This is a genomic window from Cyanobium usitatum str. Tous (assembly GCF_003011885.1).
Taxonomy (GTDB): domain Bacteria; phylum Cyanobacteriota; class Cyanobacteriia; order PCC-6307; family Cyanobiaceae; genus Cyanobium_A; species Cyanobium_A usitatum.
Window position 1 is genome coordinate 1 of the sequence record NZ_PXXO01000010.1, and the last position, 105,589, is coordinate 105,589.

The 105,589-nt window shown below is 63.7% G+C and carries 95 protein-coding genes and 2 tRNA genes; 45 read left to right on the forward strand and 52 right to left on the reverse strand.

Annotated features, from left to right (window positions below; translation table 11 throughout):
- Window positions 1–140 (reverse strand): sigma-70 factor domain-containing protein (locus C7K55_RS09270; RefSeq protein WP_277621541.1); only part of this gene is annotated, 140 nt, incomplete at its 3' end.
- Window positions 141–278: 138 nt separating this feature from the next.
- Window positions 279–1,661, reverse strand: a complete 1,383-nt coding sequence (mgtE, locus tag C7K55_RS09275) for a magnesium transporter (protein ID WP_106632449.1) — start codon at window positions 1,659–1,661, stop codon at window positions 279–281.
- Window positions 1,662–1,748: 87 nt separating this feature from the next.
- On the opposite strand from mgtE, the gene C7K55_RS09280 reads away from it, so the two are divergent.
- A complete protein-coding gene (locus C7K55_RS09280; RefSeq protein ID WP_106632532.1) occupies window positions 1,749–2,219 on the forward strand; it encodes a glutathione peroxidase in 471 nt (156 codons plus the stop codon).
- Between the two features lie 95 nt (window positions 2,220–2,314).
- Here the strand turns inward: C7K55_RS09280 and C7K55_RS09285 are convergent, their stop codons facing one another.
- Complete coding sequence (locus tag C7K55_RS09285) at window positions 2,315–2,638, reverse strand: SH3 domain-containing protein (RefSeq protein ID WP_241518286.1); 324 nt, start codon at window positions 2,636–2,638, stop codon at window positions 2,315–2,317.
- Window positions 2,638–4,608 (reverse strand): DNA topoisomerase (ATP-hydrolyzing) subunit B, encoded by a 1,971-nt coding sequence (gene gyrB, locus C7K55_RS09290; protein WP_106632450.1) that lies wholly within the window; start codon window positions 4,606–4,608, stop codon window positions 2,638–2,640. The genes C7K55_RS09285 and gyrB overlap by 1 nt, the downstream gene beginning before the upstream one ends.
- A 140-nt stretch (window positions 4,609–4,748) precedes the next feature.
- Here gyrB and miaA point away from each other — a divergent pair, with 140 nt between their 5' ends.
- The 3 genes from miaA to C7K55_RS09305 all read left to right on the forward strand — a co-directional run bounded on the left by miaA (window position 4,749) and on the right by C7K55_RS09305 (window position 7,582).
- Complete coding sequence (gene miaA / locus C7K55_RS09295) at window positions 4,749–5,669, forward strand: tRNA (adenosine(37)-N6)-dimethylallyltransferase MiaA (RefSeq protein ID WP_106632451.1); 921 nt, start codon at window positions 4,749–4,751, stop codon at window positions 5,667–5,669.
- A 35-nt stretch (window positions 5,670–5,704) separates the two neighbouring features.
- Window positions 5,705–6,310 (forward strand): translation initiation factor IF-3, encoded by a 606-nt coding sequence (infC, locus tag C7K55_RS09300; RefSeq protein ID WP_106632452.1) that lies wholly within the window; start codon window positions 5,705–5,707, stop codon window positions 6,308–6,310.
- 282 nt (window positions 6,311–6,592) lie between these two features.
- On the forward strand, window positions 6,593–7,582 hold the full coding sequence (locus C7K55_RS09305) for a GntR family transcriptional regulator (RefSeq protein ID WP_106632453.1): 990 nt from the start codon (window positions 6,593–6,595) through the stop codon (window positions 7,580–7,582).
- 38 nt (window positions 7,583–7,620) lie between these two features.
- Here the strand turns inward: C7K55_RS09305 and C7K55_RS09310 are convergent.
- Window positions 7,621–7,692: transfer RNA gene (locus C7K55_RS09310), tRNA-Gly, on the reverse strand.
- Window positions 7,693–7,756: 64 nt separating this feature from the next.
- Between C7K55_RS09310 and cysE the strand changes: the two genes are divergently transcribed.
- On the forward strand, window positions 7,757–8,515 hold the full coding sequence (gene cysE, locus C7K55_RS09315; protein WP_106632454.1) for a serine O-acetyltransferase: 759 nt from the start codon (window positions 7,757–7,759) through the stop codon (window positions 8,513–8,515).
- 10 nt (window positions 8,516–8,525) lie between these two features.
- Here cysE and secA read toward each other — a convergent pair whose 3' ends face one another.
- From secA to rfbA, 5 genes are all read right to left on the reverse strand, one after another.
- The gene (gene secA / locus C7K55_RS09320) at window positions 8,526–11,303 is read right to left on the reverse strand and encodes a preprotein translocase subunit SecA (protein ID WP_106632455.1); all 2,778 of its coding nucleotides are present in this window, start codon (window positions 11,301–11,303) and stop codon (window positions 8,526–8,528) included.
- A 69-nt stretch (window positions 11,304–11,372) separates the two neighbouring features.
- Entirely contained in the window at window positions 11,373–12,476 is a 1,104-nt protein-coding gene (rfbB, locus tag C7K55_RS09325; protein ID WP_106632456.1) for a dTDP-glucose 4,6-dehydratase, read from the reverse strand.
- Entirely contained in the window at window positions 12,473–13,378 is a 906-nt protein-coding gene (rfbD, locus tag C7K55_RS09330; protein WP_106632457.1) for a dTDP-4-dehydrorhamnose reductase, read from the reverse strand. The genes rfbB and rfbD overlap by 4 nt, the downstream gene beginning before the upstream one ends.
- Window positions 13,375–13,956, reverse strand: coding sequence for a dTDP-4-dehydrorhamnose 3,5-epimerase (rfbC, locus tag C7K55_RS09335; RefSeq protein WP_106632458.1), 582 nt, complete (start codon window positions 13,954–13,956; stop codon window positions 13,375–13,377). The genes rfbD and rfbC overlap by 4 nt, the downstream gene beginning before the upstream one ends.
- Entirely contained in the window at window positions 13,946–14,830 is an 885-nt protein-coding gene (rfbA, locus tag C7K55_RS09340) for a glucose-1-phosphate thymidylyltransferase RfbA (protein ID WP_106632459.1), read from the reverse strand. Before rfbA ends, rfbC begins: the two co-directional genes overlap by 11 nt.
- A 31-nt stretch (window positions 14,831–14,861) precedes the next feature.
- Here rfbA and C7K55_RS09345 point away from each other — a divergent pair, with 31 nt between their 5' ends.
- The gene (locus C7K55_RS09345; RefSeq protein ID WP_106632460.1) at window positions 14,862–15,347 is read left to right on the forward strand and encodes a GNAT family N-acetyltransferase; all 486 of its coding nucleotides are present in this window, start codon (window positions 14,862–14,864) and stop codon (window positions 15,345–15,347) included.
- Window positions 15,348–15,915: 568 nt separating this feature from the next.
- Here C7K55_RS09345 and ribH read toward each other — a convergent pair.
- Together ribH and psbZ are read right to left on the reverse strand one after the other, a co-directional pair.
- The gene (gene ribH / locus C7K55_RS09350; protein ID WP_106632461.1) at window positions 15,916–16,395 is read right to left on the reverse strand and encodes a 6,7-dimethyl-8-ribityllumazine synthase; all 480 of its coding nucleotides are present in this window, start codon (window positions 16,393–16,395) and stop codon (window positions 15,916–15,918) included.
- A gap of 3 nt (window positions 16,396–16,398) precedes the next feature.
- A complete protein-coding gene (psbZ, locus tag C7K55_RS09355; RefSeq protein ID WP_106632462.1) occupies window positions 16,399–16,587 on the reverse strand; it encodes a photosystem II reaction center protein PsbZ in 189 nt (62 codons plus the stop codon).
- Between the two features lie 80 nt (window positions 16,588–16,667).
- On the opposite strand from psbZ, the gene mutS reads away from it, so the two are divergent.
- Window positions 16,668–19,466, forward strand: coding sequence for a DNA mismatch repair protein MutS (mutS, locus tag C7K55_RS09360; RefSeq protein WP_106632463.1), 2,799 nt, complete (start codon window positions 16,668–16,670; stop codon window positions 19,464–19,466).
- Here mutS and C7K55_RS09365 read toward each other — a convergent pair.
- Entirely contained in the window at window positions 19,424–20,122 is a 699-nt protein-coding gene (locus C7K55_RS09365; protein ID WP_106632534.1) for a precorrin-8X methylmutase, read from the reverse strand. The genes mutS and C7K55_RS09365 overlap by 43 nt on opposite strands.
- A gap of 117 nt (window positions 20,123–20,239) precedes the next feature.
- On the opposite strand from C7K55_RS09365, the gene C7K55_RS09370 reads away from it, so the two are divergent.
- Genes C7K55_RS09370 through C7K55_RS09385 form a run of 4 tightly spaced genes read left to right on the forward strand, consistent with a single transcriptional unit; the run spans window position 20,240 to window position 25,192 of the window.
- Window positions 20,240–20,983: a type II toxin-antitoxin system Phd/YefM family antitoxin gene (locus C7K55_RS09370; protein ID WP_106632464.1), complete on the forward strand. Its 744-nt coding sequence runs from the start codon at window positions 20,240–20,242 to the stop codon at window positions 20,981–20,983.
- A gap of 16 nt (window positions 20,984–20,999) precedes the next feature.
- Window positions 21,000–21,971: a DNA polymerase III subunit delta gene (gene holA, locus C7K55_RS09375; RefSeq protein ID WP_106632465.1), complete on the forward strand. Its 972-nt coding sequence runs from the start codon at window positions 21,000–21,002 to the stop codon at window positions 21,969–21,971.
- A 57-nt stretch (window positions 21,972–22,028) separates the two neighbouring features.
- Window positions 22,029–23,867: an aspartate kinase gene (locus C7K55_RS09380; RefSeq protein WP_106632466.1), complete on the forward strand. Its 1,839-nt coding sequence runs from the start codon at window positions 22,029–22,031 to the stop codon at window positions 23,865–23,867.
- Entirely contained in the window at window positions 23,864–25,192 is a 1,329-nt protein-coding gene (locus C7K55_RS09385; RefSeq protein ID WP_106632467.1) for a sugar transferase, read from the forward strand. Before C7K55_RS09380 ends, C7K55_RS09385 begins: the two co-directional genes overlap by 4 nt.
- 30 nt (window positions 25,193–25,222) lie before the next feature.
- On the opposite strand, the gene uvrB is transcribed toward C7K55_RS09385, so the two are convergent.
- From uvrB to C7K55_RS09400, 3 genes are all read right to left on the reverse strand, one after another.
- Entirely contained in the window at window positions 25,223–27,229 is a 2,007-nt protein-coding gene (uvrB, locus tag C7K55_RS09390) for an excinuclease ABC subunit UvrB (protein ID WP_106632468.1), read from the reverse strand.
- Between the two features lie 16 nt (window positions 27,230–27,245).
- Window positions 27,246–27,674 (reverse strand): phage holin family protein, encoded by a 429-nt coding sequence (locus C7K55_RS09395; RefSeq protein ID WP_106632469.1) that lies wholly within the window; start codon window positions 27,672–27,674, stop codon window positions 27,246–27,248.
- 67 nt (window positions 27,675–27,741) lie between these two features.
- Window positions 27,742–28,542, reverse strand: coding sequence for a DUF561 domain-containing protein (locus C7K55_RS09400; protein ID WP_106632470.1), 801 nt, complete (start codon window positions 28,540–28,542; stop codon window positions 27,742–27,744).
- Between C7K55_RS09400 and tilS the strand changes: the two genes are divergently transcribed.
- Both tilS and C7K55_RS09410 read left to right on the forward strand, forming a co-directional pair.
- Window positions 28,541–29,623 (forward strand): tRNA lysidine(34) synthetase TilS, encoded by a 1,083-nt coding sequence (gene tilS / locus C7K55_RS09405; protein ID WP_106632471.1) that lies wholly within the window; start codon window positions 28,541–28,543, stop codon window positions 29,621–29,623. The two genes, C7K55_RS09400 and tilS, sit on opposite strands and share 2 nt — an antisense overlap.
- Window positions 29,620–30,306, forward strand: coding sequence for a hypothetical protein (locus C7K55_RS09410; protein ID WP_106632472.1), 687 nt, complete (start codon window positions 29,620–29,622; stop codon window positions 30,304–30,306). Before tilS ends, C7K55_RS09410 begins: the two co-directional genes overlap by 4 nt.
- Before the next feature lie 17 nt (window positions 30,307–30,323).
- Here C7K55_RS09410 and C7K55_RS09415 read toward each other — a convergent pair whose 3' ends face one another.
- From C7K55_RS09415 to C7K55_RS09425, 3 genes are read right to left on the reverse strand one after another with little or no spacing between them, the layout of a single operon-like run.
- Window positions 30,324–32,399: a ribonuclease J gene (locus tag C7K55_RS09415; protein ID WP_106632473.1), complete on the reverse strand. Its 2,076-nt coding sequence runs from the start codon at window positions 32,397–32,399 to the stop codon at window positions 30,324–30,326.
- A 59-nt stretch (window positions 32,400–32,458) separates the two neighbouring features.
- Window positions 32,459–33,364 (reverse strand): 4-hydroxy-tetrahydrodipicolinate synthase, encoded by a 906-nt coding sequence (gene dapA, locus C7K55_RS09420; RefSeq protein ID WP_254969851.1) that lies wholly within the window; start codon window positions 33,362–33,364, stop codon window positions 32,459–32,461.
- Window positions 33,361–34,455 carry an aspartate-semialdehyde dehydrogenase gene (locus tag C7K55_RS09425; protein ID WP_106632474.1) on the reverse strand — a complete coding sequence of 365 codons (1,095 nt, stop codon included), beginning with the start codon at window positions 34,453–34,455 and terminating at the stop codon, window positions 33,361–33,363. The genes dapA and C7K55_RS09425 overlap by 4 nt, the downstream gene beginning before the upstream one ends.
- Before the next feature lie 213 nt (window positions 34,456–34,668).
- Between C7K55_RS09425 and tig the strand changes: the two genes are divergently transcribed.
- From tig to C7K55_RS09450, 5 genes are all read left to right on the forward strand, one after another.
- Complete coding sequence (gene tig / locus C7K55_RS09430; protein WP_106632475.1) at window positions 34,669–36,093, forward strand: trigger factor; 1,425 nt, start codon at window positions 34,669–34,671, stop codon at window positions 36,091–36,093.
- A 46-nt stretch (window positions 36,094–36,139) separates the two neighbouring features.
- Window positions 36,140–36,799, forward strand: a complete 660-nt coding sequence (clpP, locus tag C7K55_RS09435) for an ATP-dependent Clp endopeptidase proteolytic subunit ClpP (RefSeq protein ID WP_106632476.1) — start codon at window positions 36,140–36,142, stop codon at window positions 36,797–36,799.
- 78 nt (window positions 36,800–36,877) lie between these two features.
- Window positions 36,878–38,257, forward strand: a complete 1,380-nt coding sequence (gene clpX / locus C7K55_RS09440) for an ATP-dependent protease ATP-binding subunit ClpX (protein ID WP_106632477.1) — start codon at window positions 36,878–36,880, stop codon at window positions 38,255–38,257.
- A gap of 14 nt (window positions 38,258–38,271) precedes the next feature.
- The gene (locus C7K55_RS09445) at window positions 38,272–38,883 is read left to right on the forward strand and encodes a lecithin retinol acyltransferase family protein (protein WP_106632478.1); all 612 of its coding nucleotides are present in this window, start codon (window positions 38,272–38,274) and stop codon (window positions 38,881–38,883) included.
- Between the two features lie 17 nt (window positions 38,884–38,900).
- Window positions 38,901–40,694 (forward strand): DNA polymerase III subunit gamma/tau, encoded by a 1,794-nt coding sequence (locus C7K55_RS09450; RefSeq protein ID WP_106632479.1) that lies wholly within the window; start codon window positions 38,901–38,903, stop codon window positions 40,692–40,694.
- Between the two features lie 31 nt (window positions 40,695–40,725).
- Here C7K55_RS09450 and C7K55_RS09455 read toward each other — a convergent pair whose 3' ends face one another.
- Together C7K55_RS09455 and C7K55_RS09460 are read right to left on the reverse strand one after the other, a co-directional pair.
- The gene (locus C7K55_RS09455; RefSeq protein WP_106632480.1) at window positions 40,726–42,078 is read right to left on the reverse strand and encodes a glycosyltransferase family 2 protein; all 1,353 of its coding nucleotides are present in this window, start codon (window positions 42,076–42,078) and stop codon (window positions 40,726–40,728) included.
- Between the two features lie 24 nt (window positions 42,079–42,102).
- Window positions 42,103–43,560 (reverse strand): SpoIID/LytB domain-containing protein, encoded by a 1,458-nt coding sequence (locus C7K55_RS09460; protein WP_315856798.1) that lies wholly within the window; start codon window positions 43,558–43,560, stop codon window positions 42,103–42,105.
- Window positions 43,561–43,781: 221 nt separating this feature from the next.
- Here C7K55_RS09460 and rpmI point away from each other — a divergent pair, with 221 nt between their 5' ends.
- The 3 genes from rpmI to C7K55_RS09475 are packed head-to-tail and all read left to right on the forward strand — an operon-like array spanning window position 43,782 to window position 44,935.
- Window positions 43,782–43,979 (forward strand): 50S ribosomal protein L35, encoded by a 198-nt coding sequence (gene rpmI, locus C7K55_RS09465; protein ID WP_106632482.1) that lies wholly within the window; start codon window positions 43,782–43,784, stop codon window positions 43,977–43,979.
- 46 nt (window positions 43,980–44,025) lie between these two features.
- The gene (gene rplT / locus C7K55_RS09470; protein ID WP_106632483.1) at window positions 44,026–44,373 is read left to right on the forward strand and encodes a 50S ribosomal protein L20; all 348 of its coding nucleotides are present in this window, start codon (window positions 44,026–44,028) and stop codon (window positions 44,371–44,373) included.
- A 19-nt stretch (window positions 44,374–44,392) separates the two neighbouring features.
- Complete coding sequence (locus C7K55_RS09475) at window positions 44,393–44,935, forward strand: tetratricopeptide repeat protein (RefSeq protein WP_106632484.1); 543 nt, start codon at window positions 44,393–44,395, stop codon at window positions 44,933–44,935.
- Window positions 44,936–44,971: 36 nt separating this feature from the next.
- On the opposite strand, the gene C7K55_RS09480 is transcribed toward C7K55_RS09475, so the two are convergent.
- The gene (locus C7K55_RS09480; protein ID WP_241518287.1) at window positions 44,972–45,577 is read right to left on the reverse strand and encodes a hypothetical protein; all 606 of its coding nucleotides are present in this window, start codon (window positions 45,575–45,577) and stop codon (window positions 44,972–44,974) included.
- 58 nt (window positions 45,578–45,635) lie between these two features.
- Between C7K55_RS09480 and C7K55_RS09485 the strand changes: the two genes are divergently transcribed.
- From C7K55_RS09485 to C7K55_RS09495, 3 genes are all read left to right on the forward strand, one after another.
- Window positions 45,636–46,466 (forward strand): thiazole synthase, encoded by an 831-nt coding sequence (locus C7K55_RS09485; RefSeq protein WP_106632485.1) that lies wholly within the window; start codon window positions 45,636–45,638, stop codon window positions 46,464–46,466.
- Window positions 46,467–46,547: 81 nt separating this feature from the next.
- Window positions 46,548–47,741: an NAD-dependent epimerase/dehydratase family protein gene (locus C7K55_RS09490; protein ID WP_106632486.1), complete on the forward strand. Its 1,194-nt coding sequence runs from the start codon at window positions 46,548–46,550 to the stop codon at window positions 47,739–47,741.
- Between the two features lie 17 nt (window positions 47,742–47,758).
- Window positions 47,759–48,895: a glycosyltransferase family 4 protein gene (locus tag C7K55_RS09495; protein ID WP_106632487.1), complete on the forward strand. Its 1,137-nt coding sequence runs from the start codon at window positions 47,759–47,761 to the stop codon at window positions 48,893–48,895.
- Between the two features lies 1 nt (window position 48,896).
- Here the strand turns inward: C7K55_RS09495 and mrdA are convergent, their stop codons facing one another.
- The 5 genes from mrdA to cbiD all read right to left on the reverse strand — a co-directional run bounded on the left by mrdA (window position 48,897) and on the right by cbiD (window position 54,610).
- On the reverse strand, window positions 48,897–50,654 hold the full coding sequence (mrdA, locus tag C7K55_RS09500; RefSeq protein ID WP_106632488.1) for a penicillin-binding protein 2: 1,758 nt from the start codon (window positions 50,652–50,654) through the stop codon (window positions 48,897–48,899).
- A 2-nt stretch (window positions 50,655–50,656) separates the two neighbouring features.
- The gene (locus C7K55_RS09505) at window positions 50,657–51,040 is read right to left on the reverse strand and encodes a hypothetical protein (RefSeq protein ID WP_106632489.1); all 384 of its coding nucleotides are present in this window, start codon (window positions 51,038–51,040) and stop codon (window positions 50,657–50,659) included.
- A 52-nt stretch (window positions 51,041–51,092) separates the two neighbouring features.
- Window positions 51,093–51,674, reverse strand: coding sequence for a hypothetical protein (locus tag C7K55_RS09510; RefSeq protein WP_106632490.1), 582 nt, complete (start codon window positions 51,672–51,674; stop codon window positions 51,093–51,095).
- 109 nt (window positions 51,675–51,783) lie between these two features.
- Window positions 51,784–53,418, reverse strand: coding sequence for a glutamine-hydrolyzing GMP synthase (gene guaA / locus C7K55_RS09515; protein WP_241518288.1), 1,635 nt, complete (start codon window positions 53,416–53,418; stop codon window positions 51,784–51,786).
- 34 nt (window positions 53,419–53,452) lie between these two features.
- A complete protein-coding gene (cbiD, locus tag C7K55_RS09520; RefSeq protein ID WP_106632537.1) occupies window positions 53,453–54,610 on the reverse strand; it encodes a cobalt-precorrin-5B (C(1))-methyltransferase CbiD in 1,158 nt (385 codons plus the stop codon).
- An 89-nt stretch (window positions 54,611–54,699) separates the two neighbouring features.
- Between cbiD and C7K55_RS09525 the strand changes: the two genes are divergently transcribed.
- On the forward strand, window positions 54,700–55,854 hold the full coding sequence (locus tag C7K55_RS09525) for a pyridoxal-phosphate-dependent aminotransferase family protein (protein ID WP_106632492.1): 1,155 nt from the start codon (window positions 54,700–54,702) through the stop codon (window positions 55,852–55,854).
- Between the two features lie 70 nt (window positions 55,855–55,924).
- Window positions 55,925–55,996 (forward strand) — tRNA-Gly (locus C7K55_RS09530).
- Between the two features lie 782 nt (window positions 55,997–56,778).
- Here the strand turns inward: C7K55_RS09530 and C7K55_RS09545 are convergent.
- Window positions 56,779–57,084, reverse strand: coding sequence for a hypothetical protein (locus C7K55_RS09545; RefSeq protein ID WP_241518295.1), 306 nt, complete (start codon window positions 57,082–57,084; stop codon window positions 56,779–56,781).
- 138 nt (window positions 57,085–57,222) lie between these two features.
- On the opposite strand from C7K55_RS09545, the gene C7K55_RS09550 reads away from it, so the two are divergent.
- Window positions 57,223–57,660, forward strand: a complete 438-nt coding sequence (locus C7K55_RS09550) for a DUF6554 family protein (protein WP_241518289.1) — start codon at window positions 57,223–57,225, stop codon at window positions 57,658–57,660.
- Between the two features lie 58 nt (window positions 57,661–57,718).
- Window positions 57,719–58,099, forward strand: a complete 381-nt coding sequence (locus C7K55_RS09555; protein WP_106632496.1) for a hypothetical protein — start codon at window positions 57,719–57,721, stop codon at window positions 58,097–58,099.
- Between the two features lie 6 nt (window positions 58,100–58,105).
- On the opposite strand, the gene C7K55_RS09560 is transcribed toward C7K55_RS09555, so the two are convergent.
- The gene (locus tag C7K55_RS09560; protein ID WP_106632497.1) at window positions 58,106–59,695 is read right to left on the reverse strand and encodes a DEAD/DEAH box helicase; all 1,590 of its coding nucleotides are present in this window, start codon (window positions 59,693–59,695) and stop codon (window positions 58,106–58,108) included.
- 74 nt (window positions 59,696–59,769) lie between these two features.
- On the opposite strand from C7K55_RS09560, the gene C7K55_RS09565 reads away from it, so the two are divergent.
- Window positions 59,770–60,192, forward strand: coding sequence for an HNH endonuclease (locus C7K55_RS09565; RefSeq protein ID WP_106632498.1), 423 nt, complete (start codon window positions 59,770–59,772; stop codon window positions 60,190–60,192).
- Here the strand turns inward: C7K55_RS09565 and C7K55_RS13885 are convergent.
- Window positions 60,138–60,470: a hypothetical protein gene (locus tag C7K55_RS13885; protein WP_153062456.1), complete on the reverse strand. Its 333-nt coding sequence runs from the start codon at window positions 60,468–60,470 to the stop codon at window positions 60,138–60,140. The genes C7K55_RS09565 and C7K55_RS13885 overlap by 55 nt on opposite strands.
- A gap of 33 nt (window positions 60,471–60,503) precedes the next feature.
- Between C7K55_RS13885 and C7K55_RS09575 the strand changes: the two genes are divergently transcribed.
- On the forward strand, window positions 60,504–61,430 hold the full coding sequence (locus C7K55_RS09575; RefSeq protein WP_106632500.1) for an SDR family oxidoreductase: 927 nt from the start codon (window positions 60,504–60,506) through the stop codon (window positions 61,428–61,430).
- Between the two features lie 108 nt (window positions 61,431–61,538).
- Window positions 61,539–62,564 (forward strand): 4-hydroxythreonine-4-phosphate dehydrogenase PdxA, encoded by a 1,026-nt coding sequence (pdxA, locus tag C7K55_RS09585; RefSeq protein WP_106632502.1) that lies wholly within the window; start codon window positions 61,539–61,541, stop codon window positions 62,562–62,564.
- Between the two features lie 4 nt (window positions 62,565–62,568).
- Here pdxA and accB read toward each other — a convergent pair whose 3' ends face one another.
- Window positions 62,569–63,048, reverse strand: coding sequence for an acetyl-CoA carboxylase biotin carboxyl carrier protein (accB, locus tag C7K55_RS09590; RefSeq protein WP_106632503.1), 480 nt, complete (start codon window positions 63,046–63,048; stop codon window positions 62,569–62,571).
- A gap of 5 nt (window positions 63,049–63,053) precedes the next feature.
- Window positions 63,054–63,614 (reverse strand): elongation factor P, encoded by a 561-nt coding sequence (efp, locus tag C7K55_RS09595; protein ID WP_106632504.1) that lies wholly within the window; start codon window positions 63,612–63,614, stop codon window positions 63,054–63,056.
- A 114-nt stretch (window positions 63,615–63,728) separates the two neighbouring features.
- Here efp and C7K55_RS09600 point away from each other — a divergent pair, with 114 nt between their 5' ends.
- Window positions 63,729–64,832, forward strand: coding sequence for a peptidylprolyl isomerase (locus C7K55_RS09600; RefSeq protein ID WP_106632505.1), 1,104 nt, complete (start codon window positions 63,729–63,731; stop codon window positions 64,830–64,832).
- Between the two features lie 65 nt (window positions 64,833–64,897).
- On the opposite strand, the gene gap is transcribed toward C7K55_RS09600, so the two are convergent.
- Window positions 64,898–65,920: a type I glyceraldehyde-3-phosphate dehydrogenase gene (gene gap, locus C7K55_RS09605; RefSeq protein ID WP_106632506.1), complete on the reverse strand. Its 1,023-nt coding sequence runs from the start codon at window positions 65,918–65,920 to the stop codon at window positions 64,898–64,900.
- Window positions 65,921–66,111: 191 nt separating this feature from the next.
- On the opposite strand from gap, the gene murC reads away from it, so the two are divergent.
- From murC to C7K55_RS09620, 3 genes are read left to right on the forward strand one after another with little or no spacing between them, the layout of a single operon-like run.
- Complete coding sequence (murC, locus tag C7K55_RS09610) at window positions 66,112–67,572, forward strand: UDP-N-acetylmuramate--L-alanine ligase (RefSeq protein ID WP_106632538.1); 1,461 nt, start codon at window positions 66,112–66,114, stop codon at window positions 67,570–67,572.
- A gap of 5 nt (window positions 67,573–67,577) precedes the next feature.
- Entirely contained in the window at window positions 67,578–68,489 is a 912-nt protein-coding gene (gene murB, locus C7K55_RS09615; protein WP_106632507.1) for a UDP-N-acetylmuramate dehydrogenase, read from the forward strand.
- Window positions 68,490–68,524: 35 nt separating this feature from the next.
- Entirely contained in the window at window positions 68,525–68,866 is a 342-nt protein-coding gene (locus tag C7K55_RS09620) for a YbaB/EbfC family nucleoid-associated protein (RefSeq protein WP_106632508.1), read from the forward strand.
- Here C7K55_RS09620 and rsgA read toward each other — a convergent pair.
- Genes rsgA through grpE form a run of 4 tightly spaced genes read right to left on the reverse strand, consistent with a single transcriptional unit; the run spans window position 68,841 to window position 71,974 of the window.
- The gene (gene rsgA / locus C7K55_RS09625) at window positions 68,841–69,938 is read right to left on the reverse strand and encodes a ribosome small subunit-dependent GTPase A (RefSeq protein WP_106632509.1); all 1,098 of its coding nucleotides are present in this window, start codon (window positions 69,936–69,938) and stop codon (window positions 68,841–68,843) included. The two genes, C7K55_RS09620 and rsgA, sit on opposite strands and share 26 nt — an antisense overlap.
- Window positions 69,928–70,188: a sulfurtransferase TusA family protein gene (locus C7K55_RS09630; protein ID WP_106632510.1), complete on the reverse strand. Its 261-nt coding sequence runs from the start codon at window positions 70,186–70,188 to the stop codon at window positions 69,928–69,930. Before C7K55_RS09630 ends, rsgA begins: the two co-directional genes overlap by 11 nt.
- On the reverse strand, window positions 70,185–71,300 hold the full coding sequence (gene dnaJ, locus C7K55_RS09635) for a molecular chaperone DnaJ (RefSeq protein WP_106632511.1): 1,116 nt from the start codon (window positions 71,298–71,300) through the stop codon (window positions 70,185–70,187). Before dnaJ ends, C7K55_RS09630 begins: the two co-directional genes overlap by 4 nt.
- Window positions 71,300–71,974, reverse strand: a complete 675-nt coding sequence (gene grpE / locus C7K55_RS09640; RefSeq protein WP_241518290.1) for a nucleotide exchange factor GrpE — start codon at window positions 71,972–71,974, stop codon at window positions 71,300–71,302. The genes dnaJ and grpE overlap by 1 nt, the downstream gene beginning before the upstream one ends.
- Window positions 71,975–72,062: 88 nt before the next feature.
- Between grpE and C7K55_RS09645 the strand changes: the two genes are divergently transcribed.
- From C7K55_RS09645 to C7K55_RS09655, 3 genes are read left to right on the forward strand one after another with little or no spacing between them, the layout of a single operon-like run.
- The gene (locus C7K55_RS09645) at window positions 72,063–73,892 is read left to right on the forward strand and encodes a GspE/PulE family protein (protein ID WP_106632512.1); all 1,830 of its coding nucleotides are present in this window, start codon (window positions 72,063–72,065) and stop codon (window positions 73,890–73,892) included.
- A gap of 7 nt (window positions 73,893–73,899) precedes the next feature.
- Complete coding sequence (locus C7K55_RS09650) at window positions 73,900–74,979, forward strand: type IV pilus twitching motility protein PilT (protein ID WP_106632513.1); 1,080 nt, start codon at window positions 73,900–73,902, stop codon at window positions 74,977–74,979.
- Between the two features lie 24 nt (window positions 74,980–75,003).
- The gene (locus C7K55_RS09655) at window positions 75,004–76,263 is read left to right on the forward strand and encodes a type II secretion system F family protein (RefSeq protein WP_106632514.1); all 1,260 of its coding nucleotides are present in this window, start codon (window positions 75,004–75,006) and stop codon (window positions 76,261–76,263) included.
- On the opposite strand, the gene C7K55_RS09660 is transcribed toward C7K55_RS09655, so the two are convergent.
- Window positions 76,251–77,516 carry a BaiN/RdsA family NAD(P)/FAD-dependent oxidoreductase gene (locus C7K55_RS09660; protein WP_106632515.1) on the reverse strand — a complete coding sequence of 422 codons (1,266 nt, stop codon included), beginning with the start codon at window positions 77,514–77,516 and terminating at the stop codon, window positions 76,251–76,253. The two genes, C7K55_RS09655 and C7K55_RS09660, sit on opposite strands and share 13 nt — an antisense overlap.
- Here C7K55_RS09660 and dusA point away from each other — a divergent pair.
- Window positions 77,502–78,548, forward strand: coding sequence for a tRNA dihydrouridine(20/20a) synthase DusA (gene dusA / locus C7K55_RS09665; protein ID WP_241518291.1), 1,047 nt, complete (start codon window positions 77,502–77,504; stop codon window positions 78,546–78,548). The genes C7K55_RS09660 and dusA overlap by 15 nt on opposite strands.
- On the opposite strand, the gene C7K55_RS09670 is transcribed toward dusA, so the two are convergent.
- The 7 genes from C7K55_RS09670 to C7K55_RS09700 all read right to left on the reverse strand — a co-directional run bounded on the left by C7K55_RS09670 (window position 78,545) and on the right by C7K55_RS09700 (window position 85,686).
- Window positions 78,545–79,117 (reverse strand): RNA recognition motif domain-containing protein, encoded by a 573-nt coding sequence (locus C7K55_RS09670; RefSeq protein ID WP_106632540.1) that lies wholly within the window; start codon window positions 79,115–79,117, stop codon window positions 78,545–78,547. The two genes, dusA and C7K55_RS09670, sit on opposite strands and share 4 nt — an antisense overlap.
- A 90-nt stretch (window positions 79,118–79,207) precedes the next feature.
- On the reverse strand, window positions 79,208–80,602 hold the full coding sequence (gene argH / locus C7K55_RS09675) for an argininosuccinate lyase (RefSeq protein ID WP_106632517.1): 1,395 nt from the start codon (window positions 80,600–80,602) through the stop codon (window positions 79,208–79,210).
- A gap of 32 nt (window positions 80,603–80,634) precedes the next feature.
- Window positions 80,635–82,026, reverse strand: coding sequence for a PP2C family protein-serine/threonine phosphatase (locus C7K55_RS09680; RefSeq protein WP_106632518.1), 1,392 nt, complete (start codon window positions 82,024–82,026; stop codon window positions 80,635–80,637).
- Window positions 82,027–82,110: 84 nt separating this feature from the next.
- A complete protein-coding gene (gene ftsY / locus C7K55_RS09685; protein WP_106632519.1) occupies window positions 82,111–83,592 on the reverse strand; it encodes a signal recognition particle-docking protein FtsY in 1,482 nt (493 codons plus the stop codon).
- Window positions 83,593–83,599: 7 nt separating this feature from the next.
- Window positions 83,600–84,238: a transcription antitermination factor NusB gene (nusB, locus tag C7K55_RS09690; protein WP_106632520.1), complete on the reverse strand. Its 639-nt coding sequence runs from the start codon at window positions 84,236–84,238 to the stop codon at window positions 83,600–83,602.
- Between the two features lie 15 nt (window positions 84,239–84,253).
- Window positions 84,254–84,979 carry a DUF502 domain-containing protein gene (locus C7K55_RS09695; protein WP_106632521.1) on the reverse strand — a complete coding sequence of 242 codons (726 nt, stop codon included), beginning with the start codon at window positions 84,977–84,979 and terminating at the stop codon, window positions 84,254–84,256.
- Between the two features lie 56 nt (window positions 84,980–85,035).
- Window positions 85,036–85,686, reverse strand: a complete 651-nt coding sequence (locus C7K55_RS09700; protein ID WP_106632522.1) for an HpsJ family protein — start codon at window positions 85,684–85,686, stop codon at window positions 85,036–85,038.
- 47 nt (window positions 85,687–85,733) lie between these two features.
- On the opposite strand from C7K55_RS09700, the gene queG reads away from it, so the two are divergent.
- The 3 genes from queG (at window position 85,734) to C7K55_RS09715 (ending at window position 90,208) form a co-directional block, all read left to right on the forward strand.
- Window positions 85,734–86,681, forward strand: a complete 948-nt coding sequence (gene queG, locus C7K55_RS09705; protein WP_106632523.1) for a tRNA epoxyqueuosine(34) reductase QueG — start codon at window positions 85,734–85,736, stop codon at window positions 86,679–86,681.
- A 24-nt stretch (window positions 86,682–86,705) separates the two neighbouring features.
- The gene (locus tag C7K55_RS09710; protein ID WP_106632524.1) at window positions 86,706–87,614 is read left to right on the forward strand and encodes a tetratricopeptide repeat protein; all 909 of its coding nucleotides are present in this window, start codon (window positions 86,706–86,708) and stop codon (window positions 87,612–87,614) included.
- 65 nt (window positions 87,615–87,679) lie between these two features.
- Window positions 87,680–90,208 carry a DNA gyrase/topoisomerase IV subunit A gene (locus C7K55_RS09715; RefSeq protein WP_106632525.1) on the forward strand — a complete coding sequence of 843 codons (2,529 nt, stop codon included), beginning with the start codon at window positions 87,680–87,682 and terminating at the stop codon, window positions 90,206–90,208.
- Window positions 90,209–90,276: 68 nt separating this feature from the next.
- Here the strand turns inward: C7K55_RS09715 and purF are convergent, their stop codons facing one another.
- From purF to C7K55_RS09755, 7 genes are all read right to left on the reverse strand, one after another.
- Window positions 90,277–91,737 (reverse strand): amidophosphoribosyltransferase, encoded by a 1,461-nt coding sequence (gene purF, locus C7K55_RS09720; RefSeq protein WP_106632541.1) that lies wholly within the window; start codon window positions 91,735–91,737, stop codon window positions 90,277–90,279.
- A 36-nt stretch (window positions 91,738–91,773) separates the two neighbouring features.
- Complete coding sequence (purL, locus tag C7K55_RS09725) at window positions 91,774–94,128, reverse strand: phosphoribosylformylglycinamidine synthase subunit PurL (RefSeq protein WP_106632542.1); 2,355 nt, start codon at window positions 94,126–94,128, stop codon at window positions 91,774–91,776.
- Between the two features lie 72 nt (window positions 94,129–94,200).
- Complete coding sequence (locus C7K55_RS09730) at window positions 94,201–94,911, reverse strand: RNA methyltransferase (protein ID WP_106632526.1); 711 nt, start codon at window positions 94,909–94,911, stop codon at window positions 94,201–94,203.
- 2 nt (window positions 94,912–94,913) lie between these two features.
- On the reverse strand, window positions 94,914–96,059 hold the full coding sequence (gene dnaN / locus C7K55_RS09735) for a DNA polymerase III subunit beta (protein WP_106632527.1): 1,146 nt from the start codon (window positions 96,057–96,059) through the stop codon (window positions 94,914–94,916).
- 425 nt (window positions 96,060–96,484) lie between these two features.
- On the reverse strand, window positions 96,485–97,543 hold the full coding sequence (thrC, locus tag C7K55_RS09745) for a threonine synthase (RefSeq protein WP_106632543.1): 1,059 nt from the start codon (window positions 97,541–97,543) through the stop codon (window positions 96,485–96,487).
- Window positions 97,544–97,628: 85 nt separating this feature from the next.
- A complete protein-coding gene (locus tag C7K55_RS09750) occupies window positions 97,629–98,234 on the reverse strand; it encodes an alpha/beta hydrolase (protein ID WP_106632529.1) in 606 nt (201 codons plus the stop codon).
- A gap of 31 nt (window positions 98,235–98,265) precedes the next feature.
- On the reverse strand, window positions 98,266–100,140 hold the full coding sequence (locus C7K55_RS09755) for an ABC1 kinase family protein (protein WP_106632530.1): 1,875 nt from the start codon (window positions 100,138–100,140) through the stop codon (window positions 98,266–98,268).
- A gap of 108 nt (window positions 100,141–100,248) precedes the next feature.
- Between C7K55_RS09755 and recN the strand changes: the two genes are divergently transcribed.
- The 3 genes from recN to C7K55_RS09770 form a co-directional block, all read left to right on the forward strand.
- On the forward strand, window positions 100,249–101,937 hold the full coding sequence (gene recN, locus C7K55_RS09760; RefSeq protein ID WP_106632531.1) for a DNA repair protein RecN: 1,689 nt from the start codon (window positions 100,249–100,251) through the stop codon (window positions 101,935–101,937).
- Between the two features lie 74 nt (window positions 101,938–102,011).
- A complete protein-coding gene (gene uvrA / locus C7K55_RS09765) occupies window positions 102,012–105,038 on the forward strand; it encodes an excinuclease ABC subunit UvrA (protein WP_241518292.1) in 3,027 nt (1,008 codons plus the stop codon).
- 211 nt (window positions 105,039–105,249) lie between these two features.
- Window positions 105,250–105,589 (forward strand): tetratricopeptide repeat protein (locus C7K55_RS09770; protein ID WP_241518293.1); only part of this gene is annotated, 340 nt, incomplete at its 3' end.

Here is a 105,589-nt window from a genome sequence, read left to right on the forward strand (position 1 = left end):
CCCAGCGTGATCTCCTGCTCATGGGATAGCAGCGGCACTCGCCCGATGTCCCGCAGGTAGCTACGCACCAGGTCGCCGTCGGCCGCGGGCATGGAGCGGGCAGCCTTGTCGGGAGCAGCTGCGGTGGGTGCAGTAGCGATGGCGACGACCACGGCGTTGGGGCTTTGAAGATGTGTAAAGCCTAACCTGAAGAAGTGTTAACTCCTCTCAGAAACCCCAAAACTGCTGCGGCGGCTCAAGCCACTCCCAGCAGCTACCTAGCCACTCCCAGCAGCTACCTAGCCAGGCGCGGCGCGTTGCAGCAGCCAGGAGGCGGTTTGCAGGTAGATGAACACCCCAGCGACGTCTGTAGCGGTGGCAATAAAAGGCGCGGACATCAAGGCCGGATCCAGGCCCAGACGGTCAAACAGCAGCGGCAGGGCCGCGCCGGCCGTTGCAGCGAGGGTGGTGATCGCCACCAGGCTCAGGCCGGCGGCCATAGCCACTAACCAGCTGCCTGCCACGTAGGCGGCCCACGGCACCACCGCCAGCACCATCAACAAGCCCAGTAGGGCGCCGGCCACAGATTCACGCCAGATCGCCCGCCAGGCGCCCATCGCCTGAATGCGCTGGGTGCTCAGACCCCGAATCACCACAGTGGAGCTCTGGGCTCCAACATTGCCGCCGGTGCCGATCAGCAGCGGAATAAAGGCGGCGAGCACCACCACCTGCTTGAGCACCAACTCCTGGGAGGCGATCACCGCCGAGGTGCCGCTGTTGGCCACCAGCAGCACCAGCAACCACACCACCCGGCGCCGCGCCACGGTGAACAGGTTGCTCTGGAAGTAGTCGTCTTCATCGCCAGCCTGCACGGCGCCGGCGGCGTAGAGGTCGCGGGTGGCCTCCTGCTCGATCACGTCGATGACGTCGTCCACGGTGACGATCCCCACCAGCCGCTGCTCCCGGTCCACCACCGGCACGGCCAGGAAGTCGTAGCGCTGGATAGCCCGCGCCACCTCCTCCTGGTCGGTGTCGGTCCCGACGCTCACCACATCGCGGGTCATCAGATCGCCGATGCGTGCCTCAGGGTCCGCCGTGACCAGATCCCGCAGCGAAAGGATGCCGGTGAGGTGGCGCGAGCCATCGGTGACATAGAGGGAATAAATGGTTTCTGTATCGCGGGCGCGGCGGCGCACGATCGCCAGGGCCTGGGCGGCGCTGTGAAACTCCTTGAGGTCGACGAATTCGGTGGTCATCAGCCGGCCCGCCGTCTCCGCCTCGTAGCCGAGTAGTTGGGCCGTGACCCGCCGCTCCGCCGGGCTGAGTTCGGCCAGCAGGCGCCGCACCACCTTGGCGGGCAACTCATCAAAAAGCCGCACCCGATCGTCGGGTGACATTTCCTCCACCAGCTCCAGCACCTCGCCGGAGCGCAGCCGCTCCAGCAGGGTCTGCTGAACTGACGCATCGAGGTATTCGTAGACCTCAATTGCTTCGTCCTTGGGCAGCAGCCGAAAGGCCAGGGCCTGCAGGGTGCGCGGCAGGCTACCGATCGCTTCAGCGGCGTCTACCTCCTGCACGGGGCCGAGCAGCAACTTGGCACCGTCGTAGTTACCTGCCTCAAGCAGGCTTTCCAGCTGTTGGGCGACCACCTCGGCCACCTGGATCCCGTTGGCTTCGCCCATGGGCCCCGCGACGCCGCAATGCTGAGTTTATGGGTCGCTGCTGCCTTCGGCCCGCTATGGTCCGGCCACTTGATGACAACCGCACCAATGGCTATCTCCGTAAGCAATGTGGCCGTGCGCGATGCCAAAGGCGACGAGCGCAATTTGGGCGAATGGGCCGGCAAGGTGCTGCTGATCGTGAACGTGGCCAGCCGCTGCGGATTCACCCGCCAATACGCAGGCCTGCAGGCCCTCCAGGAGAGCTACGGCCCCCAGGGCCTGGCCGTGCTCGGCTTCCCCTGCAACGATTTCGGCGCCCAGGAGCCCGGCACGCTGCCAGAGATCCAGCAGTTCTGCTCCACCACCTACGGCGCCGACTTTGAGTTGCTCGACAAAGTGGTGATGGCCGAAGAGCCCTACACCACCCTCAGCCAGAGCGAGCCCGCCGGCCCCGTCGCCTGGAATTTCGAGAAGTTTCTGGTGGGCAAGGACGGCACCGTGTTGGGCCGCTACAAGAGCAACGTGGAGCCCGATTCCGCTGAATTGAAGGGCGCCATCGAAGCCGCTTTAGCCGCCTAACCGGCGGATCGTTGGCCTGTTAGTCCTCATTGAGTTTGTACAGATGTACAAACTCAATGACATACCAATATCGAGTGTGCCCTCAAGGAACTCACTCAACCAGCAGCCAACCAGCCGCGGCGATCGGCGGCCTGCACTTGAAGCCAGCGCTGGCCGGAACTGCCCCGCCAGCTGCGCAGCACTCGCATGGGCTCGCCTGGTCCAAGCTGCTGCAAGGCAGGGGCGCGCTGCTCCGGTGCTGCCCGCAACGCCACGGCCTGGGTGGACAGCAAGGGATCTCCGGCACAACGCCGGCGCACCTCAAGTTGCCTGCGATCAGCCCCTCCGGCAGGCAAGCCCACGGGGGTGATCAGGGCAAAACCAAGCAGGGCCGCCCAGCGCCAGGCTGCAGACGGCTGCATCATGCGGGTACCCGCCATCAAATATCGAGCTGGGCTAGATCGAGGGTGGCGCTATGGGCCTCGATAAATTCCCGGCGCGGTGCCACTTTGTCGCCCATCAGGATTGTAAAGATGCGATCGGCTTCGAGGGCATCTTCAATCTCGACTCGCTTCATCATGCGAGTGGTGGGATCCATGGTGGTTTCCCATAGCTGCTTCGGCATCATTTCGCCCAAGCCCTTGAAACGCTGGATCGTGTAATTCGCCTTTTCACCAAACGATGCGATAGTTTTCTTGAGATCGTCTTCGTTGTAGCAGTAGGTGTGATTTTTACCGCGCTCCACTTTATAGAGGGGTGGGCAAGCAATGTAGATGTAGCCACCCTCAACTAAGGCCCGCTGATAGCGGAAGAAGAAGGTGAGAATCAGGGTGCGGATGTGGGCGCCGTCGACGTCGGCGTCGGTCATGATCACGATCCGGTGGTAGCGCAGATTTTTCTCATCAAACTCCTCGCCCTTGATCCCCAGGCCTAATCCAGTGATCAGCGCCTGAATCTCAGTGTTTTTATAAATCTTGGCGTCGTCTGTTTTCTCGATATTGAGAATTTTGCCCCGCAATGGCAGGATCGCTTGGAAGCGACGGTCGCGCCCCTGCTTGGCAGAGCCACCAGCAGAATCGCCCTCCACGATGTAGATCTCAGACTCGGCTGGGTCGCGGGAGGAGCAATCTGCCAACTTGCCAGGCAGGGTGGAGCTCTCGAGCACGCTCTTGCGGCGCACCAGCTCGCGGGCGCGGCGGGCAGCCTCGGCTGCATTGAAGGCCTGAATCGCTTTCTCGAGGATCAGATCGATCACCGAGGGATTGAATTCAAGATATTCGCTGAGGGCTTCACCCACCAGCGTGTCAACAATGCCGCGAACTTCCGTATTACCGAGCTTGGTTTTGGTCTGACCCTCAAATTCCGGGTCGGGCACCTTTACCGATAGCACCGCAGTGAGACCCTCGCGGATGTTTTCGCCGGCCAGGTTGGTATCGGCATCCTTACGCTTGCCGCGCTTTTTGGCAAAGGTGTTGAGGGTGCGGGTAAGCACCGTTTTCAGGCCCTCGATATGGGTGCCACCATCGACAGTACGGATGTTGTTGGCAAAGCCAAGAATGCTGTCTGAGTAGGCATCCACGCACCACTGCAGTGCCGCTTCCACCTGTACACCGTCCTTTTCGCGGTTGACGTAAATGATTTCGGGGTGGAGAGGATCCTTCTCCTTATTCATGTAGGCGACGTATTCCTTGATGCCGCCTTCGTAGAAATAGATCTCTTCGTGAGCTTCGCCAGCGGCGTTGCGGGCCGCAGCACGGTCGTCACGGAAGACAATCCGCACCCCACCATTGAGGTAGGCCAGCTCGCGTAAACGCGAGGAGAGAGTTTGGTAGTCGAACTCAATGCCGGTCGAGAAAATCTCGATATCGGGCTTGAAACACACCGATGTTCCGGTACGGCCCTTCTCGCCAGCGGCTGATTGCAGGATGCCAATCGGGGCGCCGCGCTCAAAGCGCTGGGTGTGCACCTGGTCTTGGCGGTAAACCGTGACCTCCACCCACTCGGAGAGGGCATTGACCACCGACACACCAACGCCGTGCAGGCCGCCAGAAACCTTGTAGCCACCAGAGCCAAACTTGCCGCCGGCGTGCAACACCGTGAGCACGGTTTCAAGGGCGCTCTTACCGGTGCGCGGGTGGATATCGGTGGGGATGCCGCGGCCGTTGTCGGTGACGGCGCAAGAGCCGTCGTCGTTGAGCACCGCCAGGATCTGGTCGCAGTGGCCGGCTAGGGCCTCATCCACTGCGTTGTCGACCACCTCGTACACCAAATGGTGCAGACCTCGGGGGCCGGTGGAGCCGATGTACATGCCCGGCCGCTTACGAACCGGCTCTAGGCCCTCCAGAACCTGGATCTGCTCGGCGCCATAGGCGGCCTGAATTTTCGTGGAAGCTTGGCTTTCAGCGCTCATGCAGGAAGGTTTCCCCAGGGATTCGGCACAGGACGGCGAAATCCCGGGGCAAGTAAGGCGCAAACGAGCCCAAAAGCCCCATTGCAATAAGCAATTTACCACCGCCAACCCGGGCTGACACCCCCTGGCAAGGTGGACCCATGAGCCCCACTGAGTCCGCAGGCCAACCCCTCGTCATCGTCTTGCTGGGCCCCACGGCCAGCGGCAAAACAGACTTGGCAATCGCCCTGGCCCAGGCCCTCGATCTGGCGGTGCTGAACGTGGATTCGCGCCAGCTCTACCGGCAGATGGACGTGGGCACCGCCAAGCCCACGGCCGCTCAGCGGGGGCAGGCGCGCCACGAGCTGCTGGATCTCCGCGATCCCGACCAGCCGATCAACCTGCAGGAGTTTCGGGCCATCGCCGAGGCCCAGCTCAACGCGGAACTTGCCCGCAAGCCCCTGGCCCTGCTGGCTGGCGGCAGCGGCCTCTACCTACAGGCCCTCACCCAGGGGCTGGAGCCCCCAGCGGTGCCACCCCAACCCCAGCTGCGCGCCCAGCTGGCAGCCCTTGGCCAGCCCCTCTGCCACCAGCTGCTGCGCCAGGGCGATCCAGCGGCCGCCGCCCGCATCGCCCCCGCCGATGCCGTGCGCACCCAAAGGGCCCTGGAGGTGCTCTATGCCACGGGGCGGCCCCTATCCAGCCAGCAGGGGGCCACGCCGCCGCCCTGGCGGGTGCTGGAGCTGGGCCTAAGTCCCACCGACCTGACAGGCCGCATTGCCAGCCGTACCCGGGGCCTGTTTGCTGCGGGGCTGGTAGCTGAAACCGAAGCGCTGATCGAGCGCTACGGGGCTGGGCTGCCCCTGCTCAACACCATCGGCTATGCCGAGGCGAAGCAGCAGCTGGCCGGCGAGCGCAGCGAATCTGAAGCGATCGCCCTTTGCGAGCAGCGCACCCGCCAATTCGCCAAACGGCAACGCACCTGGTTTCGGCGGCGCCACGCACCTATCTGGCTGGAAGAGCGCAGCACCGAGGGGCAGTTGGCCCAGGCGTTGCAAGTGGTCGAGCGCGGACTAGGGTGAAGCGTTAGCGATTTCGCGATCCTTCACACCCCTGAATGCCTCCACGTCCCCGTTTTGACCGCCGTGCTCCCGTGCGGGAGCTGCCCAACATCAACGACCGCATCAGCTACCCCAACCTGCGGGTGGTGGATGCCGATGGCAGTCAACTGGGGGTGATCACCCGCGAGGAGGCCCTTGAGGTTGCCAAGGACCGCGAGCTCGATCTGGTGTTGGTGAGCGAAAAGGCCGATCCGCCGGTGTGCCGGATCATGGATTACGGCAAATACAAGTTTGAGCAGGAAAAGAAGGCCAAAGAAGCCAAGAAGAAGTCGCACCAGACGGAAGTAAAAGAAGTGAAGATGCGCTACAAGATCGACTCCCACGACTATCAGGTGCGGATCGGCCAGGCGCAGCGCTTCCTTAAGGACGGCGACAAGGTGAAGTGCACCGTGATCTTCCGCGGCCGCGAAATCCAGCACACCGCCCTGGCTGAAGTGCTGCTCTACCGCATGGCGAAGGACCTCGAGGACAACGCCGAGATCCAGCAGCCCCCCAAGCGGGAAGGGCGCAACATGATCATGTTCCTGAGCCCCCGCAAGGCCGCCGCTCCCAAGGGCAACAGCAAGGTGGCTTCAAGTTCCGCTGCAGAACCCGCGGGTTAAATCGCTTCTCTAGCGATCGCCGATATGTCGCTCAAGCGCTGAGCGGTTGAAGGGAAGGCCTGAGCTGCGGACATTGGCGGGGGCGGGCATTAGCGCGCGGACAGATGCTTGCTGGCATTGGGTTTTGCGCGTGTGCACGAAGTTGTACAGATGTACAACTTCCCGAAGGGCCGCCCACTTGCACCAGGCCAAACCGGCACACGCGCGTATGCCAACAGGGGGATTGTCCCCAGGGCCAAGCCTCTTTATGGTGGCCACCAGCCCAATTGGCCCAACCCCGGCGTGCGATTCCACATCCAGCAGGAAAGCGACATCCCGGCGTCGACGCAGCTCTACAACCAGATCTGCTTTGCCATTGCGGCCCGCCACTACCCACCGGGGCACCGATTGCCCAGCACCAGGCAGCTGGCGATGCAAACCGGCCTGCACCGCAACACGATCAGCAAGGTGTATCGCCAGCTGGAAACCGACGGCGTCGTTGAAGCGATGGCGGGATCGGGCATCTATGTGCGCGACCAGCAAAAGCCGCGGGAAATCAAGCCGCCGCCGGGCCCCAGGGGCAAGCTCCTGCCGGACATCGACCGCCAGGTGCGCCAAAGCGTCGATGGCCTGCTCAATGCCGGCTGCACCCTGCAGCAGGGCCGCGACCTACTCACCCGCGAGATCGACTGGCGCCTGCGCTGCGGCGCCCGGGTGCTGGTCAGCACCCCCCGCGAGGACATCGGCGCCTCGATGCTGATCGCCGAGGAGCTCATCCCCAGCCTGGAGGTGCCGGTGGAGGTGGTGCCGATGGAGGAGCTGGCGGCGGTGCTCACCGAATCCAACAACGGCACGGTGGTGACCAGCCGTTACTTCCTGCAGCCGGTGGAGGAGATTGCCAAGCAGCACGGCGTACGGGCGGTGGCCGTTGATCTCAACGATTTTCGCCACGAGCTCGACCTACTCAAGGAGCTGCGCCAGGGCAGCTGCGTGGGCCTGGTGAGCATCAGCCCGGGGATCCTGCGGGCCGCCGAGGTGATCCTGCACAGCATGCGCGGCAACGAGCTGCTGGTGATGACCGCCAACCCCGACACAGGCAGCCGCCTGCTGGCCCTGCTGCGGGCCGCCAGCCACGTGCTCTGCGACCGCCCCAGCCTGCCGCTGGTGGAGCAGAGCCTGCGCCAAAACAGGGCCCAACTAATACGGATGCCGGTGGTGCACTGCGCCCAGAGCTACCTAGGCACCGCCACCATCGATGGCCTGCGCAAAGAAATTGGCCTGCTGGCTACCTGAATCCAATGGCTACTTGAACCAAACGGCCAGGTGAATCAAGCGGATGAAGAGATTCGAACTCTCGACCCTCTCCTTGGCAAGGAGATGCTCTACCACTGAGCTACATCCGCAACAACCGGCTTTGCCGATTTCAAGATCATGCATGACGGGGGGCCCCTCGGTCAAACTGGCTCCATGCTCAAGGCACTGCAGGCCGACCTGGCGATCATCAAGCAACGAGATCCTGCGGCCCGAGGCACGCTGGAAATCCTGCTCTGCTATCCGGGCTTGCACGCCCTAACCCTGCACCGTCTCAGCCATTGGCTCTGGGGCCGGCGGCTGCCGCCGTTGCCCCTGCTGGCACGGCTGCTGAGCCAGCTGGGGCGACTGGCTACCGGCGTTGAAATCCACCCCGGCGCCCGGATCGGCCATGGCGTGTTCATCGACCACGGCATGGGAGTGGTGATCGGTGAAACAGCCGTGATCAGCAACCGCTGCCTGCTGTATCAGGGCGTCACCCTGGGCGGCACCGGCAAGGCCCATGGCAAGCGCCACCCCACCCTGCTGGAGAACGTGGTGGTGGGCGCCGGCGCCAAGGTGCTGGGGGCGATCACCGTGGGTGCCAACACCCGCATCGGCGCCGGCTCGGTGCTGCTGCGCGACGTGGCGGCCGACAGCACGGTGGTGGGCATCCCCGGCCGGGTTATCCATCAGAGCGGGGTGCGCATCGACCCCCTGGCCCACTCAGCCCTGCCCGACACGGAAGCGAATGTGATCCGCAACCTGATGGAGCGCATCGACGTGTTGGAAATGGAGCTGGCCCGCACCCAAGGCTGCCTGCGGGAGCTGGCCGCCGGCCGCCCCCTGCTGGAGCCCTGCAACGGCGCCGCTCAAAACCTCAAAGATCGCGAGATCCTTGAGTTTCTGGGCGACAACCCTGGCACCACTAGCTGAACTTAGGCAGTCACCCCTGAGCCGCCGGCGCCGGCTGGAACATAAACATCGAATAGATCACATTCCGCCGCATCTGGGTCATCATCTCCAAGAACATGTCATAACCCTCGTTCTTGTATTCGATCAGTGGATCTTTCTGGCCGTAACCGCGCAGTCCAACCGATTCGCGTAGGGCATCCATCGCCTGCAGGTGCTCGCGCCAGAGGGTGTCGATCTGTTGAAGGATGAAGTAGCGCTCCGCCTCGCGCATTAGGCCTGGGCGCTGCTGCTCTACTTGGCCCTCCTTGATGTCGTAGGCATTACGCAGCTGTTCCTGCAGGAAGGCCTTGAGCTCTTCCACGCCGAGGCCTTGGAGCTGATCGGGGGTGAGATCCTCCAGTAGATAGATGAACTCCTTGGTTTTATCCACCAGGCGGCTCAGATCCCACTCCTCGGGCGGCAGCTCCGGGTTTACATAGGCATCCACGATGTCTTCGACGGTGCGCTCGCCGTAGCCGATCACCTGGGCCTTGAGCTCCCGGCCCTCCAGCACCCGGCGCCGCTCGGTGTAAACGGCTTTGCGCTGGTTGTTCATTACCTCGTCGTATTCGAATACCTGCTTGCGGATGTCGTAGTAGTACGTTTCCACCTTCTTCTGGGCCCCTTCCAGCGAGCGGGTGAGCATGCCCGATTCAATCGGCATGTCTTCCTCCACCCGGAAGGCATTCATCAGTCCGGCCACCCGGTCGCCACCGAAGATGCGCAGCAGATTGTCTTCCAGTGACAGGAAGAAGCGGGTGGAGCCGGGATCGCCCTGGCGGCCGGCGCGGCCCCGCAGTTGGTTGTCGACGCGGCGGGATTCGTGGCGCTCGGTGCCGATTACGTGCAGGCCACCGGCTTCGCGCACCTGCTGATCGTCCTGCTTCACCATGGCGTCGTATTCAGCCTTCACCTGGGCGATGCAGTCGCGCAGGGCCTGGATTTGGGGGTCTTCGCTGGGGGCCTTTTCGGCCGCCTGGGCGATGCGGTCCTCCAGCTCCAGCAGGGTGAGTTGCCGGTCGCCCCAGGCATTCACCAGATCTTTGGCGAGGGTGGCCAGGTCTTGGTCGGTCGTTTCGCTGAGGCTGCAGGGATAGAGGCTGCCGAGGCTGCGGGCTTCGCGCGCGGCTTTGGCTGAGGGGATGGGCCGGTGCTCATTTTCCGGGCGCACCAGCTTGGGCAGCAGCACCTCGCGCAGCTTGAGGCGGGCCATGTAATCGCTATTGCCGCCCAGGATGATGTCCGTGCCACGGCCGGCCATGTTGGTGGCGATGGTCACGGCGCCGGCCCGGCCTGCTTGGGCCACGATTTCGGCTTCCCGCTCCACGTTTTCGGGCTTGGCGTTTAGCAGGTTGTGGGGGATGTCTTGCTCGGCCAGCAGGGCACTCAGCAACTCCGATTTCTCCACACTGGTGGTGCCCACCAGCACTGGCCGGCCGCCCTTGTGCACCTCGGCGGTTTCCAGGGCGACAGCGCGCCATTTAGCGGTTTCGGTTTTGTATACCTGATCGGTCCAGTCGGAGCGGGAGCGCACCCGGTTGGTGGGCACGATCGTGACCTCGAGCTTGTAGGTCTTCTCGAATTCCACCTCTTCTGTCTTTGCGGTGCCGGTCATGCCGGCTAGGCGCGGGTAGAGCAGGAAGAAGTTTTGGTAGGTGATCGAGGCGAGGGTTTGGGTTTCGGGCTGGATCTCCAGCTGCTCCTTTGCCTCGATCGCTTGGTGCAGGCCATCACTCCAGCGCCGACCCGGCATCACCCGACCGGTGAATTCATCCACGATCACCGCATCGCCATTGCGCACGATGTAGTTCACGTCCTTGGCAAACATCTCCTTAGCCTTGAGGGCATTGCCGATGAAGTGGGCCCAAGGGTCTTCTGGGTTGAAGAGATCACTCACCCCCAGCTCCTGCTCGGCCTTGGCATAGCCCTCGTCGGTGAGGGTCACATTGCGCTGCTTCTCGTCGACCTCGTAGTCGCCCTCGGGATCGATGCCGTCTTTGCCCAGCTCGGCAGAGCGCTCCAGCAGCTCAGCCACTTCGGCGGCGCGGCGGTATTTCTCCTGGGGTCGCTCGATCTGGCCGGAAATGATCAGCGGCGTGCGGGCCTCATCGATCAGGATCGAATCGACCTCATCGATCACGCAGTAGTTGGGCTGGCGCTGCACCACCTCAGCGATGTCGCTGGCCATGTTGTCGCGCAGGTAGTCGAAGCCCAGCTCGCTGTTGGTGGCGTAGGTGATGTCGCAGGCGTAGTTGGCCCGACGGGTGCTTGGCGTCATCTCCTGCTGGATTAGGCCCACCGAGAGCCCCAGGAAGCGGTGCACCTGGCCCATCCACTCGGCGTCGCGCCGGGCCAGATAGTCGTTCACCGTCACCACGTGCACGCCCCGGCCGGTGAGGGCGTTGAGGTAGGCGGGCAGGGTGGCCACGAGGGTTTTGCCCTCGCCGGTTTTCATCTCAGCGATTTGACCGTTGTGCAGCACCATGCCGCCGATTAGTTGCACATCGAAGTGCCGCATGCCCAGCACCCGCTTGCCGGCCTCGCGCACCACGGCAAAGGCCTGGGGCAGCAGCTCATCGAGCAAGGCCCGCTCCTTGGTGGCATTGCCCGCCACCTGCTCCAGCTTCTGGCGGAATTCAGCCGTGAGGCCGCGCAGCTCGTCGTCGGAGAGGGGGGCAATCTCCTCCTCGAGCAGGTTGATATCAGAAACTATCGGCTGGTAGCGCTTCAGCTTGCGGGCATTTGGATCACCCAGCAGGAGCTTGAGCATGGAGAGATCTAATCAGCGCTTCGGTAAGCCTACTGAGAAGCACAGAGGGCTAACAAAGCCGAACCGTGATCAGCCACCAGAAAGGAGGCCAAGGCGGACACCGCTGTAACCGCACTGCTCGCGCACAGCCCCACACCAGCTGTCGTGCTCCAGATACCAGCGCACCGTTTCTGCCAGACCCTCCTCGAAGCTGTGGCGCGGCTGCCAGCCCAGCTCGCTGCTGATCCGGGTTGGATCAATCGCGTAACGCCGGTCGTGACCAGGGCGATCCGTCACCGGCGTGACCAGGCGGCTGTGGGGGGCACCAGCGGGCAGCAGATCATCGAGCTCACTGCAGATCGCCTCCACCACCTCTTTATTCGTGCGCTCCCCATGGCCTCCCACGCAATAAGCCCGTCCGGGGGTGCCTTGGGTTGCCGCCAGCAGCAGCGCATCCACGTGGTCTTCCACGTAGAGCCAGTCGCGCACGTTGGCGCCATCGCCATAAAGCGGAATCGGCTCGCCAGCCGCTGCCTTGAGGATCACCACCGGAATCAGCTTCTCGGGAAATTGCCAGGGGCCGTAGTTGTTGCTGCAGTTGGTGAGCACCACCGGCAGGCCATAGGTGTGGTGCCAGGCGCTCACCAGGTGATCACTGGCCGCCTTGCTCGCTGAATAGGGGCTGCGTGGGTCGTAGGAGGTGGTCTCCGAGAAACGCCCCGTAGCCCCTAGCGAGCCGAACACCTCATCGGTGCTGATGTGATGAAAACGAAAACCCGCCTTGCGCTCTGCGCTCAGACCTTCCCAGTGGGCCCGCACCGCCTGCAGCAGCTGAAAGGTGCCGCTCACATTGCTCTCGATAAAGGCCCCCGGCCCCTCGATAGAGCGGTCCACATGGCTCTCGGCCGCCAGGTGCATCACCAGGTCGGGGTCGGCCTGCTGCACCGCCGCTGCCGTGGCTTCGGCGTCGGTGAGGTCCACCTTGAGGAGCTGGTGGCGTGCCTCCGCCTGAGGCAGCGCCTCGATATTGGTGAGGTCGCTGGCGTAGCCACATTTATCGAGATTGAACACCTGCGCGTCGCTTTCGCTCAGCAGCCGGCGCACCACCGCCCCGCCGATAAAGCCGGCCCCACCGGTCACCAGGATGCGGCATCGGCCGGCCAGGAGCGCTGAAACGTCGGGTGGGTTTGTCATGGGAGAGTTTCGAGAAGTTGACGCAGCGCCTGCCGCCAAGGGGTGGGAGCAAGCTCCAGCAGCAGCCTGCTGCCTGAACAATCCAGCAGCGAGTAACTGGGCCGCTGAGCCGGCAGTGGATATTCCGCCGTAGTGAGCGGATTCACAAGAGCTGGCTGCTCCAAAAGTCCCAGCTCCTGAGCCAACTCGCCCACTGCCACAGCCACGTCAAACCAGCTAGCGGCTCCAGCATCGCTCCAATGCAGCACCGGCTCGCTGATACCGGCGCTTATCACCCGCCAGCAAGCCGCCGCCAGGGTATGGGTGCTGGTGGGGCAACCCACTTGGTCTTCAACCACGCCGATCTGCTGGCGCTCCCGGTGCAGCCGCAGCATGGTGAGCGCAAAGTTCTTGCCCACCGGCCCCATCACCCAGCTGGTGCGCAAAATCACTCCCCGCCCTGCCCCTGCGCCGCCAGCAGCGGTGCCCAGCAACTGCTCCATCGCTTCCTCTCCAGCGGCCTTGCTACGGCCATAGACCCCAAGGGGATCGCGCTTTTGCTCTAAGCGATAGGGCCTGCCCTGGCTGCCATTAAAAACAAAATCAGTGCTCACCTGCAGCAAGCGTCCACCCGTTTCCAGCAGCGCCTCAGCAAAGGCCCTTGGAGCGCCGCCATTCACCGCAAAGGCCAGCTCTGGCTCACTCTCTGCTTTGTCCACCGCCGTATAGGCGCCGGCGTTGAGCACCCAATCGGGCCTGTGATCACGTATGGCTGCGCGACAGACCTCGGCCTCAGCCAGATCGAGGGCCAGCAAACCATTGCCGCCGCTGCGGCAGGTGGCGATCAGCTCCACTTCCGCAGGCACCTGCTGGTGCAGGGCCTGCCCCAGTTGGCCGGCAGCGCCGGTAAGCAGCACCTTCACGCGAATACCTCCCCAGCCGCCATAACTGTCGCAAGCTCAGGGGCTTCAGCATCCTTCTGCGCCAGCAAAGGCTCCATGCCGCCCAGCGGCCAGGCGATGGCGAGATCAGGATCGTTCCAACGCAGGGACCGCTCGCAGGTCTTGCTCCAGTAGCCGCTGGCCTTGTAGAGCACCTCAGCGCTCTCACTGAGGGTGAGGAAGCCGTGGCCAAAGCCCACCGGCACCCACAGCTGCTGCTGATTGTCAGCGCTGAGCTCCGCACCCACCCACTGCCCAAAAGTGGCGGAACTGCGGCGCAGGTCTACCGCCACATCAAAAATCACACCCACCGGGCAGCGCACCAGTTTTCCCTGGGGTTCGGGCTCCAGCTGGTAGTGCAGGCCGCGCAATACCCCTCGGCAAGAGCGCGAATGGTTGTCCTGCACAAAGGTGGTGGGGCAGCCCACTGCTTCATCAAAGCGGCGCTGGTTCCAACTCTCATAGAAAAAGCCCCGCCCATCGCCAAAAATCTGGGGCGTGATCAGCAACGGACCCTCAATCGCCACACCGGAGGCTGTGCTCAGCTGCTCAACCTGCATTGGAGACCTCAAGCAATTGCAGCAAATAGTCGCCGTAGCCGCTCTTGCGCAGCGGAGCAGCCAGGGCGGCGAGCTGGTCGGCACTGATCCAGCCCAGCCGCCAGGCCACCTCCTCAGGGCAGCCCACCTTCAGCCCCTGGCGATGCTCCAGGGTGCGGATGTAGCTGCCGGCCTCATGCAGCGAATCGCAGGTGCCCGTATCCAGCCAGGCCATGCCCCGGCCCATAAGCTCCACCTGCAGCAGGCCTTCCTCGAGATACTGGCGGTTGAGATCGGTGATCTCCAGCTCACCGCGGGGCGATGGCTGCACCCGCCGGGCCCGCTCCACCACCGATGAGTCATAGAAGTAGAGCCCGGTCACCGCGTAGCGCGACTTGGGCTTGCTGGGTTTTTCCTCCAGGCTCAGCACCCGGCCATCCGCGGCAAACTCCACCACCCCGTAGCGCTCCGGATCCCGCACCGGATAAGCAAACACCGTGGCTCCCTCAGCTGGGCCACTGCAGGCCTGGAGCTGGGGAATCAAATCATGGCCGTGGAAAAGGTTGTCGCCGAGCACAAGGGCCGCCGCCGCACCGTCCAGAAAATCGGCGCCAATCAGAAAGGCCTGGGCCAACCCGTCCGGGCTGGGCTGCACGGCGTAGGCGATTGTCATGCCCCAGCGGGAGCCGTCGCCCAGCAGGCGCTCAAAGGCCGGCTGATCCTGGGGGGTAGTGATAATCAGCACCTCCCGAATTCCCGCCAGCATCAACGTGCTGAGCGGGTAATAAATCATCGGCTTATCAAACACCGGCAGCAGCTGCTTGCTCACTGCCTGGGTGATCGGATGCAGCCTGGTGCCGCTACCTCCAGCCAGGATGATGCCCTTGCGGGTCATGGGGTGAACTTTCTGCTGGGAGGATGTTGCCATGGCAGCACTGCGCCTCCTAATCCACGCCCCTGGTGCCCCTGGCCTGCGCTGGTTTGGCCTCGGCCCGGGGCTGCGCCCTACCCGGGGCCTGTGGAAGCTGCAGCGCCTGTTCAACAACCACGCCTTCTGGGCCCAGCAGCGCAGCCACGGGCAGCTGCGCCGCCTGCTGGCCGGCAGCACCGTGGTGGTGAGCCTGTGGCATGGCAAGCGCCTAGTGGGATTCGGCCGGGCCAGCAGCGATGGGATCTATCGCGCCGTGCTCTGGGATGTGGTGGTAGCCGGCGACCTGCACGGCCAAGGCCTGGGCCGCCGGGTGGTTGAGGCCCTGCTGGCCGCCCCCGCCCTGCGCGGCGTTGAGCGCGTTTATTTGATGACCACCAACAGTGCTGGCTTTTATCTGCAGCTGGGCTTCCGCGATGCAGCCCCCCAGGCCCTACTGGTGAAACAAGGAGTTTCAGGGGGTTCAGGGGTTTCGACCGGATAGGAAAGCGCGCCAGCAGCCTCAGCTAGCTCCCGATCGAGGGTCGCCGGCAACAGGCCCAGGCGATAGGCAAGCTGGAGCTGAAGCAAAAGGGGCAGGGCTGCAATGCCAGGCCTGTAGCGCTGGCGGTGGCGCACCATCGCAAAGTCGTCTGGTTCAAAACAAACCACCGGACAACGTTCCGCCAAAAAGCCATCTAGCAAACGTTGCGCGGCCTGGCTATCGAGCTCCCCCTCGAGCTCCATCACACTCCACGCACTCACCAGCTTGTATGCGATCGAGCAAGCCGGACAACTGCTGGCGAGCCTGAGCTAGCGGAACCGTGGTCATGGCGGCGGGGGGACGGAGGAAGGGTTGCGCTGATGGGAACTGTCAAAGAAGTTGTACAGCTGTACAACCTCCTGCATAGCGTCGAAACAGCTCCACCAGCATTTCCACAGTCAGCAGCTCCCACAGTCAGGAGAAACCCAGACAGCGGAAACCCAGACAGCCGAAACCAACTACCCGCCACTTACGGACGCTGCACCCGCTTAGTAGCACCACCAAACCAAGAACCTTCGGCCCGGCGCCTTTAGTCGGGAATAGCCGCCATCAAGCTGCCCATCTCCAGGGCCTGCAAGCCGTAGTTCCAGCCCAGGTTGCTCTTGATGCCGGCCCGCTCTAGGGCCTGCTGCAGGGTGTCGGTGGTGAGCACCCCAAAGATCACGGGCACGCCGGTGTCGCGGGCCACGGCAGCCACGCCTTTGCTCACCTCGGCCACCACCACGTCGAAATGGGGGGTGTCGCCGCGAATCACGGCCCCCAGGGTGATCACCACCTGGTAGCGACCACTGGCCGCCAGGCGCTGGGCCACCAGGGGGATCTCAAAGCTACCGGGCACCCAGGCCACATCCAGCTGGGCACTGGCATCACTGGTGTCGACACCGTGGCGCAAGAGGCAGTCGAGGCAGCCGCTCAGCAACTTGCCGGTCACCAGGTCATTGAAACGGGCAACCACCACCGCGATACGCAGACCAGCCGTATCGGTGAACCGCCCTTCAAAAATCGCCACGCTTCAGACCACAAAGATGCTCATGCCCCAGTTGAGCAGCACCAGGGCCACCCAGGCGAGGCCGCCAAGCAGGATCAGGCGATTGGAGCGGCCTGAATCTTCACTGCTGGCGTAAAGCACCGGCACCGCCACAATCAAGGCGAACGACAGCACCACCAGAGCCAAAACGGTGAGGGTGTTGAGGATCTGCATGGATTAGCAGCGGCTACACGCCGATCGGTTGCGAGATTCTCACACGCAGACCCAGGTCAGCCGGGGCACCGCTTCACAACATGAAGCCACCGGCAAGTCGACCTACGATCCAACCTCACCAGGAAAGGGCCGTGGCCGCGGAAGCCGAACAACAGCTTTCGCTCACCGCCGCCCTGGGCCTGGCCGAAGAACCCCAGCCCGCACCCCAGCCCGCACCCGAGCCCGGCCCAACCCGGCCCCGCAGCCGTCAGCGCCAAGCCGCCCCAGCTGCCCCGCCGGCCGCAACCACAGCAAGCTCAAGCCCCGACTCCGACCTGCCCCCCTGGCACCACCACGGCCTGGTGGCACCAGAGCAGTTGACGCCGATGCTGCGTCACTACGTGGAGCTCAAGGCCGCCCATCCCGATCGGGTGCTGCTCTACCGCCTCGGCGACTTCTTCGAGTGCTTCTTTGAAGACGCCATCACCCTCTCGCGCCTGCTGGAGCTCACCCTCACCGGCAAGGAGGGCGGCAAGGCTGTCGGTCGGGTGCCGATGGCGGGCATCCCCCACCATGCCGCCGAGCGCTACTGCGCTGAGCTGGTGCGCCGCGGCCTCAGCGTCGCCCTCTGTGACCAGCTGGAAAGCACCCCGGCCAAGGGCGAACTGCTCAAGCGCGGCATCACCCGGGTGCTCACCCCCGGCACGGTGCTTGAAGAGGGCCTGCTGGCGGCCCGCCTCAACAACTGGCTTTGCGCCGTGGTGATGGAGGGCGCGTGCTGGGGCCTGGCGGTGGCCGATGTCAGCACAGGTGAATTCCGGGTCACGGAGCGGAGCGGTAGTGCCGGCTTGCACCAGGAGCTGCTGCAGGTGGAAGCCGCCGAAGTGCTCTGGCCCGGCGCCACCGCTAGTGCCAGCGCCACCCCCTGCCCCACCTGGTGCCCCGAGGCCCTGCGGCTCACGCCCCTGCCCCGCACCCCCTTTGAGGCGCCGGAAGCCTCCGCCACCCTCAAGCAGCGCTTCGGCCTGGCCAGCCTTGATGGCCTGGGGCTCGGCGAAGCGCCGCTGGCCCTGCGCGCAGCGGGTGGCCTGGTGGCTTACCTCGACGACACCTGCCAAACCCGGGTGCCGCTGGATCCCCCCACCACCTGGCAGGCCGGCGACCAGTTGGTGCTCGACGCCGCCACCCGCCGCAACCTGGAGCTCACCAAAACCCAGCTGGGCGGCAGCGTGCACGGCTCCCTGCTCTGGGCGCTCGACCGCACCCACACCGCCATGGGCGGCCGCTGCCTGCGCCGCTGGCTGCAGGCGCCGCTGGTGGAGCGGCCCGCGATCCTGGAGCGCCAGGGCGGCGTGAGCGAGCTGGTGGCCGATCGCGGCCTGCGACTAACCCTGCGCCGGCTGCTGCGCCCGATGGGCGACCTGGAACGCCTGGCCGGCCGCGCCGGCGCCGGCAGCGCCTCGGCCCGGGATCTGGTGGCCCTGGCCGATGGTCTCGAGCGCCTGCCCCAGCTGGCCGCCCAGCTCGCCAAAGCCACCAGCGCCCCGCTGCAGGCCCTGGCCCGCCCCTGGCCCGAGCTTGAAAGCCTGGCCGGCGAGCTGCGCCACGCCCTGCTCGACACCCCACCCCTATCGCTCACCGAGGGCGGCCTGTTCCACGACGGCGTTGATCCGGCCCTCGATGAGCTGCGCAACCAGCTCGACGACCAGGACACCTGGCTGGCCCAGCAGGAATCGGAGGAGCGCCGGCTCAGCGGCCTCAGCAGCCTCAAACTCCAATACCACCGCACCTTCGGCTACTTCCTGGCGGTGTCGAAGGCCAAGGCGGCGGCGGTGCCGGAGCACTGGATCCGCCGCCAAACCCTGGCCAACGAGGAGCGCTTCGTCACCCCAGCCCTGCGCAACCGCGAGGGCGCCATCCAGCAGCTCAAGGCCCGCGCCGCCCAGCGCGAATACGAACTGTTCTGCGCCCTGCGCATCCAGGTCGGCGACCAGGCCGCCGCCATCCGCACAGCTGCGCGCCTGGTGGCCGAGCTCGACGCCATCGGGGCCCTAGCCGAGGTGGCCGCCACCAGCGGCTACTGCTGCCCCGAAATCACCGACCCCGCCGGTCCCGAGGCCCGCCTGCTGCAGATCGAAGCCGGCCGCCACCCGGTGGTGGAGCAATTGCTGGTGGAAGAGCCCTTCACCGCCAATAGCGTGGTTCTTGGTGCCATCCCCGAGGCAAACCCCAAGGCAGCCCCCCGCCCCGACCTGATCATCCTCACCGGCCCCAACGCCAGCGGCAAGAGCTGTTACCTGCGCCAAACCGGCCTGCTGCAGCTGATGGCCCAGATGGGCAGCTGGATCCCAGCCACCTCGGCCCGCCTCGGCATCGCCGATCGCCTGTTCACCCGCGTCGGCGCCGGCGACGACCTGGCCGCCGGCCAGTCCACCTTCATGGTGGAGATGGCCGAAACCGCCAACATCCTTCACCACGCCAGCGAGCGCTCCCTGGTGCTGCTCGATGAGATCGGCCGCGGCACCGCCACCTTCGACGGCCTCTCGATCGCCTGGGCCGTGGCCGAGCACCTGGCCACGCCGGCCGAACGCGGCGGCATCCGCGCCCGCTCGATCTTCGCCACCCATTACCACGAGCTCAACGCCCTGGCCGGCCAGCTGGCCAACGTCGCCAATGCCCAGGTGCTGGTGCAGGAAACCGGCGACGCCCTGATATTCCTGCACCAGGTAGCCCCCGGCGGCGCCAGCCGCAGCTATGGCATCGAGGCCGCCCGCCTAGCCGGCGTTCCCGCCGCGGTGGTGCTGCGCGCCCGCCAGGTGCTGGGCCGCATCGAAGCCAACAGCGTCATACAAGTGGATCAAGACGAACCCAGCGGGGCCGACGGCGCGCTCGCCGCCTGAAGCCAGGCAGCCCGCAGCAGGGCGTTGCAGGCCGCTGCCACCAGTCCGGCTCCGCCTTTGGAGCCCTCGAGCCGCATATGCACCAGGCCACTCTCAGCCAGGTGACGCTTGCTCTCCGCCACCCCCACAAACCCCACCGGCATGCCGATCACCAGGGCTGGTGCCGGCACGCTTCCCGCTGCCACCAGCTCCAGCAGCACCTCCAGGGCCGTGGGGGCGCTGCCGATCAACACCACGCCTGGCTGGCCCGGCCCGGCCAGCGCCGCCGCCATGCCGGCGGCCGTGCGCGTGGAGCCCGCCGGCGCCTGCTCAGGCGCCCAATCCAGCACGCTGCGCACCGGATTGGCGAAGGTGCGCCGCGCCATCGGCGCCACCGCCGCGGCCGCCATTGCCGTGTCCGTGAGGATCGGCACCCCCGCAGCCAACGCCGCCAAGCCGGCGCCGCAGGCGGTAGCGGGACAAACCAGATCGGCCGCCAAACCCGGATCACCGCTGCTGTGAATCAGACGCAGCAGCACGTCCTGCTGGAGGGGGCTGAGCGACGCCAGCGCCGCCGCCGTACCCGGCAACTGCCGGATCAGCCGCAAGCTCTCACTAAAAATCGGGTGATCCAGGGAAGGCACTCCGCCAAGAGCCGCAGTTTCAGCATTACTCATGTTCCGGTCCATTTCTCATGGCCCATTTCTGAGCGGTGCATCAATCACCAGCAGCGCTGTCCTTAATTATGTACAGGCTGTACAGCTTGTACGGTCTGTACAGATTCGTGCACACCCATGCCTGACACCACCCTGGGCGTCGAGGCGGCCAGACGCCGCCTACCGGAACTGCTGGAGCGAGCGGCGGCAGGCGAACGAATCGTGATCCAGCGCCACCGCACCCCCATGGCCGCCCTGGTGCCACTGGCAGGACAGGCACCGGTCGATCCCCTGCTCCGCCAACGTCAAATCCAGAGCCTGATGGCCCTACAAGGCAGCGGCAGGGGCTGCTGGGATCCCCAGCAACGCCAACCAGCCCGGCCAGCACCGCCACCGCCAGCTTTTGTACAACCCGTACAGAACCTGCCCCGCCAAGGCGCCTTCAACCCCCGCCTGCTAGCCCACGGCTCCCGGATCGCCCTTGATGGCACCGCGCTGGTGGCCTTTCTGGCCGACGCCAAGGGTGCCGGCAAACACCTCGAGCCCCTGATGCATGGCATAGGGGCTGGGTATTGGATTGGGGTTGTCAGCAGCTTGAGCCTGATGCGGGTGCTTGAGGGGCCCCTGGCCCGCAGCGACGAGGCCCTGACCCAGCGCTACATCCAGGCTTTCAACAATCCCCACCACTGGCAACTGATCCCCAGCGATGGCGCCATCGCCGCTGCCGCCGTGCGTCTACGCCGCCAGGAACCCCAGCTCGACGACAGCTGCGCCATTGAACTTGCTACTGCGATCCAGTCCGGCGCAGTGGTGCTGGTCACCGACCATCCGGCCCTGGCCCAGACTGAGCTCCATCCGGTGCTCAGCGCCCTGCGGACCTGAGCACCGCACACCACCCATGCCCATTCACCTGCTCTGGGGCGACGACGAGGCTGCCCGCAACCGTGCCGTCGAAACGCTGGTGCAGGCGCAGGTGGATCCCAGCTGGGCCACCATCAACCTCAGCCGCCTCGATGGCAACGACGCCGGCCAGGCGGCCCAGGCCCTCGAGGAGGCCCGCACACCGCCCTTTGGCGCCGGCAGCCGCATGGTGGTGCTGCAACGCAGTCCCTTTTGCAGCCAGTGCCCAGCTGAGCTGGCCGAGCGTTTCGAGGCCGCCCTGGCCCAGGTGGCGGATGGCTGCCATCTGGTGCTGGTGAGTTCCGGCAAGCCGGATGCCCGGCTACGCACCACCAAGGCCCTGCAGAAGCTTGTGAAGGCTGGCCAGGCCAGCGAGCAAAGTTTTGCCCTGCCAGCAATCTGGGACGGCGCCGGCCAGGTGGAGCTGGTGAGCCGCACGGCCCGGGAGCTGGGGCTGAAGCTGGAGCCAGCCGCAGCTTCAGCCCTCTCCGATGCCATCGGCAACGACAGCGCTCGCCTCGCCAGCGAGCTTGAAAAGCTCAGCCTCTACGCCAATCCCATCACCCTCGCCGCCGTGCAGGCCCTGGTGGGCGGTCAGACCACCAGCTCCCTCGCCGTGGGCGATGCCCTGCTGGCTGGCCAGCCAGCCGACGCCATTGCCCGGCTCGACGCCCTGCTGGAGGCCAACGAACCGGCCCTGCGCATCGTTGCCGCCCTCAGCAGCCAGATCCGCGGCTGGCTTTGGGTCACCCTGCTCGACCAGCAAGGTGAAAGCGACGTGGCGGTGATCGCTAAAGCGGCCGGCATCGGCAACCCCAAACGCATCTACGTGATGCGCAAGCAGATCCGCGGCCGCCAGCCCGCCGTCTTCCTGCGCCTGCTCAGCCAGCTGCTCTCAGTGGAGGCTGCCCTGAAGCGGGGCAGTGATGCCGGCGATGCCTTCCGCGACGGCTTCTTGCTCAACGCTTAAGAGATCAAGACGGATAATTAGCCGTTCTTTCACTGACGCCCACCGCCGCACCCCGCCATGGCCCTGCTGGTTCAGAAGTTTGGCGGCACCTCGGTGGCCGATGTGGAGCGCATTCAGGCAGTGGCCCGACGCATCGCCCGCAGCCGTGAGGAGGGCCACGAGCTGGTGATTGTGGTGTCAGCGATGGGCCACACCACCGACCAGCTCACCGGCCTAGCCCGCGCCATCAGCAGCAACCCACCCCAGCGGGAGCTGGACATGCTGCTAGCCACCGGCGAGCAGGTATCTATCGCTCTGCTTTCCATGGCACTGCACGCCGAGGGCGTGCCGGCGGTGTCGATGACAGGCACCCAGGCTGGCATCGTCACCGAATCGGCCCATGGCCGCGCCCGCATCCTGGAGATCCGCACCGAACGGCTACGGCGCCTGCTCAATGATGGTCAGGTGGTGGTGGTGGCTGGTTTCCAGGGCACCAGCAGCGGCGCCGGCGGCACCCCCGAGATCACCACCTTGGGCCGCGGCGGCTCCGACACCTCGGCGGTGGCCCTGGCAGCAGCCCTGGGCGCCGATACCTGCGAGATCTATACAGACGTTCCTGGGGTGCTGACCACCGACCCCCGCAAGGTGGCCGACGCCCAACTGATGGCCCAGGTGAGCTGCGATGAAATGCTCGAGCTGGCCAGCCTGGGAGCTTCGGTGCTGCACCCGCGGGCTGTTGAGATCGCCCGCAACTACGGCGTGCCCCTTGTGGTGCGCTCCAGCTGGAGCGAGCAGGCCGGCACCCTGCTCACCAGCGGCGCCCCCAGGCCAATTGGCCATGAGGGTCTGGAGCTGGGTAAACCGGTGGATGGCGCCGAACTCCTAACAAACCAGGCTGTGCTGGCCCTCGCCCACGTGCCCGACCGGCCCGGAGTGGCAGCCCAGCTGTTCGAGGCCCTCGGCGCCGCCGGCCTCAACGTGGATCTGATCGTGCAAGCCACCCACGAGGGCAGCTCGAACGACATCGCCTTCACCCTGGCCGCCGCTGAATGCGACCGGGCCCAGCTGGTGTGCGGCGAGGTGCTGGCAGGGCTGGGCGCGACCCTCAACGATGGCGGCGCCCAGCTGAGCGCCGAAGCCGGCTTGGCCAAGCTGAGCATCTCGGGCGCCGGGATCATGGGCAGGCCGGGGGTGGCTGCCCGGCTGTTCGACACCCTGGCCCGCTCAGGCATCAACCTGCGCCTGATTGCCACAAGCGAAGTAAAGGTGAGCTGCCTGGTGGCTGGAGACCAGGCGGATCGGGCCCTGCGGGCCGCTGCCGAAGCCTTCGAGCTGCCTGATCAGCAGCTGCGCCGCGATCCCAGGCCCTGCCATCAGGGGGATCCGGCCGTACGCGGCGTTGCCCTCGACCGCGATCAGGCCCAGGTGGCAGTGAAGCGCCTGCCCGATCGCCCTGGCACCGCCGCGGCCGTCTGCCGCACCCTGGCCGACGCCAGCATCAGCCTCGACGCGATCGTGCAATCCGAGCGCACCCACGCGGGGCCAAGCCGCGATATGAGCTTCGTGCTCAAACGCGACGATCTGACGCGGGCGCAGCAGACCCTGGCGCCCCTACTGCGGCAATGGCCCGGCTCCAGCTTCGAGGAGGGGCCCGCCATAGCCCGAATCAGTGCTGTAGGCGCTGGCATGCCATTCACCCCAGGCACCGCGGCCCGCATGTTCCGCTGCCTAGCTGACGCAGGCATCAACATCGAACTGATCGCCACCAGCGAGATCCGCACCAGCTGCGTCGTAGCGGAAGCCGAGGGCATCAAAGCGCTGCAAGCGGTGCACGCCGCATTTGAACTTGGAGGCATCCCGCAACATCGGGCCGAAGGCACCGAGGCGCCTGGCGAGGTCGAGGTATCGATGGCATGAACTGGGGCCGCCACCGCCTTCCCCTTGCCCTCGCGGCAGGTCTCGACGCTGCTGGGTTAATCGCCGCAGCAATAACCGTGAACGGCCTGCGCCAAAACAGTGTTGGCAATCAACAGCTCTTGCTGCTGGCCCTAGTCCTGATCTACCTGAGCCTGGGCTGGCTTTTCGGCTCCTACACCCTGCTGAAACTGACGCGGCTGCGCTGGATACAACTGCTGCTGCGGCTCGGAATCACCAGCGGCGCCAGCATCGTGGCGGGCGCCCTGCTGGGTTGGTTGCTGCGGGTGCCTCAAGACATCACCCTGCTGCACCGGGGCAGTCTGATTCCTATGTTCAGCCTGGTTTCCTTCTGGAGCGCCCTAGTGCGGCTGGGGCTGCGCCAAGGCCAACATCTCTCCTCCCAACCTGCCTGGCAGATCGTGGCGCTGCCCCAGGAAGTGGAGGCCATCACCAAGGAATGGCGGCGCAGCTACGGCAACAATCCCCTGCCGCCAATCCTGCCGTTCAGCTCCACGCTCTGGGAGCGCGATTCCCCCAACGCGACCATTGCACTCAGCAGTGGCGTAGCCGACGAAGCGAATGTGCAGCAATTCTGCCAACAGGTAGTGGGCCAGGGCCATCCCGTGCTGTCCCTGGCGGCCATGGCGGCCATGGCGGAGCAAGAGCTACAGCGCATTCCTCCCCACTGGGTGGGCGATCAATGGCTGCTGTTTTCAAGCCGCATCGATGGCACCAAGAGCACGTTTGAGCAGCAGCTCAAGCGCTTCGCCGATGTGTTGGTCAGCCTCGTGCTTCTGGTGATAACCAGCCCGGTCGTGGCGCTGGCCGCCCTATTAGTCCGAATGCAGGACGGTGGTGCCGTGATCTATCGGCAACAACGCACCGGGCTAATGGGCCAATCCTTCGCTGTGCTGAAACTCCGCACCATGGTGCCCCTGGCCGAAACAGGTAGCGCCCTATGGGCAGCAGAGCAGGATGCGCGCATAACTCCGATCGGCCAATGGCTGCGCCGCACCAGGCTCGATGAACTGCCCCAGCTGATCAACGTGCTGCGAGGGGAGATGAGCCTGATCGGCCCGCGTCCGGAGCGGCCCGAACTAGAGGGTCAGCTAGAAGCGGAAATCCCCAACTACCGCCTGCGCCACTGGGTGCGGCCCGGCCTCAGCGGCTGGGCCCAAGTGAACATGCCTTACACCTCAAGCATTGAGGATTCGGAGTTGAAACTGAGCTACGACCTTTTCTACCTGCGCAACGCCGGTCTATGGCTGGATCTACTGATCATGGTCAAAACCATCAAGATCGTGCTCAAGGCCGCCGGTCGTTGACCGCTCAGAATCGCGCTAATCAGAATCGCGCTAATGCTTCCCCACCAACTTCTGGCGCAGGTTTTTAATCTTGTCACGCAAGTTGGCAGCCTCTTCAAACTGGAGATTCTTAGCAGCCCCCTTCATCTTCTCTTCGAGCTGCTGGATGAGCTCCGGCAGGGCATCTAGGGGCACATTGTTGTGCTCGGCCTGCTCGGTGGCCTCCTCCAGCTGGTCGTCGTTGAGCCGCCGTGACATCTCCAGAAAGGAGAGAATCGAATTGCCGGCCCGCTTGCCTGCAGGGGTGGGGGTGATGCCGTGCTCAACGTTGTAGGCGTGCTGAATGGCGCGGCGGCGCTCGGTTTCTGAGATGGCCTTAGCCATCGAATCGGTGAGGTTGTCGGCATAGAGAATCGCCATGCCCTCGATGTGGCGGGCAGCGCGGCCAATGGTCTGAACCAAGGAGCGCTCAGCCCGCAGGAAGCCCTCCTTATCGGCATCAAGAATCGCCACCAGCGATACCTCGGGCAGGTCCAATCCTTCCCGCAGTAAATTCACCCCCACCAGCACGTCGTATTCGCCATTTCTGAGATCTTGGATGATCTCAATCCGCTCAATCGAGTGGATTTCCGAGTGCAAATAGCGCACTCGCACGCCGTTTTCGGCCAGGTAATCGGTGAGATCTTCGGCCATGCGCTTGGTGAGCGTGGTCACAAGCACTCGCTCGTTTTTCTCAGCCCGCACCCGGATCTCGCCGAGCAGGTCGTCCACCTGTCCCTCACTAGGACGCACCTCCACGATCGGATCGAGCACCCCGGTGGGGCGGATCACCTGCTGCACAATCTGGCCACTGCTCTGCTCCATCTCCCAGTTACCAGGAGTGGCACTCACAAAGATCGTCTGCTGGGCCTTCTCCCAGAATTCCGAACCCTTGAGCGGCCTGTTGTCGGCTGCACTGGGCAGGCGGAAGCCGTGCTCAATCAGCACCTGCTTACGCGACTGGTCGCCGTTGTACATCGCCTGCAGCTGGGAGCAGGTGACGTGGCTCTCATCCACCACCAGCAGCCAGTCCTTAGGGAAATAGTCGATCAGGCATTCCGGCGGCGTGCCCGCCTCTCGCCCGGCCAAATGGCGGGCGTAGTTCTCCACTCCATTGCAGTAGCCCACCTGCTCAAGCATCTCCAGGTCGTAGGTGGTGCGCTGCTCCAGCCGCTGGGCCTCAAGGAGCCGCCCCTGACCGTTGAGTACATCGAGCCGTTCACGCATCTCGTGGCGGATGGCCAAAATCGCGTCCGCCAGCCGCTCCTTTGGCGTCACAAAGTGCTTAGCCGGATAGATATTGATTGTGTCGAGGCTTTGCAGGATCTCCCCGGTGGTGGGATCCACGTAGCGGATCGCCTCCACTTCATCACCAAAGAGCTCAATCCGCACCAGCCGGTCTTCATAGGCCGGGCCGATCTCCAGCACATCTCCCCGCACCCGAAAACGACCTCGAGAAATCTCCAGGTCGTTGCGGGAATACTGGTTGTTTACCAACTCCCGCAGGGAGCCTCGCAAATTGAGAGTCTCGCCCACCTTAAACTTGACTGCAGCCTTTAGATATTCACTGGGGATACCTAAACCATAAATACAACTGATAGAGGCCACAACGATCACATCGTTGCGTTCAAACAGCGAACGGGTCGCCGAGTGGCGCAGCATGTCGATCTCTTCGTTGATCGAAGCGGTTTTGGCGATGTAGGTGTCGGAGACAGCCACATACGCCTCCGGCTGGTAATAGTCGTAGTAGCTGATGAAATATTCAACAGCATTATTCGGGAAGAACTCCCGCAGCTCATTGCAGAGCTGGGCCGCCAAGGTTTTGTTGTGAGCCAGCACCAAAGCAGGACGCCCGGTCTGGGCGATCACATTGGCGATCGTGAAGGTCTTGCCGGTGCCGGTGGCGCCTAGCAGGGTCTGGTAGCGCTCGCCCCCATCAACACCCTGCACCAGCCCGGCAATGGCCGTGGGCTGATCTCCCTTGGGTTGGTAGGGGGCGTGGAGTTCAAACGGAACCATGCCCCCATTCTCGGGGTCAAACCACCGGAGCTGTGGTGATTAGGGCAGCTGCACGAGTGAAGTCGACATCAAGGCCAAGGATCCGCAGGATCACGGCCGATAACACGGCATAGACAACGCCGCCGAGAATCGCGCTCACCACTCCGTTTTTAAGGCGGAATCCCTTGATCAACCAAGCCGCCAGACCAAACAGCACCACGGTGATTGCCCAGTTGAACAGCAAGCTCACCGGACTGATCAGGCCCCCCAGGCTGGTGACCGCCCACACCGGCCCCAGCAGCAGCTTCAGCGGCCAGATCAACAGGGTACCCAGCAAGCCGATCACCACAGCGGAAAGCATGGCGATCGGGAAACTGCTCACCTCCACTCCCAAGGGAAGCCAGGCCACAATCAACAGGACAATGGCCCGAATCGGCCACTGCAATAGCCACATCAAAGAACCCATGAAAACGATGCGGGGATCATTGCCGCAAAGTAGTCATGGGTTCAGGCAGAAACCACTGGGCTTGGCGTTAAGCAACAACGATTGTGCCTGCAGGCATTCCAAGTGCCTCGCGTAGACCGCGCACTACGGCCACCATGGCCAGCGGGTCGTTCAGCTTGTTGATCGCCGAACCAACCCCCACACCGGCGGCACCGGCGGCGATCGCCATCGGCACGGTAACGGCGGAGAGGCCAGAGGCACACAGCACCGGTGCGGCACTACCCGCTTCAACACTGTCCGCCGCAGCCAAGGCCCGGCTGATGCTGTGGGCAGCGGCCAGGGTTGGAGCCGCCTTCTCAATTAGGCCGAGGCTGCCGGCGCTGAAGGGCTTAGCGCTTGTGCCACCTTCGGTTTGGATGACGTCGGCACCGGCGGCCACCAGATCCACCGCCAGCTGCTCCTGCTGATCGAGGGGCAGCACATGGGGCACGGTGACGCTCAACACCACCTCGGGCAACAACTCGCGAGTGCGGCGGGTGAGCTCAAGCACTTCGGCGGCATCGAAGATGCGACCGAGGGGGTAAAAGGCGTCGTAGTTGCCAATTTCAACCATTGCCGCCCCGGCAGCCACAGCAGCGGCAAAAAGCTCCGGCTCAACTGCGCTCACGCAGATCGGCAAACCGCTCACTGCAGCGGCCAGCTGCACCAGCTCCGGATCGCAGGCCACATCGATCAAATCGGCTCCGCCTAGGCCAGCGGCCCGGCAGATCCGCTCCACACTGGCAGCATCAAAATTGGTGAGGCCAGCGATCACCTTGAGCAGGCGGCGATCAGCAAGCGCGGCTTGCAGGGCGGAGGGCAGCTGCTCAAGACGCGACTTCGCAACCATGGAAACGCAAGATTTGAATAGTGAATCGATTCTCCCACCCGGGCCGCGCTGGAGCCCGGACCACCTGCGGCTGCATCGCCATCTGCGTCACCATCCCGACCTGTTGCCGGCGGGGGCGCCGCTGCTGCTGGCAATCTCGGGTGGTCAAGATTCCATGGCCCTGCTGGCCCTGCTACGCGACCTGCAGCGCCTGCACCAGTGGCCCCTGCACCTCTGGCATGGCGACCACCGCTGGCGGCCGGAGTCGGGCCAGGTGGCAGCGGAGCTGGCCGGCTGGTGCAGCGACCAGGGGCTCGAGCTGCACGTTTCCTCCTGGCTGAGGCCGCTGGAGGCAACCAGCGAAGCTGACGCCCGCCACTGGCGCTACGGCCAGTTGGCTGAGCAGGCCAGATGTTTGGGGGTGGGCCATGTGGTGACCGCCCACACCGCTAGCGATCGAGCCGAAACTCTGTTGCTGCACCTAGCCCGAGGCAGCCATCGCCGCGGCCTGGCGAGCCTGCGCAGCCTGCGCCCCCTCACCAGCCCATCGAGCCCAACCACCGATCCAAGCGAGCCAATCGCGCTGGCGCGGCCGCTGCTGCCCTTCTCCCGGGCCGACACCGCCCGGCTTTGCAAGCAACTGGCACTGCCCGTGTGGCACGACCCGAGCAACACCGACCGCCGCTACAGCCGAAACCGAATCCGGGCCGAGGTTGTGCCCGTGCTCGAGGAGCTCCATCCCGGCGCCGCCCAGCGGATCAGCTCCCAAGCAGAGCGGCTGGTGGAGGAGGTGGAGAGCAGCGACGAATTGGTGAATCTGGCCCTGCAAACTCTAAAAACAGCCGGCAGCCAGGCTGGGACACCAGGCCTACAGCGCCAGGAGCTGGGCGACCTAGCCGTAGCCAACCAGCGCCAACTGCTGCATCACTGGCTTGAGCAAAGCACCAGGCTGACGCTCCCTGCCAGGCAACTCGAGGAACTATTGCGGCGGCTGCAACCGGGCCATCCCCCAGGCCAGGCAGACTTAGGCGCGGATTGGCAGCTGCGCTGGGATCGCTGCACACTGTGGCTGCACCATCCCGCCGCACACCTGCCGCAATGACAACCTCGCCGCACTCGCTACAACAGCGTTATGAGGCCATTGAGCGGGTTTACAGCGAACGCCAATGGGACGATGTGGCCCGCTTAAGCGAGGAGCTGCTGCTCGAGCTGCCCAACGAGCCCGCCGACCCCCTGCGCCAAAGACTGCAGCTGTTACTAGGCCACACCTACCTCTACGGCTACCAAGACAGAACTACAGCAACCGGTTTTTACAGCCGCGTTCGAGCAGCCACGCAAGAACCCGTACTGCGGGATATCGCCGACCAGGGGCTGGAGCAATGCGCCAGCCAGGCAGCACAACTGGAAGTTGCACCGGAGCAAGCCACGAATGCGCCAAGCACTGGAGGCCAAGCCTTCCCCTTCGGCAATGAGCCAGTAGCGGCAGGAACAGTACTTAGCAGCGCTGGCTCGGCCATGCCCTGGATGGAGCAACTTGGAGGCATCGAGGCGGCGGAGGCTCAGGTACCCGTGCCGGTGCCGAGTCTGGTAGTTGAAGTGGTCGATGAGCCAGAGCTGATCGAGGTGGCCCAGGCAGATGCGGCGACTGCTCAAGAGCTGGACGTCGCCGTGAGCAAAGAGAGCCTGGCTGAGCCAGAAGGGCGTTTTGCCAAGCAAGTCGGCGGACCTAGCCCCGAGGAGTTCGCCGAACTCTCCAAGGGGCTGCTGCGAGTGGTGATCCGCTGAGCTGGTGCTGGGGCCGATCAGCCCGCTACAGCGGCTGAACGGCGGCGCCGGGTACGGCCGGCGGGTTCCGGCTCGAGCTCTGCTGGGGCTGGGGCCGAAACCTCAGCAACTACAGCGGCAGGGGCGGCAGTAGGAGCAGACATAGGCGTGGCGGCAGGGGCGGCGGCTCCAACGGCAACCAGCTGACGCTGGGGTGCCGGCACGGCGCCATCACGGCCACGGGCAACTACTTCACGAACGCCTCCATCGCGGCCGCCTCCATCACGACCACCGCCATCGCGGGCAGAGCGACCCCGGGGAGCGGGGCGGCTGTCGGGTTCGGCGTCGGCGCGGCCCTTGTAAGCAGGCGTACCGGCAGGGGCTGGCTGCACCAGGCAAATGATCAACGGCTCCACCTGCAGCTCGCGGCGCAGACGGCGTTGCAGACCCACCTCTACCTCTCGCTGCACACCGACCCAATCCACCTCAGGGGCCTTGCCACCGGTGTTGCGGCAGAGCTGATTCCAGCGATTTTCCAGCACCCAGCCGATTTCGCGCTCGGCCCACATCGAAAGCCTGCGGGCATCAGCAGTGGTAACCACACCACGGATATTCACCCGCGGCGGCGCAGCCATCACACCGTCGGTGCTGATCACCGCAAGCAGAGTGATCACTCCGTCTTCTGCCAGCTGCTGGCGCTCCTTCAGCACCCGGGCATCAACAATGCCGTTTCGGGAAGCATCCAGCAGTTCGATGCCGGCCTTGACGGGGTCGCCTTTACGGATCGAATCGGCGGTGAGCTCCACCACATCACCGTTATCGATGATGAGCATGTTGTCGCCTGGTACCCCCATCGACTGGGCGGTTTTGCTGTGGGCCACGAGCATGCGGTGCTCGCCATGCACGGGCACAAAATACTTGGGCTTGGTAAGGGCCAGCATCAGCTTCTGGTCTTCCTGGAAGCCGTGGCCAGAGACGTGAATACCCTCGCCCTTGCCATAAACCACCTTGGCGCCGAGCATCATCAGCCGGTCAATGGTGTTCACCACCGAGATGGTGTTGCCAGGGATAGGGCTGGCCGAGAAAATAATCGTGTCGGTGCTTTTCACCTGCACCTGGGGATGCTCACCGCGGGAGATGCGGCTCAAGGCTGCCAGGGGCTCACCCTGGCTACCGGTCATCAGCAACAGAGTTTCGCGGTCGGGCAGATCGCGTATCTGCTTAATCGGCACAAACAGATCATCGGGGGCGCGCATGTAACCCAACTCCCGCGCCTTGGCAATAACGTTGAGCATGGAGCGGCCCAGCAGACCCACCTTGCGGCCGTTCTTAAGGGCCAGCTCCAGGATCATCGACACCCGGTGAATCGAGCTGGCAAAAGTTGTGATGATCACCCGACCTTCTGCCTGGGAGATGTGACGATCCAGGCAAGGGAACACTGAACGCTCAGGCGGACAGAAGCCCGGCACTTCGGCGTTGGTGGAGTCGCTGAACAGGCACAGCACCCCCTTATCACCGTAATGGGCGAGGCGAGCCATGTCGAAGGTCTCGCCATCCACCGGTGTGTGGTCAAATTTGAAGTCGCCGGTGAAGATCACCGTGCCCACAGGGGTGGTGATGGCCAGCGAGAAGCTGTCGGCCATCGAGTGGGTGTTGCGGATGAACTCCACTGAAAAGTGTTGGCCCACCTTCACCACATCGCGGGGCGCGACGGTTTGAAGAATGGTGCGATCCATCACACCGGCCTCCTCCATCTTGCCGGTGAGCATGGCCAGCGCCAGGCGCGGTCCATGAATCACGGGGATGCTGAAGTTTTTCAGGTGGTGGGCAATACCACCAATGTGATCTTCGTGACCATGGGTCACGATCATGCCGCGAATCCGCTTCTGATTTTCCTTGAGATAGCTGGTATCTGGCATCACCACATTGACGCCATGCATCCCATCACTGGGGAAGGCCAATCCAGCATCCACCAACATGATGTCGTCGCCGTACTCGAACACGCAGGTGTTCTTGCCGATCTCGTGCAGGCCGCCTAGGGGAATCACCCGCAGGTGGGGCGGCTTGGTGGCGATCTGACTGGTGCCCTGGGCTCTGCCGTTGGAACTGGTCATGGAGAAGGAGTTTTAGGGAAAAGGAACAAACTGAATCGATCTGGTCTCAAGCCTTGGCGTCAGGTAGGACGCAGGGCGGCCAGGGTTTCGGAGAGGTGTTGTCGCACGTCGGTGGTGGCGGAAAACAGGGGAAGACGGGGTGCACCCACGGGCCAGCCGCTGAGCTCCAAGGCGGCTTTGACGGGGATCGGGTTGGTGCTGCAGAAAAGGGACTTGCACAGCGGCAGCAGCTGGTCGTGCAGAGCCAGGGCCTGGGCCAAATCCCCCGCATAGAAGGCGCGCACCATGGCGCTGATCTCAGCGCCGGCCAGGTGGCTGGCCACACTCACCACTCCCACAGCACCAACGGCAAGCATCGGCAGGGTGAGGGCGTCGTCACCGCTATAGATCGCCAGACGGTTGCCGCACAGGGCCCGCAGGGCGCTCACCTCTTCGGTGCTGCCACTGGCAGCCTTGAAACTCACCACGTTGGTGCAGTCGAGCAAGCGGGCCACGGTGGCTGGCTCCAGGCTGGTGCCTGTACGACCAGGAATGTTGTAGAGCATCAGGGGCAGCTGGGGTGCCGCGGCTGCCACAGCGCGGAAATGGGCCTCAAGGCCGTCCTGGGGGGGCTTGTTGTAGTAAGGCACTACTACTAGGGCGCCGTCCGCACCGAGGGCCGCCGCCTGCCGCGTCGCCTCCACCGCTTCGGCGGTGCAATTGCTGCCACTACCCGCCAGCACGCTGGCCCGATGCCCAACCGCTTGCTTCACGGCAACTAATAGAGCGTGCTGTTCGTCCCAGCTGAGCGTGGGTGATTCGCCAGTGGTGCCGCACACCACGATTCCATCGGAGCCCTGGTTGATCAGATGCTCTGCCAGCTGGGCCGCAAGGCCCAGATCCACCGAACCATCGGGGGCGAAGGGGGTCACCATCGCCGTCAGCACGCGGCCAAATAACGGAGTGGCTGGCTGGATAGGGCTCAAGCAGCACCTCCGGGCAAAACCGCTCCAGTTCCAGCCGCCGGGCCCTGGATCAACAGCTCGGCAATCTGGATCGCATTGAGAGCCGCACCTTTGCGGATCTGATCACCGCAGAGCCAGAGCTCGAGGGCATTGGCATCACTGAGGTCCTGGCGGATACGTCCCACCGCCACCGGATCGCGGCCCGTCACATCCGTGGGCATCGGGAAGCGGTTGGCCTCAAAGTTTTCCAGCAGCTCCACGCCGGGGGCCTCAGCCAGCAGGGCTCTGGCTTCCTGCACCGGGAAGGGCTCATGAAATTCAATATTTACGGACTCTGAATGGGCCCGCAGCACCGGCACCCGCACACAGGTAGCCGAAAGTCGCAGCTCCGGCGTGCCCATGATCTTGCGGGTTTCGTTGAGCATCTTCAGCTCCTCCTCGCAATAACCGTTGTCCTGCAGCGGAGAGTTGTGCAGAAAAAGGTTGAAGGCCAGGGAGTGGGGCAGCACCTCACTCACTGGCTCACCTCCATCGAGCACGGTCCGGCTGAGCTGGCGCAGCTCCTCCATCGCCCGGGCACCGGCGCCGCTGGCGCTCTGATAAGTGCTCACCAGCACACGCCGAATTGCCCGACGCGACGCCAAGGGAGCCAAAACCAAGGTGAGCAGAATTGTTGTGCAGTTGGGGTTGGCAATGATGCCCCGATGGGCAAAAGCAGCCTCGGGGTTCACTTCTGGAACCACCAACGGCACCTCCGGATCCATTCGGAAGGCGCTGGAGTTATCGATCACCACGGCGCCAGCCCGGGCCGCCACCGGGGCCCACTGACGCGACACCGAGCCGCCCGCTGAGGCCAGCACCACATCCACCCCTTCAAAAGCTGAGGCCTCCACGGGCCGGATCACCAGCGATGTGCCCTGCCAGGCAAGGCTTTGACCAGCGGAGCGGGGTGACGCCAGGGGAATCAGCTCAGCCACAGGAAAGTTGCGCTCAGCGAGCAGCTCGAGTAATTCCTGGCCAACGGCACCGGTCGCACCGAGCACCGCAACCCTTAAGGGGCGACTGGGCAGGCAGGGAGATGGCGGGGCAGGGACGGGCTGGGCGGCGGTCAAGGGAGCAGGAAAGGAATCAAAACTCGGTGGCGGAGCTGGTGATCAAACGTCAAACCAGCTAGGGGCGGAAAGCTGCAACAAAGAAACCGGCCATGGTCGAAGCCGTTGTTTGCTGATTCGGGACCTATCGCTTTCGTCGTGCGCCGATCCGACAATACGCGCTGGGAGCTCGGAACGGCCGCTTTCTAGGATTGGGGTCTGCAACTGTTTTCCATGAGCTCAGCCGCCGCCCCCGCCGCCAGCCCGCTGTCGATAAAAGCCAGTCCCCGTCCGGGCAGCCGCGTGGCCCTCGAGGTGGCCATCCCCGGCGGCCGCAGCCAAGCCAGCTATGACGCCGCTGTGGACAAGCTGAGTCGCAGCATCAAGCTTCCCGGCTTTCGCAAGGGCAAGGTGCCCCGGCCCGTGTTGCTCCAGCAGATCGGCCCCCTGCGCATCCGCGCCACCGCCCTAGAAGACCTAGTGGACGCCGCTTTCCGGGATGCTGTTAGCCAAGAAATGGTGGTAGCCATCGGCAGGCCCGAGCTCACCGAAGGCTTTGAAGTCGTGATGGAACGCTTCGAGCCCGGCAGCGCCCTCACCATCACCCTGGAGCTCGACGTCGAGCCCACACCAAAACTCAAGTCCACCAAGGGGCTAAAGGCTGAGGCCGAGGCAATCAGCTTCGATCCAGCCCGCATCGATGAACTGATCGAGCAGTCGCGCAAGCAGCTGGCCACCCTGGTGCCCGTAGAAGGCCGCCCCGCCGCCAGCGGCGATGTAGCGGTGCTCAGCTTCAGCGGCATCTACGTGGATAGCGGCGAGGCCATCAGTGGTGGCAGCAGCGATGCCATGGAAGTCGAGCTGGAGGAGGGCCGGATGATCCCCGGCTTCGTCGAGGGCGTAATCGGCATGGCTATCGGCGCTAGCAAAACCATCGACTGCCAGTTCCCAGAGAGCTACCCCCAAGAGGAGGCCGCCGGCCGCCAGTCGCGCTTCGAGATCAGCCTGAAAGACCTCAAGTGCCGGGAACTACCCGCCCTTGACGACTCCTTTGCCCAGCAGGCCAGCGACAAAGCCACCCTGGCCGAACTGCGCAGCGATCTGGAAACCCGCCTCAAGGACGACGCCGAGCGACGGGCTAAGGCCAGCCGCCACGACGCCCTGCTCGCCGCCCTGGTGCAAGAGCTTGAAGTGGAACTACCCGAAACCCTGGTTCAACAGGAAATCCGCAACCTGGTGGAGCAGACAGCAGGACAGATCGCCCAGCAGGGCATGGACGTCAAAAAGCTGTTCACCCCGGACCTGGTGCGCTCATTGATGGACACCTCCCGGCCGGAGGCAGAGGAGCGCCTGCGCCGCAGCCTGGCCCTCAAGGCCCTCGCCGCCGCCGAGGCGATCGAGGTGGAAGCCAAGGAGCTCGAAACCAAAATCAAGGAGATCAGCCGCGGCCTGAGCCAGCAGGGCAACATCGATCCCGAAAGATTGCGTCTGGCCGTTGCCGACGACCTGCTGCGCGACAAGCTGCTGGAGTGGCTTGAGGCCAACAGCACCATCACCGAAAAGGCTGCCACCCCAGCCGACGCCGACCCTGACGCAGCAGGCGAGGAGCAGGCAAAGGCCAAAGCGAAAGCCAAGGCCAAACCAGCCAAAGCCCAATAGCCACAGCCAGGACCAATAGATTGGTCCTCCGAGAGCTTCCCCGCGCGTGATCGACGCCACCCTTCGCCATCCCGTCCACAGCAGCTGGAGCCCCAGTGGCTCCCCCGGGGTGCTGCCCACGGTTGTGGAGCAGTCGGGCAAGGGCGACCGCGCCTTCGATATCTATTCGCGCCTGCTGCGCGAACGGATCATCTTTCTGGGCACCGGAATCGACGATCAGGTGGCCGATTCCCTAGTCGCCCAGCTGCTGTTCCTCGAAGCCGAGGATCCGGAGAAGGACATCCAGATTTACGTGAACTCCCCAGGCGGCTCCGTGACCGCCGGCTTGGCGATCTACGACACGATGCAGCAGGTCTCCCCAGACGTGGTGACCATCTGCTACGGCCTGGCCGCATCCATGGGTGCCTTCCTGCTCTCGGGTGGCACCAAGGGCAAGCGGCTGGCCCTGCCCAATGCCCGGATCATGATTCACCAACCCCTCGGCGGCGCCCAGGGCCAGGCAGTGGACATTGAAATCCAGGCCAAGGAGATTCTTTTCCTCAAGGACACCCTCAACGGTCTGATGGCTGAACACACCGGTCAGCCCCTCGAAAAAATCACCGAAGACACTGACCGCGACTACTTCCTTTCCCCCGCAGAGGCGGTTGAATACGGCCTGATCGATCGGGTCGTGACCGAATCCCCTGCCGCCACAGCTGCTGAGTGATTCCTTCCGGTTTGATCCTTAAGGTCAGCTGACGATCCATTATTTCCTGTCGATCCTGGAATCAGGACACCCCTGCCCATGGCCAAGTTCGACGCCCACCTGAAGTGCTCGTTCTGCGGCAAGTCGCAAGAACAGGTGCGCAAGCTGATCGCCGGCCCGGGTGTCTACATCTGCGATGAATGTATCGATCTCTGCAACGAGATCCTTGATGAGGAGCTGGTAGACGGACATAGCGGCACAGCCAGCGGAGGCGGAAGCGGCCGTCATGCCGCCGACTCCAGCCGCGGTAAGGCCCCCAGCAAAAAAACAACCAAACCCGCTCCAACTCTGGCGGAGGTGCCCAAGCCCCAGGAGATCAAGGCCTTTCTCGACCGCCAGGTGGTGGGCCAAAACGAAGCAAAGAAAAATCTTTCCGTAGCTGTTTACAACCACTACAAACGCCTGGCCTGGCAAGGCGATGGCAAGGGTGAAACGGACCAGACAGCCACCAAGCTGCACAAGAGCAACATCCTGCTGATCGGCCCCACCGGCTGCGGCAAAACGCTCCTGGCCCAGACCCTGGCCGAAATGCTCGATGTGCCCTTTGCGGTGGCCGACGCCACCACCCTTACCGAGGCGGGCTACGTCGGAGAAGACGTGGAAAACATCCTGCTACGGCTGCTGCAGAAAGCGGATCAGGATGTGGAACAGGCCCAGCGGGGCATCATCTACATCGATGAAATCGACAAGATTGCCCGCAAAAGCGAAAACCCCTCCATCACCCGGGACGTCTCCGGAGAAGGGGTGCAGCAGGCATTGCTGAAAATGCTCGAAGGCACCGTGGCCAACGTGCCGCCGCAGGGAGGCCGAAAGCATCCCTACCAGGAATGCATTCAGATCGACACCAGTCAGATCCTGTTCATCTGCGGTGGTGCCTTCGTCGGCCTCGAAGATGTGGTGCAGAAGCGGATGGGCCGCAACTCCATCGGTTTCCTCAGTGCCGATGGCAGCAGCCGGCCCCGCAGCGGCAGGGATCGCCATGCAGCCGAGGTGCTGCGCCATCTGGAGCCCGACGACCTAGTGCGCTACGGCCTGATCCCCGAATTCATTGGTCGGCTGCCGGTTAGTGCGGTGCTTGAGCCCCTCGACACGCCAGCCCTGCAAGCCATTCTCACCGAGCCCCGGGATGCCCTGATCAAGCAGTTCCAAACCCTGCTGAGCATGGACAACGTGCAGCTCGATTTCGAAGCCGGCGCTGTTGAAGCGATTGCCATCGAGGCCCATCGCCGCAAGACGGGCGCCCGGGCCCTGCGCGGCATCGTCGAAGAGCTAATGCTCGACCTGATGTACGACCTGCCCTCCCGCAACGACGTCAAGAGCTTCACCGTGACCCGGGAGCTGGTGGAGCAGCGCAGCAAGGGCAAGGTGGTGCCCCTCGGCAGCGCCAACCTGGATTCGCCACAGCAGGCCAGCGCCTGATCGGGCCCGCACCGATGTCCGCAGCTGACCACCTACAGGTGCCGCGCCAGCACGGTCTGTTCTTGCATCACGGCATCGATCTAGGCGACGGCAGCGTGGCCCACTACCTGGAAGGGCGCGAAATCCTGCGCAGCCCCCTGGCAGATTTCAGCCGCGGCGAACCTGTAGCGGTGGTTCCCTATGCCGCGGGCGACTGCTCCCCGGCCGGCGTGACCCTGCGGCGGGCCATGGGGCGCCTGGGCGAACAGAATTACAACTTGCTGTTCAACAACTGCGAACACTTCGCCCATTGGTGCAAGACCGGCCGGCATCGCAGCGCCCAGGTCGAGGATTTGCTGCACACCGGCAGCCTCGGGGCCCTGGCCATCGGTCAGTGGGTGCCAGCGGCCATGCTCAGCGCTGCCCGAATGCTGCTGCGCCAGGGCAACCTGGCCGAACTCGACAAGCTGCGCCAAGGCCTGCAGCAGAAATTGGAGCAGGAGCTTGGCCGGGCTGAAGCTCGCTGGGGCCAAGACCGCTTCGAAAACCTGAGGCTGGCGGCCCAGAAACTAGCCGACCAACTCACGGCCGTGGAAGAACTGGAAGAGCGGCTAAGGCGCCAGCTCGAACCGGACCAGGGCCACTAATCTCATGCCTCAGCTTCATGAGCCCAACGGCGATCTCCAGCTACCAACCCCTCCACCACAAATACCGTCCCCAGCGCTTCGACCAGCTGGTGGGGCAGGAGGCGATCGCCGCCACTCTGGGCAACGCCCTGCGCACCGGCCGGATTGCGCCGGCCTATCTGTTTTGTGGCCCCCGCGGCACGGGTAAAACCTCCAGCGCCCGCATCCTGGCCCGCTCCCTCAACTGCATCGGCAGCGATGGGCCCACCCCCGAGCCCTGTGGCGTCTGCGAGCTCTGCACCTCCATCGCCGCCGGCAATGCCCTCGATGTAATCGAGATCGACGCCGCCTCCAACACCGGCGTCGACAACATCCGCGAGCTGATCGAGCGCTCCCGCTTCGCTCCGGTGCAGGCCCGCTGGAAGGTGTATGTGGTGGACGAGTGCCACATGCTCTCAACCGCCGCCTTCAACGCCCTGCTCAAAACCTTGGAGGAGCCACCGCCGCGGGTGGTGTTCGTGCTGGCCACCACCGACCCGCAGCGGGTACTCGCCACGATCCTGAGCCGCTGTCAACGCTTCGACTTCCGCCGCATCCCCCTGCAGGCCCTCGAGCAACACCTCAGCTGGATCGCTGATCAAGAGCAGATCGGAATCACTCCAGAAGCCCTGCACGTGGTGGCCCAGCGAGCCCAGGGGGGCCTGCGGGATGCGGAGAGCCTGCTTGATCAGCTCAGTCTGCTGCCGGCGCCGATCGAGGCCACAGCGGTATGGGAGCTGCTGGGGGCTGTACCGGAGCAGGAACTACTGGCCCTAGCCGGTGCCCTGGCCAGTTGCGATCCCCTCGCCCTGCTGGAGGGTTGCCGCGAGCTGCTGGAGCGGGGCCGGGAGCCCGCAGCCGTGCTGCAGGGGCTCGTCAGCCTGCTGCGGGATCTAGTGCTGGCTGGCACGGCGCCCGACCGCCTAGAGCTCACCAGCGTGTCGCCCCAGTTCCGCCAAGCCCTTCCCGATTTGGCCCGCTCCCTCGGCAAAGCCCGCCTACTGCAGTGGCAGGCCCAGCTAAGGGGCAGCGAGCAGCAGCTGCGCCACAGCGTCAACCCGCGCCTGTGGCTAGAGGTGCTGCTGTTGGGTCTGCTGGCCGAGCCGGTAGCTGCCGCCCAGCCAATCTCTGCCTCAGCACCTGCAGTTGCACCGCTGGTTGCACCCCCAATCGCACCGGCGGTCACAACGACGGTCACACCGGCGGTCGCCCCAATCCCGGCTCCGGCTCCAGCTCCAGTCAGCGTCGAGCCCAACAGCTCCCCCAACCTGCCGGAGCTCTGGCAGCAAATCCTGGCGGGCCTGGAGCTGCCCTCTACGCGAATGTTGCTGTCCCAACAGGCCCGGCTGGTGAGGCTCGATGAACGCCGCGCCGTGGTGCAGGTGGCCGGCAACTGGATGGCCATGGTGCAGAGCCGCCTGCCCCTGCTGGAAGCAGCGGTAGCTAAGGCCCTAGGCAGCACGCGCCAGCTCACATTGGAAGGGGGTGGGGAGAGCGCAGCACCAACTGGGAGCGCCCCCAGCGCCGCCACCTCCAGTGCCCCCACCCCCAAGCCGACACCACCACCACCAACGCCAAGCCCAGCACCCCTACCAAGCCCAGCAGCCCTGCCAAACCCAGCAGCCGATCCGCCAGCGGCAGCAGCTATTGCGCCCCCCTTAGCCGCACCCCTTGATGACAAGGCCAGAAGGCTGGCGGAGTTCTTCAATGGCGAAGTAGTTGAACTCGATGGGCCGCTCGACGAATTAACTGGCGACGCATTGACTTGCGATGCAGAAGAGGCGGCAGCCTGAGCGGGGCCAGCACAATTTTGTAAGCAGGTAATCAGGCGGCTGCCGGATCTTCGATTTGGGACTCTTCCTCCTCGCCGAGGTGCATGGTCTTAGCCCAAACCAGGCTCTTGGGAAGCAGGGCCATGCGCAGAGTGGTCCAGGGAATCACCACAAACCAGTGGCTCAAATAGGCAATACCCAGGAGCAGGTTCCAGAGGTTCATGGCTGGCAGGGCCGGGCCCTCGCTAGGGCGACGACAACCGGCCAAGATCGCCCCTCCAGAAAGCCCAAAGGCAACAAAGGAAAGGGGCCAGATAGTTGGTCGGGTGCCCGTAATCACGGCTCCGAGCAAATCGGCAATCGCCACCACCGGCAAAAAGTATTGGAGCAGGAAGAAACTGGTTAAATCAAGCTTCTGACTAGCGCTGAGACGCTCCGAAATCAGGCCGGGCCAGTAATCGAAGAAGCGCTGCAAACCGCCTTCAGCCCAACGCTGACGCTGACGCCAGAGGGCAGCCACACTCAGCACCGCCTCTTCCTGTACCGGCGGATCCCAGAGGATGCCAATCGGCTGGCCGTCGAGCAGCAGCCTGAAACTGAGGTCTAGGTCGTCGGTGACCGTGCCCTCGTTGAAACCACCGCTACTGAGCAGGGCGTCCCGGCGCAGCAGCTGGCCATTGCCGCGCAATTCGGCTACGCCTCCCACAGCTAAGCGACCTTGCTGGATCACGGCGTCGAGGGCCATCTCCATGGCTTGGGCCCGGGTCAGCCAATTGGCGGTGGCATTCACCTCAGCTTTGCGCAACTGCACGGCCGACCAGCCACCAGCTTCCGCGTAGGGAATCAGCCGCTCCAGGGTGTCGCTCTGAAGGTCGGCATCAGCGTCGAGCACGAACATCCAGCGGCCCTGAAGCTGCTGCAGCACCAGATTTAGAGCGCCCGATTTGCCGCCGCCGGCATCTGGCTCACGCCGCAATACCTGCAGAAAAGGATGACGCTCCTGCAGCTCAGCCAAAACCTGGGGGGTCCGATCGCTGCTGGCGTCGTCAATTACCCAGAGCCGCATCTGCCCCTGCGGGTAGCTCAACTGAGCAATGCGCTCCACCAGTCGGCCAATAACTGCCTGCTCATCGCGTGCCGCCACCACCACGTCCACGGCGGGTAGGGGTTCAGCCCCTTGAGAGGCGGAGGCTTGAGCTGGTTCTGAGCTGCCTACCGAACCAAAAACCTGGCGCAACACGGTGCGCAGGCTGTAGCCCCCAAGCAGCACGGCCAGGGTGAGAGCCGGGATCAGGCGCAGCGACTCATGGAGCCAATGGGGAGCCATTCCCGCCCAGCCGCAGCCGATCAGGAACAGGGCCGACTTGCCGCGACGGTGATCGGTGGTACGGCCACCCACAGCCATGGCGATCCCGAAAGTGGCCGAACTCTAGGGGGAACTGGCAGCCGAGCCGGGCTCGGACAGGGGGCTGATGCCTGGCAACGCCCTGAGGGACTGGAGCCTGGTGCCCGGATAGTAGTGATCGAGGATGCGAGCCAGGCTCCAGCCACGCCGGGCTAAGTCGATAGCTCCTGCTTGAGACAGGCCGGCACCGTGGCCAAACCCTCCCCCCTCGAAAATCCAGCGACCCGGGCCGTCCGGCCGCAACACAAAGAGGGTGCTGGGCAACTGCCGCAAGGTGCGGCGAATCGCATCACGGCGCAGCACCACGCTCTGCCGCACTCCGCTGGCTGCCTGCGCCTGGATTTCCAGCGCCAATACCCGTCCACTGGGGCCCCGCTCCAGCACCGCCAGGCGTGTGGGCAGCAGGCCCAAGGGCAGGGCAGCGCGGCTCAAGGCCTGCTGAATCTGGGCCGAATCGAGCTGGCGAGACCAGCGGAAGCGGGGGTGGTCGAAGCCATAGGCCCGGGCGGTAGCCGCCAGGGCCGCTACTAGCCGGGCCGGCTGCAACGGCAAAACCACGGCGGCTGCAACGGCCGGCGGACCATCCACCCGCGGCCTCAGGTAGGGCAGGGCGTCCCCAATCCACACCTCCTCAAACCCGGCCGCAATCCCCCCATTTGTGGCGTGATACACGCCATGAATCGGCGCACCCTGCCAGCTCAAGACTTGATATTGGGTGGCGGCAATCGCATGGCGTACAGCTGCTCCGGCCTGGCGGGGGTCTGCGTACACCTGGCATTGGGTATCGGCGCATAGGTGGTAGCCATCCACCACGAATCTCCCCTGGTTGCGCAGGGCCCAGGTGCGGGCCAGCACCGCCTGGGCAGCCAGGGCCGCCGCGGGGGAGCCTGCCCCAATCTCATGGGGCACAACCCCAAGCAGGTAGCGCTCTAAGGGCACCTCCTCCACCAATGACCAGCTGCCGTAGGCATCTCCCTGGAGCCGGAACGGACCTGCAAACACCCCCCCCTGCCAGCTCAGCCCCCCCGGGGCCTCCAAGCGCAAGGGCCCCTCGAGGCGAACCGGGCCATCCGGGCGCCGCAGCTCCAAAACCAGGCGATCGCGCTGCAGCTGCTCCACCAGCCGCGGCCTAACTCCAGCGGGCGCTGGAGCCTCGGGCGCGGCCCACACTTCCCATTCTGCCGGGTGGGCAATCACGGGGGTGGCACCGGCCAGTCGCCAGCGGCCAGCAGCCTCCTGGGCGCTCTCGTAGCTAGCAAAGGGCCCCCATACCTGACGGCGCAGCGCCAAGGGCTCGGCCAACGGCAGCCTGCGCCAGTGCAACTGCAACCGGGGCGCCTGAAACCGCTGGCCCGTCGCACTCAGCAGGGTGAGGTTTCCAGCCGCGCTGCGTAGCTCCAAGGGAGTAGGCGGACCCAAATGGGCCGCCAGGGCCACCCAGAGCACCGGCGATGTGGCCGCCACTGCCGGCGGAGGCTGCACGGGCCAATGCAGCGCAGAAGTAGGGCCGGATCCAGGTGAAATGGGAGGTGCGGCGGCCCGACATCCCCCCGCGAGCAGCAGCGTGCTGGCCCAAACGGCAAACGGCAACAACGATTGGGCCGAAGAGGACCGGGCTGAAAACATTGCTTAAAAGGAGGAGTCTTGGAGGAAGGCACTGCCACGTCGTACTCTGCTTGTTTGTGCCCGCCGCAACGCGAGAAATGCCGAAGCTCAAGACCCGCAAAGCAGCCGCCAAGCGGTTCAAGGCCACCAGCACCGGCAAGTTTCTGCGTCGCCGAGCCTTCCTCAACCACCTGCTCGATCACAAGAGCCCGAAGCGCAAGCGTCATCTGGGCACAATGGCTGTTGTTGATGAGCGCGATGCGGACAACGTGAGAGCGATGCTCCCCTACGCCTGAGAGCGACCTCGGCCAATTTTTACTTTTATCTTCCTGATCTACTGCTATGTCACGCGTCAAGAGGGGCAATGTTGCCCGCAAACGCCGTAACAAGATTCTTCGCCTAGCCCGTGGCTTCCGCGGCGGCAATGGCTCCCTCTTCCGCACCGCCAATCAGCGGGTGATGAAGGCCCTTTGCAATGCCTACCGGGACCGCCGTCGTCGCAAGCGCGACTTCCGCCGTCTCTGGATCGCCCGAATCAACGCAGCAGCTCGGCTCAATGGCTTGAGCTACAGCCGCTTCATGGGTGGCTTAAAGAAAGCAGACGTGCGCATCAACCGCAAAATGCTGGCCCAGCTTGCAGTGGTCGACCCCGGCAGCTTCACCACCATCGTGGGCGCCGCTTCAAACTGAGTTCAACCAGTAGGTCTTTTTGGACGCCCTCCTTCCCCAGGCCTACCTAATTGGGCTGATCGTCCTGCTGGGGGTCGCTGCGGTTGTAGTGGCCCGACAAATCTGGCGCGTACGTTCAGATGAAGTCACCCTGGCAAAGCTAGAGCGTAGTGAAGGCCCTAAGCCATCAGACGCGGCCACGTTGTACGAGCTTGGCTCTGTGCAATTACGCAAGCGCTTGTATGGCCAAGCCGCCGAATCACTCAAGCAAGCTCTTAAGAAAGCTGAAGCTGCTAAAGAACCGGCTGAAGCCCAAGCTGTGATTCAAAACGCCCTGGGCTTCGCCTTGGCCGCTCAAAACAACTACAAAACGGCAATTCGCCATTACCGGCTGGCGTTGGAAGCCAAACCCGCCTATCCAGTAGCACTCAATAATCTTGCCTTCGCCCTGGAAAAGCAGCTCAAGCTGGAAGAGGCCAAGCAGACCTATGAGCAGGTGATTGAGCTTGACGCCAACAATAAAACCGCCCGCAAACGGTTGAAACTTCTCGATCGCAAGGCCGGCCTGAATCGGGCGGCCTAAGCGATTATCTATTCAAGATTCACCAAATTACGCGCTTCACCAAAGCCCGCGCACTGCAGCACCGCGGGTTGGTGCAACTACGCGGCTAGCACTTGATAGGGGACGCAGATCCAGGCGGCCGCCACGGCTGGTGAGACGAGGTGCTTGCCAGCCTGACAACTGCAGGCCCTGCAGACCGGTAAATACCCCTCCCATCTCCAGACCCGCCACCTCGCACTCGCAGAGCATCAGCAGGTCGAGCTGGTCTGATTCGGCGTTGAGGTTGCCCTGCACGGGAGTGGTAACACCACCCACCGTGAGTTCACCGCGCAGGTCGATCATCTGGCCCATCGGCTTAACCGAGGCAAGCCGCAGCTCAGCACTCACAATCTGGGAATTGTCAAAGGATTGATAAGTACCACTCCATACGAGCGGCATCTCCCCGGCCAGCAGCTGGGCCCGGCCAACTGGATCAAAGGTCTCCGCACCTCCCAAACCACTAAGCGACTCACCACCGACGCTGGTAGCCAAGGGAGGGGTAAAAGGCACAAAGGCCTCACTGGCCACGGGTGTAGCCGCCTGCGCCGGGAACAAACCGATTGGCAACAGTGCCAGCGGCACTGCGGCTAACGGCAGGGCAGCACGAAGAACAGCAAAAGACACAACAACCAAAACTGACTAATGGGAGGCTAGGACCGTTGCCGAGATCTGGCCCTGCTCCGTGGTCACCACCGCTTCCACCAGCGAACCGCACACCCACCGGGATCCACTTGTGATCGGGGGGCGCAGCTTCCGCAGCCGCCTGATGACAGGCACCGGCAAATATCCGAGCCTGGCGGCCATGCAGGCCAGCCTGAAGGCCAGCGACTGCGAAATCGTGACCGTTGCCGTGCGTCGGGTGCAGAGCCAGGCTGCCGGCCATTTAGGCCTGCTGGAGGCCATCGACTGGCAGCGCATATGGATGCTGCCCAACACGGCCGGCTGCGCCACCGCCGAAGAAGCGATCCGGGTGGCCCGCCTGGGACGGGAGCTGGCAAAGCTGGCAGGCCAGGAGGACAACTGCTTCGTGAAGCTGGAGGTGATTCCAGACACCCGACATTTGCTACCCGATCCATTCGGCACCCTGGCAGCCGCTGAGCAACTGGTGAAGGAGGGCTTCACGGTGCTGCCATACATAAATGCCGATCCACTCCTGGCCAAGCGACTCGAAGAGGCTGGCTGCGCCACCGTGATGCCCCTGGGCTCGCCGATCGGCTCGGGCCAGGGCATCCGCAACGCCGCCAACATCGCCCTGATCATCGAAAACGCCAAGGTGCCCGTGGTGGTCGACGCCGGTATCGGCGTGCCCAGCGAGGCCGCCCAGGCCATGGAAATGGGCGCAGACGCCCTGCTGATCAACAGCGCCATTGCCCTGGCAGGCGACCCCCCGGCGATGGCGCGGGCCATGGCCATGGCCTGCGAGGCCGGCCGCAGCGCCTTCCACGCAGGTCGGCTACCCATACGCACAAACGCCAATCCCAGTTCGCCCGAGGTTGGCCGGGTAGGGAGCTGAAGCCGAACGCCTGTAGTAGCTTGCAAAGCGGAGCATCCGCTCGTCCTGCAGGGGTCTGAGGTTTTCGGAATGGGCGTTGCAATGAAGGTCTTCGTTCTCGGTGGCGACGGCTTCTGCGGTTGGCCCTGCGCGGTGAACCTGGCCGATGCTGGCCACGAGGTGGTTGTCATTGACAACCTCAGCCGGCGCAAGATCGATGTCGACCTGGAGGTTGAGTCGCTGACGCCGATCGCCACCATGGGCGACCGCCTTAAGGCCTGGGAACAGGTGGGCGGCAAGCCGATGCGGTTTGTCCATCTGGACATCGCTGGGGAATACGAACGGCTTCTGGAGCTACTACGCCACGAGCGGCCCGATTCGGTGGTGCATTTCGCCGAGCAGCGCGCAGCTCCCTACTCGATGAAAAGCAGCGCCACCAAGCGCTACACCGTCGACAACAACGTCAACGGCACCCACAACCTGCTAGCCGCGATCGTGGAGAGCGGCCTCGACATCCACATCGTGCATTTAGGCACGATGGGGGTGTACGGCTACGGCTCCCACCGCGGGGCCACCATCCCCGAGGGCTACCTCAAGGTGGAAGTGCCCCAGCCCGACGGCAGCCGCTTCGAGGAGGAGATCCTGCATCCGGCCAGCCCGGGCAGCGTTTATCACATGACCAAGACGCTGGACCAGCTGCTCTTCCTCTACTACAACAAAAACGACCAGATCCGTATCACCGACCTGCACCAGGGGATCGTCTGGGGCACCAACACCGAGGCCACCGAGCGCGACCCACGCCTCACCAACCGCTTCGACTACGACGGCGACTACGGCACCGTGCTCAATCGCTTTTTGATGCAGGCAGCGATCGGCTATCCGCTCACTGTGCACGGCACTGGCGGCCAGACCCGCGCCTTCATCCACATCCGCGATTCGGTGAAGTGCGTGCAGCTGGCCCTGGAAAATCCGCCGGCCAGGGGCGAGCGGGTGAAGATCTTCAACCAGATGACCGAAAGCCACCAGGTTGGTGAACTAGCCCGCAAAGTGGCGGCTCTCACGGACGCCCAGATCAATTACCTGCCCAATCCGCGCAATGAAGCCGTCGAAAACGATCTAATCGTCGACAACCGCTGCTTCATCGAGCTGGGCCTCAACCCCACCACCCTCGATGACGGCCTGCTGGCTGAAGTGGTGGATGTGGCGCGCCGGTGGGCTGATCGCTGCGACCGCAGTCGCATTCCCTGCCAATCCGCCTGGACCCAAACCCAGGCTCAGGCCATCCAGACGACCTGAGGCGCAACTCCAAACCCTTGAAGATCGCCTTTTTCACCGAAACCTTTCTGCCCAAGGTGGACGGCATCGTCACCAGGCTCACCAAGACGGTGCAGCATCTGGTCGCGGCTGGCGATGAGGTCCTGATCTTCTGTCCGGAAGGCGCCCCCGAGACCTACATGGGAGCCCAAGTGGTGGGGGTGCCCGCAATGCCCCTACCCCTCTACCCCGAGCTCAAGCTGGCCCTGCCTCGGCCGGCGGTGGCAGAAGCCCTGGATCGCTTCAAGCCAGATCTTGTCCACGTTGTCAATCCCGCCGTCCTGGGGCTCGGCGGCATCTGGCTGGCCAAAACCAAGGCCTATCCCCTGGTAGCCAGCTACCACACCCATCTGCCCAAATACCTGGAGCACTACGGCATGGGCATGCTCGAGCCACTGCTGTGGGAACTGCTCAAAGCTGCCCACAACCAGGCCCGGCTCAACCTCTGCACCTCCACCGCCATGGTGCAAGAGCTAAGTGAGAAAGGAATCCAGCACACCGATTTGTGGCAGCGCGGCGTAGACACTGAGCTTTTTCAGCCGGCGCTGCGCTCCGATGCCATGCGACAGCGGCTGCTAAACGGCCAGAGCGACACCGGCAAGCTGCTGCTCTACATCGGCCGCCTATCTGCGGAAAAACAGATCGAACGGATCCGGCCCGTGCTTGCAACAATGCCCGATGCCCGGCTGGCCCTAGTTGGAGATGGTCCCTACCGCCTGCAACTCGAGAAGATCTTTGCGGGCACACCTACCCACTTCGTGGGCTACCTAGCCGGGCAAGAGCTGGCGGCGGCCTACGCCAGCGGCGACGCTTTTCTATTCCCCTCCAGCACCGAAACCCTGGGCCTGGTGCTGCTGGAGGCCATGGCAGCCGGCTGCCCGGTGGTGGGCGCCAACCGCGGTGGCATCCCGGATATCGTCAGCGATGGGGTCAATGGCTGCCTTTACGAACCAGACCAGGAAGGCAGCCTGGCTGCTGCGGTGGAGCGCCTCCTTGGCGATGCCAGTCAACGGGCCGAGCTGCGCACCAACGCCCGCGAGGAAGCCGAGCGCTGGGGTTGGTCTGGAGCTACCGAACAACTGCGCGGCTACTACCAGCGCCTGTTGGCCAAGCCCGACCTGCAACTAGTGGCCTGAATCAGGACTGGGGCGCCTGCCCCGGCAGGCTGCCCCGGAACCAAGTGTTCATCAAAGCCTTCACCATCGGAGCTGCCACCGTGCCGCCATAGCCGCCGGAGTTTTCCCCGAAGGCGATGATCACCAAGGTGGGCTTATCCGCTGGGGCATAGCCGCCAAACCAGGCGTGATCAGGCCGGGGTGGATCTTCGCCAGTGCCGGTTTTGCCAGCCACCGGAGGCAGGTTGGGATCATTGAGAAGCTTGGCGGTGCCGATGGTCACCACCTGGCGCAGCCCATCCCGCAACACCTGCAGGGTTGCCGGCTTAAGGCCGATCCAGGTGCGTTTCGTGGGGCGCTCCACCAGGTGGGGCGTCACCAGCCAACCACCGTTGGCCACCGCGGCATAAAGCCGCGCCATCTGGATTGGGGTCACCTGTAGGGCCCCCTGGCCAATGGCCGAGGTGATGGTGTCCACGGGTGTCCAGCCCTCACCCAGCACCTCCTGTTTCCAGGCCTGATCACCCAGCAAGCCCGGGGTCTCCTCCTCCACCAGCTCAATGCCCGTGACCTGGCCATAGCCCATGCGCCGGGCGGCTTTGAACAGCTCATCGGGGCCCACCTTCAGCCCCACCTGGTAATAGAAAGTGTTGCTGCTCACGGCCAGGGCGAAAGGAAAACCGATGGCCCCATGGGCGCCATGGTCGCCATAGCAAAGGCCCGCATAACAGAACGAATTCATCGTCATCACCTTCGAGTCGGCCGTGTAGCGGCCCGACTCCAGGCCCGCCACAGAGGTAACAATCTTGAAGGTGCTGGCCGGTGGAAAGCCCTGGAAGGCGCGATTCAGCAGGGGAGCATCGGGGGAATTGAGGCTGCTCCACTGGCTGGAACTCGGCGCCGGCGAAAAAACATTGGGGTCAAAGGTGGGCCGGCTGGCCAGGGCCCGAATTGCTCCGGTTTGGGGGTCGAGCGCCACGATCGCCCCCTTGCGCACCCCGTCGAGGGCGCGCTCTGCAGCCTGCTGCAGCGCCAGGTCCAGGGTGAGCCGCAGGTCCTGACCAGCCTTAGCAGACTTCTCCCCGATGATGCGCTGCACCTGGCCGGCGGCGTTCACCTCCACCTGCTGGCCGCCCCACTCGCCGCGCAGGTGCCCCTCAAACTGCTTCTCGACCCCACTGCGGCCCACCCGATCCTGGATCCGGTAGCCCTTGGGCTGGAGCTGGGTGTATTCCTCTTCCATGATCCCGCTGGTGTAACCGAGCACGTGGGCTGCCAGCCGGCCGTGGGGATAGCTGCGCAGGATGTCCACATCCACCTCGGCGCCCTGGAGCCCGGCAGCCTGCTCCCGGAAGCGCAGCACCTGCTCAGACTTGAGGCCACTGGCCAGAGCTATCCGAAATCCCTCCGCATTGGCACCACTGCGTCGACGCGCCTCCAGCTGGGCCGCAGGCAACCCAACCACCGTCGCCAAGCGATCTCGCAGGGCCGGCCACTGGGCGTCACCCACCTCCCGCGGCTGGATGTAGAGGTTGTAGGTGAGCCGGCTGGTGGCCAGCACCTGGCCATGACGATCCAAAAGGCGACCCCGGATCGGGTTGCGGGGCAGCAGCCGAATTCGGTTTTCATCGGCCCTGGCGCGGTTCTCAGCGCCGTGCAGCAACTGCAACCAGGCCAAGCGTGCCACCATGGCACCGCTGAACAGCAACACCACAGCCAGCAGCAGGGCCGACTGACGGCCCATGCCGGTGTGACGGGAGGCAGCTGGACCAAAGGCCATGGTCAGGCGTTGGGCTCGAGTCGCTGCTCCAGCTGCTCCAGTCGAGCAGCAATGCGGGCCAGACCCTGCTGCAGCTCCAAGGCGTCCTGGGGATCGGCTTGGTGTGCTCCCTCAGCCCCTACCTCGGTGGCCACATCGTGGACCTCCACCTTCATCACCGGGTTGCCCAGGCCGGGGCTGACCCGATCCAGGCCCTGGCGCAGCTGACTAGCGGCAGGCTCGCCCTCCTCCCGCAGACTGCCGAGGGGATCGGCCTCCTGGCCGTCAAAAGCTGCCATCACCTCGCGAGCCGCGCCCTTACGGGCCCGCTCCACCACCGCCAAACCCACGGGCAGGACGTCCTGCATCAAGGTGAGCCGGAGAGCATCAAAGGGGTCGGTGGCCATGGCGGCGTTCCTGGCTCAGGAACCACAGTCTGACCTGCCTGCAGCCCGGTGCTCAGGGAGCCAGCCGCTGGATCCCTGGATCAAAAATCACCTGGCGGCAGTTCTGCTGGCTACCCCACCACCAACCCGCCGCCACGGCGATCACCAGCAGCGAGGCCAGCGGCACCAGGGCCTGGCGGGTGACGTCAAGGGCCAGCCATTCGCCCCAGGCCCGCAGGGTGCGCTCCCGGTCAAAGCGTCGCCGGGCCTTCTCTTCCTCCTGCTGGCGCCGGCGCAGGGAGCGGGTCACCCAGCGCTCAAATGATTTCTTCTTGGTGACCGCCATCTTGCGCTCAACCTCGAGCAGATGGCCAGCCGAGAGCTCAGGGTTGAAGGTGCTGATCAGCTCCAGGCTCTTGAGGAACATCTCCACGGCGCCATCTTTGGCGGCCCGCTCGCCCTCTTCAAGCAGCTCCCAGTCCACCTCGGGATAAAAGCGGAGCCGGTTGCTGGCGATCTGGTCTTCCATCAACTGGCCTGGCTCCCGCAGCCAGCGGTCCGTATTGGCATCAAAACGGCGCCAATACAGAAAGGGATTGAGATATATGGTTTTGCCGGCTAGGACGATGCTGTCCTGCTGCAGCCGTCGCTGCATGTCGGGATCGGGGGGTGTCGAGCTGGGGGGCGCGGAGGCGGCAGTCACGACGTATGGGCTGGGAGCCGATGGTATCGAAGGTCGGCGTCCCGGGCTACTCCCGCAACACCTACTCCCACTCGATGGTGCCAGGCGGTTTGCTGGTGATGTCGAGCACCACCCGGTTCACGCCCTTGACCTCATTGACGATGCGGTTGGAGATTTTCTCGAGTAGGTCGTAGGGAAGGCGAGACCAATCGGCCGTCATGCCGTCTTCCGAGGAGACGCAGCGCAGCACGATCGGGAAGGCATAGGTGCGTTTATCGCCCATCACCCCCACGCTGCGCACCGGCAGCAGCACGGCAAAAGCCTGCCAGATCTCGTTGTATAGGCCTGCCTCCTTCACCTCCTCGCGCACAACCAGGTCGGCGTCACGAAGGATGTTGAGCTTCTCGCTGGTGACCTCACCGAGGATGCGAATCGCCAGACCAGGACCGGGGAAGGGGTGCCGGCCAACGATTTCCTGGGGCAGACCCAGGCTGCGGCCCACCTTGCGCACCTCGTCTTTAAACAAACGACGCAGGGGTTCCACCAGCTTGAACTGCAGATCCTTGGGCAGGCCACCAACGTTGTGGTGACTTTTGATCTTCACTGCCACCCGCTCACCGGTTTTGGGATCAATACCTGTGCCGGCGCTCTCGATCACATCGGGATAGAGGGTGCCCTGGGCCAGGTAGTCGAAGGGGCCGAGGCGCTTGCTTTCCTCTTCAAACACCCGGATAAATTCCGTGCCGATCAGCTTGCGCTTCTCCTCCGGGTCGGTGATGCCATCGAGCTTGCTGATGAAGCGCTCGCGGGCATTGATGTATTCCACGTTGATGTGGAAGCGCTTGTCGAAAAACTCCACCAGAAACTCAGGCTCGCCTTTGCGCATGAAGCCTTGATCGATGAACATGCAGGTGAGCTGGTCGCCAATCGCCTTGTGCAGCAAAAAGGCGAGGGTGGAGGAATCAACGCCTCCCGAGAGAGCCAGCAAAACCCGCTTATCGCCGACTTGGGCGCGCACATCAGCCACCGCTTCGTCAATGAAAGCTGCTGTGGTCCAATCGGCCTCACAACCACAAATGTGGTACACAAAATTGCGCAGCATTGCCATGCCGCCGGTGGAGTGGACCACCTCAGGATGAAACTGCACGCCGTATAAGCGCCGCTGGTGATCAGCGACGGCGGCCTCTGGGGTGTTGTCAGTGTGAGCCAGCCGCAAGAAGCCCTCGGGTAGCCGTTCCACCGAGTCGCCGTGGCTCATCCACATCGTCGAGCCGTCTTCGACGTTGGTGAGCAAATCGATCGGGTCGTCAACGTGCAGCGGAGCCTTGCCGTATTCCGCCCGACCGGCGGCCACCACCGAGCCCCCCAGCTGCTGCACCATCAGCTGCATGCCGTAGCAAACGCCCAGCACCGGAATTCCCAGCTCCCAGATAGCCGGGTCACACACGGGAGCCCCCGGCTCATACACCGAACTGGGCCCGCCGCTGAGAATGATGCCCCGGGGGGCAATCGCCCGCAGCTCCTCGGCCGTGGTGGTGTAGCCCATTACCAGGGAGAAGACTTCGGTTTCCCTAACCCGCCTGGCGATCAGCTCCGAATACTGGGAGCCGAAATCAAGAATCACAATCGCCGGATAGCGCGTCGATTGGGAAGTGGCGTCAAGCTGGGGCACTGGGACGGTAGGGGAAGCGGCGGTAGGGGAAGCGGTGGAAGACATCGACAACGCTGGGCCCTAGAGCATTCGAACCAGCCTAGGCGTCGCTCCGGGCAGGGCTGCGTAAAGCCGTGAGCAATTCCAAGCCAACCGGTCCCTGGCCGCAGATCTGGCGAGAGCGATCAAACAGCACGGCCCCCACCGCCATCGACTCCTGGCCATAGCGGGCCAGATAGCGCAGGCTGCGCTGCTCCACCGCCGCCGCAATGGCCTGACGCAGGCGCTCGGCTCGCGGCCCGTCCCGCTGGGCCAGTTCTCCCAGGGCCGCCTCCACGGTGGGGGCATCGTGAAGAGCTTGCAAGGATTCACCCCCCAGCCCGGCCAAGGCCGCCAGGGCCGTGAGCACCTCGGCGCGGCCATCGGCTAGGTGGTGGTGGGTGTGGAAGATGCCGCCCGCCAGCTTGATCAATTTGCCCTGATAACCCAGCAGCAGCAGGCGGCGCACCCCGGCCTCGGCCGCCGCCACGAGCAGCGGTCCGAGCCAGTTGCCCGCCTTGAGCAACAGATCAGGTGGCAAACCCAGCCTGGGCGCCAGATCGAGCCCGTTCTCACCGATCACCAGCACCAGATCACCGCAGAAAGCAGGCGCTGCGGCGCGTTCGCGCAGAGCCGCAAGGGCCTGGACCAGCTGGTCGGGGCCCGCGCTGCGCTGCACCTCAGCCTGGGTGCCGATCAAGGCCAGGCCATCCACCACCCCAAAAGCCGCATTGCTGGTGCGCTCAGCCAGACGCCTGCCCTCTGGAATCACCACCTGCAACTCCAAACGCCTTCCCGGCGGCACCAGGGGCCGCAGGTTGCACTCGAGCAGCTTTTCGGCATAGGCAGACACGCACGCCTCACCACTGGCCTGCAGCACCCCCACCCCCTCGCCGGCCCGCAACTCAAGCCACTTGCCTGGCCCCTCCAGCCAGCGCAATTGCACCCATAGCTGCAAGCCACGGGTGAGGTCGAGCACCTCCGGCCCCGGATCACAGCTGGCCATGGCCAGCACCCAGCCATCGGCCAAGGGCGCGGCCGCTAGCACCGGCACCCGGGCGGGCAGCTCGCCGGCTGCCGCAGCGTCGGGATGGAGCCAAAGGGGCTGGTGACGCTGCCAGGGCTGGCCAAGCAGGATCACCAGGGCCGCCCGGGCTGCGGCCGTAAGCCACACCGGCACGGTGTATCCGGCAGTGGCATCCGCCGAGGCAGCGTCGATTTGGTTCAGCTCAAGCAACGGGGGAAAGAGCACTGTTTTTTATGGTGGTTGATTGTGCGGTCCGCCGCCGCCCGCCGTATCCCCTAACCATGCAGGACAAACTCAGCCTGATGATCCCCGGCCCCACCCCGGTGCCGGAACGCGTCCTGCTTGCCATGGGTCGCCATCCGATCGGCCACCGCAGCGCTGACTTTCAGAAAATCGTTAAGCGCACCACCCAACAGCTGCAGTGGCTGCATCAGACAAAGGGCGACGTGCTGGTGATCACGGGCAGCGGCACCGCTGCCATGGAGGCGGGAATTATCAACGTGCTGAGCAAGGGCAACACGGTGCTCTGCGGCGACAACGGCAAGTTTGGCGAGCGCTGGGTGAAGCTGGCTAGGGCTTATGGCCTGAATGTGCAGGTGATCCAGGCCGAATGGGGCCAGCCCCTGGACCCCGAGGCCTTCCGCGCCGCCCTGGAAGCCGACACTGCCAAAGCGATCAAGGCCGTGATCATCACCCACTCGGAAACCTCCACTGGGGTGATCAACGATCTGCAGACCATCGCCTCGCACGTCAAGGACCACGGCACCGCCCTCTGCATCGCCGACTGCGTCACCAGCCTGGGTGCCTGCAATGTGCCCATGGAGGACTGGGGCATCGACGTGATCGGCTCCGGCTCCCAGAAGGGCTACATGATGCCGCCGGGATTGGCTTTCGTGGCCATGAGCGACCGGGCCTGGGAAGCCTGCAAGCACTCCGATCTGCCGAAGTTTTATCTGGATCTGGCCAAATACCGCAAATCGGCCCATGCCGACAGCAACCCCTTCACCCCGGCCATCAACCTCTACTTCGCCCTCGAAGCAGCCCTGGAAATGATGCAGGCAGAGGGTCTTGAAAAGATCTTCGCCCGCCATGCCCGTCACCGGGCCGCGGCCCAAGCAGGTATGAAGGCGATTGGTCTGCCCCTCTATGCCGCGGAGGGCTGTGGCAGCCCGGCCATCACCGCCGTGGCGCCAGAAGGCATCGACGCCGAAGCGATGCGCAAAGCCGTGAAAGAAAAGTTCGACATCCTGCTGGCTGGCGGCCAGGATCACCTCAAGGGCAAGGTGTTCCGCATCGGCCACCTGGGCTTTGTTTGTGATCGCGATGTGCTCACAGCCGTAGCTGCAATCGAAGCAACCCTGCAGGATCTGGGCTTACACAAAGGCAGCGCCGGTGCTGGCGTAGCCGCCTGTGCAGCAGCCCTGGCCCAGGGCTGAGCAAGCGTCCGGGGAGAGCAGGCTTTGCGCCGTTCTCCCCAAGACTCTGCTAATTTAATTTATACACCTTGCGGGTGTAATTCAGTGGTAGAATGTCAGCTTCCCAAGCTGAACGTCGCCGGTTCGAGTCCGGTCACCCGCTTTATTCTCAGGTCATCAGATTGGGCAAGAGACGAATTTGCCTAGCAGGCGAATTAGCGAATTAGGCCAGCGGAATTAGCCTGATTCAGCCCCGGGGCTTGATCAGCTGCAAAACCTGAGGGCCGGTGGCCGCCATCCGGCGCTCGCCATCCAAAGCCGCAATGATGAAGCGTGCGGCTTGGGGCAAATCTCCTTGCTCAGCGGCAAGGCGCGCCCGAGCCTCATCGGCCCGTATCGAAACAATGAATTGTTCGCGCGCGTCAGCCGAGGGTGCGGCCAACGAAGAAGTACGCGCAGGACTAGTAAAAATGGCAGTCATCTCAACGGTATCTGAACGGGAATGGCCCATGCAAAATCGGCTTTAGCCATCCTGGAAAGGGTTGATATATCCCTTGCAAGATCAAAGCATCCATTTTGATCATACGCCAGGCTGAACATAGCCAGTGAAAACATCACCTAGCTCCCCCAGGCCCCCCGCGCTTCATGTTCCTGGCTCTTCCCGATTGCCACCCAACGCGGCAATTTGATCACGCAAAGACTGGGATCTCTGTTCGTCACCCCGGGTGAGGGCCACTGCCAGTGCAAACTCCAGCTTCTCCAACTGATGCTCCCCCTCTCCTGAGGTAGGTGGGTAGCCGCTGCGGCCGGAAGGAGCCTGGTTGGTAACTGACGGGGCTAAGCCCGAGGCTTGCGAGCAGCGATTGGTGGAACCGTTTTGGGAGGGAGTGGGGTATGCCATAACTACTTTCTTCCCATTCTGACACCGCTGACCAGCCCCCGGGATCAGGCCGCTGCCGCCATTTCATCGTTTTGGTCGGTGAGCTCGTTTTGGTCGGTGAACCCATCTTGATGGGTGAGCTCGTTGTTGTCGGTGAGCTCGAGCAAGGCGCGACAGTCGACCAGCAGTCGTTCAACGTTGTCGAGACTGGTGATCTCCTGGGGATCATGCTCTCCCTGGCGATCAAGTTGCAGCTCCGTGGCTTCCAAACGCTGCTCCAGTCTCACCAGCCGCTGGGAGAGGGCGTGCACGGTTTGGGCCAAATCTTCAGCATTACGGCTGATGCGGAAGGAAACCGACTCGTAAGCCATGGCAATCAGGGCATGGGAGCCGATCACAACACACAAACCAGCACCAGCCAAGGCCAGAGCTCTTCCCTGCCCCAGACTCGACTTAGGCCAAAGTGATCGATACGTTGGGCCCCGGTCTCCCCGTTGACGCCCCAGGCCATGGCACTAAAAATGACTTTGAGGCAGATTCCCGGGCTACGCCGAGCCCTGCTGGTCCTGGTTGGCAGCGCTGCTGGATTCGGCCTCGCCCTACCCGGCCAGGCCCAGACAGCTGAGGCCAATACCGCCGCCGCCAACGCCGGCTCAGGGGGCAAGGGGGCTCAGATCTATTGCTATATGCGCAGCAGCGGCAACAGCCACCAGGTGAGCTGGGATGCCGCCTATGCGGTGATCAAACGCCAAAACGACAAACTGTTCAAGACCTCCCCGGAACACGCCGCGGTGATGATCACAGAAGCTGTGGTGCAGAACCCCAGCGTGTTTCCCGACTGCGGCCGCTACCTAGGTGACCTGTTCGCAAAACCCGAAGCCAAGCCAGAAGCCAGCACCAGCCCAGCGCCTAGTGGCACCTCCCGCAGTGAGCGGCTGGGTCAATAAGGCTCGCCAATATTTATGCCGAGCCGGATGCCGAAACGGATGCCGAGCGGGGGGCAGCTTGGCCGCCCTGGCAGGGCTGCTGCTGCTTGCCGGTGGCTGCGCTGAAGAGCCCTTACCCCAGCGCCAGGTACGCAGCGACGACTGCCTGCAAACCGTGCAGCTCGACCAGCTAACGGAACAGATCGGCCGCTGCGACGCCGTAGTGGCGGCATTTCCAACCAACCCAGGCCCTCTCAACGATCGCTACCTGCTGCACAGCCTGGCGGGCAACGAGGCAGCAGCCTGCGCTGATATCAACCGGGCTGCAGCCCTTGCCCGCTCTAAACCACCAGCCAGCCTGGATCCCCAACTGCGCACCGATCTGAACCTGCGTCAACAGCTCTGCAGGGAAGGCGGTGGCAAAGGCATGGGCGCAAACCAAGACCGCCCCCAACCCTGAGCAGCCTCACCAGCGACCCATCAGGTCTCTCATCATGGCCGGCAAATTGCGGCGCTCCAGCAGCTGGGAGCGCCGCTGCAACAACACGGCGATGCGCTCAGCCTTACTGGCCAGTAAGCCGTCCACCAACTGGTCGGCAACGCCCAGCTGCAGCCAATGGCTGGTCAGGCAGGCCCCCATACCGATGCGGTGACAGCGATCTTCTGCCTGTTCCGCATCCCCTGGGGTCCAGGGGCGCTCGACTAGCACCACATGCCGCGCCCGGTGCAGGGTGAAGCCCAAGCCCCCGGTGCCATAGGTAGCGATCAGCAGGGAATGCTCGCCGCGCTGAAACGCATCAACCTGAGCCTGGCGCTGGGCCGGCGGCAGGGCGCCGGTGAGAACACAACTGTCTTCAAAACTGCGGTGCAACATCTCAGCCGTAGCCACGAAGGCCGTAAACACAACCACCGCCTCTCCCTTGGCCAGCAACGGAGCCACCAAGGCCCGGGTGGCTGGGAGTTTGTAATCGGAGCCGATCTGGCGCAGGGCCGTGAGCACGGCCAGCACCTCGGCATCGCGGCGCACCTCACCGAGGGCAGCCCGACGGCGATAGTCGTCGACCTTGAGCTGCAGGCGGTGCTGAAAGCCGCGGGCCGAAGGCTCATCCAGCTCAACTGGCCACAGCTGGCGCAGCTTGGGGGGCAGGTCGAGGCAATCCTGCTTACGGCGATGCAGCACCAGGGGCCGCACCAGCCGCTGCAGGTCTTCCAGATGGCTGGCCCCATTCGCCTGCCAGAGGCGCCGTCCGCCCTGCTCGCGCCAATGGCCCTGGCAGAAGAGTTCCTCAAAGGCCCGTTGGTCGCGGGCGAGGGGGTGGCCGATCGCCGCCAGCAGGGGAAATAACTGGGCTGGGCGGCCATTTTTCATCGGCGTGCCGGTCAGTAGCCAGATGGCTCGCAGCCGGGGGTGGCGGGCCAGGCGCAGCAGCCCCTGGCTGCGGCGGGTATGGCCGTTTTGGGCGAAGTGGGCCTCATCGGCGATCAGCACGGTGCCGGCGGGCGGCAAGGCGTCGGGCAACCGGGCCCAGCTGTGCAGCTCCAGATGCAGGCCAAGGCTGGCCGCCTCACCCTGCCAATGGTCGTGCAGACCAACCGGGGCAATCACCAAGATGCGGCAATCGGCTTGGCGCACCATGGCCCGAGCCGCCATCAGGGCTGTGAGCGTCTTACCCAACCCCATGGCATCCGCGAGCACGGCACCGCGGCGGGCCAGTAGCCAGCGCACCGCGGCCCGCTGATGGGCAAACAGGAGGCGGCCATCCAGCAGGGGCTGCTCCAAATCTGCCGACGCCACCAACTGCCGATGGGGCGGCAGGGGGGGCAGGGGCTGCTCCAACCAGGCGAGCCACTGGGCCAGCTCGGGCTGAACAGGAAACCGGCCTGCCAGGGCTTGCTGCAAGGCGGCGGCAGCTTCTAGGGGAAATGACCAGCAACGCTGCCGACCAGACCAACTCCCCCGGGGGCGGATCGCCCGCAACTGGGCTTGGGTGACCGCGTCGTAGGGGCTAACTACCTCAATCAAACCCGTCGCCCCCAGCCGCAGCAGACAGCGCATCCGCGGAAGTGCAATCGTCGACACATTGACACCCCAGGTGATGGGGGCAAACTTTGCTCAACCGAGTCGCGCTGATGCAGGCCAGGGATGGGGTGTTCCTTGAGGATCTCTGTCCCAAATTGCGCGTCAGACGCTGGCGCCAATCCCTTCATCTCATCACCGACCAACACTGCATTTATTGCGGTGAGCGCTCGGAATCAATCGACCACGTGCACCCCCAGAGCCGGGGCGGGCTAAGTGTCACCGAGAACTGCGTGCCCGCCTGTCTGGCCTGTAATGGCGACAAGGGAGATGCGGATGCCTTTGCCTGGTACCGGCGACAGCCCTTTTACGACCCCCGCCGCTCCATGGCGATTCGTGCCTGGACTGATGGAGACCTGCGTTTAGCAATGCGGCTGCTGCAGTGGGTACATCCCGGCCAATTGGAAGAACTGGTGGAACCTCACCAGACCCGGCAGGCCTCGGCGCCGTTGTGGCGCTGGCAGATGGCCTCCTGAACCTGGGGTCCCTCGGGGGCAACCACCAAAGCCAGCAGCAGCAGCACCCCCGCCAACACCGCCGGCACGGTGATCTCATGACCACTGGAGCGGGACCGCTGCCTTGAGGAGACCGGCGTCTTAGAGATTGGTGCCGGGAACTCAAGAGCAGCCCGCAAGCCTGGCGCAATGGAGCTTGCAGCACGAGAACCAGCAACAGGAAAGGCTGAGACCGGAAAAGCTGAAACCGGCAAGGCTGAGACAGTGAAAACTGGGACCGTGAAAACTGAGACCGTCATGGCGATCACTTCAGGGATAATACAGGTGTACTCATGATCCAGGCACTTGTCAAGCCCTCCCGCCAACTGCTGGTGATCGGCGGCGGCTTCACGGGCCTGCGGCTTGCCCAGGCCGCCCAGCGCAGCGGCATGGCGGTTCGCCTCACCAGCCGCCAACCACGCTCCAGCGGCGAGGGCCTGAAATGGCTCCCCTTCAACAGCTCTCCAGACGGCGCCTCCCTACCAGCCCCTAGCGCCCTGGCTGGCATCACGGATGTGGTGGTGTGCGTGCCCCCAGATCCAAGCCAGGGTGATCCGGCGCTGCGCTTACTAGGACCAAGCCTGCGAGAGCTGCCCCTGCAATGGCTGGGCTATCTCTCCACCACCGGCGTCTATGGCGACACCGCTGGGGCCTGGGTTGACGAAACCGCCCCAACCCCAGCCCGAGCCGGCCGCAGCCAGGCCCGGGTTGCGGCGGAGCAGGCGTGGCTAGCCACAGAACTACCCGTGCAGATTTTCCGGCTGCCAGCCATCTACGGACCCAACCGCTCGCCATTTGCGGCCCTGCAAGCGGGGCAAAGCCGTCTCATCCACAAGCCTGGCCAGATGTTTTGCCGAGTACACGTCGACGACATCGTCGGTTGCCTGCTGCACTGCCTGGCCCGGCCGCAGCAGGAGCGCCCGACCGTGGTCAATGTGACCGACAACTGCCCCTGCCCCTCCAGCGAGACCCTGGGCTATGCGGCCCACCTACTGGGGCACAAACTGCCACCAATGGAGCACTACGCCGAGGTCGCCGGCAGCATGAGCCCCATGGCCCGCAGCTTCTGGAGCGAAAACCGGCGGGTCAGCAACCAGCTGCTGACCCAACAGCTGGGCTACAAGCTGCGCTATCCCAACTACCGGGAGGGCTACCGGGCCTGCTTAGCGGAGGAGCTAGGTGGCGGGCAGTCCCGCAGATCCCCGGGATCAACCACGTAGGGCAGGCCCAAATCAGCCAGCAAGCGCCCCCAACGCAACTCGATCCAGCCCTTGCTGAGCCCCGTGCCCAGACCCAGCAACAGACCCCCCAGCAACAACCAGCGCAGCATGGGCTCCACCACAAGCGGCCAAGCCCCATCCAACCCCACCCCAGCCCGGCTTGCCATTGCCCTAGGGGATCCTGCCGGCATAGGCGCTGAGGTAACTCTCAAGGCCCTGGCCAGGGCGGAATGGCGCTCACAGCAGCCCCTGCTGGTGGGTTGCCGCCGCTGGCTGGAAACCAGCTACCAACTGCTCAAGCCCAGCAGCAGCGAACCGCTGCGGGATCCGGCAGAGCTGGAGATTCTCGATCTGCCCTTAGTGGAGAGCTGCCAGCCAGGACGCAGCACCCCGGCCTGCGGAGCAGCCAGCTTCAACTGGCTCACCGCCGCCGTCGAGCTGGTGCAAAGCGGCCGCTGCCGGGCCCTGGTGACAGCGCCAATCGCCAAGGCCAGCTGGCACGCTGCCGGCCACCCCTACCCAGGCCAAACCGAGCGGCTGGCGGAACTCAGCGGCAGCCCCGAAGCCTCGATGCTGTTTACCGCGCTAGCACCCGCGGGCCACTGGCGCCTCAACACCCTGCTGGCCACCACCCACATTCCCCTGGCCGCCGTACCCCAACATCTCAATGGAGCCTTGGTGCAACGCAAGCTGGATAAGCTCCTGGCCTTCTGCCAGCGCTCCAACCCAGCCCCCCACCTAGTGGTGGCAGGACTCAATCCCCATGCCGGCGAGGCGGGGCGCCTGGGGCAGGAGGAGAGCACCTGGTTGGAAGCAACCCTGGAGGCCTGGCGCCGGCAGCATCCAGAGGTGCAGCTCGAAGGCCCATTGCCGCCGGACACTTGCTGGCTAAGCGCGGCCGCCGCCTGGCCGGGCCCCAGACCAGGCCCCGATGGCTACCTGGCGCTGTATCACGACCAGGGACTAATCCCGGTGAAATTGCTGGCCTTTGATGCCGCAGTCAACACCACCTTGGGGTTGCCGTTTATGCGCACCTCACCAGATCACGGCACAGGCTTCGCGATCGCTGGCCAAGGCCTAGCCAGGGCCGACAGCATGGCGGCTGCCCTGATTACGGCAAGGGATCTGGGCTAGCCGCTCAGGCCGGCCGCACCCGCATCAACACCTGACCGAATTCCACGGGGGTGCCGTTTTCCACCAGGATTTCAACCACCTCACCGCCCACCTCAGACTCCAGCTCATTCATCAGCTTCATCGCCTCAAGAATGCAGACGGTCTGGCCGACTTTGATGCGGCCACCCACTTCCACAAAGGGGGCTTCGCCGGGAGCTGCAGCTCGATAGAAGGTGGCAACCATCGGGGCTGTGACCTCAAGCAGGTCGCCGCGGCTGGCAGCAGCCGGTGGCGGTGGAGCCGAGGGGGCAACGGGCAGGGGGGCCGCTGCCTGCAGCACCTGGGCCGGAGCGGTACTGGCCTGGAAAACAGTTGTAGGAGCTGCACTGGGAAGGTTGCGACGCACCTCCAAGCGGAAGTCGTCTCCTTCGAGCTTCAACTCCTGGATGTCGCTCTCGCCAAGCAGGGCGAGAAGGTGCTGAAGCTGGTCGTGGTTGAGCTGCATGGCGATCAGTTCTCCCTGCCCAAATAGCTGTCGGTACGAGTATCTATCTTGATTTTCTCGCCGATCGACAGGAACAGGGGCACCATCACCTGGGCTCCCGTTTCAACGATTGCAGGCTTGGTGCCGCCAGTGGCCGTATCGCCCTTGACGCCCGGATCGGTCTGGGTGATCGCCAGCACCACCGAGTTGGGTAGTTCCACCTCCAAGGGTTTGCCGTTCCAGGCCACCACGTTCACCTCCATGCCCTCCTTGAGGTACTTGCGGCTGTCACCAATCTGTTTGGCCGTCAGCCGGGTTTCCTCGTAGCTGCCCATATCCATAAACACGTAGTCGTCACCCTCCATGTAGGTGTGCTGGAGGGTGCTCTTTTCGAGAATGGCTTGGGGCAGCATCTCGCCTGCCCGAAAGGTCTTCTCCACGACGTTGCCGCTCTGAACCGCCTTGAGCTTGGTGCGCACGAACGCCGATCCCTTGCCGGGCTTGACGTGCAAAAACTCAACGACCCTCCACACCTGGCCATCCAGCTCGATTGAGGTACCGGTTCGAAAGTCGTTGCTGGAGATCATTCCGGCGGTTCAGATCTGGGGGATTGTAAGGCTGGCTACCGGAACGGGCCTCTGCGGGGCCATTCCGGAGGCCCTGAAGTTGTGCCAAAGTCCGCTCAACGACAGGGTGTTGCCATGGCACGGGGCCAATCCAGCTGGGCGAATCGCTCAACGTGGGCGCGCTGGTTTGCTGGCTTGGCCAGCTTGATGCTGGTTGTACTGCTCGCTGCCCCCACCGCCTGGGCTGCCCTGCCCCAGGGCAACGCCGTAACCGACCCTGCAGCGCTGCTGCGCAATGCCTTGCCAATCAAGGCCCCCGACCTGCAGGAGCTTCAGCATCGCCTCGAGGCCACCAGCGACGACCTGCGCGCTAAGCGCTGGCCAGCCCTAGCCAGCTCCGTGCGGCGTTGCATTTCCTTACTGGGCAGCCGCAAGGCAGCCATGCTCGAAGGCTTCGATGCCCCAGCGAAAACCGAGGCCGCAACTCTGCTGGACCAGGTGGGAGAGCAACTGCAAGTGCTCGCCGCCGCCGCCGAAGGCCAGGAGCGCGACCCATTCCTGGCAGCCCGCCGTGAGGCCCTCAACAGCATCGGCAAAGCCGAAGACCTGCTGGTGGGGCCGTTCCCCTATCAAATTCCGGCTGAATTTGCCGATTTGCCCAGGCTGCTGGGCCGGGCAACCGTGCAGCTCACCACCACTAAAGGCGACCTAACTGCGGTTGTAGACGGTTACAACGCGCCCCTCACCGCCGGCGCCTTTGTTGATCTGGTGCAACGCGGCTTTTACGACGGACTGCCCTTCATTCGAGCCGAAGATTTTTACGTGCTGCAAACCGGCGATCCGGAAGGCCCAAATGATGGATACATCGACCCGAAAACCAAAACGGAGCGCAAGGTGCCGCTAGAGATCAAGGTGCCAGGCCAGAGCGAGCCCTTCTACAACCAAACCTTCGAAGACCTCGGCATGTTCAAGGCCGCACCAGAACTACCCTTCTCCACCAAGGGCACCCTGGGCTGGGCCCACTCCGATGAAGTGCTAGACGACGGCTCCTCCCAGTTCTTCCTCTTCCTGTTCGAACCTGAACTGACCCCTGCCGGCCTAAACCTGATCGACGGCCGCTATGCCGCTTTCGGTTATGTGGTGGATGGCTTTGATGTTCTCGAAGAACTCACGGCTGACGACGGCATCGTCAAAGCACGAGTGCTATCAGGATCCGAAAATCTCCAACCCCACAGCTGAATTTCTAAAGTAAGCATTAAAAAGCCGCCCTCAAGGGCGGCTTAAAAGTTGGTGATTTGCTCAGCTCATTTCCATTGCTTGGCAACAATTTCAGCCAAATCAACAACGCGCTGGCTGTAGCCCCACTCGTTGTCGTACCAAGCAATAACCTTCAGCATGTTGCCACCCATCACCAAGGTGAGCTCCGAATCAATGATCGTCGATTCGTCGGTGCCGGCATGATCGCTGGAAACCAAAGGTAGATCGCAATACTTGATGATGCCCTTCATGGCATTCTCCGATGAGGCCTTGAGCAAGGCATTCACCTCTTCCTTGGTGGTGTCGCGACTGATATCAAGCACCATGTCAACCACCGAGACATTCGGTGTGGGCACTCGCATAGCGATGCCGCTGAGCTTGCCCTTCATCGGCGGATAGACCAACGCCACAGCCTGGGCAGCGCCGGTGCTGGTGGGAACAATGTTTACCGCAGCGGCCCTCGCACGGCGCAGGTCGCGGTGGGCCGCATCCAAGATGCGCTGGTCACCGGTGTAGCTGTGGGTGGTCGTCATCGTGCCCTTGACGATGCCGAATGCTTGATCCAGCACCTTCACCACAGGAGCCATGCAATTGGTGGTGCAGCTGGCGTTGCTGAGAATGTCCCAATCTTCGTGGCGGTACTGATCGGCGTTAACGCCCACCACAAAAGTGCCAACCTTCGCGCCCTTGCCAGGCGCCGTGAGAATTACCTTTTTGGCACCAGCTTCAAAGTGCTTGCTGGCACCCACATCATCGTTGAACACTCCGGTGGATTCGATCACCAGATCGACGCCCCATTCCTTCCAGGGAAGGTTGGCGGGATTGCGGTCGTAGAAGGTTTTGATTGTCTTGCCGTTGAGGACGATCGTGTCCTCGGTGGTGGTGACGTCCACGCCCCGCAGGGGGCCGAGCATGGAGTCGTACTTGAGCAGGTGGGCCATGGTGTTGGTGTCACCGGAGCCATTGATGCCCACTAGTTCGATGCCAGTGTTGGCCCCACGGCTCAGCCAGCAGCGGGTGAAGTTGCGACCAATCCGGCCAAATCCATTGATCGCAACGCGCAAAGTCATGGCCGATTGCGGCAAAAGCCGCTAACGAAAGTGGTTTTGGCTGCCGATCATACAGAAATTGATCCGGTCTCCCCTCTTGCAGGAAGGGCGCACGCCGAGGACCATGCGCAAACGCGCAGCAACTCGTAAAGGTTTTCGGGCTGTTGTCAGTTTAATTTTGTGCTCATCTGAACCCTGATTTGGAGTTGCGTTTGGCGCCCCTGCTCGATCGTCACCAGCCACTCCACTTCATTGGCGTTGGCGGCATCGGCATGTCTGCCCTGGCAGGGATCCTGGCGGAACGGGGCTACGCGGTAAGTGGCTCCGACCCCCGGGACAACGCCGTGCTCGACCGCTTGCGGCGGCTGGGGGTGCGGGTGTTTTTGGAGCAGAACGCCGCCACGGTTGCTGCTATCCGCAGCGGCACCTCGGTCTCACCTCAAGTAGTGATCAGCTCCGCGGTGCCAGAGACCAACCCGGAGCTAGTGGAGGCCCGTCGCATGGGTCTGGCGATCTGCCACCGCTCCGACGTGCTGGCCGCCTTGATCAATAGCCAGGACTCCATCGCCGTAGCCGGGAGCCATGGCAAAACCACTACCAGCACCCTGATCGCCACCCTGCTGGCTGCTACCCAACACGACCCCACCGCAGTGATTGGCGGCATCGTGCCCGCCTTTGGCAGCAACGGTCGCCATGGCGAAGGCAGGCTGCTGGTGGCGGAGGCGGATGAATCGGACGGCTCCTTGGTGAAATTCCGCTCATCCCTCGGCGTGCTCACCAACGTCGAACTCGACCACACGGACCACTACCCCGACCTCGAAGCCCTGATCACCACCCTGCAAAGGTTCGCTGGCAACACATCAAGGCTCCTGGCAAACCACGACGACCCGGTGCTGCGCGAGCGGTTCAAAGCCAGTCATTGGTGGTCGATCGAAAGCGCCGCAGGCGTCTCCTTTGCAGCGATTGCCCAAGAGCAAAGGGGGGACGGCACCATTGCCGACTTCTATGAAGACGGTGAGCTGGTGGGCCGCTTTGAACTGCCCTTGCCCGGTCGTCACAACCTCAGTAACGCGGTTGCGGCCATGGCCGCCTGCCGGCTGGAGGGGGTTTCATTTGCCGAGCTGGGCGAGGCGGTAGCCGCCCTCCAGGCCCCAGGACGGCGCTTTGATTTCCGCGGTTTATGGCAGGGCCGGCTGGTGGTCGACGACTACGCCCACCACCCCAGCGAGGTGGCCGCAACCCTGGCCATGGCCAAGCTGATGGTGGACAGCGGCCGCAGCGCCCTGCCCGTGGCGCCAAGGCGTTTGGTAGCAGTGTTTCAGCCCCATCGCTACAGCCGCACAGCCCAATTTCTGGACGGCTTTGCAGCGGCCCTATCGGAAGCCGATTCCGTGCTGATCGCGCCCCTCTACGCCGCTGGTGAAGCGCCGATTCCAGGCATCTCCAGCGCCGCCATGGCCGAGGCGGTGCGGCAGCTGGCACCCAACCTGCCGGTGGCGGTAGCCAGCACTCTCGACGAGCTCGCCGCCCAGGTGGCAGCCAAGAGTCAAGAGGGTGATCTGGTGATCGCCATGGGTGCTGGAGACGTCAACAGCCTCTGGGAACGCCTCGAGCAGCGCCAGCAAGCAGTTGACAGCGCCATCACTGCCTCTGAACTCCCCCTGGCGGCCTGAGCCTGATGATTGCGGCCCCCAGCTGCCACCCGGCCCTACGCCAAGGGGTAGGACTTCAGTCCTTCACCACCTGGAAGGTGGGAGGTCCAGCGGAGTGGTTTGCCGAGCCTGGAGAACGCGAAGAGCTGATTTCTCTGGCGGCCTGGGCCCGGGCCCAGGGCCTGTCCTTGCGCTGCATCGGCGCAGGCTCCAACCTGCTGATCGCCGATAGCGGCCTGCCCGGCCTCACCATCTGCAACAGGCGGCTGCAGGGGAGCCGGCTCGACGCCGCCAACGGCCTGGTGGAAGCGGAAGCCGGAGAACCGATCCCCACCCTGGCCCGCAAAGCAGCCCGGCTTGGCCTGAGCGGGCTGGAGTGGGCCGTGGGCATTCCAGGCACCGTAGGGGGCGCGGTGGTGATGAATGCGGGCGCTCAGGGCGGCTGCACGGCCGAATGGTTGCACTCGGTGCGGGTGCTGGACCCGGCCAATCCCGCAACGCCCTTCGAGCTGGAAGCCCAGGAGCTGGACTTCGCCTATCGCCACAGCCGCCTCCAGGCGGAGAGCTGGATCGTGCTGGCAGCCACCTTCCAGCTGGAGGCCGGCCACGACCCCGCAGCCATCACCTCGCGCACCAGTGCCAATCTGCACAGCCGCACCAGCACCCAGCCCTACCAACAACCCAGCTGCGGCAGTGTTTTTCGCAACCCAGAACCACAAAAAGCAGGGCAGCTGATCGAAGCGCTGGGCCTGAAGGGATTGCAGATCGGTGATGCCCAAGTCTCGCCAATCCACGCCAATTTCATCGTCAACATTGGCCAGGCCAGCGCCAGCGACATCGATGCCCTAATCGCAGAAGTGCAACGCCGGGTGCTGGCCAGCCACGGCCTGACCCTCCACCCCGAGGTAAAGCGGCTGGGCTTCGGGCCGGAGCACTAGCTGCCCCTTAGCCTGAGCCGAGCAACTTTTAGGGCATGGCTGGCTTCGGACTCCCCAACTTCGGTCAGCTCACCGAGGCCTTCAAGAAGGCCCAGGAGCTGCAGCAAAACGCCCAGAAGCTCCAGGAAGAACTTGATGCAATGGAACTGGAGGGCCGCAGCGGCGACGGCCGGGCAAGCATCTGGCTCACGGGCAACCAGCAACCGCTGCGAGTGCAACTGGCCCCCGAACTGATCGCCGAAGGGGCTGCCGCCAGCGAAGCCGCCGTGCTGGAAGCCTTGCAAGCCGCCTACGAGCTGTCCACCGGCACGATGAAAGGCCGCATGGAAGAACTCACCGGTGGCCTAAATCTCAATCTGCCAGGTCTGGGCGGCTGAAATCCGTCACTTTTCCAGTGCCAGCCTGGCCATCCTCTTCCCCATCCAGCAGCTGCTGACGCTGGCGACGCCGGGAGAGCTGCCGCAATCCGGGCGCCAGGCGGGGCTCTAGACCCTGACCGCGGCGCCGCAGCCCCGACCCGTCAGGGGAGTCCGCAACCCGGCCCGTTCGCTCGCCATCCAGCAGCAGATCGCTCAGGCACTGGGCATAAAGGGGGTAACGCTCCCAGTCGGAGCCAACGGCACAGCCGGGATCGCCCTGGTGCAGGCAATTGCTGAAGCGGCAGCAGCCCAAGCCCAGTCGTTGCCGAATCTCCGGAAACAGGGGGCCTAGGGCAACGGGGTCGGCGGGCAGCCGCGGCCTATTGAATCCAGGCGTGTCGGCCAGCAGGGCTCCGGGCGCCAAGGGGAAAAGCTCCACGTGGCGGGTGGTGTGGCGGCCCCGCTGCAGCCGCCCTGACACCGCCGCCACCCGCAGGCCGAGCTCGGGGCAAAGACGGTTGAGCACGCTGCTCTTCCCCACCCCAGAAGGTCCACAAAGCACGGCGATACCTGGCTGGGCCAGCCGCTGCAGCAAAGGCTCCATGCCCTCGCCACTACTGGTAGATACCGCCAGGGCGTCGTAACCCCAGGCAGCAGCTCGCTGGCACCAACTAGCCACCTCGTCAGGCGAAACCAGATCCGCCTTGGAGAACACCAACTGCACCGGCCGCCCCGTCGCCTCAGCCGTCAACAAAAAGCGTGTGAGCTGGAGCAGATCCAGCTCTGGCTCCGCCAGCGCCACCACCACCACCACGAGGGCCACATTGGCCACGGCGGGCCGCTCAAGCAGGCTCTGACGCGGCTCCAGGGCCGCCACAGCCGCCCGGCCAGCGGGCCAGTCGATGCCATCCACCCAAACGCGATCCCCAACGGCGATGGTTTGGCCGCTTTTGCCAAGGCGGGTGCGCCGGGTGCACAAAAGTCGACTCAGGCCAGTGGGCCCTAGCTGATCCAGTTCCACCCAGCAGTAATTGGCCAGCAGGGCCACCACCTGCCCAATTAGGCGCAACCGCCCAGGCTCAACCTCCATGACAGCGAACCTGCAGCCGCACGGCCCCTTGTTGCTCCGGGTGATCGCAGCAGGTAACCCCATGACCTGCGCTCTCCAGCCCCTGGGTCACCTGCTGCTGGGGCTCTCCCCGATCTAGGTCCACCTGCAGGATCTGGCCAGGAACCAAACGCTCCAGGGCCAGCTTGGTGCGAATGAAGTTGAGCGGACAAGCGATGCCACGCAGATCGAGCTGGGCATCTGGGTTGCCGTCTGCCCAACTGGCGCTCAACCGAAGAGGCCCCCAAACAAGCCGCTTTTATGGGGATGCTTGTGGCCCTTGTTGGTGTGGTGGCCGGCCAGCTGCTCCAGCAACTCCCGCTCCTCAGCATTGAGCTTGGTGGGCAGCTGCACCTTGATGCTGACCAGGTGGTTGCCTCGAGCCACCGGATTGCCCAGCTTGGGCACCCCCTTGCTCTGCAGGGTGAGCACCGCTCCGGGCTGGGTACCGGCTGGAATCTCCAACGACTCCTGGCCGTCCACCGTGTCTACCTCGATGGTGTCGCCCAAAATGGCCTGGAGGTAATTGAGCGTCACCTCCGAGTGGATGTTGATGCCATCGCGGCGTAAGCCAGCAGCCGATTGAACGCTGAGGAACACATAGAGATCGCCGGCGGGACCACCCCGCTGGCCGGCATTGCCCTCATTTGCCACCCGCAGCCGGGTGCCGGAATCAACCCCAGCTGGGATGTTGATCCGCAGCTTTTTCCGCACTTGCTGCAGACCTTGGCCACCGCAGGCGCCGCAGGGGTCGGCAATCACCTGGCCGCTGCCCTCACAGGTAGGACAAGCCGCCACCTGGGTAAAACTGCCGAATGGGGTGCGGGTGGCCCGACGCACCTGGCCGGCGCCGCCACAGGTGCCGCAACTTGTGGGTCCACTGCCCGCCTTGGCACCGGATCCCTGGCAGGTGCTGCAGGTTTCGAGATGGCGAATCTGCACCTCCTTCTCGATACCAAACACCGCCTCTTGGAAGTTGATGGTGAGGTCGAGGCGCAGGTCATCGCCTTGACGGGGACCACGTCGCCGCGGACCTGCTCCAGCACCCGCCCCCCCAAAGCCACTGAAGAAGGTCTCAAACAGGTCGGCAAAGCCGCCCATGTCGCCCATATCAGGGGCGCCGCCGCCGCCTAGGCCCGCCTCACCAAACTGGTCGTAACGGGCGCGAGTCTGGGGGTCGCTGAGCACCTCATAGGCCCGGCCGATCTCCTTGAATTTGTCTTCAGCCCCAGGATCTTTGTTGACATCCGGGTGGTACTGACGGGCCATCCGCCGGTAGGCCCGCTTCAAGGTGTCTGGATCGGCGTCGCGGGCAGTGCCGAGCAGGTCGTAGTAGTCGGCCATCAGCCGTCCTGCTCCTCAGCCTGGCCATTCTCAGCTGCTTGGGGGCCAGCGGGGACGGCGCCGGAACCAGGCCCCATCGACACCTTGACCAGGGCGTGGCGCAGCACCCGACCGTTTAGGTGGTAGCCGCGCTGCAACTCCTCGATCACCACATCTTCGGCGTGGGCCTCGCTGGGTTCACGCAGTACCGCCTCATGCAAGCTGGGATCGAAGGGTTCACCCTCTACCCGCATCGGTGAAACCCCCAGCTGCTTGAACACATCCACTAGCTGCTTGTACAGGCCCTGATAGCTGCGATGCAGCGCCTGGGCTTCCTCATGCTGGGGATTCAGCTGCTGCCTTGCCCGGTCGAAGTTATCGACCACCGGCAAAATCTCACCCAAGGTGGAGCAGGTGATCTGGAGGCGCAGGTCTTCGCTGTCGCGGCTCTGGCGCTTGCGGAAGTTGTCGAAGTCGGCAGCCAGACGCATGTATTGGCCGTTGAGGGCCTCATGCTCTGCCTTGAGTGCCGCCAGCTGGCCAGCCAGATCGGAACCCTGATCAGAAATCTGGTGAGAGCCGGCCTCCTGTCTAGCCTCCATCTCCGGAGTAGCCGGAATCTCGCTGGGATCAGCTGCTTGGGGGGCCCCAGCTCCCAGGTTGCTGTCACCGCTCATCGAGGTGTCACCGCTCATGGCTGACAAGGTCGGACTTTGGTTCTAGACATGTTGAAGCGCCGGGCCTACCTCCCACAAGCGGCGGAAGCCCGCACCTTCTGGCTCCATGACCCTCACCCCTTCCCGCCCCGTCCCTGAAGCCAGCAGCGAAGAGCAGCAGCGTCTGGAGGTGGAGCTACTGGTTGGTGAACCGGTGCTGCAAGCAACCGAGTTGCAGACCCTTGGTCAAGACTTACTTTTTAGGGGCAAAGGGCTGCCAGAAGCCCGCTGGCGCGAACTGGGCGCCTTGCCCCTTCAAGAAGCCAAAGGAAGATTGGTAGTTGCCGTACCGAGCAACTGGGGGGCCCAGCAGCGCCAGAGTTTAAGTGAGGAATTGCAACGTGCCGGCTTCAACGCGGAGCTGAAGTTGGCCTTGGCGACAAATCTCACAACTGCACTCACTGCAAAAGCACCAACTCCCGCTCCCGAAGTCTCCAAGCCAGCCCAACCGCGACCACCTGCAAGCTTTAACGCCCCCCGCTCCCTAACCAAAGACCTAGGCATCCCTGGCACCGCCGAGGGGCAGCTGCAAGAGGTTGCCGATGTCGAAGATCTGGAGATCAATGCTGCTGCAGCCAGCAGCAGTGCCAATGCTTCACCAATCATCAGCTTGGTGGACAGAATCCTGATCGAGGCCCTCACCTCTGGTGCAAGTGATATTCACGTGGAACCCCAGGAAAACACCCTGGAAATTCGCTTTCGCCTCGACGGTGTGCTGCAGAAGCACTTCGAGGACCTGCCAAAGAGCCTGACACCAGCCGTCACATCACGCATCAAAATCATGGCGGAGCTGGACATCGCCGAGCGGCGATTGCCTCAAGACGGCCGCATCAGGCGCATGTTCCGCGGCCGCAAAATGGATTTTCGGGTAAGCACTTTGCCCAGCCGGAACGGTGAAAAAATATGCTTGCGCCTACTTGACAGCGGCGCCACCCAGCTCGGCCTGGAATCCCTAATCACCGATGCGGATGCCAGAAGAACCCTGCGAGAGCTGGGATCTAAACCCTACGGAATGATTCTGGTAACGGGCCCGACCGGCTCGGGCAAGTCAACCACCCTCTACGCCCTACTGGCTGAGCGCAACGATCCAGGCATCAACATTTCCACAGTTGAAGACCCGATCGAATACACCCTGCATGGGATCACCCAAACCCAAGTAAATCGAGAGAAGGGGCTCGATTTCAGTACGGCTCTACGTGCCTTTATGCGACAGGACCCCGACGTTTTGCTGGTGGGGGAAACCCGCGACTTGGAGACGGCCAAAACGGCGATCGAGGCCGCACTTACGGGCCACCTAGTGATGACCACCCTGCACTGCAACGACGCAGCCAGCGCCATCGCCCGCCTCGATGAAATGGGTGTGGAGCCCTTCATGGTGAGCGCATCACTGCTGGGCATCGTGTCCCAGCGGCTGCTACGACGGGTGTGTACGGCTTGCCGAATCAGTTACACCCCCAATCCGGAAGAACTGGCCCGTTTTGGTCTGTTGAGTAGCCACGAAACCACGGTGACCTTCTTCAAGGCCAACACCCAGAACCGCAACCAGGAAGGCTGCTGCCCTGCTTGCAGCGGTGCCGGCTACAAAGGAAGAATCGGTGTCTACGAAATCCTACGGATGACGGATACCTTGGCAGCAGCTGTCGCCAAGAGGCAACCCACAGATGTGCTGCGGCGAATGGCGCTTGAAAACGGCATGAAAACCCTTTTGGGCTACGGGCTGCAGCTAGTGCGCGAAGGTCACACAACCCTGGCCGAGGTCGAACGGATGCTGCTCACTGATTCAGGCCTGGAAGCTGAACGCCGCTCTAAATCACTAAGCACGCTCACCTGCAGCAACTGCGGCGCCGGGCTCCATGACGACTGGCTTGAATGTCCCTACTGTCTAACCAGCCGCTGAGGGTCCCATGGCCGTGATGATTGAAGACTTGATGACCGAGCTTGTAAAGGATGGCGGCAGTGATCTCCATATCAGTGCAGGCATACCTCCCTATGGAAGGTTCAACGGTCAACTGAGACCCATACATGATGATTCCCTAAATGAAGAAAACTGCAATAAACTAATCTTCTCCATGCTAAATAATGCCCAGCGCAAGCAGCTAGAGCAAACCTGGGAACTAGATTGCGCCTATGGCCTTAAAGGGATCGCCCGCTTCAGAGTCAATGTTTATCGCCAGAGGGGTACCTACGCCGCCTGCCTGCGAGCCCTTGCCAACACCGTGCCCACTCTGGAAAGCCTTGGGCTACCACCGATTGTGGAGGAAATGAGCCACATGCCCAAAGGGCTGATTCTCGTAACAGGCCCCACCGGCTCCGGCAAAACCACAACCTTGGCGGCGATGCTCGAGCACATAAACCAAACCCGGGCAGAACATATATTGACCATTGAAGACCCGATTGAATTCACATACAGACCAGTAAAAAGTGTCATCCATCAGCGCCAGCTAAACGATGACACCCGCAGTTTTGCCAATGCCCTAAAGGCCGCCCTTCGGGAAGATCCCGACGTAATCCTGGTGGGTGAGCTCCGAGACCTAGACACCATCCAGTTAGCAATTACGGCAGCAGAGACCGGTCACCTGGTATTTGGCACCCTGCACACCAGTTCGGCCGCCCAGACCGTGGACCGCATGGTGGATGTTTTTCCCCCCACCCAGCAGACCCAGATTCGGGTGCAGCTAAGCAGCAGCCTTGTGGCCGTTTTTGCCCAGACCCTTTGCAAGCGGCACAATCCAAGCCCGGGCCAATCTGGTCGTGTCATGGCCCAGGAGATCATGATCAATACACCAGCCACCGCAAACCTGATCCGGGAAGGTAAAACCGCACAGCTTTACTCTGCGATTCAGACAGGCGGTCAACTATCCATGCAAACGCTGGAAAAAGCCCTTGGGGATCTGGTTCTCAGCAACCAGGTCACGATGGATGAAGCCCTTTTGAAAACCTCAAGACCTGAAGAGCTCAAACGTTTAGTCAACCAACTGGGCTGATTCACCACTAGGAACTCCTAAGCCATGCCTGCCTTCGTTGCCACCTACGTCAATCCTCAAGGCAAGTCAGTGCTTGTGGATATCGAGGCGACCGATCCGGCCCAGGCCAAGCGCAGCCTGAGGCTGCGAGGCATCCGAGCCACCGAAATCAAGGCCAAGCCGAAAACCACGGCGACGGGATCTAGTGCCGCAGCCCAACTAAGTGAAAAACTCAAATTCTCAAAACTCAATGAACTGCTAGAGGCGAAACCTGGCATCAAAGATAAAGCTGTATTTGCCAGCAAGATGTCGGCCCTTGTCAATGCTGGCGTACCAATTGTGCGCAGCATCGACCTAATGGCATCTCAACAAAAGATGCCCCTGTTTAAACGGGCCCTACAATCGATCAGCCTGGAGGTAAACCAGGGGATCTCCCTAGGCGAAGCCCTGCGGCGCTGGCCCAAAGTATTTGACAAGCTCAGCATCGCCATGGTGGAGGCGGGGGAAGCCGGCGGTGTGCTGGATGAATCCCTAAAGAGACTGGCCAAACTGCTTGAGGACAACGCCAAGTTGCAAAACCAGATCAAAGGGGCCATGGGCTATCCGGTGGCTGTGTTGTTCATCGCCATCTCAGTCTTTCTAGGAATGACAATCTTCATCATTCCCACTTTTGCGGGTATTTTTGATGGCCTAGGCGCCGAACTCCCCTGGTTCACCCAGATGATGGTGGACCTAAGTAGCCTACTGCGCTCAACCTTTTCTCTGTATCTGGTATTAGGACTTATTGCCGGGATATTTCTATTTGGTAAGTTTTATGCCACACCGATAGGCCGGCGGCGAGTAGATGCCCTTGTGCTCAAGCTCCCCCTGTTTGGCGAATTGATTCAAAAAACAGCAACGGCCCAGTTCTGCCGGACCTTTAGCTCCCTAACGCGAGCGGGGGTGCCCATTTTGATGTCACTTGACATAGTCAGGGAAATCACAAATAATTCCATTATCTCAGATGCAATTAGCAATAGCCGCCAAGACGTGTTGCAGGGAATTCCGTTAAGTGTGGCGCTTGGACGCATGAACGTATTTCCTGATATGTCTATAAGCATGCTCTCCATCGGCGAGGAAACAGGCGAAATGGACGCCATGCTCTCCAAGGTGGCTGACTTTTATGAAGACGAAGTGGAAGCCACCGTCAAGGCACTCACCTCCATGCTGGAGCCCGCCATGATCGTGCTTGTCGGCGGCATTGTGGCTTCAATCCTGCTGGCTATGTATCTACCGATGTTCTCAGTGTTTGATCAAATCAAATAACTCTCAGCCAAAGCCTGGCCAGCCAGCCAGCCGCTGCTCCAGCAGTGCTGGAAGTTGAACCCCCCCGTCACCCCGTCCACATCCAAAAGTTCACCCACCAAATAAAGACCAGGCTGCTGGCGGCTCTCCATCGTCGCCAGGTTCACCTCACCTAGAGGAATGCCCCCTGCCGTCACGAATTCTTCGCCGAAGGGGCCCCGCCCGGTAATGGCCAGCCGGGTATCACGCAAGGCCGATACCAACAGCTGTTGGTGCCGCTTAGCAAGATCAGCCCAGCGCTGCTGAGGGTCTAGGCCATGGCGCTGCAACAGGGCCAGCCATAGGCGCCGGCTGAGGGCGGGCCAGGGGCGCCAGTTGGCTAGTTGCCGCTTGGCCTGGTCTCGCTTGGCCTCGGCAAACAAGCCCTCAAGATCCTGCTGGGACAAGCCACCACTCCAATCAAGGCGCAGCTCACCCCGATAGCCACTGGCCTTGAGGGCGCGGGCAGCAAAAGCCGTGAGCCGCAGGGTGGCTGGACCGGACAGACCCCAATGGGTGATCAGCACCGGGCCCCGCTGGCGAAAAGGCTGGCCAGCCCGAGCGGCCTGGGGCTCCTGGGGCAGGTGCAAAGCCAGCTCCACCGGATCCATCACCACTCCGGCCAGCTCCAGCAGGGGATCGCCAGCCAGGGCCAAAGTGAATAGGGAGGGCACAGGCGCCACCAGTCCATGGCCTAGGGCCGCCGCCAGCTGGCGGCCGCTGGGATGGCTGCCGGTGGCAAGCACCAACCGATCAGCTCTGATCGCTCCGCCGCCCCGTACTAGCAGGTCAAAACCACCGGCAGCAGCAGCGGCCCTCTGCAGGCTCACCCCTGTGTGCAGCTGCACCCCGGCCTGGAGGGCCGCTCGGCGCAAGGTGGCTGCCACCGATTCGGCACGATTTGAGCGGGGAAACAGGCGGCCGTCCGGCTCCTCCACCAGCTCGAGGCCATGGTCAGCAAACCAGGCGACGGCATCGCCGGGAGCAAAGCGCGAAAAGGGACCCCGCAGGGCTTGGCCACCCCGGGGATAGTGCCCCACCAACGCCCGAGGATCCCAGCAGGCATGGGTGACATTGCAGCGCCCACCGCCACTGATCAACACCTTGTTCAACGGCTCGTTGGTGGCTTCCAGCAGGGCGATATCGCCAAGGCCGGCCTCAGCAGCACAGATGGCTGCCATAAAGCCGGCGGCACCGCCACCGGCCACGACAACGGCAGCATGAATTGGCAGCATGGGGAGATGGGCCAGATCGATCCAGCCAGTTATCGCTTCAGTGTGGCCCCGATGATGGACTACACCGATCGGCACTTCCGGGTGCTGATGCGGCAGATCAGCAGGCGCAGCCTGCTTTACACCGAAATGGTGGTAGCCCAGGCCCTGCACCACGCCAGGCAAGCACCTGATGCCAGCGCACCGGGGGGGCGGCTGGAGCGCCTACTTGGCTTCGATCCGATCGAAAAACCCCTAGCCCTGCAAGTGGGCGGCGACGATCCTGGCTTGCTGGCTGAGGCCGCTGCCCTGGCGGCTGATTGGGGCTACGATGAAATCAACCTGAATGTGGGCTGCCCCAGCGAGAAGGTGCAAAAAGGCCGCTTTGGGGCCTGTCTGATGGCCGATCCTGACCAAGTGGCCCGCTGCGTTGCCGCCATGGCCGCCGCCTGCCCCTTGCCGGTAACGGTGAAACACCGCATCGGCATTGACGAGCGCGACTCATACGCCGAGTTGCTGGCCTTCGTGGATGCGGTGGCGGCAGCGGGAGCCCAGCGCTTTGCAGTACACGCGCGCAAAGCGTGGCTGGAGGGGCTCGATCCCAAACAGAACCGCACGATCCCACCCTTGCGCTACGACGTGGTGCACGCCCTCAAGCGCGATCGACCGCAACTGAGCATCGAGTTAAACGGCGGTCTGGAAAGCCTGGACGACTGCGTGCAGCAGCTCGAATTGGTGGACGGGGCAATGGTGGGTCGGGCTGCTTATGCCCATCCCCTCCAGTGGAGGCAGGTGGACCAGCAGATCTACGCCGACGACAGCCAGCCGCTGGCCACAGCCTCCAGCGTGGTGGGTGGTTTGGTTGCCTACGCCGAGCAATGGCGCAGTCGGGGCGGGCGGCTGTGGCCCATCGCCCGCCACCTAGTACATGTGGTGGAGGGGGTAGGCGGCGCCAAACGCTGGCGCCAGCAACTCACCGAAAAAGCAGGGGCAAGGGACGCAGATGCTGGCGTTCTGGCAGCCGCGGCCCTATCCCTGGCAGAGCGGGGCTACTAGCCCTCGGCACCACCGTAGAAGTCGCCACCACCGCTATCGCCACCGCCACTGCGGCGGCGGCGGGTGCGCCCAGCGTCGAAGCTGTCGCCACCAGCAGGATTGCCAGCGCCATAGCTCCGATCTTCCCAGCCACGGGCACCAGATCCCCGATCGCCACCACCCGCATAACCACCACCACCGCCTGCTCCACCACCACTGCCGCGGTTGTAGCCACCGCCGCCGCCGCCACCTGCGTAGCCGCCACCACCGCCTCCTCCGTAACCGCCACCACCGCCGCCATAACCACCACGGCGCGGGCCACCACCACCACCAGCGCCACCGCCACCGGTGCGGGGCTCCGCTTTGTTGATGCGCAGGGGACGACCCATCAGCTCAGCACCCTGCAATGCCTCAACGGCCTTTGCCTCCGCTGCTTCATCGCCCATCTCAACAAAAGCGAAACCACGCTTGCGCCCGGTATCCCGTTCAAGGGGTAGGGAACAGCTAGACACCTCACCGAAGGGTGCAAACAATTCCGCCACGTCTTCCTGCTCAGCGCGGAAGGGAAGGTTGCCGACAAAAATACTCACGAACTGAAGATCGGCCGCGGGACCGATGCATGTGGGCCAATGGGCCACTAACCGATCCACCCTAAGACGACTAACGAAAGCTGGCTGCTCTCAGGAGGCAAGTCGCATCCGAATTTGCTGCAACTGCTGCTCAACCTGGTCAAAGCCCGTGCCCCCCTCGCTGCGCCGGGCCGCCACCACCTGCTGGGGAGTAATGGCCTTATAAATGTCGGCTTCAAAGGCAGGGTGCAGCTGCTGCCAGCGCCCCAGGGGCAGGTCGCGCAGCAGGATTCCCTCAGCCAGGCAGCCCTTCACCAGGCCGCCCACCAACTGATAAGCCTCGCGGAAGGGCACCCCCTTAGCCACCAGGTAGTCGGCCACATCGGTGGCGTTAGAGAAATCCGCCGCCACTGCCGCCTCCAGGCGCTGGGGCCGAAACTCGAGCCCCTCTTCAAACAGAATCGCCATTGCCTCCAGGCAATCGAGGCAGGTGCGCACCCCGTCAAACAGGGCCTCCTTGTCTTCCTGGAAGTCCTTGTTGTACGCAAGGGGCAGGCCCTTGATCATGGTGAGCAAGCCCATCAGGTGGCCAAACACCCGGCCGCTCTTACCCCGCACCAGCTCGGGCACATCAGGGTTCTTTTTCTGGGGCATCAAGCTGCTGCCAGTCGCACAGCGGTCGGTGAGGCCGATAAAGCCAAACTCTTCGCTGGCCCAGAGAATCACCTCCTCACTGAGCCGGCTTAGGTGCACCAGCACCAAGCTGGCGGCAGCCATGAACTCAACCGCAAAGTCCCGATCACTGACCGCATCGAGACTATTGGCGTAGATGGTGTCAAAGCCCAACTCGGCGGCGGTCTGGCGCCGATCGATGGGCACCGGCGTGCCCGCCAGGGCCGCGGCCCCCAGGGGACAGATATTCACCCGGCCGCGCACATCTGCCAAGCGGGCCCGGTCCCGCTCAGCCATCTCGATGTAGGCCAGTAGGTGGTGGGCCAGACACACCGGCTGGGCCCGCTGCAGGTGGGTGTAGCCGGGGATTAAGACCGTGCTGTGCAGCTCAGCCTGAGCCAGCAGGGCCCGCTCGAAGCGCAGCAAGCCCCCATCAATGGCATCAATTTGGCCGCGTAGCCACAGGCGCAGGTCGGTGCCCACCTGGTCGTTGCGACTGCGGCCGGTGTGCAGTTTCTTGCCCAGGGGGCCGAGTAACTCAATCAGACGCCGCTCAACGGCGAAGTGCACATCTTCAGCCTCCAGGCCGGGGTTGAACTCGCCCCTGGCTGCCTCAGCTCTCACATTCTCCAGGCCCTCGATCAACTGGGCCGCCTCGCTCTCGCTGATCACAGCGCAACTGCCCAACATGCGGGCATGGGCGATGGAGCCGTCCAGGTCTTGCTGCAGCAGGGTGATATCAAAACCGATCGAAGCGTTGAAGCGCTCGATCGCCGGATGCAGGCCCTGCTCGAAACGCTGGCTCCAGGTAGACGCGGTGGAATCAACAGCCATTCGGGGCTCGGTGGGCGGCGCTAGGCAGGGAATCAGCTTGGCAGGGAGGGCAGCATCAGCTCCTCCTTGACCTTCAGCACCACCATCGAAGCGTCATCGTCGAGCTGCCGGTCTGCCCCCACAAAGCGATCCAGCCGGGCAAACAGCTGGTCGAGAATCCCCTGAGCGCCGATGCCGGAGCGGCAGGCCGCCTGCAGCTGAAGCACCAACCGCTCCTCGTCGAAGCGCTCGCCGCTGAAGCCGGTGGCCTCAGTCACCCCATCTGTGTAATAGAGCAGCACATCGCCTGGCTCCAGCACGATCTGCTCAAGGCCGTAATCGGCTTCGCTCTGCAAACCAATCAGCAGACCTGGGGCATCAAGGCGCTCCACCTGGTTGCGCTGGCGCCGCCAGATCAACGGCGGATTGTGGGCCGCATTGGCGTAGCGCAGCAGGTGGGTGCGGGGGTCGTAATCGGAATAAAAGAGGGTCACAAACCGGTGCGACTGGGCCAGGTCTTCCTGGGCCAGCTGGTTGAGGTCGTGAAGGATGCGCTCGGGGGAGTGGCCGCTCAGCACCTCGGCCCGCAACATGCCGCGCAGCATGGTCATCAGCAGACTTGCCGGCACGCCCTTGCCCATCACATCGCCCATCACCAGCGCCCAGCGGGCCTGTTCGCGGCGGCGGCCCAGCAGCTGGGGCCGGGTGGGGATGAAGTCGTAATAGTCACCGCCCACCTGGAAGGCGGGGCGGCAGCGGGCGGCCAGCTCAACGCCATCGATCACCGGACAGTGGTCCGGCAGCAGCTGGGCCTGGATTTCAGCACCGATGCTGAGCTGGCGATCGAGCCGCTCGTGGCGCCGCATGGTCTGGAGCAGGGCCTCGTTTTCCAGAGCCACGGCGGCAAGGTCGGCCACCAGCTGCAGGTGGCGGCGATGCACCTCGCTCCAGGCAAAGCCCTGCCGATTGCTGAAGATGTAGAGGCGGCCTCGCTGGAGGCTGCGGGAAACCACCGATGTGGCAACCACCTGGGCTTCGCCCAGCAACCGGCCCACCCGCTGATCAAGCAAGGCCGCCACAGCCGCATCACCGCTGAGAGCTGCCAAATCCCCATCCACCAACGCCGCCAGCTGGCGCACCAGCTCGGCGCAGGGCTCGGCAGGCGTGGCCTGCAGATACTCGCGCCAGAGGCGGCCATCCTCGTGGAATACCACCAGCACTGCCCCCTCGGCTTCCACCAGCCGGGCCGCCACCAGCGGCACCAGCTCCAGAAAGCGACCCAAATTAGTGAAACTGCGCAGGGCAAAAGCCAGGGAAGCCAACAGCTCCTGGTTGCGCCGCTGCTCCCGGCTGAGGCTGTCGAGCAGTTGACGCAACGAGGCTGCAGCCGACAACAGGGCCGGACCCTGGGGAGAAACCGGATGGGGGGGCGGCTTGTTGCTCACCGATTGGGCACGGTGCGGCCGCAGCGGTTTCGCAAGATAGCGGCGACGCGGGCAAGTGCCCTACCTGCCTGGGCAAGCAGGACCTCAGCGAGCCAGCAAGGCCTCAACAAACTCAAAGCTGTTAAAGGGGCGCAGGTCGCGAATACCCTCACCAGCGCCAATGAAACGGATTGGCAGCCCGGCTTCAGAGGCGACGGCCAGGGCCACACCACCACGGGCGCTGCCATCGAGCTTGGTGAGAACCACGCCGGTTAGTCCGGCGGCCTTGGCAAAAGCCATGGCCTGACGCAGGCCGTTCTGACCCTGGCTGGCATCCAGCACCAAAAGCGACTCCACCACCGCCTCTGGCGCCAGCTTGTCGACAATCCTGCGCACCTTGCTGAGCTCCTCCATCAAGTTGTGCTTGGTCTGCAGGCGGCCAGCCGTATCCACCAGCACCAGCTCAGTGCCCTTGGCCTGGGCAGCACCGATGGCGTCGTAGACGACTGCCGCTGGATCGGCATTGGCGCTGGGATTGGAGATCACCGGCACCTTGCTGCGCTCACCCCACACCTGCACCTGCTGCACCGCCGCGGCCCGGAAAGTATCAGCAGCAGCGATCAAGCAGCTGTAGCCGCTGCGCACCGCCAAGTTGGCCAGCTTGCCGAGCGTGGTCGTCTTGCCCACGCCGTTTACCCCCACCAACAACCATACGTTGAGCTGCTCGCGGCGGGGGGCTAGCAGGGGCTGGCCACTGGCCTCGATCGGTTGGTCGAGGATGGCGCGCAGCTGCTCCTTAAGGAAGCGCAGGCCCTCGGCGGGATCCACCACCTCCTGATTGAGCCGCTGGCGCAGGGCGCCAAGGGCCCGGTCGGTGGCCTCCACCCCAACGTCTGCCCGCAGCAGGGTGGTTTCCAGACCATCAACCACCTCGGGCGTAAGCGGGTCATCACCCAGGTTGTCGAGCAGCTGGGTGACCAAGCCCTGGCGGGTCTTCTCGAGGCCCTGGCGCAAACGAGTGAGCCAGTCGATCTCCTCAAGCGAAACCTGATCAACCCGCTTGCCCTGGGCGGCGAGTACCTCAGCCGACCAGGTGAAGGTGGCGTCGAAAGCGCCCAAGCTGGGCTCAGCTAGTTCGGGCGCTGCAGGCGCTTCAAGGGCGGGAGCCTCTGGCGCCGTGATCGCCTGTTGGCGTTCGGCCCGCTGGGCCGCTGCCTGCTCCAGCAGGGAAAGGGGCGCGGCCACTGGAGTAGCCGGTTGGGCAACCTGCTGAGGATCCTGCTCAAGACCCTGTTCGCTCTGCTGGGTATTAATCAGTACAGGCTGTACAGAATCTGGAAGAGGGAGCTCAGGGGCAGATTCGGGCTCAAGCTGCCGCCGCTTTTGCTCCTCCTGCTGAGCCTTGAGGCGGGCGTAGGCCTGGCGAGCCCATTCCAGCGCCTCAGCGTTGGGATCGGAGGAAACCTCAACAGGCTGTTCTTGAGCCTGTTCTGGACCCTGACCCGAAACCTGCTCAGAAGCTGGCGGCGGGGTTGCTGATGGTTCAGCTGGGGATGGGCCGGTGCGATTAAACCAGTCGTAAACCATGGCTTGCTCAGGCCTCCGCCGCGGAACGAGCTGCCGTAAAGCGCCGCAGCACCCCGTTGATCATGCGGCGGCCCTGCTCATCGCTATAGCGATTGGCTAACTCCACAGCTTCATTACAGGCCACGGCAGGTGGGGTGCGGAAGCTCTCGAGGTCTACGGCTGCCAGCCGCAGGATGTCCCGATCGATGCGGGGCAGGCGAGTAAGACGCCATCCCTCCATCACCCGATCCAGCCGCTCATCGATCGCCTGACGGTCGCGCAGCACGGCCTCGACCCGGGCGATGGCACCTAGGCGCACCTCTTCTTGGTCGGCCAGCATAAGCAGCCGGGGCAACTCCAGGCTTGCAGAAAGGCGGTTAAGGGCCTGTTCAGCCGCGACCAGGCCGGCGTTGAGGTGCTGGCGCACCCGGGGCAACTGCTGCTCACCCTGCTCCTGCAACTCGCTATCAAGCAGTTGCTGCTGGGCGGCCTGCAAGTCTTCGGCGGAGCGATCCAACGACTCACGCACGTCCTGGCTGAGGGTGGCGAGCACCTGCTGCAACAGGCCCTCCATGCCAGTTGGTAAGGCCGGGGCAGACGAGCCGCGATCACTGGTCTGACCAAGCATCAGCAGGGCCAGTTCACGGGAGAGGGTGCGGCTCTGCATCAGGTGGGTTCTGCCTCAGGAAAGTTGGGGGGTGCGTAGCTGGGCCAGCAGGCTGGAAAAGCTGCGATTCGGGGTGGAGCGCTCGTCGGGGTTGACGATGCCGGCGGAAATGATTGTGCGGAAAGCATCCTCCACCGAGATCTCGAGATCCTTAACAGAACCCTCTGGCACAACGGTGTACCAGCCGGTGGTTGGATTCGGCGCAGTGGGAATGAACACACTCAGCATGGGCTCTGTGAAGCCTGCCTGCAGGGCAGAGCCGATCGCGCCAGTCACAAAGCCCAGGGCGTAGAGACCCTCGCGGGGATACTCCACCAGCACGACCCGACGAAACTTGCTGGAGTTGCCCTGGAGGAAGGTTTCCAGCAATTGCTTGAGGGTTTTGTAAACCGAGCCAGCTAGGGGGATGCGCAGCAGAGTCCCTTCGCCAAACTCAAGCAGCCAGCGACCAACAATGTTGCGGGCCATCAGGCCGATCAACAGGATGCCGAGCAGGGGCACCAGTAGACCAACGCCCAGGTTGATCAGCTCCTGCAACACCGGATTGAGGGTATTGAAGGGATTGAACTGCTTAGGGATAGAAGTGAGAAACGCCAGCACGAAACGGCTGACCGTGGTGCCCAACCAGATCGTGGTTGCCAGTGGAATCACCACCAGCAAACCAGCGATCAAATCGTTCTTGAGATCGGATTGAAGCCGATCCCCTAGGGGCTGATCCGATCTGGGGCTGGATTGAACCAAGTGACAATCCGGAGATCCGGCCTGCAGCAATCTGCTTTCAACTTAGCCAGCCGGCCTCACAGCAGGGCCACTAAGGCCAAAAGCACGAAGCCGATAGCCAGTACCACTGCTGTGCCGGTGCCGCCGTAGCGACGCTGGTTGACCGTGAGATCGCGAGCGCGCTGTTGCTGCTGAAGCTGATCTTCAGCCTGCTGCAACTGGCGCTGCATGAAACTCTTAGCAGCCGCCTGCTGCTGCTCCGGAGTGGCATCAGCGGGGATCTGACCAGCCTGGGCCGCCTGGGCAATCAATTGGTCGATGACCTGGGGATTGTCCATTTGGGCGCGGGCCATAGCCAGTTGACCCTTGCGCGCAGCCAGCTGCTGATCTGCCTGTTCGGAGAGGCTGCGGTCGCCGCTGATTGAAACCGGCACCGCCACAACCAAGGCAAGGGCCAGCAGGATGCTCACTACAGCCACAAGCCAGCGCAGCGGGGTGCGGCCAGCGGCGGGATGGTCGAGGCGACTGCCGAATAGCATCAGAAGCAAACCGACTAAAGCCATCGGCGACTGGCTAACCAGTCGATCCATCAGCAGCTGGCGATATCCCTCTTCAGCCCAGTTCCAAGAGCCCAGGAGCACCAGCAACTGCAGGGCAAGCAACACGACCAAGGTGAGGCCGAGCCAACGCAACAGGTGGCCCAGGCGGCCGAAGGAAGCAGTGCTCACAGAAGGGTCTCGCGGCAGATTTAGACAACGGCGCAACTGTACGGGCGATGACGCTGCACGCCCACCACGACCTTGCACTCCGTCTAAAACAGCAAGCCCAGCAGCTTGGGTTTGACCCGGTGGGCCTCGCCGCCGTACCAGCCGGAGAGCGCCTAGAGCTGCGCACGGCGGCCCTGGAGCGCTGGCTTGCAGCGGGCTATCAAGCCGACATGGCCTGGATGGCCGACCCGCGCCGGCGCGCGGTGGAGCAGCTACTGCCCGGGGTGCGCAGCCTACTGGCGGTGGGCCTCAACTACTACGTGGAGGCCGATCGGGCACCGGGGGCGCTCAAGGTGGCCCGCTACGGCTGGGGGCGGGACTACCACCGGGTGATCGATGGCCGCCTGCGCCAGCTGGGTCGCTGGTTGGAGCAGCAGGTGCCTGGGGTGGGTTGGCGGGCCTGCGTCGACAGTGCACCGCTGATGGATAAGGCCTGGGCCGAGCAGGCCGGCCTGGGCTGGATTGGCAAAAACGGCAATCTGATCAATCGCGAGCGTGGCTCCTGGCTACTGCTGGGCCACCTGCTCACCACCTTGGAGCTGCCTGCCGATGCTGCCGCCACAACCCTTTGCGGCAGCTGCAGCCGCTGCCTGCCGGCCTGTCCCACCGGCGCCATCACCGAGCCCTTCGTGGTGGACAGCCGCCGCTGCCTGGCCTTTCACACCATCGAAAACCGCGATCCCGAACTGCCGCAAGCGATCACCAGCAAATTGGAGGGCTGGGTCGCCGGCTGCGACATCTGCCAGGACGTGTGTCCCTGGAATCAACAGCCGCTGCAAAGCAGTGAAGACGCGGATCTACAACCCCGGCCCTGGCTGCTGAACCTGCAGGCCGAGGAAGCCCTGGGGTGGAGCGACGCCGACTGGGATACCAAGCTGCGAGCCTCGGCCCTGCGCCGACTCAAACCCTGGATGTGGCGGCGCAACCTGCGGGCCAGCCGGAGCGGCACTGCCTAGGCTGGCCAAACCCGTCTCCCCGTAATGGCTCCGCGCTGGTCGCGCCCTGATTTCAGAACTGCCCTGCTGCCCGCTGCCCTCGGGCTGCTGCTGACAGCGGGGCTGCCCGCCCGGGCGTTGGTGCCCTACGTGTACGTGCCCCAACGTCAGGAACTCGAAGCTGCCGGTCTGGGCATCGCCCAGGCGGCGGCCCGGCTGCTGCGACTTGGTCAAGCCAGGGACGCCGCCAGGCTGGCTGCCCTGACGGTGCAGCTGCTACCAGAAGATCCCCGCGGCTGGGTGTTGCTGGCTGAGGCCCAGCTGCGCAGCAACCAGCTGGAACAGGCCGGTATATCACTGGCCAAGGCCAAGAAACTCGATCCAAGCAACCCTGGGATCTGGTTTGCCGAGGGTTCCCTAGCCCTACGGGCCGGCAAACCCAATGAGGCCATCGGCCTGTTGGAACAGGGCCTGAAACTGGACAAGCGCAACGCCGGCGCCTATTTCGACCTGGGCAACGCCCACATCCTGCTAGGCCAGAGCGGCCAAGCCTTGGCTGCCTTTGAGCGGGCCTCTTCCCTGCGCAAAGGCTTCTGGGAAGCCCTCAACAACCAGGGGCTGGTGTTGTTCGAGCAGGGCAATAAAAAGGCGGCCATCAGCCGCTGGCGCGAGGTGTTGAAGATCAAGCCAGATGCGGCTGAACCAACCCTGGCCCTGGCCGCCAGTCTGTTTGCCAATGGTCCGGAAAATCGCAGCGAAGCTGTCGAATTGGTTGGCAAGGCCCTCGACACCGAACCCAACTACGTGCTCGACAGCCACCAGAAGGACCAGCTCTGGGGACCGAAGCTGCGCAGCACCACCGCCGAACTCTTCAAGCTGGCCGAACTCAAACCCGTGGTGGATCGGGCCCTTGCCAATGCCAGCCCGGAGGGCGAAAGCAGCGACGAGGAGTAGTTGGGGAGCCCTGGACATCATCTGTAGGCTGAGCCCCAGCTTGCTGCCCCAGACCCCAACACCGGATGGCCGAGGAGCGATCAGGCGAATCCATCGGACCGGGCAACGACGCCCGCATCGAACCGATTGCGCTGCACCTGGAGATGCAGCGGTCCTACCTCGAATACGCCATGAGCGTGATCGTTGGCAGGGCCCTGCCGGATGCACGCGACGGGCTCAAGCCAGTGCAGCGCCGAATCCTGTTTGCGATGCACGAGCTGGGGCTCACCCCGGATCGCCCATACCGGAAATGCGCCCGGGTCGTCGGCGACGTACTCGGCAAGTACCACCCCCATGGTGATCAGGCCGTCTACGACGCCCTGGTGCGCCAGGTGCAAACCTTCGCCAGCCGCCATCCCCTGCTGGATGGCCACGGCAACTTCGGCTCCGTGGACGACGACCCCCCGGCGGCGATGCGCTACACCGAAACCCGCCTGGCTCCGATCGCCAACGAAGCGCTGCTGGATGAAATCGGCGCCGACACCGTTGACTTCGCGGCCAACTTCGATGGCTCGCAGCAGGAGCCGACGGTGCTGCCAGCCCAGCTGCCCTTCCTGCTGCTAAATGGCTGCACCGGTATCGCCGTGGGCATGGCCACCAACATCCCGCCCCACAACCTGGGCGAGGTGGTGGATGCCCTAATCGCCTTGGTGCACAAACCGGAGCTAAGCGACGAAAAGCTGCTGGAGCTAGTGCCCGGCCCAGACTTTCCCACCGGCGGCGAGGTGCTGGTGGGGCAAGGGGTCCGCGATACCTACCTCGTGGGCCGCGGCAGCATCCCGATGCGGGGCGTCGCCCACATCGAGGAGGTACAGCCCGGAAAGGGACGCCATCGCCGCGGCGCCGTGGTGATCACCGAGCTGCCCTACCAGCTCAGCAAAGCCGGCTGGATCGAGAAACTGGCTGAGCAGGTAAACGACGGCAAGATTGGCGGCATCGCCGATATCCGCGACGAAAGCGACCGTGAAGGCATGCGGGTGGTAGTTGAACTCCGCCGCGACGCCAACGCCGAAACCGTGCTGGCCGACCTGCAGCGCCGTACCGCCCTGCAAAGCAACTTTGGCGCCATCATGCTGGCCCTGGTAAACGGCCAGCCGGTGCAGTTGAACCTGCGGCGCCTGCTGCAGGAATTCCTGGACTACCGGGAACTGACCCTGATCCGCCGCACACGCCACGCCCTCAAGCGCTGCGAAGACCGCCTGGAGGTGGTGGAGGGCCTAATAAAGGCGCTCCATGCCCTGCAGCAGGTGATCGCCCTGATCACCGCGGCCCCCGATGCCGCCAGTGCCCGGGCGGCCCTGCAGGTGCAACTCGACCTGAGCGAGCGTCAGGCCGATGCGGTGTTGTCGATGCCGCTGCGGCGCCTCACGGGCCTTGAACAGGAAAGCCTGCTCAAGGAAGCTGCCGAATTGGCCGTGGAACGCGAGCGGCTGCGCCACCTGCTGGACGACCGCACCGTGCTGCTCGACACCCTGGTGGCCGAACTCAAAGCCCTGCGCAAGCGCTTTGCCACGCCCCGGCGCACCCGGCTGGTGGAGGGCGGCGATGCCCTGGTGGCCCAGCGAGCTGCAGCCATCCGCCCCAACGCCGAACTGCAGCGCCAGCAAGCCTTTGGCGCCCTGGCCCCGGAAAGCCGGCTACTGATCCAGGCCGATGGAGCTGTGAAAATCCTCAGCGCCCAGATGCTGGGGCGCCTGCACCTGGATGAACCCATCCAACTAGGAGAGCATCCGGCACCAGCCCGGCTGATCCTGCCGATCAGCGAGCAACCGCTGCTGCTGGCCTTCACGGGTAGTGGCCGGGTGGCCTTGCTGCGCTGGGAATTCGCTGGCCAGCAGCCGGGGAAGCTGGAGCGCTTCCTACCCGACAGCATCGAAGGCGAAGCGGTAGTGCAGGTGCTTCCCCTACCCCGCCAAGGCAGCCTGGGACTCCTAAGCAGCGACGGGCGTTTCAAACGTCTGCCAATTGAGGAGTTTCAGGAACTGTCTGGCCGGGCCACCACCGTGCTCAAGCTCAAGGAGGGCGTTACCCTGCAGCGGGTGGTGGCCGGCCAGGAAGGAGACACCTTGATAGTGGCTACCAGCACTGGCCGCGTGCTGCGGCTAAGCCTGGACGAAACCCAGCTGCCCCTGATGGGGCGCGCTGCCCAAGGCCCCCTACTAATGCGCCTGTTGCCAGGTGAGCAGCTGGTGGGTGCCGCCTGCCTGACTGCAGCGGAAACGGAAACCACCGGCGCAAACCAAAGCACAGTGGTGGTGGCCACCGCCAGTGGGCAACTGAAGCGGCTGCTGGTGTCGAGCCTGCGGCCTTGTCAGCGAGGCGACATGGGGCAGATCGGCCTGCGGCTGCAGGAGCGGGGCGATTACCTGGTCGACCTGCAAAGCCCAACCAGTGCTGCGGTTGGAAGCGCCGTGCTGGGACTACTGACTGATAAGGGCTGGAGCTGCCGCATCGACTTAAACGAGCTGGAGAGCGAAGACACCAGCGGCACTGGCATCAACCTGAAGCTGCCCCAAGGACAGCAAATTCAAGAACTGATTCCTCTTATCAACTAACTGCCAATCAATTAACTGACTATCAACTAACTGCCTATCAATTAACTGCCAGGGCAACCAAGCAGCCCTTAGAGCTTTTGCAGCACCTTGGCAGCGATGCCAGCCGGCTCGAGCATCAGCTTGCTGGAGCTCACCTGCTCATCCATTTCGATGGGATAGGCACCGTCAAAGCAGGCGGTGCAGAAGTGGGCGGAATTGGCATGGGCCGCATCCACCATGCCCTGCTTGCTCAGGTAAGCGAGTGAATCGACGCCAAGGTGGGCGGCGATTTCTTCCAGGGTGAGGCGAGCAGCAATCAACTGGTCCTGGGTGTCGGTATCGATGCCGTAGAAGCAGGGATGGGTTACTGGCGGCGAACTAATTCGCATGTGCACCTCGGTGGCGCCGGCATCCCGCAGGGCTTGCACCAACTTGCGACTGGTGGTGCCCCGCACGATTGAATCGTCGATCACCACGACGCGCTTGCCGGCGAGCACATCTGGCAGGGGGTTGAGCTTCACCCTGATGCCGGCCTCCCGCATCGCCTGGGTGGGCTGGATGAAGGTGCGGCCCACATAGCGGTTCTTGATCAGGCCGTCAGCAAACGGGATACCGCTGAGCTGGGAGTAGCCAATCGCCGCCGGAATACCAGAATCGGGAACGCCGATGACTATGTCGGCTTCTACCGGTGTTTCACGGGCCAGGGCCTCGCCAATTCGCACCCTGTAGCTGTAGAGGGATTCGCCGAAAAAGCGGCTATCTGGCCGGGCGAAATAGATCATCTCGAAGACGCACAGCTTGGTGGGCTGCTCGCACCAACGGCTGCGGCTGGGTTCGGCTTGGCCTGGACGGAAATGGATGATTTCGCCGGGCTCCACATCGCCATCAAAGGCGGCTCCAATGATGTCTAGCCCGCACGACTCACTGCTCACCACCCACTGGGCTTGCTGCGTTTCACCGATATGACCAAACACCAAAGGCCTAATACCATGGCCATCCCGGAGAGCGAAAAGGCCATCAGTGGTGCCGATCACCAGGCTGAAGGCACCGCGACAGCACTCGGCAGCGGCCCTAATCGCCCCATCCCAATCCAGGCCCCGGTTCACGGCCTGCTGAATCGCAAAAGCGATCAGTTCGGAGTCGGTGGTGGAGGTGAGCTCACTGGCAATGGACGCCAGGTCGTGGCGGAGCTCGGCTGCGTTGACCAAATTGCCGTTATGGGCAAGGGCGAAAGGACCAATGCGGGTGTTGAGCACCACCGGCTGGGCGTTGCAAACCTTGCTGCTGCCGGTGGTGGAATAGCGGTTGTGGCCGATAGCTAGATCGCCAGTGAGGCGCTCCAGCACGGCCTGATCAAACACCTGGCTCACCAGGCCCATGTCCTTGTGCAGGCGCACCTTGCGCTCTGCATCAAACACGGCGATACCGGCTGATTCCTGGCCCCGATGCTGCAGGGCGTATAGACCGAAGTAGGTGAGGTTGGCCACCGGTTGCCCCGGCGCCAGCACGGCATAGACGCCGCAGGCTTCCTCGGGCTTGTCCGGACGCATCACCAGCACAGGCCCATCAACAGTCACGGTGAAATTTCATTCTGCACGAGCGCCCTCGCCCATTCGCCGCGGGATGGCCTGCTCGTAGCAGGCCTCCAATGCCGCCAGGCTCTGCTCAAGCAAAGGTTGGCCTGCTTGGCGAATTACCAGGCTGGTAGCAGCTGTAACCGCGCCAAGCCGCTCTGCCGGCACTGCAGCCAACGCCAGAGCCTGCTGCCAGGCGGCATCCTGATCGGCGGGCACGCTCACCAGAATGCGGGCACCACCCTCGGCAAACAGCAGCCGATCCAGTCGGGCGCTGCTGGCCGTGATCTCCAGCTCAGCCCCCAGAGGTATTAATGCCATGGTGGCGATGCAGCACTCGGCCGCAGCCACCGCCAGGCCGCCATCGCTGAGGTCGTGGGCGGAGGCCACCAAGCCCTGGCCAATCGCTTGGCGCAGGAAGACCTGAACCGAACGCTCCAGAACCAAATCAATCTCGGGCGGCCGCCCCGTGACGGCTCCATGCAGCAGCTCCAGATAGCTGCTGCCGGCCAGGCTCAAGCGGGGATCGGCGGGAGCCTCACCTGTTTCCAAAGGCACCCCCAGCAGCCAGATGGCGTCGCCGGCCTGGCGCCAGGCCTGGCCGCGCACGTGCTCAAGGTTGTGCACCAGGCCCACCATGCCCACCACGGGGGTGGGGTGGATCGGCTGCATGCGGCCATCGGGCAGGCGGGTCTCGTTGTAGAGGGAGACGTTGCCGCCGGTGACAGGGGTATCCAGGGCGCTGCAGGCGGCCGAAAGGCCGCGGCAGGCCATCGCCAGCTGCCAGTAGCCGGTGGGGGTTTCCGGCGAGGGGAAATTGAGGTTGTCCGTCACGGCCAAGGGCTCGGCGCCGACGCAGCTGAGGTTGCGGGCCGCCTCGGCCACCGCCGCCATGGCGCCGCGCTCGGGATCGAGGGATACCCAGCGGTTGGGGCAGTCCACCACCGCCGCCACGCCACGGCTGGCTGCCGCCATGGCGCCCTCGCCCTGCTGGGGCCGCAGCCGCACCACGGCCGCATCGGCGCCGCCGGGGGGCACCACGGTGTTGGCCTGCACCTGGTGGTCGTACTGGCGGTATACCCAGCGCTTGGAGGCGATGGTGGGGTCATCAAGCAGGGCCAGCAGGGCCCCATCCCAGCTGAAAGGCAACTCAGCTGGTAACTGGGTCTCGCTCCAGCGCCAGTGGGCCTGGATCTCAGCAGGCGGCTCGCTCAGCAATGTGTGGTGGTTGATCGGCGTGTCGTCCGCCAGGGCGCTGGCGGGCACCTCGGCCGCCACCTGGCCGTGCTGCAGCACCCGCACGATGTTGTCTTCCAGCACCCGGCCCACCACTGCTGCCTGCAGCCCCCAGCGCGTAAAGCGCGCCATCAGCGCCTGCTCCGTGCCGGGCTTGACCACAAACAACATCCGCTCCTGGGATTCGCTCAGCAAAAACTCGTAGGCGGTCATGCCGGCCTCGCGGGCGGGCACGCGGTCGAGATCCAGCTCAATGCCCAGCCCCCCCTTGGCAGCCATCTCCGAGCAGCTGCAGGTGAGGCCGGCGGCGCCCATATCTTGAGCCGCCACCACATCACCGCTCTGGAAGGCCTCCAGGCAGGCCTCGATCAGTCCCTTCTCAAGGAAGGGATCGCCAACCTGCACGGCGGGGCGATCATCCAGGGAGGCCTCGGTGAGCTCAGCGGAGGCAAAGCTGGCGCCGCCCATGCCGTCGCGGCCGGTGGTGCTGCCCACATAGACCACGGGGTAACCCACTCCTTCAGCACCGGAGCAGACGATCTCCTCGGTTTCCATCAGCCCCAGGGCCATGGCGTTCACCAAGGGGTTGCCGGAATAGCTGGGGTCAAACGCCACCTCCCCACCCACGGTGGGCACGCCCACGCAGTTGCCGTAGTGGGCGATGCCTGCCACCACGCCCTCCATCAGACCCACGTTGCGCTCGTCCTCCAAGGGACCGAAGCGCAGGGCATTGAGCAGGGCGATCGGCCGGGCGCCCATGGTGAAGATGTCGCGCAGAATGCCGCCCACGCCGGTGGCCGCGCCCTGGAACGGCTCCACGGCCGAGGGGTGGTTGTGGCTCTCGATCTTGAAGGCCAGGCGCTGGCCTTCACCCAGATCAACCACGCCTGCATTCTCGCCAGGGCCCACCAGGATGCGCGGGCCGGTGGTCGGGAAGCCCTGCAGCAGCGGCCGCGAGTTGCGGTAGCAGCAGTGCTCCGACCACATCACCCCAAACATGCCCAACTCAGCGCGGTTGGGAGCGCGGCCGAGCCGACGACAGATCTCGTCGTAGTCGGCCTGGCTGAGGTTCTCCTTCTTGAGGGCATCGGGAACCGAATAGGCCGGTGCTTCGAAAGAGGCGGCAACCACGTGCAGCTGGGCAAGATCACTGCAGTCTCGCCGAGCGGGCCTCACAGCAACTGGAACTGGTCTACGCGAGGTTCAAATCCAGGGATCTTCATCATCAGCAGGCGGTCCAGAACGGCGGCGGCGAGGGGGTGCATCGGTTTCGTAGGGCTGATCTAACCCCTCCGGCTCCTGCCAGGGCGGCTCCTCAAGCCAGCCCTCCAGCCTCTCCTCAAATCGGTTGCCCGCCTCCTGCACCTGATCGCGCCACCGCCTTGAACGACGCAAAAACTCTTGCCGCACACTTGCCCGGGCTAGGGGCAGGTCGTCGATGCTCTCCAGCGCGGTGAGCACCTGGCCGGGCTGTTGATCCAGCAGGCGATCCAAGCTCAATCGCCAACGGCTACTGCCCGGCAGGCGTGGATCACTGCGACTCACCAAATAGTGGCGAATACGGCCACTACGCAACTCGATGGCGGCATCAGCCAAGGTGCCGATCGGTTGCTGGCGGCGATCCAGCACAGCCGCATCGATCAAGGTCGGCAGCTTCTCCAACACACCAAGGTCGGTTTCAGCTGGTTCACCTTGCACAAGTGCTTCCAGCTCAGAAATGCCTCGCAACTGGTTGAGACGCCACACCTGGCGGCGATTGCCAAAAGCCGACGGTTTTGAAACCCAACCCAACACCCGATGCACAGGGGGATGCATCCACACCTGCACGCCCGCACCGTGATCGAGCCCCTGATCGCAGCGGACATGCCGGCGCAGCAAATCACTCAGCAGCACCTGCTCCGGAAGGGGAGCCACCGTCAGCTGCGGATCTGAACGGGCATCACCAAGTAGGTGAATTGATCCCCTTCCGCAGGAGTCAAAATCGCCGGCGTGGTGGGGGCGTTGCACTGCAACAGCACCCGATCACAGGCCATGGCCTTGAGACCATCGAGCAAGTAGCGCACGTTGAAGGCAATCTGAATCGCTTCACCCTCAATGGTGGCAGCGAGTCCTTCAGAACCACTGCCCACGTCCTGGGCATCAGCCTGAATCAATATTTGACCGGTGGCGGGCTCGGCACTGAGCTTGACGACATTGTTGTGCTGGTCAGCAAGCACAGCCACTCGCTCAAGGGCCGAAACCAGAGCGCGGCGCTCGAGGTTGATCGTGCGCGTGAAGCTCTCTGGAATCAGCTGGCGGTAGTTGGGGTAGGTGCCATCAAGGCTGCGGCTGGTGAGCACCTGGTCAGACCAAAGGAACACCACCTGGCCGCGATCACAAAACAGGCTCAAGGGCTCTTCAGATTGACGTCCTGAGAGCAGACGCTCCAACTCCCGCAACGAGCGAGCTGGCACGGTGACGGCAAAAGGCTCCTCGGCTTCGTTTTGCCCAGAGGCGGTCGCATGGGCAAGCCGGAGCACGGCCAGGCGATGGCCATCGGTTGCCGCACATTCCAGCCCGGCCGGATCAAGGCCCAGGTGCACGCCAGTGAGCAGTTGCTTGGCTTCATCGCCACTGCTGGCAAAAAGGGTGGCGCGCAGACCCTTAACCAGGGCTTCCGCTTCCAGGCGAATCGGTGTACCGCTCTGCACTAGGGGCAGGTCAGGAAAATCATCTGCAGGCATGCCCCGCATCTGGTAGCTGCCCGAAAGGCTGGTGAGCTCCACCTGCTCGGAACCCTCAGCGCAATTCAGCGTGATCGGGCTATCACTCGAGAGGCGCGAAACAATTTCGCCAAACAACCGGGCGGGCAGGGTGATGGCGCCGCTGGTTTCAACGCTGGCGCTGATGCTCGTCTGGATACCCAGGCTGAGGTCAAAACCGGTGAGGCTGAGTCGACCCGTGCCCGCATCAGCGGTGAGCAGCACGTTTGCTAGCACCGGATGGGTGGGGCGACTGGCCACGGCCCGGCTGACCAGCTGCAGGCTGGAGCTGAGTTCAGACTGGGAGCAGACCAGCTTCATGGCGTTTGTGCTGGGAAGCCTGACGGCTTGATCAAGGGTGACACCACGCTTCCACAGGGCGGCTGATTGCGCAACGCCGGTGATCCGTCTTGCTCCGCTCTTCTAAGGGTTTGATTGATCAAGCTCAAGAAAGAAATTAAAACCGTTTTAGTAGGGGTTGAGGAAACCGGGGAAAACCGAAAAACTCTCCGCTGCAGCTGGGTTTGATCTGGATCAGCCCTGGGGTTTGGCCTGGGCCAGCTGGGGTAAAAATCAGCTTTTCCGCCGTTTCCAGCAGGTGTGGAAAACATTGGTATTGGGGAGCTTGGCCAAGCCGAGAGCTTCTCCGCGGTTTCTAGTGCCTTTTCCCCAGCTGTTCAGCAGACGCTTTGCTGATTGGTTGAAGGTTTTGGCTAGGCCCGGGCTTGGGTGAGGTCTGGGCTTGCTTAAAAACCCATCACTTCGGCCACCTTGGCGGTGTCCGCCTCCAGACCGGTATGGAAACGGGCGTCATTGTTTTCGATGGCGGTAGTTGGATCCTTGAGGCCGTTGCCGGTGAGCACACAAACCACCGTGGCTCCCTGGGGCACCTCCTGGTGGTGCTTGAGCAGGCCTGCGACCGAGGCGGCACTAGCTGGCTCGCAGAACACGCCCTCGCCGCTTCCCAGCAGCTTGTAGGCATCGATGATTTCAGCGTCGGTGACGGCCATGAAGTTGCCACCGCTTTCGCTGCGCACGTTTAGGGCTTTTTCGCGATTCACCGGGTTGCCGATGCGGATCGCCGTGGCGATGGTGTCTGGCTGCTCAACCGTGTGGCCCAGCACCAAAGGAGCAGAACCCGCCGCTTGAAAGCCCATCATTCGGGGCAGCTTGCGGCAATGGCCCTCTTTTAGGTACTCGTTGAATCCCATCCAGTAGGCGCTGATGTTGCCGGCGTTGCCAACCGGGATGCATAGCCAGTCCGGCGCTTCACCAAGGGCATCAACCACCTCGAAGGCGGCGGTTTTTTGCCCCTGCAATCGGTAGGGGTTCACCGAATTAACCAGGGTGACCGGGTATTTGTTGGCAACTTCCTGCACGATCGCCAGGGCTTTGTCGAAGTTGCCCTGGATGGCGATCACCTCGGCGCCGTAGAGGAGGGCTTGGGCCAGTTTTCCCTGGGCCACATAGCCATCTGGGATCAGCACGAAGGCCCGCATACCGCCGCGGCGGGCGTAGGCGGCCGCGGCGGCCGAGGTGTTGCCCGTGCTGGCGCAAATCACTGCTTCAGAACCGGCCTCCTTGGCTTTGGAAATCGCCATGGTCATGCCCCGGTCTTTAAAAGAGCCGGTGGGGTTGAGGCCGTCGTATTTCAGATAGACCTTGACGCCGCGGCCGATTCGTTCGGCGATCACCGGGGCTGGGATTAGGGGTGTGGAGCCCTCCCGCAGGGTGATTACGGGTGTGCGCTCTGAAACTGGCAGCCAGCGCCGATAGGCCTCGATCAGTCCAGGCCAGTCCTGCATGGTGGGACGGGCAGCAAAGGGGCCCTTGCTCAAACGCTGCAGAGAACGGAGCAAGGACACGATTTGGACAGTGACTTCAGTGAATCTACGGCGCAGCAGCTGGCGCGTCGCCCCGCAACCCATCCAGGGGTGATTCGGAGAAGAAGCGCACCAGCTCGGTGATCGAGCTGGTTTTGCTGATCAGGTTCATCAAGGCGGGGATGCTCACTTCCATCTGCTGGGCGGGATAAGCGCGCAAGAAAGAAATTGCGGATATCGAACCGTTGCCTTCAACGACCCCCAGCACCATGGCCGAGCGCATGGCTGGAATCCCGGCCTGGGATGCCTTGAGCGGAAACACGATTACAGACAGGCGCTGCAGGATTGCCTCGCCGATTCGGGTGTTGAGCAGCCTGCTCACCAGGCTTACCGGCAGGCTCACCGACTGATTCAGCAGCTTGGCGATTTCCTGGGGATTTTGGCGGCTGAAGCTCAAAACATCTGCTAGCAGGCCTCGGGCTTGGCCGGTCTTAGCCAGATGCTCCAGGTCTGCAACGGCGATGGAGCGGCGAAAGGCACCGCTCACAAACACCAGGTTTTCAGCAGCACTAGCTGGCGGCAGGCTGACCGCAGGCCAGGGAACGACCAGGCTCAGGCCCAGGGCGATGGCAACAAGGGCCTGACGTTTACGGCCTAACGACGCTATTTGCATGGCGATAAGCCTACGGCGATTGCTTTCAAATTCAGGCGGCGACGAGCACATCTCGCACTAGGCGAACCATGCTGCGCTCGGCCAGACCCTTGGCTAGTTGAACTCCCATCTGGCGTAGTTCCGGTTCTCCCACAAGGCGTGGCAGGCGGCGCAGCAGCATCTGGGGTTCGAAGCCAGGCAGGGCTTTGAGTATGCCCATTAACTGGCGCACCGGCTCGAGGTCGAGCAGCGGTTCAGCCGCCTCGCTTAGCCGGTGACGGCGCAAACCTGGAGGTTGGAACCGTTCTGGCAGGCGCTTGCCGATGCGCAGGGTGGTTTGCCAGGCCATGGCGTCCATGCGGCCCACCATGGCGTCTACCAGCTGTTGGCGTAGCAGCCCGCCGTTGGCTGAGAAAAGAAAGCTCAGCACCTGATCGAGCAGCCCCTCGAGATCGAGCTGGGCTCCTTGGGAGGCGCTAGCGATCAGGTTGTCGAGCCGTTGCCAGCGGAAGATTTCGCCGTCGAAGAGCATCTCCTTGAGGCTCTGGCGCAGGGTGGGATCGGGGTCTTCCATCAGCCGCCGGGCGAAGTAGGGGTAGGCGGCGCCAAGGATCTTGAACTCGGGATCAACGCTGAGGGCGATTCCCTCCAGGGTCACCAGCGAGCGGATGATTAGGGCGTAGTAGGGCGGTACCTGGAAGGGGAAGCGATACATCACGCCGGAAAGGTCATCCGTGACCGCCTTGAAATCCATGCGGCTTACTCCCTGCTCGATCGCTTGACCGAACACCTTTTCAAAAGCCGGCACTATCGGCTCGAGATTTACGTCTTCGGCCAGGAAGCCCAGGCTGACGAAATCCTTACTCAGCTTGCCGAAACTGCGATTTACCAGGTGCACAACCGCCTGAATCAGGCCGGTGCGCGATTCGCGGCTCACCTCGCTCATCATGCCGAAGTCGAGGTAGGCGAGCCGGCCATCCGCCATCGCCAACAGGTTGCCGGGGTGGGGGTCGGCGTGGAAAAAGCCGTGCTCCAGTAATTGCTGCAGGCTGCAGTTAACACCGACGTTCACCATGTCGTCGGGGTCTACGCCGATGCCGCGCACCGCTTCGAGATTGGTGAGCTTCACCCCCTCCATCCATTCCATCGTGAGCACCCGGCGGCTAGTGGCCTGGTGGTAGATGCGGGGAACGGTGATACGGGGATTGTGGGCGTGTAATTCGGCGAAGCGCTCGGCGTTGGCGGCTTCGTTGAAGTAGTCCATCTCCTCAAACACCCGCTTGCCCAGTTCATCGATCAGGGCCACCAGGTCGGAGCGGATCAGGCCGACGTTTTGGTTAAGCCAGGAAGCGATGTTGCGCACGATGTAGAGGTCGAGCGTGATTTGCTCCCGCAGGCCCGGGCGCTGCACCTTTACGGCCACCGCCTGACCCCCCTTGAGCACGCCCTTATGCACCTGGCCCAGCGAAGCGGCCGAGATCGGCTCGGCGTCAAGTTGCTCGTAGATGTCGAGTACTGCAGCGCCCAGGTCCTCTTCGATGCAGGCCATCGCCAGGGCGGAGTCGAAGCCCGGCAGCTGGTCTTGCAGCTGGGCAAGTTCCTCCAGCAGCAGCGGTGGCACGATGTCGGGCCGGGTGGAGAGGGCCTGGCCGGCTTTGATGAAAGCGGGGCCTAGCGAAGCCACTAGATCCGCTGCCTCCTTGGCGCGGGACCTGGCTACCTCCGTCGCCTTGAGCCGCCCGGTGAGCCAGTCAAAGCCCACCCCAAGTAGATAGAGCCCGATTGGCACCAGGGTTTGCCACAGGCGCCGGAATAGCCGTTGCGGGTGGCCGGTGTAAATCCGGGTGATGGCGGCCGGGTCGTAGCTCAGCAGGCCAGCGGCCTCCAGAAAATCACCCAACTCGGCTTGGTTGTTGTCGGGATCCATGGGAGTTGGGCGGGCAAAGCACCGCTAAGGCGCACCAAACCCCTTCTAAACGAATCCCACTGCCGCTACGGTCTGGCCGGTACACCAGTCCGGTTAGCGGAGGCCGACGTGCTCACGGGACTGCGCCTCAGCAATATCGCCCTGATCGAGCGGCTGGAGCTCAGCTTCAGCGAGGGCTTCACGGTGCTGACCGGTGAGACGGGAGCAGGTAAATCGATCCTGCTTGATGCCCTCGATGCCCTTTTGGGTGGGGCCCAGGGCAGCGCCGGCGCCCGGCTGCTGCGCCGCGGCGCTGAGCGCGGCACGATCGAGGCCAGCTTCAGCCTTTCGCCCCCTTTGCAGGCCTGGTTGCAGCAGCAGGAGCTGGAGGTTGAGGAGGGCGAACTGCTGCTATCGCGCGAGTGGCGCCTCACAGAAGAGCGCCTCAGCAGCCGCAATCGGCTTAATGGCGTGGTGGTGAGCCGGGCCCAGATCCAGGAGTTGCGGCCCTTGCTGCTCGATCTCACCGTTCAGGGCCAAACCCAGCAGCTGGCGCGGCCCGGTCAGCAGCGCCGCTGGCTGGATCGCTTTGGTGGTGAAGGCCTTTCGCTTTTGCTGACGCCGGTGGCGGCGGCCTGGCGCCAGTGGAAACAGGCGGCGGCGGCGTTGGAGCAGGCCCGCAGCGACTGGGACCAGCTACAGCAGCAGCGTGCGGCCCAGGAGCAACTGCTGGCCGACCTGGAGGCGGCCCAGCTGCAAGATCCCCAGGAGCGTCAGCAGCTCCAAAACGAGGAAAACCGCCTCGCCCATGGGGTGCGGCTGCAGGAGGGGGTGATGGTTTTGCTGGGCCGCTTGCAGGAGGGGGCAGAGCAGGCGCCATCGGTGCTGGATCACCTGGCCGCCTGCGAACAGGAGCTGCTGCAGATGGAGGCCTTAGATGGCGGCGTCAGTGAGCTGCGCAGTTGCTGTAGCGATGGTTTGGCGGCTTTGCAGGATCTGGCCCGCGAACTGGATCGCTACGGATCTGGTCTTGATAGTGACCCAGAAAGCTTGGCGGAGCTGCAGGAGCGCATGGCCCAGCTCAAGGCCCTGGAGCGGCGCCATGGTCAGGAGTTGGCTGGCTTGATCGCCCTGCGCGATCGCCTGCGCCAGCAACTGGCCCCCGGCGGTGGTGAAGCTTCCCTGGAGGCCCTGGAGCTGGCGGAGCAGCGAGCCCGCCAGCTTCGCGATCAGGCCAATGCCTCGCTCAGCGCTGCCCGCCGCCAGGCCGCCGCTGCCCTGGAGCAGCAACTGATGCAGGCGCTGCGGCCGATGGGATTGGCCAATGTGCGCTTCGCGGTGGCGATTGCACCAGCGCCAGCCGGGGAGGAGGGAGCCGATGCGGTGCAGTTTCAGTTTTCCGCCAACCCGGGTGTGCCCCTGGCGCCCCTGGCTGAGGTGGCTTCAGGCGGTGAGATGTCGCGCTTTCTGCTGGCTCTGAAAACCTGTCTGGCTGCGACAGACCAGCACGTCACCCTGCTTTTCGATGAGATCGATACGGGCGTGAGTGGCCGGGTGAGCGGAGCCATGGCCGAGCTGCTGGCCCGCCTGGCTAAGCAGCGCCAGGTGTTTTGCGTCACCCACCAACCCCTGGTGGCCGCGGCGGCAGACCACCACTTCCGCGTCTCCAAGCAGGTGTTGGAGGGTGTCACCCATACGCGGGTGTCCCAGCTGCGGGACACCCAGGACCGTCAGGCGGAGCTGGCCGAACTGGCGGGTGGCGATTCGGGTGAGGCCAGCAGCTATGCGGCCAGCCTGCTGGATCAATACGGTCGCTAGAACCCCTCCAGCACTGGTCTGTGCCCAGGGCAAGGGGGAGCATCCGTAGACTTGCTAGTCCATGAGCCGTCTGGATGCCCCGCGCCAAGAGCTCTGCTGTCCCTAGCTCTGCCACCAACGGTGCAGCCGCTAGCAGAACCCTCGCCCAGACCGTTCACGAAAAGGCCCTTGACCCGAGCCGTGTGCTCAGCGGCGGCTCCTTTGAGGATGTGATCCGGGTGCGGGGCGCCCGTCAGCACAATCTCAAAAACGTAGACCTCACCATCCCGCGCAATCGCCTGGTGGTGTTCACCGGTGTGAGCGGCAGCGGTAAGAGCTCGCTGGCTTTTGACACGATCTTTGCCGAGGGCCAGCGCCGCTACGTCGAGAGCCTGTCGGCCTATGCGCGCCAGTTTCTGGGCCAGGTGGATAAGCCCGATGTGGATGCGATCGAGGGGCTCTCACCGGCCATTTCGATCGATCAGAAATCCACCAGCCACAATCCCCGCTCCACCGTTGGCACGGTGACGGAGATCCAGGACTACCTGCGCCTGCTATTCGGCCGGGCTGGAGAACCCCATTGTCCTCAGTGCGATCGCTCGATTCGGCCCCAGACCATCGACGAGATGGTGGATCAGATCCTGGCCTTGCCCGAGGGCACCCGCTACCAGTTGCTGGCGCCGGTGGTGCGCGGCAAGAAAGGTAGCCACGTCAAGCTGCTGGGCGGTCTGGTGGCCGAGGGCTTTGCGCGGGTGCGCATCAATGGCGAAGTGCGCGAGCTCGCCGACAACATCGAGCTAGATAAAAACCACGCCCACAACATTGAGGTGGTGGTGGACCGGCTTGTGGCCCGCGAGGGGGTGCAGGAGCGACTCACCGATTCGCTGCGCACAGCCCTTAAAAGGGGCGATGGTCTGGCGCTGGTGGAGGTGGTGCCCAAGGCCGATGAGGAGCTGCCCGATGGGGTTGAGCGGGAGCGGCTCTATTCGGAAAATTTCGCCTGCCCGGTGCACGGCGCTGTGATGGAAGAGCTGTCGCCTCGGCTGTTCTCTTTCAACAGCCCCTACGGCGCCTGCCCCGACTGCCACGGCATCGGCCACCTGCGCAAGTTCACCGCCGAGCGGGTGTTGCCCGATCCCTCCCTGCCCGTTTATGCGGCGATTGCGCCTTGGGCGGATAAGGACAATTCCTATTACTTCTCCCTGCTTTATTCGGTTGGGGAGGCCTACAAGTTTGAGATCAAGACGCCTTGGAATCAGCTCAGCGCTGAGCAGCAGGAGGTGCTGCTGCATGGCAGCCAGGAGCCGATCAGCATTCAGGCCGACAGCCGCTATCGCAAGAGCGCCGGCTACGAGCGTCCGTTTGAGGGCATCTTGCCGATCCTGGAGCGTCAATTGCGCGACGCCAGCGGCGAATCTGTGCGCCAAAAGCTGGAGAAGTTTCTCGAGCTGGTGCCCTGCGCCACCTGCCACGGCCTGCGATTACGGCCGGAAGCGCTGGCGGTGCGGGTGGGCCCCTATGCCATCCACGAACTCACGGCGGTGAGCGTGGGCGAAACCCTGCGCCGGATCGAGTCGCTGATGGGGGTGGGTGACAGCGAGGGTGCTGATCCTTTGCTCAGTCCACGCCAGATCCAGATCGGTGATCTGGTGTTGCGGGAGATCAGGCTGCGCCTGAAGTTTCTTCTGGATGTGGGGCTCGATTATCTGAGCCTGGATCGGCCCGCCATGACCCTCAGCGGTGGCGAAGCCCAGCGGATTCGGTTGGCGACCCAGATCGGCGCGGGCCTCACCGGAGTGCTCTACGTGCTGGATGAGCCCAGCATTGGTTTGCACCAGCGTGATAACGACCGGCTGCTTAATACCCTGCTGAAGTTGCGGGATCTAGGCAACACCTTGATCGTGGTGGAGCACGACGAAGACACGATTCGTGCGGCCGACTACGTGGTGGATATTGGCCCGGGGGCGGGGGTGCATGGCGGCCACATTGTGGCTGAGGGCAGCTTTGAGGATCTACTTGCCGCAGAGGATTCCCTTACCGGGGCCTACCTCAGTGGCCGCCGCTCGATTCCAACTCCAGCTGAGCGGCGCAGTACCGGTAGCCGCCGGCTCACGATGGTGGACTGCGAGCGCAACAACCTGGCCGGCTTCGATGTGGAGATTCCACTGGGGCGGCTGGTGTGCGTCACCGGGGTGAGTGGCAGTGGCAAGAGCACCCTGGTGAATGAGCTGCTGCATCCGGCCCTGGAGCACCAGCTGGGCCTGAAGGTGCCATTTCCACCTGGCTTAGGTGAGCTGCGCGGTATCAAGGCGATCGACAAGGTGATCGTGATCGACCAATCACCGATTGGTCGTACGCCCCGCTCCAACCCCGCCACCTATACGGGCGCTTTTGACCCGATCCGTCAGGTGTTTGCGGCCACGGTGGAGGCCAAGGCTCGCGGCTATCAGGTGGGTCAGTTCAGTTTCAATGTGAAGGGTGGCCGCTGTGAGGCCTGCAGTGGCCAGGGCGTCAATGTGATCGAGATGAACTTCCTGCCGGATGTATATGTGCAGTGTGATGTATGTAAGGGAGCCCGCTACAACCGCGAAACGTTGCAGGTGACCTACAAGGGTCACACGATTGCTGATGTGCTGGAGATGACGGTGGAGCAGGCCGCCGATGTGTTTTCAGCTATCCCGCAGGCTGCCGATCGGTTGCGCACCTTGGTGGATGTGGGCTTGGGCTACGTGAAGCTCGGCCAGCCGGCGCCCACCCTCTCAGGCGGTGAGGCCCAGCGGGTGAAGCTGGCCACCGAGCTCTCTAAACGGGCCACCGGTAAAACCCTTTATCTGATCGACGAACCCACCACCGGACTCAGCTTCTTTGATGTGCATAAGTTGATGGATGTGATGCAACGCCTGGTGGACAAGGCCAACTCAATCCTGGTGATTGAGCACAACTTGGATGTGATCCGCTGTGCCGACTGGATCATTGATCTGGGACCCGATGGGGGAGATAAGGGTGGTGAGATTGTGGTGGTGGGAACCCCTGAAACGGTGGCAGAGCATCCCACCAGTCATACGGGCAGATACCTCAAGCAAGTGCTGGAGCAGCATCCGCCAGAGGTCTTGGCAGGTTGAGTGGTGGCTTAGTGGTGGTTTTGGAGGGTTAGTGGAAGGGCTGGGAGTGGCTTGGGTGGTGGCTTGATTCGGAAGGGAAATGCCTATAGTTGGGTAAAGAAGGTAGTGCGGTGTGGGCAAACCCAAGCGGAGTGGCAGTGGGTTCTCAGCTGCTAAGCAAACAGCAGCCCCCAAGCAGCAGGTGACCAGGAGTTCTGCTGATCACACCGCTATGGAGCAACAAGCTATTGAACTGATCAATCAAGGGAAACTTGAAGAAGCAGAGACGATTTATAGAAAACTAATTGAAGAAGGGACGAAAAATCACATTGTCTATGGAAATCTAGCGGCTATCTGCGGAACGCAGGATAGATTTGACGAACTCATAGAACTTCTCAGGAAAACGCTTCACCTCAAGCCCAACTACCCAGGCGCTCACTACAACCTTGGCAATGCTCTCAAGGCGCAGGGGGACCTAACTGCTGCCATTGGCTCTTACAACACTGCTCTGCAACTCAATCCCAACCACCCCGATGCTCACAACAACCTTGGCAATGCTCTCAAGGCGCAGG

Bases quoted from the DNA above. Each gene is read 5' to 3' on its own strand.
- guaA (WP_241518288.1), bottom strand. From the start codon at position 53,418: ATGTCTTCCACCGCTTCCCCTACCGCCGCTTCCCCTACCGTCCCAGTG.
- C7K55_RS09285 (WP_241518286.1), bottom strand. From the start codon at position 2,638: ATGGCGGGTACCCGCATGATGCAGCCGTCTGCAGCCTGGCGCTGGGCG.
- C7K55_RS09370 (WP_106632464.1), top strand. From the start codon at position 20,240: ATGCCTGACACCACCCTGGGCGTCGAGGCGGCCAGACGCCGCCTACCG.
- rfbA (WP_106632459.1), bottom strand. From the start codon at position 14,830: ATGACCCGCAAGGGCATCATCCTGGCTGGAGGTAGCGGCACCAGGCTG.
- C7K55_RS09455 (WP_106632480.1), bottom strand. From the start codon at position 42,078: ATGGCTGTGGGTGGCCGTACCACCGATCACCGTCGCGGCAAGTCGGCC.
- C7K55_RS09345 (WP_106632460.1), top strand. From the start codon at position 14,862: ATGGCAGCACTGCGCCTCCTAATCCACGCCCCTGGTGCCCCTGGCCTG.
- C7K55_RS09365 (WP_106632534.1), bottom strand. From the start codon at position 20,122: ATGAGTAATGCTGAAACTGCGGCTCTTGGCGGAGTGCCTTCCCTGGAT.
- gyrB (WP_106632450.1), bottom strand. From the start codon at position 4,608: ATGAGCGCTGAAAGCCAAGCTTCCACGAAAATTCAGGCCGCCTATGGC.
- rplT (WP_106632483.1), top strand. From the start codon at position 44,026: ATGTCACGCGTCAAGAGGGGCAATGTTGCCCGCAAACGCCGTAACAAG.
- C7K55_RS09715 (WP_106632525.1), top strand. From the start codon at position 87,680: ATGGCCGAGGAGCGATCAGGCGAATCCATCGGACCGGGCAACGACGCC.
- C7K55_RS09710 (WP_106632524.1), top strand. From the start codon at position 86,706: ATGGCTCCGCGCTGGTCGCGCCCTGATTTCAGAACTGCCCTGCTGCCC.
- uvrA (WP_241518292.1), top strand. From the start codon at position 102,012: ATGCCCCGCGCCAAGAGCTCTGCTGTCCCTAGCTCTGCCACCAACGGT.
- clpX (WP_106632477.1), top strand. From the start codon at position 36,878: ATGGCCAAGTTCGACGCCCACCTGAAGTGCTCGTTCTGCGGCAAGTCG.
- C7K55_RS09565 (WP_106632498.1), top strand. From the start codon at position 59,770: ATGCAGGCCAGGGATGGGGTGTTCCTTGAGGATCTCTGTCCCAAATTG.
- uvrB (WP_106632468.1), bottom strand. From the start codon at position 27,229: ATGGTTCCGTTTGAACTCCACGCCCCCTACCAACCCAAGGGAGATCAG.
- C7K55_RS09660 (WP_106632515.1), bottom strand. From the start codon at position 77,516: ATGCTGCCAATTCATGCTGCCGTTGTCGTGGCCGGTGGCGGTGCCGCC.
- C7K55_RS09645 (WP_106632512.1), top strand. From the start codon at position 72,063: ATGACCCTCACCCCTTCCCGCCCCGTCCCTGAAGCCAGCAGCGAAGAG.
- C7K55_RS09415 (WP_106632473.1), bottom strand. From the start codon at position 32,399: ATGACCAGTTCCAACGGCAGAGCCCAGGGCACCAGTCAGATCGCCACC.
- mgtE (WP_106632449.1), bottom strand. From the start codon at position 1,661: ATGGGCGAAGCCAACGGGATCCAGGTGGCCGAGGTGGTCGCCCAACAG.
- C7K55_RS13885 (WP_153062456.1), bottom strand. From the start codon at position 60,470: ATGACGGTCTCAGTTTTCACGGTCCCAGTTTTCACTGTCTCAGCCTTG.
- C7K55_RS09545 (WP_241518295.1), bottom strand. From the start codon at position 57,084: ATGGCTTACGAGTCGGTTTCCTTCCGCATCAGCCGTAATGCTGAAGAT.
- rfbB (WP_106632456.1), bottom strand. From the start codon at position 12,476: ATGACAAACCCACCCGACGTTTCAGCGCTCCTGGCCGGCCGATGCCGC.
- C7K55_RS09575 (WP_106632500.1), top strand. From the start codon at position 60,504: ATGATCCAGGCACTTGTCAAGCCCTCCCGCCAACTGCTGGTGATCGGC.
- mutS (WP_106632463.1), top strand. From the start codon at position 16,668: ATGAAGCCACCGGCAAGTCGACCTACGATCCAACCTCACCAGGAAAGG.
- C7K55_RS09400 (WP_106632470.1), bottom strand. From the start codon at position 28,542: ATGGTTGCGAAGTCGCGTCTTGAGCAGCTGCCCTCCGCCCTGCAAGCC.
- pdxA (WP_106632502.1), top strand. From the start codon at position 61,539: ATGGGCTCCACCACAAGCGGCCAAGCCCCATCCAACCCCACCCCAGCC.
- rpmI (WP_106632482.1), top strand. From the start codon at position 43,782: ATGCCGAAGCTCAAGACCCGCAAAGCAGCCGCCAAGCGGTTCAAGGCC.
- C7K55_RS09525 (WP_106632492.1), top strand. From the start codon at position 54,700: ATGCAGGACAAACTCAGCCTGATGATCCCCGGCCCCACCCCGGTGCCG.
- queG (WP_106632523.1), top strand. From the start codon at position 85,734: ATGACGCTGCACGCCCACCACGACCTTGCACTCCGTCTAAAACAGCAA.
- efp (WP_106632504.1), bottom strand. From the start codon at position 63,614: ATGATCTCCAGCAACGACTTTCGAACCGGTACCTCAATCGAGCTGGAT.
- C7K55_RS09490 (WP_106632486.1), top strand. From the start codon at position 46,548: ATGAAGGTCTTCGTTCTCGGTGGCGACGGCTTCTGCGGTTGGCCCTGC.
- accB (WP_106632503.1), bottom strand. From the start codon at position 63,048: ATGCAGCTCAACCACGACCAGCTTCAGCACCTTCTCGCCCTGCTTGGC.
- thrC (WP_106632543.1), bottom strand. From the start codon at position 97,543: ATGCAGGACTGGCCTGGACTGATCGAGGCCTATCGGCGCTGGCTGCCA.
- holA (WP_106632465.1), top strand. From the start codon at position 21,000: ATGCCCATTCACCTGCTCTGGGGCGACGACGAGGCTGCCCGCAACCGT.
- tilS (WP_106632471.1), top strand. From the start codon at position 28,541: ATGGAAACGCAAGATTTGAATAGTGAATCGATTCTCCCACCCGGGCCG.
- C7K55_RS09510 (WP_106632490.1), bottom strand. From the start codon at position 51,674: ATGCAGCGACGGCTGCAGCAGGACAGCATCGTCCTAGCCGGCAAAACC.
- murB (WP_106632507.1), top strand. From the start codon at position 67,578: ATGATTGCGGCCCCCAGCTGCCACCCGGCCCTACGCCAAGGGGTAGGA.
- C7K55_RS09505 (WP_106632489.1), bottom strand. From the start codon at position 51,040: ATGGCCACCGACCCCTTTGATGCTCTCCGGCTCACCTTGATGCAGGAC.
- C7K55_RS09655 (WP_106632514.1), top strand. From the start codon at position 75,004: ATGCCTGCCTTCGTTGCCACCTACGTCAATCCTCAAGGCAAGTCAGTG.
- C7K55_RS09450 (WP_106632479.1), top strand. From the start codon at position 38,901: ATGAGCCCAACGGCGATCTCCAGCTACCAACCCCTCCACCACAAATAC.
- grpE (WP_241518290.1), bottom strand. From the start codon at position 71,974: ATGAGCGGTGACACCTCGATGAGCGGTGACAGCAACCTGGGAGCTGGG.
- dnaN (WP_106632527.1), bottom strand. From the start codon at position 96,059: ATGAAGCTGGTCTGCTCCCAGTCTGAACTCAGCTCCAGCCTGCAGCTG.
- dusA (WP_241518291.1), top strand. From the start codon at position 77,502: ATGAATTGGCAGCATGGGGAGATGGGCCAGATCGATCCAGCCAGTTAT.
- mrdA (WP_106632488.1), bottom strand. From the start codon at position 50,654: ATGGCCTTTGGTCCAGCTGCCTCCCGTCACACCGGCATGGGCCGTCAG.
- C7K55_RS09280 (WP_106632532.1), top strand. From the start codon at position 1,749: ATGGCTATCTCCGTAAGCAATGTGGCCGTGCGCGATGCCAAAGGCGAC.
- C7K55_RS09755 (WP_106632530.1), bottom strand. From the start codon at position 100,140: ATGGATCCCGACAACAACCAAGCCGAGTTGGGTGATTTTCTGGAGGCC.
- rsgA (WP_106632509.1), bottom strand. From the start codon at position 69,938: ATGGAGGTTGAGCCTGGGCGGTTGCGCCTAATTGGGCAGGTGGTGGCC.
- C7K55_RS09410 (WP_106632472.1), top strand. From the start codon at position 29,620: ATGACAACCTCGCCGCACTCGCTACAACAGCGTTATGAGGCCATTGAG.
- nusB (WP_106632520.1), bottom strand. From the start codon at position 84,238: ATGCAGAGCCGCACCCTCTCCCGTGAACTGGCCCTGCTGATGCTTGGT.
- psbZ (WP_106632462.1), bottom strand. From the start codon at position 16,587: ATGCAGATCCTCAACACCCTCACCGTTTTGGCTCTGGTGGTGCTGTCG.
- ftsY (WP_106632519.1), bottom strand. From the start codon at position 83,592: ATGGTTTACGACTGGTTTAATCGCACCGGCCCATCCCCAGCTGAACCA.
- argH (WP_106632517.1), bottom strand. From the start codon at position 80,602: ATGGCTGTTGATTCCACCGCGTCTACCTGGAGCCAGCGTTTCGAGCAG.
- miaA (WP_106632451.1), top strand. From the start codon at position 4,749: ATGAGCCCCACTGAGTCCGCAGGCCAACCCCTCGTCATCGTCTTGCTG.
- gap (WP_106632506.1), bottom strand. From the start codon at position 65,920: ATGACTTTGCGCGTTGCGATCAATGGATTTGGCCGGATTGGTCGCAAC.
- purF (WP_106632541.1), bottom strand. From the start codon at position 91,737: ATGCGTCCGGACAAGCCCGAGGAAGCCTGCGGCGTCTATGCCGTGCTG.
- C7K55_RS09385 (WP_106632467.1), top strand. From the start codon at position 23,864: ATGAACTGGGGCCGCCACCGCCTTCCCCTTGCCCTCGCGGCAGGTCTC.
- cysE (WP_106632454.1), top strand. From the start codon at position 7,757: ATGCTCAAGGCACTGCAGGCCGACCTGGCGATCATCAAGCAACGAGAT.
- C7K55_RS09750 (WP_106632529.1), bottom strand. From the start codon at position 98,234: ATGCAAATAGCGTCGTTAGGCCGTAAACGTCAGGCCCTTGTTGCCATC.
- dnaJ (WP_106632511.1), bottom strand. From the start codon at position 71,300: ATGGCCGACTACTACGACCTGCTCGGCACTGCCCGCGACGCCGATCCA.
- C7K55_RS09650 (WP_106632513.1), top strand. From the start codon at position 73,900: ATGGCCGTGATGATTGAAGACTTGATGACCGAGCTTGTAAAGGATGGC.
- C7K55_RS09550 (WP_241518289.1), top strand. From the start codon at position 57,223: ATGGCACTAAAAATGACTTTGAGGCAGATTCCCGGGCTACGCCGAGCC.
- C7K55_RS09445 (WP_106632478.1), top strand. From the start codon at position 38,272: ATGTCCGCAGCTGACCACCTACAGGTGCCGCGCCAGCACGGTCTGTTC.
- tig (WP_106632475.1), top strand. From the start codon at position 34,669: ATGAGCTCAGCCGCCGCCCCCGCCGCCAGCCCGCTGTCGATAAAAGCC.
- C7K55_RS09560 (WP_106632497.1), bottom strand. From the start codon at position 59,695: ATGCGCTGTCTGCTGCGGCTGGGGGCGACGGGTTTGATTGAGGTAGTT.
- C7K55_RS09395 (WP_106632469.1), bottom strand. From the start codon at position 27,674: ATGGGTTCTTTGATGTGGCTATTGCAGTGGCCGATTCGGGCCATTGTC.
- secA (WP_106632455.1), bottom strand. From the start codon at position 11,303: ATGCTCAAGCTCCTGCTGGGTGATCCAAATGCCCGCAAGCTGAAGCGC.
- infC (WP_106632452.1), top strand. From the start codon at position 5,705: ATGCCTCCACGTCCCCGTTTTGACCGCCGTGCTCCCGTGCGGGAGCTG.
- C7K55_RS09380 (WP_106632466.1), top strand. From the start codon at position 22,029: ATGGCCCTGCTGGTTCAGAAGTTTGGCGGCACCTCGGTGGCCGATGTG.
- C7K55_RS09620 (WP_106632508.1), top strand. From the start codon at position 68,525: ATGGCTGGCTTCGGACTCCCCAACTTCGGTCAGCTCACCGAGGCCTTC.
- C7K55_RS09600 (WP_106632505.1), top strand. From the start codon at position 63,729: ATGGCACGGGGCCAATCCAGCTGGGCGAATCGCTCAACGTGGGCGCGC.
- rfbC (WP_106632458.1), bottom strand. From the start codon at position 13,956: ATGCAGGTTGAGCAGCTGAGCACAGCCTCCGGTGTGGCGATTGAGGGT.